This is a genomic window from Mesotoga sp. Brook.08.YT.4.2.5.2., from assembly GCF_003351125.1.
In the GTDB taxonomy this organism is placed as follows: domain Bacteria; phylum Thermotogota; class Thermotogae; order Petrotogales; family Kosmotogaceae; genus Mesotoga.
Genome location: NZ_JPGZ01000006.1, coordinates 1 through 115,343 on the forward strand (window position 1 = coordinate 1; position 115,343 = coordinate 115,343).

The window sequence follows — 115,343 nt, forward strand, 5'->3', positions numbered from 1 at the left end:
GCAGAAAGGTGAGGAATGTGGATAAGAAGAGCAGAGAGATCCGCGATTTCTCCAGCCGAGAAGGCATCGCCTGGTGTTGCTACCAGTACCGCTCCGTAGTTCTCAGGTGAGAATCCTTTTACTGATGCCAGGTCCACTGTATAACCTTTCCCCCTGAATTCCTGTATGAGTGTTTCGTATCTTTTTGATGGTTCAAACACCTCAGTATAGTTTGAGTGGATATCATCTATTAGCAGAGACTTCGGAACTTTCGGGCCTGACCCGGGGAAACATGAAGACAATACTAGTAATGCCATAGTGATTGTAAGAACGATTATCAACCTCTTCATCAGACACCTCCTGATTCACCAATAAGCTTCCATTAAACCAGTAGATTTCACGACCTTTCGTATCAGGCTATTCCACTATAATATAGCCTATCAGAAAGCGAACCTAATACTCGCTAGCGTTGCAGACTCGTTCTGGGGGTTTCGCGGCCGGAATCTTCTTTGCTCTGCAATCATGGGAGTATGAGCAGCGAATACAGGGGTTTTCAGATAATAGCTTCATTTTGCTAGTTCCTGCCAATCAGAAATGGGAGCCGAAAGGCTCCCCGACTTACTAAAGGCGTAAATTGCTTCTATTATTCTTCGTCCTCTGAGTCATCGACTAATTCTTCGGAGGGTTTTTCTCCATCTGAAGAGACTTCGACAGTTTTTTCGGCAGTCGATTCTTTCTTAGTTTCGAGAGCAGCGGCGTTTAGACCCTCTCTGCCCTCAAGAATAGCATCGGCCATGGTATGAACGATCAACTGAATTGCCCTTATGGCGTCGTCGTTTCCGGGGATAATGAAGTCTATTACATCTGGATCACAGTTGGTGTCTGCGATACCGATAACCTTAATGCCAAGTTTGTTGGCTTCTGCAACGGCAATTTCTTCCTGTTTGGGATCAACTATGAAGATCACGTCTGGAAGCTTCTGCATTTCCTTAACACCGCTCAGGTTCTTTCTAAGCTTATCGAGCCTCTTGTTGATCATACTCTGCTCTTTCTTGGGTAGGGCGGCGAGCTTCCCCGACTCCTCCATTTCTTCGAAGTTCTTGAGAGCCTCGATTCTCTTCTTGATCGTGGTGAAATTCGTCAAAAGGCCACCGAGCCAGCGGCTGTTGACGTAAAAGGAGTCACATCTCTTCGCTTCTTCCTGTACGATTTGCTGAGCCTGCCTCTTTGTGCCAACAAAAAGGAACGTAGCACCTTCCTGAGCAGAATTTCTCACATACTCATAGGCCTCTTCAATGAGCTTAAGTGTCTTCTGAAGGTCTACGATGTAGATGCCTTTTCTCTCACCATAAATATACGGCTTCATCTTGGGGTTCCATCTTCTCGTTCTGTGACCGAAGTGAACTCCGGCTTCGAGAAGCTGTTTCATAGATACTACCGACACAAATACACCTCCGTTTTGGTTTTCCTCCGGCTTTGCGCCGATCGACCCCTACAGAAGGGGCACCGGGATCGACTGCGATTACTGCCGTGTGTTGTCCTCGTCAGCGACGAGATCTCTATATGTGTATCTCTTTGCATTCAACCAAAGGTCTTCGAGAGAATAGAACTCTCTTCCCTTCTTACTGAATATGTGGACGATGAAGTAACCACCGTCGATTACCATCCAGTCATATCCCTTTCCTTTGTCGTAGTAGATGATCTCGACGGTTTCCTTTTCGATGTACTCGAGTATCGCCTCTCGAAGAGCACCCATATGGGGGTCAGAATTGGCAGTTGCTACGACAAAGTAATCAGATAGATTTGACACCTTGGAGGCGTCCAGTATTACGATGTCTTCCCCATGCTTTTCATCCAAAATGTCTGCGATTTCCTTAACTACGTTATCCAAATTGATTCTCCTATTCATATCATGGTCATCCGTTGACGGTTCACCGTACTCCGCAAAAAACCCTTCAGAAAACGATCCGTGCAAAACCACTTCCAAAACCGCGCCAAAATCGATCTTGATTCTCTCTATTCAACAGTGACGCTCTTAGCCAGGTTTCTCGGTTTGTCTGGATCTAGCCCTCTCTTAACCGCGATGTAGTATGCGAAGAGCTGCAGATAAGGTGACATCACCAGCGGATATAGGGGATCGAGAACACGAGGAACCTCGATACGACTGTTCACGGTCTTTGAGACTTCTTTGTCGTTCTCTGAACAGATAGCCAGAACCTTTGCATCTCGAGCTCTGGTCTCCATTATGTTGGAAATCATCTTCGACTTCATTTCATCCTCAGGAACTATAGCAAAGACCGGAAAGTCCTTATCCAGTAAAGCTATAGGGCCATGCTTAAGCTCTCCGGCTTGATAACCGCTTGCGTGAATATAACTGATCTCTTTGAGCTTCAAGGCGCCTTCCAGGGCAGTTGCATAGCTATACCCTCTGCCCATGTACATGAAATGTTTGAAATCGGAGTATTCCGCTGCCAGTCTTTTACACTGTTCGTTAGCGGCTGGGAGTGTATTCTCAAAAACCGTGGGCATCCCTTCCAGCTCATTAACAATCTTTGCGATATCTGAACTGCTTTGACCTATGATGCTGGAGATGGCGGCTCCCAGAAGAAGCAGGACTGCAACCTGTGCGACGTAAGTTTTGGTGGCTGCCACACCTATCTCCGGACCGGCATTTATATAAATCACTGCGTCGCTCTCTCTCGAAATTGTGGACCCAACAACATTTGTAAGAGATATGATTCTGGTTCCAAGTCTTTTCGCCTTACGAATCCCCTCAAGAGTATCTGCCGTCTCACCTGATTGGGAAACAGCTATGACAAGGTCACTGAATCCTTCCGGCAATCTTCTGTAACGAAATTCTGAAGCCACTTCAACTTCTATCCGAATCCCAGAATAGTCCTGTATGAATCTCTGGAAGACTAATCCTGCGTGGTAACTTGTTCCGCAAGCCAGTACAGTTATCGATCTAGCCTTCGCGATCTCTTCTTTCAGATGATCAATCTCTTTGAACCTGGGAGCTCCATCCTTGATTCTGGACATGAGAGCATTTCTAAGAGTCTGTGGCTCTTCGAATATCTCTTTGAGCATGAAATGATCATAGCCACCCTTTTCAGCCGAGTCCTCGCCCCAGGTTATCCTAGTTGATGATTTTTTAACAGATGTGCCGTCCAATCTGGATATACTTACACTGCCTGGACGAATTACGGCAAGTTCTCCATCTTCGATGAAGTAGACGTCTCTAATATGCTTCAATAGAGGCGTAACGTCTGAGGCAAGATAGCCGTTTTCGCCAGTAGATCCTACGACAAGGGGACTCCCTTTGCGAGCTGCTACGATTACGCCGGGATGGTCCTGATGAACAACGCCAATCGCATACGCACCTTCAAGATCCACCAAAGTATGCCTTACGGCTGAAACAATGTCACCGGAATGATGGTCTTCAATGAGATGGGCTATTACCTCTGTGTCGGTCACCGATTTGAAAATGTGGCCCTTCTTTTCTAGATCTATTCGCAGAACGTCGAAATTCTCGATAATACCATTGTGCACAACCGCTATCTTTCCCGTGCAATCGGTATGAGGATGTGCATTGAAATCGGAAGGCCCTCCATGAGTTGCCCATCTGGTGTGGGCAATTCCCTGAACAACGTTCGAATCCAGCTCTTCTCCAAGAACCTTTTCGAGAGCGGAAATCCTTCCAACGGCCTTCGTTACTCTTAGACCTTCTCGACCGTTTACGGCAACTCCTGCGGAGTCGTAGCCTCTATATTCGAGCTTCTTCAGAGCATCTACAAGTTTTCTTATTGTGAGGTCTTCTCCAACCATTCCAACAATGCCGCACATACTACTTTTCTCCAATCTTCATTTCGAGGCTCTTAACTAGATCGCCCTTGACTCCCTGGTAAGCAACTCGAATTGCGTTCTTTATGGCGAGGGCATTAGAATTGCCGTGGGCCTTCACAACGGCCCCTTTAACACCGAGGATGAAAGCACCTCCGTACTCACTCGGGTCCATAGCTCTTTTCAGCCGTTCCAGCGCGCGTTTGAGAAAGAGAGCACCGATCAGTCCGAAAAGACCGCTCCTCTTGATTTCTTTCTTAAGCGTTGCTGAAATCAGCTTTCCCGCTCCTTCCATCGACTTCATAGCTATGTTGCCGTCGAATCCGCTGCAGACAACTACATCTACATCTCCGTAGTTGATATCACTGCCTTCAACATTCCCAACAAAATCATCGCCTAGTTCAGCTTTCAGATAGTCAAATGCCTGCTTAGTGAGTTCAGTACCTTTCTCTTGCTCCTCACCAACATTAAGCAGCCCAACCTTCGGGTTGGTTCTTCCGAGAAGCTTCGCGTATTCATAGCCCATTCTGCCGAAGTCTCGCAGGTGCTCTGACCTAACTTCGGAGTTTGCTCCGGCATCGACCAGTATGGTGAATCCATTCTTGGAGGGGGTTAGAACGGCGATAGCGCCTCGATCAACGCCTTTTATTCTTCCCACAATGAAAAGTGCGGCGGCAAGAACCCCGCCCGTATTCCCTGCAGAAACAAAAGCATCGACCTTTCCGTCTTTCACCTGCTGTGCGGCTTTGTAAAGAGAGGTCTCCTTTTTTCTCAGCAAAAGAGAAGGCTTCTCCGACATCGGAAAAACCTCTCCCGCATCAACTATTCGAATTCTTGAGCTTTCAGGCGTCTCTTTCAGCAAAGGCTTGAGACTTTCTTCTTTTCCTACCAGAACTATCTCAAGATCGTGAAACTCTTCGAGAGCAAGAAAAGCACCGTCTATGTTAACTTCGGGAGCATTATCTCCACCAAAAGCATCGAGGGCAATTCTTACGCCTTGCATCTGTTACTCACCAATCTCAAGAATCTGTCTTCCTCCATAATAGCCACAGTGCAGGCACACTCTGTGTGGCTGTTTTGGTTCGCCGCAGTTTGGACATGTAGAAACAGCCACTTTGATCGCACTATATGTATTTGCGCGCTTCAAGCGGGTTCTGCTCCTGCTTCGCTTTTGCTTTGGAACGGCCACTCTAATCCCTCCTATATCTAACTCTTCAATTTCTCTCTCAGGTCGGAAATAGCCTTGTGCCATTCATCCTGAATCTCTTCCCTCTTCTGGCACGAATGGTTTTGCTCATCGTTAAGGTTTGCTCCACAGTACGGGCACAGACCTGCACAGTCTCTTTTGCACAGAACCTTCTGAGGAACCTCAACAATTATAGCCTCAATAACGCGTTCTGACAAGTCCAGCAGATCTCCCTCAAGCCTCAGAACATTATCCAGGTCAGCGCTTGTGCCGTCTTCTGCAAAAACAACACTGTCTTGAAGGACGTAGGTGGCTTCAATTGTTCCTTCAATCGGGATTGAGACTTCTTTCAAACACCTTGCGCAGTTCTCTTCGAGGATTGTTTTCACCGAACCTGTTACAATGATCGAATCCTTATCTTTATACAATTCAATGTGGGTCTCTGCAGCGCTTGTCAGCTTTATCTCTTCTGTGAAGTCTGGGTCCAGAACGACATCTATCGTCTTCTTGAATTCGAAGCTATTCAGATCAACGATTAACTCATGGATTTTCGCCATTTCAATCACCTCTGTGCCAGCAAATACTACATCACGGCTATTTCAATTTACTCACGTTTCATTGAACAAATGAAGAAGATTCCTTCATTCTAGATAACAGGCTACGAGCTATTCGATCGATTTCGTCCATTGTTCTCTCTTCCGGACTGCCGAGATCTATAGAATCAGTCTTCGAAAGTTTGTCCTGTATGATTATTATGTCTGTCGAGAGCCTCGCTGCTTCCGCAGGATCATGTGTAACCATTATCACACTGATTCCCCTCCTCATCCAGATTTTCTGGATGTCTTCCATCAGCCTGTCCTTAATTACAACATCTAGAGAACTGAACGGCTCGTCCAAAAGAATGATATCAGGGTTGAAGGCTAACGCCCTAGCTATATTGACTCTCCTGCGCATCCCGCCACTTAGCTGAGAAGGATACTTGCTCTTATGCTTCTTCAGTCCAACAAATGAGAGAAACTCAACCGGGTCGCACCCAGGTGAGACAATGGAGATATTCTGGGCAGCCGTCAACCACGGGATTAACCTATCGTCCTGGAATACAAATCCCAAGCGTTTGCTGTCAAGTTCAACAGTTCCGCTATCGGGCTTCAGGATACCGCCGACGATTCTCAGTAGTGTGGTTTTACCGCAGCCGGAGCTGCCGAGGATCGTTAGGAAGAAATCACCGTCTATAGAGTAGCTGAAACCATCTATTATCTTCTCCCCGTCAAACTGCTTATGCAGATCTCTAATTCTTAAGTGCATAGCGGGCACTCCTTCCTATTAGCAGATCTAGAAGCTTCTCGGTAAGTATGCCGAGAATCACAAGGATCAGAGTGTAAGCGAAGACTCTGGTAGTGTTTATTGAGTACTTCGCATCGGACATTGCTCTTCCTATACCGGATGCCCCAACCATGAACTCAGCTACTGCGACTGATTTCCACATGATTCCAACCCCCACTCTCATTGACGACACTATGAAGGGAAAGGCAGAGGAAAGATAGATCTTCCTGAGAACAACCTTCCTGGAGAGCCTGTAAACTTTTGCCATCTCTACCAACTTCTTGTCTACGTTTCTGACTCCCTCTGCAATATTGATTGTGAAGATAGGAAATAGCGTAAGCAATACAATATATACTGGAGAAGAGAACCCTACCCCCCACCAGAAGATCGCCAGAGCAAGCCAGGATACGATGGGAATAGACTGGAGAATCACTACCAACGGTCTGAGCAATTCATACAATACATCGATCAGACCCATAAGAAACCCGGTCACCATGGCCATCCCCAGCGCGAGAAAAAGCCCAATAAAAGCCTTTGAGCATGTTTCGGCAACATTCGACCAGCCTCTAGCGCTTGAGAGTATTTTCGTGAATTCTGCTATTGTTTCGCCTGGACCAGGCAATAGAAGGTTGCTTGAAACCAGCAGAGATGCGACAAACCACACCAGTAGAAGAAAACCTACCGAGAGAATTGGCGCAAGCTGTTTCCTTCTAGAAGAAGAGAGCATCTAGATCAATATCACCCGTCAGTTCCTGATCGAGTTCCCGCAGCTTTTCAATATATATCGTTGTTTCTTCCCTGGCTTTTTCGGAGTCTGCAAATAGAAAGCCTGCTGTATCCATTGCCTTCTGCAGTACAGGAATGGGGAAGCCACCCATCTTTTCTGACACTATCTCTGCAGTCTTCTCCCTATTAGCGAGCGACAGGCTCATGGACTGCTGGTAAAGGAGAAGAAATGATTCGACAACACTTCTATCGAGAGAACCGCTTACGAATATCCCCGATGTAGGAATGTTGATTCTCCTATCGTTGAAGCTTTCCCATAGATCTTCAATCGGCATGGACCTTATTACACTCTGAACACGAGCCTCGGCAAGAGAAGCAAACGGTTCAGGTACAAGTATGAGCTTGGCTTTTCCGCTAGCAAGAAGCTGCACAGCCTCGGCACCACCTACGTAGACTATCGACACATCTCTTCCGACTTCATATCCACGGGACTCAAGGGCGCCGCGAAGAATGGTGTCTGCTGTCTGACCGGGTGCCTGCAAGGTGTAGATCACCGTTCCTACTAGGTCTTTTATATCATCTATCGGCTTCTCTGTAGATATGAAATAGAAGCCATTCCACATGCTCACTGCCGCGAGCTTAATATCTACTCCAGAAGCTGCCAGCTTAACTCCGACGGTTACGGGAAGAAGGCTTATCTGTGCCCTCCCTGTAACCAGCATTGAAATCGCTTCGTCTACGCTTCTCCACAAATTGATTTCGAGACCCGGGACTTCATTAGAGATATCCGAGGAGAGTAACTCAGCAATCGGAATTAGAGTAGGACCAACTGGATTTATGTAATTGATGCCAAAAGATACGAGGGCTAGAGACAGCACAAAAACTGTAATAACGAGTTTCCTCATATAGAACCACCTCCACTAACAATTATACACTCAATGTGCCTGCTTGACGACGGCTTAACAGCTTTGAAGGCCAAATCGCGAGCCTGAAGCAGAATCAGCACTCTCAGGGCCGATTTCTTCCCGATGAAGGCTAGAATCGCCCTCTATAAGGAGTTTGGTAATTTGGGCTCTGAGTGGTAGAATAATAGCGACATCTCATGCGAAGGGGGGAACAGTATGAACAAAAAAGAACTCATCGCTGAAATCGCTGAGAAAACGGGTGTTACTAAGAAAGATGCTGGAAAGACCCTTGACACAGTGATCGAGATCATCGAGAAGACACTGTCTAAAGGTGATGTTGTGAGACTCGTTGGTTTTGGCACATTTATGGTAGCTACAAGGAAGGACAGAAAGGGTGTCAATCCGAGAACCAAGAAGCCCATTACGATACCGGGCGGAAAAGTTCCTAAATTCGTACCTGGAAAGGAACTGAAGGAAAAGGTAAAATAGTGTCGTAGACTCTGCGGCGGCCGGAGTTGCCGCCGCTTTTGTTTTGGAGTGAAAGACTTGAAAGGAATCTGGGTTCTCTTTGTTATCTTCATTATTATTGTGGCTTTGGGTGCTTTCTTGAACATCTACTTTCTCAGGCAGATTGGCGACGAAATGGTTTCGAGTCTCAGCACAAAGGAAATAGAGAACAAACTTCAAACTATGTCTGAAAGAGTTTCCAAGCTCAACCTGAATCTCGACTCCCTCTCTTCTTTTGAAGTGAGACAGGATCTTTCGAAGATAATCACTGATTTTCAGGGGATAATTACGAGCCTGAACTCTGTCTCGGCTGCAGTTAGCAGTTCTTCCGTTGTGGACTCATTGGCAAATCTCTCAAATGATATGCAAAACATTCGGAATCAGCTCACTTCACTGGACAGAAGAGAGACTGTAGACTACTCGACCCAGATAGAGGGAATAAGAGGAAAGATTGTCTCTCTTGAGTGGCGGGTGGAAGAGCTCAAGACGCTTGTAGAATCGAGTATGGTTGATGTCAAAAACGCCGTTTCGGGAACAGTTGTCTCTAACAGTCCTCGGAGTGTATTTTACGAGGAAGAGGTTGGAAAAGGCGTTCGAATAAGAATTGAATCTGGCTTCAAAGGAAGTAGCATTATCCATGACAGCGATATCCTTATGATTTTGAACGAAATATACGCTTTGAGAGCTACGAAGATTTCGTTAAATGGGAAGAGAGTACTGCCATATACATACGTGCGCTGCGTTGGGGCAACTGTTATAATTGATGATGAGCCAACTCAAATTACGCCAATAGTTATTGAGGTGTTGGGCGATTATGATTATCTTGTATCCGGTCTGGGTCTCTTGAAGGAGTTTTTCAAGGGCAGGGAGATTGACATGACTTTTCTGCCTCTTGAGTTTATTACCATTCCCGCGGGAGGGGGTTGATTCAGTTGAAAAAGGTTACCCTTCTTACTCTTCTTATACCTGTTTTCGTGCTCTTCACGGGGTGTAACTCTCCGTTCATTACTAGAGATGATTTTCTTGCAAAGATGGATGCTATTGAAGAGAAGATTGACTCTATTGCTCTTAGTCAAAGGAAGATAGTTGAGCTTGAAGATGCTGTACAGGAGCTTGCCTTTCGCATAAACTTTGTTCAAGCAATAGAGCCCACCTATACAGGCTATGATGAGCTTGAAGCGCTGAGAGCAGAACTTCAGATAATAAAGAATATGCTTGCTGAATCGGTTATAGACTCCGCCTCGTCTGCAGCAATCGTTAAGACGCTCTATGACAAGATCGACGGAGTATTGACCAGCTCGGTAGAAACCAACATAATGACGCGGGAGATCGACGATCTTAACAGAAAAGTCCAGGCCCTAGAATCTCTGAACTCTTCAAGATACACAGAGCTCGTCCAGAGAATCTCCGAAGTGGGTAGCTACGACAGCTCAATTGATGAGGCGAAATTCGAAGAGCTCCTCAGAAGAATAGAAGAGATAAAGAACACTGAAGTTGTTATTGTTCAACAGGAGCCTGAGCGAGATGACGGGAAATACGAAGAACTCGTGCTAAAGATCGAGCAGCTTGCAGCAAGAGCGGATACTTCAGCCATCGATAGCGCAAGATATGATTCGATTGCAAGGAGGCTTGCAGAACTTGAAGAGACTGTTGGATCGGCCGTTATAGATGCAGAGGTTTTCAACGAACTAGTATTGAGGATTGAGGAAATGGACTCCAGGACACGCGAGCTTGCGGTCAATCTAGAGGCTATTGAGCAACAGGAACAGCCTGAACAGAGGGATTATGTGACAATGACCACCTTTCTTGGAGAGATTTCCGATATTCGCAGCAGACTTGGCGCGGCAGCTTACGAGACCATAGAACCAATGTCTTACGTGTCATACATAGTCAAATCGGGCGACAATCTGTGGAACATTGCGCAGGCTTACGGTGTCACAGTAGATCAGCTGAAGGAAATGAATCCTCAGGTCAAGAACTGGGACCTAATATTCCGAGGGGATGAGATAAAGATACCTCTCTCACTGGATAATCTTATGGCCAAGGCATCAATCGCTACTCATTTCGGCTTGAATCTTGGGGTTGACTTTCTCGTTGATTCAATTGAATCGAACTTCGGAAGCTATGATTACGGCTATGCCAACCCGGGAATGGATCTGACCGTCCCGCCGAATTCCAGGATAACCGCCTTTCTTCCCGGTAAAGTTATTCTCTCGGAGCGAGTAAACGATCTTTACGGTGAGATGGTTGTTGTCGATCATGGGAACAACCTTAAGACTGTCTATGCACGCCTGGGAAGCCGAACGGTTATCAAGGGTGATTTTGTAAGGGTTGGAGACACCATTGGATTGGCATCAGATGCAAAGGGAAATCTCCACTTTGAATTCTGGAAGGCAGATGTCCCTGTGAATCCAGCCGATATAATCTTCGATAATGCGGGGACTTTTGAGGTTACGATGTACACTGAGTGGGATGATGCAAAGAATCCGACATCGCCTTCTTTCAAAATGACTGCAAGTGGGGATTTCGTGAAGGGATATCGAACGGTTGCCGCCGATCCCAGCGTAATTCCTCTTGGCTCGATTGTCTATATTCCGTTTTTCTCGTCCTCTCCGAACAAGGGATTCTTTGTTGTTGAGGACACCGGTAGTTCTATAAGGGGTAACAAGATCGATGTTTACACCCATGATTTCAATATCGCGTCGAGTTTCAAAGAAGATCTTCTGGTATATGTGGTGAAGCGCCCTTGAAAAGATCAATAATGCTTTTTCTTCTTTTCATATTGATTCTTAAAGGTAATGTGTTCGGAACGATCACTTTCGGGCAAAGATATCCACTTGGAGTTATGCCCTCGAGAATTGTTGAGGTCGAAAACAGCAGCGGAACGTACTACGTTACTCTTGTGAAAGGCGACTCTGAACTAGTTGTTTTCGACGCCAGTTTCAGGCCCATTACGATTTTCGATACTATGAGAAATGACGGAATTAATGATCTCATCTATAGAGATGGAAAGCTGTACTGCTTTGGATTCTACAGCGGTAGGCTGGTTGTCGTGGATGCTTCTTTACATCCGAGTAGATGGAAGAAGATCGATGAGATTCCAACATCAAGCAGACTGATTACGGGATCGTTCATAGATGGAAAAATCGGAATACTCACAAATGATTATGAGTTCCTGGTACTGGATATTGCTAAGAGAGAGATAATCAAGAGGCACAAACTTCCGGTGATTGGACTCTCTGTGACAGAGGATTCAGAGCATTTCTTCATCTCGCTTTTTCACAATTACAATATGTTAACCCGGTCTCATGAAACCGAAAAGGGGCTGCTGGTATTCGATGAATGGGGAAATCTGGTAAAGGAAGTGAATATCGGCAAGAGACCTTCATACATACATCTCGAAGGCGACAGGCTCTTTCTTATCTCCTACGTTGAGGAGAGTCTAAAGATCCTTTCCAAAACTGATTTCAGCGAAATACACACAGTCTACCTTGGCCGGTATCCGAATTTCCCGATAGTCCATAATGGAAAGATATGGGTTGCTCTGACCGGCGAAGACCAGATAATGACTGTGGAACTTTCAAGTTACCGGACGGAGTATTATGATCTATTAGGTTGTGGCCCGATAAAAGTCTTTCACAGCGGGGAAAGAATTTACGTTCTTGAGACCATTACCGGAACACTTGAGATTTTGGATAGCAAAGGAAATACGATAGAATATGTAGAGTTAGATGGCTATCCGGTAGATATTGTTTTCAACGGGAAGGAAATCGCTGTTTTGCTTCAGGAAGACTGGCAGACAGGAAAGAACACAGGAGCTCTGCTGGTTCTCAAAGCACAATAAGTCGGAGGTTTGAAATGGGTCTTAAAAACATTCTGAGAATCACTCTTTGTTTGTTAATCGTTCTGATGGTTTCTTCTTCATGTCTGGTTCCCAGAGCTAGATTACTGAAGCAGATAGATCCTCAGGTTGTCACTGAGGGAGAAACTCTTGAATTATTGCTGGCCAGTTACATTTTGTCAGGGAACGCCGAAGATCTGAATTTCCAGGTTTTGGAAGGAGTTGGCGAGATCAAGGGAAGTTATTACCTTTACGCTCCCGGTTATGATGAAGCTGGAGAGTACTGGGTAAAACTACAAGCAAGTAACGGTAGTGATTCAGATTTCAGAAGGTTCAAGGTGACGGTTATAGATAACAATAGAGCTCCTTCTATAGAAATCAGCGATCTTCGGATTTCAGTCGGCGAGGAAATGGCCATAGACTTGAGTGAATTATCGACAGACCCCGACGGTGACTCTCTTACTTATGAGCTAGTAGGCCAGTTTGGGCAGATAATAGGAACAGAACTGTTTTTTGATGCAAGAGAAATGCAAGTTGGAGTGTACCAGGTAGAAGTTCGGGTGTCGGACGGCAAAGGGGGACAGGGGAGCTGCACTTTTCTGGTCACAGTGTTTGACTCGAATCAGCCTCCCGAAATAGTCATTCCTGATTTCATAATCAAAGAGAACGAGACCCTTTCTCTGGACCTTCTTGATTATGCATTTGATCCCGATGGGGATGAGATTACCTTCGTCTTAATCACCGGTGTGGGAATTATTGAAGGCATTCAATACGTCTTCGCTGCCGATTACGAGAGTTCAGGAACTTATGATGTTGAGATCGCTGTAAGCGATTCAGAAGGAGCGTCTTCTTCAGGAAGCTTCGAGATAACCGTAATTGATGTCAATAGACCACCTAGCACACCATTCGATCCTGTCCCCAAAATGGCCGAAACAAGTGTCCCGACAAACACTTCACTTAGCTGGTCATGCGAAGACCTTGATGGGGATTCTTTGTTGTACGATGTCTATCTCGGTAAGACTGCGAACACTGTCCTTGTTGCTTCAGGAGTTTCCGGAGAGACTTATACACCGGTTCACCTTGAGGAGGGAGCCCACTACTACTGGAAGATAGTTGCTTCAGACGGCGAAGACGATACAGAGGGCCCTATATGGGAATTCACCACCGTAATCCCGCCTGTGATTCTGGGAATTGTCTCCGACAAGGAATTGATAGTTTCGCCCAAGGTTTCTATTGATGGTCAAGACCTGAACATTCCATTGGATTATGTTGCTGAAAGGGATCAGACTCTAGTAGTTGAAATAGATGAACTTCAAGAGTTTGATTATAGAAAGCCTATCGGAGATGATATTAGGGTCAGCTTTATCGAGTGGGACGACGGGGAGACTTCACCACATAGAGAAATCCTCATGGATCATTCTTTGAAATTAACTGCAAGATTTTCAGTGACCTATTACTTGAATATTGCGACATCTGCCCGATATGAACAAGAAATACCTGGTGAAGGGTGGCATGATGAAGGGGCCACAGTTGTTGTTACCGCTCCGAAAATCGAGGGGTACACTTTCAGAGACTGGGATCTTAACGAGACTTATGGGATAGTGTGTGGGGAAGTAATCGTTGTCAAAATGGATTGTCCGGTGAATCTAGTAGCAAACTATACGCACGATTGCCCATAGGATCGATACTTCTAGGTCAGACTTAGGTATCTTTCATAAGTGTCCGGAGCAACGGTTGCGATTCTTCGAAAGCCCTTGTCGGCGAGTTTGAGAGCGCCGGCAACGTTGGCTCCGGACGATATTCCGACCATCAACCCCTCTTTTCTGTGAAGCCATTTCATCATAGAGAGAGCTTCTTCGTCCTCAACTGTTATTACTTCGTCCAGCACTGATAGGTCGAGGACCTTCGGTCTGAAACCGGGGCCGATCCCTTGAATTTTGTGAGAGCCAGATCTACCCTGCGAAATGAAGGGCGAACCTGCAGGTTCAATGCCGGCAATATGAATACGTTGAGCTTCCTTCTTGAGAAAGCGTCCAATCCCGGTCACTGTTCCTCCCGTTCCCATGCCGCAAATGAAAGCGTCAAGCTCTCGGTTGACCTGCCGAAAAATCTCAGGACCGGTAGTAGAGAAGTGAAAAAAGGGATTAGCTTCATTACTGAACTGATCAAGCATAAACGAATCAGGGTTTCTCGCGATAAAGGCTCTAGCTTCATCATATGAACCGGATATTCCTTTATCAGCGAGAGTTCTTATCACTTTTGCACCAAAGGCTTCCATAAGCTTAACTCTTTCAATACTTGCCGATTCGGGCATAAAGATAACCGACCCGTAACCTCTAGAAGCGGAAAGCATTGCGATGGCTATTCCCGTGTTGCCACTAGTTGGCTCCACTATGGTCATCCCGTTTTTGAGAGCGCCACTTCTCTCGGCTTCAAGAATCATTCCAAGCACCGTTCTATCCTTTATGCTTCCTCCGGGATTATTTTTCTCAATTTTAAGCATTATCGATGAAGCATCTCCGAGAGATCGAAGCCTAATGATCGGGGTGTTACCTATTAAAGAATCAACAGTTTTCATTGTCGTGATCCCAGTCTTTCAGATATCCTATGGACTCTCCCCGGTATCCCGGTAACAAGAGAGTCTTGAGGGACGTGTTCAAGCACCACGCTGTTCGCTCCGACTTTAGAATTGTCTCCCACATATATCGGGCCAAGAATCTTCGCCCCCGCCCCAAGTACAACATTTCGGCCAATATCCGGGTGACGCTTTCCCTTCATCACGTTCTTTGAGCCTAAAGTAACTCCTTGATATATCAGCGTTCCAGTTCCCACTGAAGCTGTCGAGCCTATAACAACGCCCACACCATGATCAATTACAACGCCGCCTTCTATTCGAGCTGAAGGGTGAATGTCCATTGAATAAAGTATCCTTGAAACGTAATGTAAGCCTCTGGCGAGGAAACCAAGCTTGTTTTTCCTGAAAAGGGTAGAAATCCTGTATAGCAAGAGGCCGTGAAAACCCGCAGAGAAGAGAATTATGTGCCATTTACCTGAAGCTGTCGGGTCCTTCTCAAGATAGGCGTCTATGTCCATAGAGATATCTATCATTGTTTGCTTTATGCGGTTCTTCCCTTTCACTGTATCACCCTCAATCGAAATTATGTATTTTAAGTATACCGTATTTATCGGCATTAGAGTTAACGCTTTGTGAAGGCAGTTCGTTTGTGAAACGCTGCAAATATCAACGAGAAGAAGATGGCAATCGCCATACCGGTTATTCCTGTAGCGTTGTACACTCTTACAATCCCAAATGTACGAATGAGCACCCCGCCAAGTACGGAGCCAAGAAGATAGCTCAGTCCGGTAGTCGACATCCAGTAGATTGTGAGCGCCCTGGTGACTTTGCTGGCTTCAAATCTAGTGTGAATGTAATTCATGACAGAGTAATAGACTACGATGTAGTTTATGCCGTGAAGCATTTGAAGAAGAAGAAAGATGGGAAAAGAAGTCGCCATAGATGTCAAAAACCATCGAAGACCAGTTGCAAAGATTCCTATCACAAGAAGGCGCGTGTTACCCAGTCTCTCAACCAAATTTTCTGCGAAGAAAAGGAAGGGAACTTCCGAAAAAGCCATCAACGAAAATGCGAACCCTGCTGAGGAAACACTGAAGCCCCTTTCACTAGTCAAAACAGGCAGAAAAGTTGATCCGAAGGCTCCAATAGTAATGGATGCGACACCGGCAAGTACAAGCAGGTAAAACTGAAGTGGCAAAGAAGAACGATCGGTCTCTTCATCTGTCCTTTTTAGCTTCCGGCCAGTCGGATAGGCTCTACTAACCAAGGCTACTGTAGAAAATGACACTGTGGCCATTATGAAGAAAAAGACAAATCCGTACTTCAATACTATTCCCGAGATAAGGGCGGTAAAGGAATAGCCAACCGTTCCGAACAATCTCACGCGATCAAAGCGTTTGCCTTTGTTTCTCAAAGAAGGAACGACCACAGACTCAGCGATAGGTATTATGCTCACAACAAAGAATGAGAAGAAACACATTGCGATCAATGAAGTTTCAAAGGTTGGTGAGAAGAAAACTGCCCAGACAGAGACTGCCGAGACAATAGAGACCATTCCCATGACAGTTGGTCCGCCTGTCCTGCTTGATTGCCTGAACCAAAAAGGATTTGCAATAATTGAGAGGGTAGGAGTGACGGCCATCAGAATCCCGATCTCTATTGCAGAAAAGCCTTTGCTGTAAAAAAGCTGACTAAAGAGAGCGGTGATGCTGAGATTTGAATATATGAATATTTCTGTAAAGATCTCACGGATGCTGGAAGAGGCTCTAAAAAGAGAAACACGCACTGAATATCAAACCTCCTGGTGTAGAATTCTAGTGGGGGTGAATCTCTTGTCGAAAAAACGTGCGCTGCTTTTGATGCTTATCATACCACTATTGGCTCTTGGGAGCACTGGACTTCATGTGATTCTGTCACCATCACTGTCGTTTAACAGCTTTCCTGCAGTCAGCAACAGCTACAAGCCAAGCCTGGAAGACCTTAATCGCTATTTGAGTGTTCCTGCAATCTTCTCGGGCGGCATGCAGATTTCCCTGGGGAAGTCAAGGCTGTATTTGAATATGGATCTGAGACAGGAGTTTTCCGATTACTTGATGGGCAACTGGTTCTCGAATCTCCCGCTGTCGACGACAAATTTCCTTCCTTCGGTAGACATGAATTTTCCCAGGCTCGGTTACTTCGAGAGAAGAGATGAGAATTCGCTGATCTCTTTGGGCAGGCGAAAACTGAGTCTTGGTGGTTCTACTTACAGTTTTGTTCTCTCAAATACTCCGCCGTATTTTGATCACCTGTGGATTGAGTTGAATGGAAAAGCCAAATCAGGAGAGTATCTTTATAATTTCTTTGTTATATCTTCCGACAGAACAGTTAGCGGGGGACCCAAGACACTTCTTGGTCACCGGTTCGGATATATGAACGACAATCTCAAGGTCACTTTTGGCGAAGAAAATCTCGTTTACGGTGTCTATCCTGATCTGCAGGATATTGGGCCTTTTCTAATCTATCATCATACCTATCAGGATCATTCAAACGTAACTGCAACCATAGCGGCAGAGGTTAAGATTGACCGCGCTATTGCCTACGGTGAGTTTACACTTGATGATTTCAGACTTTCGACGGAGAGTCCTAATTCAAATCCCACGGCCTTTGGTTGGCTTGCAGGTTTTTCATGGAAAATATCTGATGGCTTGCCCTATTCCGGACTGAGATTCACTGAAGCGGAGAACGAAGTCAGAGATCAAACACTTCTGAATAGCGGCGGACTTAGAGTGCGGATGGAACACTACCACGCAACCACCTATCTCTACAATAGGGGTATAAGCATCGGCAAGTTCACTTATCAATACCGGTTCAATGTCTTGCATCTTGATTCTTGGCCAGTTATCACTGGTTTTTTTGGATTTCCTTTTGGACCTGACTCAACGTTGAGCCTTGTCGGCATCGAGTACGAGAGTCAGAATATATCTCTTAGCGTCAAGGCGGAGCTTCTCAGAACTGGCTCAGCCAATATCGATTCTCCTTATGAGCCACCTTTTGACCAGAACTGGTACGGTCCAAAGAACCCGATCAACAGATCTCTGATTCTGTCTTTGACTTGTTTCTTCGCATACTGCCCAGATACAGCGCTTTTTGCTGGCGGTAAAGTAATTTTCGCCGATCACATTGATTTCTGGATTAACGTGGGTTTCATCAAAGGTTTTTCACTATTTTAGGGAGGTAATTCCATGAAGAAGATTGTTTTGCTGTTTTTCATGGTGTTGTCGATGGCAATTCTTGCAAGCCAGGGTACGTTGATATTCAAGGGTACAGATCAATATGACTTATTTTTGGGCAGAAACTTGATTGAAGGAAAGACGCTCTTTACACCTAATACAGGGATTCCTGAGGGTTTTGCTTCAGTCCAGCTTAAGCAGCCCGTTGTGAAGACTTCTCCAGGAACAGAAATCCACTTGAGAGTTACTCCACAGTTCCTCATCCACAATTTCGAGCCTTTCAAGGAGAAGGGCTGGCTAAAATCCGTGGTTCCACTTTACTTGAGATACCGTTATGATACTCTTAAGCCCTGGCTTGTACTGGGTTTTGAAAGCGAAGTATCCGACCATATCACAGGGTATATAAATCTCGATATTCCAAAAGACTATCGGAGTTACATCAGTCACGGCGATAATTTTGATTCGAAGCCCTACATGAATTTTCCAGTGGAGCTTTTTGAAGGAAAAATCGAGGCGCTCGATATGAGCTGGCCTACTTTCGGCTATGTAACCTACGCAAATGAAAGCTTCTACGCTTCTCTAGGTAGATATAAACTTGCCTGGGGTCCGATGAGAAATGGGCTTGCAATAAGCGATGCGTCATCTTATTACGATAATATCTCTTCTTCATATACTACTCCCCTCTGGAAAAACGGCCGGTTCACGTATTCTTTTCTGGTCATTACCCCGACTTCTCTCCTGAACGATGAAGAATGGATAAAGCAGGGAAAGGTGTGGGATCTCAATCAAAGAAGACCATACACTGAAGGAGCGAAGACGATCATCGGGCATCGGTTCGATGTTCAGTTTGCAAGCTGGGGAAGGGTCGGGGTAGGCGAGATCAATGTTGTCGGTGGGAAGCACCCCGATCTGAACGATGCCAACCCATTCATCATCTTCCACAATACTTACGGTGAAGATTTCTCCAACGTCATGGCTTCGCTCGATTTTTCTCTAGCGCCGTTTAAGGGAATCGAGGTCTACGGGGAAATCGCCATCGATGACGTTTCGTTCGGTTCGACAGAGGCCGGAGCGCGTGGCAAACCAACGGCCCTGGCTTATGGTGGGGGTCTTAGATACGCGACGGATATAAAGGGAACGTTGCTTCTTGCCTCTGTGGAGCTCTATCATACAGACACGTGGATGTACAATCGCTGGCAGCCGCTTCTCACATTTACAAACAGAATCTACACAAAATCCGAACTTCCCGGAAGCAGGGATTTCACGGACTATCCGCTCGGCTTCAAATATGGCCCTGATCTGAAAGGTTTTTCTCTTATGGCAAGTGCGATAATGACTAACGGGCTTTCGATCTCCTTCGTTTATGATCATTTCAAACAGGGAGAGGTTACTCTTAAGACACCATACTTGAACATGGAAGAACCTGAAGACGACCCCGGTCAGTTTACTAATCCGGAAGATTGGAGTGGCCCCGTCGGTGAGACCGTAAATGCAAATATCATGAAACTTAACATAATGATTCCTTACAGGGACTTCACTTTCGGAAGCGATTTCTCGATTTATTTCGGAGGTTATTTCAAGAAGAACGGTGGTTATGACAAACCGATTTTCGAAATAAGGCCTTATGTATCTTATATCTTCTAGGTTGTGGTGGGACCGGGCGAGCAAGCCCATGAAGCTCAGATGTCTGCTGTCGCTGCAAAGCCGCCCGAGCCTTCAATGGTCAGCGTTTTCTGAATTCAACGAAGAGGCTAGATGCCGAATTAAGTATATCTAGAGGGGTAAGATTCCGAGCGCACGTAGAGTTCAGAGGTTTGAAAATCAAGATCGGCAGGCTTCAATTCGAGAAAAACCATATTCGGGACTACCAAGAGCAGGAAGAGGAAGCAGATCCTTTACGGTATCGTTACTGACAGTACAAAAGGGGTGAAAAACGGTATAGATCAAAGGAACCGGTCAGTCCCTGTTTTCATGAGAGCACACACCCCATAGCGAGAGGGCCCCCATCAAGTGGGAATTTAGATCAAAAGTGTAGAGATTGCGAAGCAGTTTTTTGTTTGACGATAATAACGATCCTTGAAATAAGGAACGAAATGTTTGAGAGCCATATAGAGATCATCTAGGTAATGATGAGCCATAAGAGCCGCTGTTCGCAGTGAGATAAAGTTCTCCGTCGACGAGTGAGCCTTTCTCTCTTCTATCCCTGTAACTTGCATCTTGTTACGTGCAACCGGTTTCTTCCTGGAGGAGGACTGCTCACGGTCAAGGGATCTTGGGCTTCAAAGCGCTCAGCTTCTTCAATTAAGCGTCCGGCGGCTATTCTAGAAGCGAAGCCCTTGACAACGATCTCTCACGGTGCCCAGTGCGCAGCCGAAAAAGGCCTTTACAGCTTTCTTTTTGAATTGCATGAGCTGTCTCAGATAAATCCAAAGACAAGAAATCCGATCACGAAGCCAACTATCAGTCCCAGGATCAATCCTCTTGTGAATTTGTCTGGTTTTCTTCCTGGAGTTGGGGATTCTCCTCTTTGACTTTCTTTGTACCAGTCTCTATCGTAGATTCCCAATCATGATCACTCCTCTCTTTTATGATAAACTCCTTCCAGAATCGCTTTATGAAGAGTATCAGAGGCACGGCGAACAATACGCCGAAAATTCCGATAAGCTCTCCAAAAGCCACCAGCGATACCAGAATAACAAACCAGTTTATCTTAACACGATGAGAGAGAATTCTTGGTGAAAGCAGCCACATATCTATCTGATTTGCTATCAAGAGCACAATCGCTCCACCAATAACACCCCAGATGCCGTTTTGAACATAGCCGAGAAGCAGCATCGGGATAGTTGTTACAACAACTCCCAAGAAGGGTATGAAATTCGTCATTCCTGCAAGAAGTCCCAGGAAGAGAGCGTTCGGGATTCCCACAATCGCTGCACCTGCACCTATCATAATTCCTTCGATTACCGATATTAGAACCTGGCCAGCGACATAGGTCTGAAAATCAGTGTACAGAGAATTGAGAAAACCGGTTACCCTGGATTGATCGCAGCTGGGGAAGATAATAGGAACCTTCCTTCTCAAGATTCCGGTTCTTCTTGCAATCACGAAGGCCGCTACTATCATGAGAATAATCCCGGTAATCCATGATGTAATGTTTGAGGCAACATATCTTCCCAGTTCAATAGCACCACCAGTTAACAATTGTGAAGCTCTCTGGGCAAGGTCCGTAACGGAATCTGCAATAAACGGAGGAAGTCTTTCGAGCCACTCTTCAAAACTTCCGTCCATGAAGAGGGCATCCATCTCAGTGGCAATACTACGGATTCCGTTGATCGTAATCGGAATGGCGCTGTACACAAGAAAGAATAAGAAGAATAGCAATACCATTCCAGTAATGATTCCAAGAGCAGTCTTCGATGTTTTCTTTGTAACGAATGCGGATGGTGCACTAATTATTAGAGAGAAAAGAAAAGCAAGTCCGATGACCCGCGAGGTCATTGGAAAGAGAAATAGTGTGGAGAATATCGCAATGAAGTATCCAAGAATCCATAGCCTAGTCTTTTCCATATTGGCGCGCCTCCAGAGCTGAGAAGATTTGATCTGCTTTGTGTTGTATACTGAATATGTGCTTTCAATAAAGAGGTGTCCTATGAGAAGAGTATATATTATGGTGATCGTGTTTTTTTTAATTTCTGTGATGTCATTTGGATCAACTCACTCTTCAAGAATACTGTCTCCCGGATCGGTGAAGGCTATGCTGGGTTTCAAAGATGTGGGATTGAGGATCGGCATACTTCCCTTTCTAGAGGCCGGTTGGTTCATCGATGAGGGTTCATACTTCACTCTTGGCTACGATGGCAACTTTCATGTCGCGTCCCGCGTCTCATTTTCTTCACTGGAGGAAGCGAGGGTGGTTGCAGAGTTAGGATATGACTTCAATGTTGTGTATCTGGAAGTTAGCGGCCTGTATGAATATTCTGCGCCTGACGCATCCTTCCTTGGTGGGCAACTGAAAACAGAAGTATTCTTTGACAACTATTTGAGTACTGTCAGTGCCACTCTGGGAAGATTTCAGAAGGTAGCCGGTGAGACTGAAAAGAAAAGCTACACCTCTGTGGGGTTCTCAGCGAGGAGAAGACTGGATATTGACAAGAAGTTCTACTTTGTGAATATTGAAAGTATTGAACTGGCCGGCACACTGAAGTGGGAAATCAAGGATGATCTCGCCTCTTTCAACCCTTTTCCTGCTTACAGTTTCGTGGGGATGCAGCTGAACCTAGGATTTCTTAACTGATAAACAAAGTCTTTTCCTGCTCCTTGTCAGGAATGGCGATATTTGTATCTGCTTTAGTGATGAATAATCCTCATACCGACAAGTTCATGAAAGGAGTTTTGCTATCTCATCTACTTCTTTTTCGTCGGACATCTCTCCATCGACGGACATCTCCATAACCTTGCCCGCCATGTAAGTTAAGAGGCGATGGGATACCTTGGAAGCTCTTCTCATGGACATAGAAGCTCCTAGAGCCCTCTCGACTCTATCGTAGAAGTCGGCTCTTGCGTTGATTAGAATCTCTCTTACCCTTTTGTTCTTCATTCCATGAAGCCAAAGATAAACAAGAGAAACCATTATGTCAGATCTTTCGGAATAAAGCTTTAGCACCTCGGCATAGAGATCCCTGGCAATCTCAACGGGTTGTTTGGCTTGATCGATGAGTGGTTCGAGTCTTGGAAGTACGTAGTTGTTCAGAATGTGCCTGGATAGATCTATGAGCATTCCCTCTTTGGAGCGATGGTGATAGTGAATTGCAGCAAGATTGACTTCTGCGATGCTTGAAACCTTTCGTGTGCTCAGTCCCTCAATTGTTTCCTCAGCGATCACCTGTATAGCGGCTTCCATAATTCTCTCTCTCGTTTCTTGTCCACGCACTGTCGTCACCCCTTTCAATCATTCGTATAACACATTATATCACATTGTGTTTGAAAGTGAACGGCGAAGCCGGGAAATACCCGGCTTCTTTTTATGGAATAATCCTTGTGCCCGACTTTCCCCTAAGTGCCTGGTCGACCTTCTCCAGAGAGGTTATTATTGCTTCCTTTCCCGTTCTTGAAGCAAATTCAATTGCTGATTCTATTTTCGGCAGCATGCTTCCCTTTGCGAAGTGACCGGCATCGATCAACATTTTACCTTCTTCGACAGTAACTACCCTCAGTTCTCTTTGGTCTTTCTTTCCAAAGTTGATGTATGCGTGGTCGACACCGGTAAGAATTACTAAGGCATCGGCATCAATCAGTTTCGCAAGCAGTGCGGACGCTCTATCTTTATCGATGACCGCCTCTACACCTTTTATCATTCCCCTCTCATCTCGAGCAACCGGAATTCCTCCACCGCCTGCCGCTACAACAATTGTCCCATCGTTGATCATCTCTCGTATCGGTTCAATCTCCAGCACATCAAGTGGTATCGGAGAGGGGACTACACGACGAAAACCCCTACCCGCATCTTCTTTCACAGTCCAGCCTTTGGTTCTTTCAAGTTCCTTAGCGGTCTTCTCATCATAGAACGGTCCGACCGGCTTTGAAGGGTGCAGGAATCCCTCGTCTTCCCTATCTACTACGATTTGAGTCAGAACGCACGCAATGTCTCTTCTTTTGCCTCGCTTCAGAAGCTCATTGTTCAGGGTCTGAGTAATCAAGTAGCCGATAGATCCCTGAGTCATTGCATCGTTTACATCGATCGGAAAAGGAGGGAATACGTCTTTTGACATATCCTGTTGAACCAACAAGTTGCCAACCTGCGGGCCGTTTCCGTGTGTGATTATCAGTTCATAACCTTCCTCTACAAGATCTGCGAGATAAGAGGTAGTTGAGAGGAGGTTCTTCTCCATAATTTCTGCAGTTGGTTTTTCGTTTGGTTTATTTAGAGCATTGCCACCTATTGCAACAACGATTCTCTTCATTTTTCCCCCTATAGCAGTGTGGCTATCATAACTGCCTTAATTGTGTGCTTTCTGTTCTCGGCTTCTTCAAAGACTCTTGAAATGGGACTCTCAAAGACATCTTCAGTCACTTCGTTTCCTTTGACTGCGGGGAGGCAGTGAAGGAAGATCGTCTCCGCCTTTCCAGTCTTTCTCATCATCTCGGCATTTACCTGATAGGGCTTCAAAAGGGCTATTCTTTCCTGCAGCTTTGCTTCTTCTCCCATAGATGCCCAAACATCGGTGTAAACCGCATCGGCATCCATCAGTGCCTTCTCCACGTCTTCAGTAACCTCAATTTTAGCTCCAGACTCTTTCGCAAGCTCCCTGCACTTATCAACTATCGCCGGGTCTGTGTGAAGGCTCTTTGGGCCGCATGCAACGAAATGCAAACCCATCTTCGCAGAACCTATCATAAGAGAGTTGGCCATGTTGTTTCTGGAATCGCCAACGAAGACGAGTTTTCGCCCCTTCAAAGTCCCGAGTGTCTCTTCAATCGTCATGAAATCGGCGAGAATCTGAGTTGGATGGTACAGATCTGTTAGGCCGTTGTACACGGGAACGCCTGACCACTGAGATAGCACTTCAACGGTTTCCTGTTTGAAGCCTCTGAAAGCTATCGCATCAAACATTCTTCCCAGGACTCGTGCGGTATCCTTAAGGTCTTCTTTCACTCCCAGATGAATGTCGTCTTTCGAAAGAAAGACAGCATGCCCACCTTCTTCTCCGAAGGAAGTCTCGAATGCAGTTCTTGTTCGTGTGGAGCGCTTTTCAAAGACAATTGCCAGAGTCTTCCCTGCAAATCTGACGGTTGGTGTTCCGGCTCTCTTCTCGACCTTAACCTGTCTGGCTACATCCAGAAGATAACGAATCTCGTCGCTTGTGAAATCAAGTAGCGTCAAAAAGCTTCTCCCTTTTAAGTTTACGCCCATCTTAACCCTCCTTGTTTTGGTTATCTCTAATATAATACATATATAAGTTCCGGCTTTCAATTGCGTTTATTGGCTCGAGGAAACGTGGATTAAACCATATCACAACAATGCGGTGTTATGCTTTTGTATGCTAAGGTATATTGCCCTAATTCGGAGGTGCCCGGTGTTCAAGGAGAAGTTGGAAAGTTCAGTAAAAAATGCAATTAGGGAGTTCGCCATTGAAGACGAGACGATTGACTTCAAGATCGAGATGCCTCCTGAGGGATTTGGGGATTTATCGACAAATGTTGCTTTCATGCTGTCAAAGACTCTCAAGAAAAGCCCGAGAGAAATTGCCACATTGATTTCGGAGAGTCTCAGCAAGGAGCTAGATTACAGCAGAGTTGAGGTAGCTGGTTCGGGGTTCATAAATGTTGATTTCTCTTCGAAATATGTTTCATCGGTCTTGGAGAACATTCTTCAAACTCCGGATTTCTGGAAAAAGACAGGCGAAACAAGCATTCAACTCGAATTCGCAAGTGCAAATCCAACCGGTCCCTTCACTGTTGGCCATGGTCGTCAGGCAGTATTCGGTGATGTTCTATGCAGGGTCTTCTCTTCAAGGGGTTTCAGGGTTCAGAAAGAGATGTACATAAATGATGCCGGTCGACAGATAGGGCTTCTTGGGAGATCTCTTTGGGTAAGGTATAATCAACTCCTCGGTCTGGAAGAGGAGCTTCCTGAAGATGGCTACCAGGGAGGGTACCTAATTGACATTGCGCGAGATCTTGCTGGAGAAGTAGGTGAGCACTTCAAAGGTGTCTGGAATGACGACTCTGAGAGTTACTTCAAGAAGTACGCTCTTGGGAAGATGCTTGAAGATATTCTTGGAACCTTGAGGACATTGAGAGTGGAATTTGACAACGTGTTTTTTGAGAGTTCGCTAATTGAAGATGGAACTGTGAAATCAGTCATTGAGATTCTAGATCGAAAGGGACTTACATATGAATCAGAAGGTGCAAAGTGGCTAAGAGTCTCAAGTTTTGTTGAAGATGACGATAAGGTTCTAGTCAGATCTAACGGGACAAACACGTACTTCATGACCGATATTGCATACCACTACAATAAGCATCAAAGGAATTTCGAGAAAGTTTTCGACATTTGGGGAGCGGATCACATGGGTCACATACCTAGAATGAAGGCCGCAATGAAAGCTCTCGGAATTGAAGACGATTTCCTCAATGTGATAATTCACCAGTATGTGAACCTGAAGAGAGAGGGCGAAGTTGTCAAGATGTCAACTAGAAGAGGTGAATTCACGACACTCGATGAACTTGTAGAAGCGGTCGGTGTCGATTCGACGAGGTATTTCTTTGCGATGTTTGATCCCGATACTCACATGCTGTTCGATATTGACCTGGCAAGACAGAAGTCCAATGACAACCCGGTATTCTATGTCCAGTACGCAAATGCAAGAATAAGCAACGTCTTCAGGACTGCACAGGAGAAGAGCGTAGCTGTTTCAGGCGATTCTCTAGAATTGCTTGACAGTCAGGATGACAGAAGAATTATAAAATTGCTGACCATCTTCCCTGAAATACTTGATTCAGTAGTTGCCGATTACAGGACGAATCGCCTGACTTCCTATCTAGAGGATATATCAAGAGCTTTTCACGCATACTACAACAAAAACATAATTGTCGATCCCGCGAATCCGGCTTTGTCGGGGGCTCGATTAGCTTTGTGCAAGGCGCTTCAGAATATTCTCAAAAGCGGGCTGGAGCTTCTTGGCGTTGAGGCTCCCGACAGTATGTGATGGAAGAACTGAGGATCGAAAAGCTTATCGCAGGTGGGTTCTCACTTGCCAGGACAAAAGACGGGAAGGTTGCCCTGCTTGATGCCGGTTATCCCGGAGAAGCTGTGCTTGCTAGCAGAAAGAAGGGGAAGAGCGATTTTCGCCTGATGAAAGTTGAGAAGATCATAACACCTTCAAATTCAAGAAGAGAGAGACTCTGTAGAAGCTTTCCGACATGTGGGGGTTGTGATTGGCAGACTCTGGAATACCCGGAGCAGCTCTTATGGAAGAAGAAGGTCATTGCGGAGCAGTTCGGCAGAGTTGGCAAGATCGATCTAGACGAGTTCGATATAGTCGCTTCACCGAAGGAGATCAATTACAGACTGAAAATGGAGTATGTTTGTTTTCAGGGAAAAAACGGACTCTCTCTTGGGCTTTACAGAAGAAAAAGCAAGTCACCGGTTAGCTGTCAAGGATGTGTATTGGGTCTTGAAGGTTTTGAAAAGGTGAGGGCCTTTATGGAAGGCATTTTGAGAAGAAGCTCAGTCAGACCCTATAACCAGGCGAACGGCAAAGGCGAACTCAAGCACCTAATTCTCAGGGGTAATGGAAGCGGGATAATGGCAATACTGGTTACGAAGGGTGAGCATCTCCCTGATGAGAGCAGGTTGGTTCATGAGGTGAAGAATAGACTTGGAGAGGTAACTACTCTTGTACATCTCATGAACGCAAATGACAGGGTTGTTATGCGTGGGGTTTCGAGAACGCTTTTTGGAGAAGGTCTCCTCGAACAGGAGCTTTTTGGAAAGAGATTCGAGGTTCCTCCTGCTGCATTCTTTCAGAATAATCTCCAAATAACAGAGTCGATTATTAGGCACATATCTTGCGAACTTGGGTCATCTCAAGGCGATTCACTTCTTGATCTATACAGCGGGATAGGAACCTTCTCCATCACTATTGGCAGCCAGATGAAGAACGTCACATCCGTAGAATCAAATCCAATTTCAGTAAAGGCTCTCAAAGCTAATTCGAACATCAATGGAATGTTCGGCGCTGACCTGATTATGAGCGATACCATTGAATACTTGAAGTCGACCGAGACCCACTTCTCGACGATAATCCTTGATCCTCCTAGGTCCGGAGTCGGCGATGATATTGTACTGCTCCAAAAGGTTAATCCTTCTATGATATTCTATGTTTCCTGTGATCCGGCTACTCTTGCGAGAGATGTTTCCAGGTTAGTAAAAGCAGGATTCAAAATCTCTTCGATAAAGGCCTTTGACATGTTTCCTCAAACGTGGCATGTGGAGACTGTTGTCCGTCTCGAGAAAGGCTAGCGGCTTGAGAAAACCGTTTTCTTGCAGTTGATAGCCGAAAGAGTAGACTTTTGGGGAAAGAAAGACGAGTATATTTGCGGCGATTCTCACTGCCCCGAAAATGCGGTAAACGCAACAAAGCCAACGATAGAAAATATGTGGGCGGTTGCGGATTTAAAACCCACCGGGATAGGTTGGGAGCGATAGATATTATTTCCGCAACTGTGGGAGATGGTTTAGCGCAAGCGATAGTCTGCCAGCCCTAGGAGCTAATGTGCTCTGCCTAGGGACGGGCTGATGGCACAGCCCTGAACTTGGGGTCATACTCCGATACCAGAAATGGACTTCGGTTTAATCACCCAAGAATCCCTTGCCTTTACGCATGAGAAGTGTCAAAGGAGGAGAAAATGGGTATTCTCGGCAGGTTCAGCGACATTATTAAGTCAAATGTTAATGCTCTTCTCGACAAAATGGAGGACCCTTCGAAGATGATCGATCAGTATCTTCGAGACTGAGAAGTCCGAGGAGCTCAGTCTAAAGGCATTTTGGCAACCGAACAGCGAATACCGGGTTTTGGTAACGGCACTTTGCAGGATATCTTATGGACTGCGGAGCTTATCCAAAGGTAAAGGCTATTAAACTCCATAAAGAACGTGCTCAAGAACGTGGCCGACAACGGTGGTAGGGAAACTGAAAGAGACCTGTTTGGAAAAGCTGGTGAATACACGACGAAAATCGGAAGAACTACCTATGGTGAGCCCTCTGCCCTAGATGAGGCAGAAGGATTGAGAGAAAGGATTATTTGGGGCAAGATCTTCTTCTGCCCTAAATGTCAAAGGATATAACCTTCATTCTCGTTGGCTAGAGAGATAACTCCGTTCAGTACACGGTTTGCATAGAATTCTCCAATCATGAGCTATACTTATAACGAAAGTAGTAAAAGCGAGGAGGGTTTCAGTTGAGAGATTTTTCTGAGATGATTTCTTTGGCTAAAGCAAGGGGGCCACGAAAGGTAGTTCTTGTTGGTTCTGACGACCGCGAGGCCATCAGGGCTCTTAAACTTGCATCCGATGAAGGAATAGCGAAGCCTTTTCTGGTTGGAGAAAAAGAAAAGACTAGAGCTATTCTCAGTGAAGAGGGACTCTATGGTGAAGTAATCAATGCGTCAACTCCCGAAGAAGCCTGCGAGAAGGGTATTAGACTTGTGAGGTCAGGAGACGCCGACATTGTTATGAAAGGCCTTGTCAAGACATCGACACTGCTCAAGGCTGTTCTTAACAAGGATTGGGGTCTGAGATCGGGGAAAGTTCTGAGCCATGTTGCGGCTCTAGATGTTCCGGTACTTGATAGGGTGGTTTTTGTTACTGATGGCGGTATGGTGATCCGACCAGATTTGCCGACAAAAGTATCGATAATTGAGAACGCGGTCGCCTTTCTGAAGTCCATCGGGTACGAAAGACCAAGAGTGGCATTGGTTGCTGCTGTAGAAGTTGTAAATGAAGATATGCCGGAAACGCTTGATGCTGCGGTTATCTCGAAGATGTCTCAAAGAGGACAGCTCACCGGGTGCGATGTGGATGGACCTCTAGGAATGGATAACGCACTATCGATTATAGCAGCAGAGATTAAGAGGATATCTGGTCCAGTTGCAGGAAAGGCAGATCTGCTTGTTGTTCCGGATATCGTAAGCGGAAACATCTTGGGAAAATCGGCAGTATACCTTGCAGGCGGAACAATTGCGGGGCTGATTCTCGGAGCTGCGGCGCCCATCGTCATTGTTTCCAGAGCCGACTCCGCTCCTTCAAAACTTGCTTCGATAGCTTTGGCCAGTTATTCCATACTTTCTAGTAACAAAGATGACTGAGTCTACTTCTGGCAAGTCGGAAAGCATGAATGACTTAGGTCGCTGATCGGTCGAGAAAGAAGGTTCTCGCCAGTTTAGCCGTGCTGAAGAGATGAAGCTTCACTTTGAAAGAGAGCGCCTCGAAGAACCGCTTTCCGCTGCACTTAAAGGACACAGCAAAAGATTCAGGTATGCTCTTCCGATCTCTTCACACCGATCTCAAAACGCTATTGAGACTTTTGAGGAGCTTTATCGTCCGCAGATAGCGACTCAAGAAATCTGCAAACAATGTCGTCTGGAATCTCTATGCCCAACTCCAGATTCTTTTTGTGCTCTCCATGGTAGTCGCTGCCTCCCGATGCAAGCAACCCCAGATCTTCGGAAATCTGAAGAAGCTCGTTTCTCGTCTCTAGATCGTACACCTTGTAGAAAACCTCGATCCCTCTCAATCCGTAGGACATCATTCTCTTAATCATCTCCACTGTATCCTCTCGATTAAGCATCATGGAAATAGGATGAGCAAGGACCGGAATCCCCTTTGCAGAAAGGATAAGTTCAATCGCTGACTTTATTGACAGCCTCTCCTTCTCAATATATGCAATTCCGTATTTGCCAATGAATCTTTCAAAGGCATCTTCATTTGATTCTGCGTAACCCTTCTTGACAATCAGGCTTGCAATGTGAGGCCTTCCAAGACTCTCGCCCGGAAACGAGCTTTCCAGCTCTTCATCAGTTATATCGATTCCAAGTGAACGCAACTTATAGAGAATCCTTGTATTTCTTAGGTTCCTCTTTAGTCGTATCTGTTCAAGATGTTTTTCGATTGAGTCTTCTGTAGAAACCATTCCGTAACCCAATATATCCAGAGTCTCGTGAAAATCACAACCAATCTCCACTCCTTTTACGTAAGCAATACCCATCTTCGAAGAAAGCTCTGCAGCATCTTTCTGACCGGAAAGCGTATCGTGATCTGTGATAGAAAGAACAGATATAGCTTTTTCATGAGCCTTCTCAACTACTATCGTAACCGGGTCAGTTCCGTCCGAATGATCGGAATGACAGTGAAAATCAACTACCATTTGTCTACCGCCTTTTCTTGCAATGATGATATTATTCTACTAGAGGTGATCATAATAGAATACTACCTCGGCGAAGGGACGATTTTGAAGAAGCGCTACAGAGTGATCGAGCCATTGGGGAGGGGCGGGTTCGGGCTGACCTATTTGTGCTCGGATTTTCACATGGGAACTAAAGTGGCCGTGAAGGAGTTCTTTCCAAGAGGTGTTGAAAGAGAAAACAACAATGTAAAGCCAGTAGACAGTGATCTGAAGGATGTATATTATGAGAAACTTTCTTCTTTCTCAGAGGAGTTCACTATTCTGTCCAAAATCGAAGATGATAGGGTTGTGAAGGTTCTTGATCTTTTCACAGAAAACAACACCGCCTACTACGTTATGGAGTTCGTAAGCGGAAAGACCTTGAGAGATGCAGTAAGAGCAGATGGGGCAATGGAGGATTCGAGGGCTTATGAAGTAATCGATGAGATTCTGAAGGGAGTCGCATCTATTCACAATAGAGGCTATATTCACAGTGATCTAAAACCAACAAACGTGATGATGACGGACTACGGTAAAATCAAGGTGATGGATTTTGGTGCGGCCTGTCTGAAGGATGTCTACCTTATCAACTCTCTCTCGAAAGTGGTCTCCCTGAGTTATGCCTGTCCTGAGAGGTTCTTTTCGTCCTCGCGTCCCAGTTCTTCATGGGATGTCTATTCTGTAGGAGGGATTCTATACTTCCTTCTTTGTGGAAGAGATCCAGTTCCTTCGACAGATAGAATGAAAGGAATTCCGCTTTTATTTGATGAGTTCACAAGAAAAGCGAGGCGCATTCTAGACAAATCAATGTCTCTGGTTGCAGAGAAGAGATACTCAGACGCAAACGATTTCAGAAGAGCCTTGAAATCAAGGTTTCTTGGGTTTTAGCTTATTTTCTCGTGATGAGGTCGTAGATTTCCACCATCTCGCTCTTTAGATCTGTGAAGACGGATATTTCTTCTAGAAGCTTATGAAACATCCCTTCAACTCTTGACTGAGCACTTTCAATCGATTCAAATGAAAGAATGGTCAGTTTGTCTTGGATTCCGTCTTTTCCCGGAGTCTTTCCGAGTTCTCGCTCTGTGGAGGTTACGTCTTTTATGTCGTCCAAAAACTGAAATAGCTTACCGAATTTTAAGCCTAATCGATGCATCTCATTGAGCCTCTGTTCGCTCTCTACCACAAATGGAGCCGCGAAGCAGAAGCCGAAAAGGGCGCCGGTCTTTGCGGCATGAATTCTCTCCATATGTTCTCTGGATCTTTCTTGGGGAAACACATCTTCAAATTCGCCTTCAACAACTTTCAGCGAAGTCTCATGCCATAGTTTGATCAAAGTCTGTTTGAAATCACAGTCGAGGTTCAGAGAAGAGAGGAGTCTTTGAGGTAACAACATAAGATAGTCCCCGGCAAGTATGGCTTTGCACTCGCCGAACTTCACATGACTAGAAGGCTGACCACGCCTAATACTGTCGTTGTCTATTTCAGGTAAGTCGTCGTGGATGAGGCTTCCGCTGTGGAAGAGTTCGACAGCCATGCCGACTGTCATGGAGTTTTCATCTCCAAAAGCCGTAACCTTTGAGAGCTCCCAGATAAGATATGCTCTAAGTCTCTTTCCCCCTGATAGAGGAGTGTAAGAAACGACCTCTTTCAAGGGTCCGGCGACCGGCAACCCATCTAGAAACTGTTCGAGTCTTCGATTGAAGAATGGTATGAACTCAGCTAGTCTCATTATCCTGGTCTCTTCTGAAGTGTTTTTTCAGTTCTTCGATGTCAAGGTTTTCAACGAATTTCTTGAAGCTATCATTGTCTTCTTCTTGACCCTGGTGAAGAGCATCGGCCTGAAGACTGCTCAAATCAATAGAGCTTTCCATGAAAACGGCATCTTCCACGAATATCGGAAAGCCTTTCTTCACTGCAAGCACCAAACAGTCTGAAGGACGCGCATCAATAACATGCAGCTGACCGTTTCTGTCCTGTAAGTGCAAGGAAGCGTAGTATATGTTGTCTTTCACCTGGCCGATAACCGCCTTTTCGAAAGTCCCGCCAAGCTGTAAGACTGTATTCAAGAACAGATCGTACGTCAACGGTCTGGGAAAGTCCTTTCCACTCACTGCAAGGGCAAGAGCCTCAGCTTCAAACGGACCTATCCATATTCCAAAGCCTTTGTTTGTCTTTTCGACTTCTAGTATGACTACCGGAGAATTGCTCTGATCAAGAGCCAGACCTCTGAGTCTTACCTGTAACATAAAACCCACCTCAATTTCTAAGTGATTCCAGTGACCCCTTAATTATATTATAGACTGCTTCACTGAACTCTTCCTCGGATTCGAAATCTTCGGGCAAGACCGGTTTACATATCGAAAGAGATATCCTTGACGGAGTTATTAGGAAGCTATTCTTCTTAAGGAGATTTCGTGTTCCGTCCAGGGCAACAGGCAGAACCCTTATTCCAAGCTTAAAGGGTATTGAAAGACTTCCCTCTTTGAATTCCCCAATCTCACCGCCGGTGCTCCGCGTTCCTTCTGGAAAGAGCAGAATCGTTCCGTCTTCTTTCAGTATCCGGAATATTTTTCTCATTGCTCCTGCGGTCTGCGATTTGTTTCCCCTTTCGATGTACACTCCGTCGAGAGCGCTAACAAACCAATTGATTCCCGGAATCTTCGATAATTCCTTCTTCGCAATAAAAGAGATTTCTGCGTACACATAGCCGGGAATCAGAGGAATGTCGAATGCGCTCTGATGATTTGCGACTATCACCATAGAGCCTGTCTGCGGCACGTTTTCTTTGCCTACTACCTTAACTTTTGAACCTGAAAGAATAAAGGCCGCACGGCCAAACCTCGACACTTCGCGGGATATGAATGTCTTCCGCTCTTTCTTCCCCTTGAGCTTACCTATGAGATTTCCGATTAGAATAATGATTCCCCCGTAAACGTAGATGTAAAGAACCCCGATTACGGCTATCCAGATCGTAACGAGCAGACTAAGAATCTTCTTGAGGAACCCCAATGACTCCTACCTCCAATACCTCTCCATTCTTCAACCTGTACATTCTCGACTTGTCAAGTGCTATTGCACCTAAGTCTTCGAAGTCAAGACCGGCCTCAACCCTGTTGATATCAAATAATCTCGCTTTGGTAGCTGGATTTGAAGGAACAAACACAGTACAACAATCTTCATACGGCAGTATCGATGTATCGAATGTGCCAATTCTCTTCGCCAGTTCTATCGTCTCGATTTTATCGTAAGTAACGAGCGGTCTGAGTACGATCAGACCTGTCTGTTCTTCTATGACCCTAAGGTTTTCCAGAGTCTGGCTGGCAACCTGCCCAAGGTTCTCTCCTGTTACGATAGCAACTATCCCATTATTCTCGGCAATCTTGCTGGCGATTCTCATCATGAGCCTTCTCTGGCATAGAAGGCTGTATCTCTCTTCAACGTGCTTATGGATAGCAATTTGAGCTTCGGTGAAGTGAACGGAATACATTCTGAACTCCCTGCCCCCGTTGTACAGAGAAAGCGTTCTTGCAAGAGAGAGAACTTTGTCAAAAGATTTCTCTCCCGTGTAAGGTGGACTGGAGAAGTGAATGGCATCTAGATCCAACCCCCTTTTCTGAGCGAGCCACCCTGCCACAGGACTGTCTATACCTCCAGAAAGCATAAGCATTGCTCTGCCACTTACTCCAACCGGGAGACCTCCGCTCGCGGTTGTCTTTCCGCAAGAAACGAGAACTCCCTCATCTCTTATCTCGATCTCGATTTTGAAATCGGGGTTGTGAAGATCAACAGATGTCTCAGGGATTTTCTCAAGAATCCGCTCACCTACTAAAGGGTTCAGTTCAATGCTCTTAAGCGGGAATCTCTTGTCCAGCCTCCTTGTTTCAACCTTGAAGGTTCTTCTTCCTCTCATAATCTCTTCATGAGCGAGGTCAACGGAAGTTCGATAGATGTCCTCCAGATCATATGAAGTCCATGTGCCGACACTGAAGTTCTGAATTCCGAATGTTCTTGACGCAACTTCTGTAGCAGCTTTGAGTCTCTCGGAGGGTACCGAAACAATGATTCGCCCTCTGATTCTTTCTACTGTGGAGCTTCCAAGCTGTCTCTTAATGTTGTTCACCAGGGTTTTCTCAAACAACTTCCTGTTTCCTTGCTTAAGGGCGATTTCTCCATATCTAACCACTAGAAATTTATCCATCAAACTTCCTCCGGCATCTTTTGATCATGTAGTTATATAATATTCCTATCATACAATCTTCTTTGGGAGGTGTACCTTTACATGAAGAAACTGCTTACAGTTGTATTTTTGATCGTGTGTTCAGTCATGATCCTCGCTTCTGATTATGAGACTCTGTATTCTGAATTCGTTGGAATAAGAGCTTTAGAGAATGTAGAGATGATGTCAGCGTTCATAGGAAAGCTTGAGTTGGAGGACATGGGAAACATAGAGATTCTTACTTTGCTAGCTGATTCGCACAGAGAATACGCGAACTGGATCGAAGACAAGAAATCGAGAGAGACTCATTATAAGAAGGCAAGAGAGCTTGCCGAGAAGGCTATAGAGATGGATGCCTCTTACGGAATGGCATATTACGTGAAAGGGGCGGCAATCGGTCAGCTGGCACAAATGGCAGGCATAATCCAGTCGATGTTCCTGATATCTGACTTCGACAAGAGTATTGACAAAGCTATGGAACTGATGCCCGACAGCCCGTTTCCGTTTATTGCTAAAGGCATGAGAGATAGGGATACTCCCTGGCCATACCGAAATTACGGAAAGTCGGAAGAACGATTCCTGAAGGCCATTGAAAATGATCCTGAATACATCAACAGCTACTACGAGCTGGCCGTTCTGTATGAAGTATGGAAAAAGAAAGATCTGGCGGCGCAGTACTACAAAAGGGTTGTTGAGTTGGATCTGCAACCGGCTTTTGTTGCTCAAGGACAGGAGTCGAAGGAAAAGGCCCAGAAGTGGCTTGAAGATAACGGTTACTGATGCTTTATAGGATACTTTTCTCGCTTGTTCCGCTTTTCCTGATGCCATTTCTCAATTACCAATTCTTAGACTCGGTGATAGCCGTGTTAGTAATCCTTCCGGGAATGATTCTCGGAAACAAGACGGATCGAGTGGCTAGAATACAGAATCTCACGATGATTCTTTTCTATGTGGTTCTCATATTCGGCTACTTTCATGATACAACCGGCACAATCTACAGAACCGAGGTCATGATTCTGGTTGCGGCTCAAGGTGTGTCTGGCTTTTACGGCTTACTTCACCAGAAAAGACTGCTGGCAGTGGTCTTCTCGCTGGGATACTGGATTCTGGTAGGAGTTGCTATGGGAAGAATAGCTTATTTTCGGCTGGGGAATAGTGGAATCGTTCTTACGGTGGTACTAATGCTGCTAGTTGCTGCGCAGGATGTCAGAAGGATTTTCAAACCTTTGGCTAAGAACCCTTTTATGCAGGGTGGTGAAGACAGTAATGAGTAGTGCAGGTAAAGTAAGAATCGGAATCGTGCAGTTTAGAGCGTATAACGATGAACCTGGAGAAAACCTTGAGAGAGCGACTAACTACATAGAGAATCTAGTAGAAGAAGAAGTGGATCTAGTGCTCCTTCCCGAGATGTTCAATAGTGGATACGGAACGGACGAGACCACAGTGAACAACGCGATTGAGATGCAAGAAGAAACCGTGGAAGTTCTGTCTGCACTTGCGGATTATAACGATATCGCCATAGTAGGTGGGATGGTCAACAGAAAGGATGGGGTCGTTTTCAATTCCACTGTGATAATGTTTCCGTACCTCGAACCAATCTACTACAACAAGACTCATCTCTTTCGAGACGAGAAAAAGGTCTTCACTCCTGGAAGCGAATTCAGGTCATTCGAGTATTCTGGAGTCAGTTTCGGAGTGCTGATGTGCTACGAAGTAGGATTCCCCGAAATCTCAAGAAAACTCTGTTTGAATGGAGCAGAGATTCTATTGATTCCCTTCGCTTTTGGGAGAGAGAGAAGAACGATTTTCGATGTTGCAACGAGAGCTCGTGCGATAGAAAACGCATGTTTTGTCGTTGCTGCAAGCCAATGTGGAGTCGGTAGATCGATTAACTTCGTCGGAGAGAGCAGAATTGTGTCTCCCTCAGGCGAAATTCTTGTAGATTGCGGTGGTGCAGAAGGCTTCGCTTCTACCGATATTGATACCAAGCTTGTGAAGAAGTACCGGTACAGTGAAACCCGCGATTCACACGGGTATTTTTCTAACTTCAGGAATGACCTTTATCGTTGAAACCCGGTTGACAGGTTCATTCGCATGGGATACAATAAATACCGTCAGTGGGCCGTTAGCTCAGCAGGCAGAGCGATTGATTCTTAATCAATAGGTTGCAGGTTCGATCCCTGCACGGCTCACCAGAAAGTAGTATTAAGTGGAGATCTTCTCCCACCCCCGCCCAAAGGTTGAGGGGTCAATAGCTTGAAAACTGGTTATTGACATGGCGGGTTGTTCCGCCAATTTTTTTATGAGAGGTGATGTAGTATCGTAAGAGGTGATTCAACACCGAAAAACAACGAAATAATGACGAAGACTGTTAGACTCGTTGACATTGACGGAGAACAGCTTGGAGTAGTACAGACAACGGAGGCATTGAGAATCGCAAGAGAAAAAGGACTCGATCTGGTTCTTGTTGCTCCATCAGCAAATCCTCCTGTAGCAAGAATTATGGACTACGGTAAGTATAAATACGAAAAGGACAAGCGCAAGAAGGAAGCAAAGAAGAAGACGAAACAGTCTCAACTCAAAGAAATGAAATTCAGGATCAGGATCGATGAGCACGATTTCCAGACGAAGACGAACAGGATCAAAGAGTTTCTTGAAAAGGGAAGCAAAGTTAGGGTGGTCATAATGTTCAGAGGAAGGGAGATCGTCTTTTCAGATAAAGGGAGAGAGATTCTCGAAAGAGTTGCAGACCAGCTTCAACTAATTTCCGATATCGACCGTCCTCCAAAGTTGGAGGGAAGAGATATGTGGATGATTCTTAAGCCAAAGGCAGCTCCTCAAGGAGGTAAAGATAATGGGCAACAAAGTAAAGATGAAGACTCATAAGGCAAGTGCGAAAAGATATAAGGTAACCGGTAGTGGAAAGATAATGAGAAACCAGTCTGGAACTGGTCATAATACCGGTAAGAAGAGCGAAAGCAGCCGCCGAGAGGCCCGAAAATGGAAATTGGTCGAAGGCGGATACGAGAAGAAAGTAAAGAAAAGCCTGGGCATTTGACCCTTCTGAGAGGTGAGATTTAGATGCGAGTAAAAGGTGGAGTGAACTCCAAAAAGAAAAAGCTGAAATACTTGAAGGCCGCGAAAGGCTATAGAGGTGCGTTGAGCAGAAGATACAGACTTGCAAAGCAGTATTACATAAGATCTGGAGTCTACGCATATGCTGGAAGGAAGATCAGAAAGAGAGATTTCCGAAAGCTATGGATAACCAGGATAAATGCTGGTGCTAGAATTGCCGGTACGAAGTACAACGATCTCATTCACGGTTTGAAATTGGCCGGTGTGAACATCAACAGAAAGATGCTTGCTGACCTTGCAGTTAATGACTTCAATACGTTTAGGGAGTATTGCGAGATTGCCAAATCGGCACTGAACGGAAATTAAAAGGGGCTTAGGCCCTTTTTTTTTGAGAGGGGATGAGACAATGGAATACTCTGCTAAGAGAATAGGGAAGATGGCCTTCTACGCGAAGACTCCTTCTGGCCATGACATACATATGGATGCAAAGGAAAGTTCTGGAGGCGATGGATCGGCACCGACTCCAATGGAGACGGTAATAGCTGCCTTGATGGGTTGCACTTCAATGGATGTTGTTTCGATTCTTTCCAAGATGAAGGTTACAGATTACGAGTACTGGATTTCTGCAAACTATGAGTATGCGAAGGAACATCCGAAGGTTTTCACGAGTATCGAACTCGTGTATCACTTTTCGGGCAAAGATCTGCCGAAGGATAAGATTGAAAAGGCAGTTGTCCTTTCTCAGGAAAGATATTGCTCCGTCTCGGCAATGCTAAATAAGACAGCGAAAATGTCAATGAAGATTGACTATGAAGGTGAAGAGAAGTGAATCCACAAGAGATGGCTGAGAGGATGGAAAGCATAAGAGAAAACGTTAAGTCAATAAAGAACAAAATACTAGTGATGTCAGGTAAAGGCGGAGTTGGCAAGTCGACGGTCGCGGTTAATCTGGCGCTGGCTCTTGCGGATGAAGGCTTCAAGACGGGTCTGATGGATATTGATCTTCATGGACCAAACGTTGCCAGGATGGTAGGTCTGAAAAAGCAGCCCGAAGTCGTAGAAGGACAGATTTTTCCTCCCGAAGTTCTACCAAATCTTAAGGTAATAAGCATTTCAAGTTTCGTTGAAGAAGATGCTCCGGTTATTTGGCGTGGTCCAATGAAGACAACGGCGATCTATCAGTTTCTTGGTGATGTTGCGTGGGGAGAGCTCGACTTCCTCGTAATTGACTCTCCTCCAGGTACCGGTGACGAGCCTTTGACAGTTCTTCAGAATCTTCCTGATATAATGGCGCTTGTAGTTACTACACCTCAAGCCGTTGCAGTTCAGGATGTGAAGAGAGCGATCAATCTGGTAGAGACAATGCACAGGAACCCACTGGGAATTGTGGAAAACATGTCATATATGAGATGCCCGCACTGTGGAGAAATCACGAAGTTATTTGGAGAAGGTGGAGGTAAGAATCTCGAGACCCTCTTCAGCATCCCCCTTTTAGGGTCGCTCCCCTTCGATCCTACGCTAGTAGGTTTTTCGGACAACGGCAAAAGCATCGTTACTCACATGAGAGGGTCTGAACTTGAAGTCGCATACCGCTCAACGGTGAAAGAGATCGTTAAGAGGGTGAATATCTAGTGGGAAAGTTCAAGAGTATAACGCTTGAATGGAAAGAAGATCGACTGATACTAATAGACCAAAGAAAACTACCTTCAGTTGAAAAGTATGTTGAATGCCAAACCCACGAAGACGTGTATCATGCGATAAGGGATATGGTTATCCGAGGAGCCCCTGCGATAGGAGCAAGCGCGGCATTTGGTTATCTCCTTGGTGCTAAAGAGGTTCTGGCAAGCTCTAAGGAAGTGTTCTTCGACCATATGGATTTGGTGAAGAGAAGGCTCTCAGAAAGCAGACCTACGGCCGTAAATCTTTTCTGGGCTCTCAACAGAATGGAAAAGACACTCAACACCCTTCGTGAATTAGATAGAAAAAGGTTAGTAGAGAGTCTTGAGAGCGAAGCGCTTGCTATAGCAGAGGAAGATATTGAGATCAATATGACGATTGGGAAAAACGGTGCAACTGTTGTGAGAGACGGTGACGGAATACTTACTCACTGCAACGCAGGAGCACTCGCGACTGTGGATTATGGAACGGCACTAGGTGTGATGAGGGCGGCCGTGGAGCAAGGCAAAAAGATATCGGTTTATGCCGATGAGACTCGACCGTATCTCCAAGGGGCTAGGCTGACGGCTTGGGAGCTTATGAAATCAGGAATCGATGTTACTCTTATCTGCGACAATATGGCAGGATGGGTTATGAAGAAGGGGTTAGTCGATCTAGTGTTGGTCGGGGCAGATAGGATCGCCGCTAACGGTGATACGGCAAACAAGATCGGAACCTATTCGGTTGCCATTCTTGCTCAAAAACACGGGATTCCTTTCTACATTGTTGCACCGCTGAGCACAGTGGATCTTCTGACCAAAAGTGGTGATGGGATTCCGATAGAGGAGAGAAGCCATCTTGAGATAACGCAAATTGGGGATTATCAGATAGCCCCCGAGGGTGTCAAGTGTTTCAACCCTGCATTTGATATTACTCCATCAAGCCTTATAACCGGGATAATTACTGAAAAGGGAATTGCTCGTGCACCATACGATGTTTCGTTGAAGAAGATGTTTGAATAGAATCGTTAGGAGGTTTTTTGCATGTGGGAATCTTTGGAGAGAACCGATAGACAAGTATTCGATATTATGGTCAAAGAGCTTGATAGACAAAGAAATGGGCTCGAACTGATCGCTTCTGAGAATTTCGTCTCTAAAGCCGTCATGGAGGCGATGGGATCAGTGATGACAAACAAATATGCGGAAGGTTACCCGTCCAAAAGATACTACGGAGGCTGTGTTTTTGTCGACGAGGTCGAGGAGCTTGCACGAGAGAGAGCCAAAAAGCTCTTCGATGCGGGGTTTTCAAACGTTCAGCCTCACTCGGGCTCCCAGGCAAACATGGCTGCCTATCTGGCTATTGCCAAACCGGGCGATACTATAATGGGAATGTCTCTTAGTCACGGGGGCCACCTCACCCACGGATCAGCGGTAAACTTTTCTGGAAAGCTTTTCAACGTTGTCGCTTATGGAGTTGATGAGGAGAGTGAGGTAATCGATTACAAAGAAGTCAGAAGAATTGCCCTCGAGTCGAAGCCTTCAGTAATTGTGGCTGGCGGGAGTGCTTATTCTAGAATAATCGATTTCAAGAAGTTCAGGGAGATCGCCGATGAAGTCGGTGCAGTGCTGATGGTTGACATGGCGCATTTTGCCGGCTTGGTAGCGGCAGGAATTCATCCCAACCCGCTTGATTTCGCCCATATAGTAACCACTACTACTCACAAGACATTGAGAGGACCTCGGGGTGGAATGATACTTACCAATAGTGAAGAAATCGCCAAAGCGGTTGACAAGATGGTGTTCCCGGGAACTCAGGGCGGTCCACTGATGCACGTAATCGCCTCGAAAGCAGTATCATTTGGAGAGGCTCTCAGAGATGAATTCAAAGTCTATCAGCAGAGTATTGTCGAGAATACTCGTTATTTGGCGAAGTCTCTTGTAGAGAAAGGTCTAAGGATAGTCTCGGGAGGGACGGATACACATCTCTTCCTGGTAGATTTGACTCCAATAAATGTCACCGGTAAGTCTGCCGAGAAAGCACTTGAAAAGGCTGACATTACGGTTAATAAGAACACAATACCTAGGGAGACAAGATCTCCTTTCGTAACCAGTGGCATAAGAATTGGAACCCCTGCGGTTACTACAAGGGGAATGACTGAGAAGGAAATGCCAATTATTGCGGACTTGATAATCAGAGTCCTTAAGAGCATAGAAGGAGATAAGGGAGAGATATCTCAGACAAAGGTGAGAGAGATAAGTGAAGAGGTCAAGGCTTTGGCTGAGAAATTCCCGCTCTACCCGGATCTTGTTCACAGGAGTGATGCAGGTGTTTGATCAGCTCACGATAGTTAACCATCCGCTCATTCAGCACAAGCTAGGAATAATGAGAGATGATCAAACCGGTCCAAAGGAGTTTAGGGAACTCCTGAAAGAGATCACTCTGTTACTTACTTATGAGGCTACAAGGCATATTCCAACTTTTGAGAAAGAGATAACTACTCCACTCGTGAAGATGATCGGTCAAAGTATCGAAGATAAGAAGGTGACTGTTGTTCCGATTCTTAGAGCTGGATTGGGCATGGTTGAGGGCGTTCTCTCCCTAATGCCTAACGCATCAGTCGGTTATATTGGCATATACAGAGATCCCGACACGATTCAACCCGTTGAGTATTACTCAAAACTGCCAAAGATCGACGAAACGACTCAGATATTTGTGCTGGATCCAATGCTGGCAACGGGTGTTTCGTCATCTTGGGCCCTTAAACTGGTCAAGAAAGCAGGAGGGAAACAGATCTCTTTGATGTGTTTGATTGCAGCTCCCGAAGGAGTTAGTTTCATACAGAAGAATCATCCGGATGTGAAGGTCTTTACCGCAGCTCTTGATGAAAAACTGAATGATCATGCCTATATCATTCCTGGATTAGGAGATGCAGGTGACAGACTCTACAGAACGAAGTAGGGCACGGGCTCTTGTTGTCGGCGGATATCTAGAGGATATTGAGGTCTCAGGCAGTGGCCACAATGCCAGAATAATCCAGGCTACTGGAGGATCGGGCTTCAATGTGGCAAACTGCCTTTCCTTGTTAGGTGTTGATGTCCTTTTTCTGAGCTGTTTTGGCCCTGGTGAATCGAGCCAATGGGAGTTCAATTCTATCCCAATTAGATCAGAGTGTTCAAGAGGAAAGTTTCTTTTTAGGAAGAATGAAGTTCTCGCCGTGGAAAAGCCGTCGATAGTCGGTATTGAAGAAGAGCTGATCGGCATTTTGCTAAAAGAGGAGTTTGATCTCATTTACAGTACTCTAGAGATAGGCCAGTCGGCTGCTGCGACGGCGAGCGCCATTAAGTCACGTTTGAAGGTGCTCGATCCTTCTCCTGGGCACGAATATAGGGGGAACGGGGGACTTTCGTTGTACGATCTTATTCTCGCCAATGATTATATGGCCTTTGACAAGAAAGACAGGAGAGTGATTACTAAGGCATCCTCAAAAGGAGCCTCTTACGGGGGACATGATTACAAACCCCGTAGAATCGGTGAGAGTCGTTTCGGCAGCGGGGATTTGTTTGGAGCGATCTTGTCGATCATGATTCTTGCTGGAAGGGCCATCGATGGCGCCATAAGAGAGGCCGTTGAGATCAGCAGCGAGTTCTGCTATCAGGAACGAACGCTAGAGCAGTTCGTGCTTCATAAGAGAGCTGTCATTGATAACTCTATAAGGGGTTGAGCATATGTCTGGGAAACTAACAGTTGTTGCGGGACCAATGTATTCCGGGAAGACTTCGACACTTCTATCCATGATAGAGATATATACACTTGGAAGAAAGAGAATAAAGGTTTTCAAGCCGATAATTGATAACAGATACTCCTCTAATCATGTGGTTAGTCACTCGGGACAGATGGCAGAGGCCATTAACGTGGAAGACTCTTCAAAAATCCGAGAAATCGTTTCACTGGAAAAGGAGAAGCTCGACGCGATTTTCATAGATGAGACTAACTTTTTCGATCAAAGTCTGCTAGAGGTAGTGGAAGAGATAGTATTTAGCGGGATTGATGTCTTCTGTGTGGGGCTAGATCTCAGTTTCAAACACAGGCCTTTTACCGTCACTGCAAGTTTGATGGCGGCTGCAGATGAAGTCGTCAAAAAGAAGGCCGTATGCCACAGGTGTGGCGAGTACAATGCAACCGTTACGCACAGGATTTCGGGTTCGATAGATAGTGAGATAGATGTGGGTGGAATGGAGAAATATATAGCCGTCTGCAGGGATTGTTACAGAGAACTTAATTCATCTGACTAGATAGCACGCGCCGCTTCGATGCCATAATCTTCTTTAGAATAATGTTTAGCCTCTTCGCCATTTGGTGAATGATAGTATTGCTTAAGAAATTATTCGCAAGTACATAGGTGAATTAAGTATATTGATATTAGAGTGGTAATTAAAAATTAATATAAGTAGATGATAATCGCAGTTGTTGTTCAGATAAGTTCAACATTCTTGCGCCGGCCCGTTGTATACTTTTCAGGCTGCGGAGGTGTTTAGATGTTTGAGAATCTCCAGGACAAACTCGGCAGAGCATTTAAGCTGCTGAGTGGAAAAGGAAGGATCTCGGAAAAGAATATAGAAGACGCCGTTAAGCAAGTTAAGCTATCGCTCCTAGAAGCCGATGTTAACTACAAGGTTGTCAAAGAGTTTATAGGAGGGGTAACAGAAAAGGCTCTTGGCGAAGAGGTGCTGAAGTCTTTCACACCGGATCAACAGTTCATAAAGATCGTTAGGGATGAGCTGATCAAGATGCTTGGTGAGAAGTCGGTTCCGTTGAGGCTTTCTAGTCAGCCTGCCATAATCATGATGGTAGGTCTTCAGGGCAGCGGAAAGACGACGACTACTGCCAAGCTCGGTGCTCTACTGAGAAAGGAAGGCAAGAAACCTCTCCTTGTTGCAGCAGATGTTTACAGACCGGCTGCTATTGATCAGCTTATTCAGCTCGGAAAGCAGATAGATTTGCCCGTTTTCACCGGCGAAAGAAAGAATCCGGTGAGAATTGCTAAGGAAGCGGTTCAGCAGGCAGTAAAGAATATTAACGATGTGGTAATTCTAGATACGGCCGGACGGCTTCATATAGATGAAACAATGATGAGTGAACTCAGAGAGATCGTTGCCACGGTCAAGCCCGACGAGATCCTAATGGTTGTTGACGCGATGACTGGTCAGGATGCAGTGAATTCTGCAAAGGCATTTAATGAAGCGCTTGAGCTGTCGGGGTTCGTTGTGACGAAGCTAGATGGAGATGCCAGAGGCGGAGTGATTCTATCGATACGGCATGTGACGGGCAGACCGGTCAAGTTCATAGGGATTTCCGAGAAGCCCGATGGGATTGAGACTTTCTATCCAGACAGAGTGACCGGTCGAATACTTGGCATGGGAGACGTACTATCACTAATAGATAAACTGCAGTCGAACATAGACGAGGAAAAGGCAAAAGAGATGGAAGAGAAGTTTCTCAAGAACAAGTTCGATCTTGAGGACTTTCTAAACCAGCTTAAGGAAGTGAAGAAGCTGGGTTCCATAGCAGACATCATGGAAATGATTCCCGGAGCACCCAAAGATGTGGATCTTGCGGGAAGCGAGAAAAGCATGAAGCGAACGGAAGCGATTATAAGCTCAATGACCTCGAAAGAGAGGAGAAACCCCAAGCTTCTGAACTACTCAAGAAAACAAAGGGTTGCAAGAGGCAGCGGTACGACTATCCAGGATGTGAACAAGCTCTTGAAGTCATATGATCAGATGAGAAGCATGATGAAGCAGTTCGGAAAGAAGGGAAAGCTGTTCAAAAGTATGAAAGGATTTCCATTTTAGATAGTAAAGAATCAGGAGGTGTACGCAAAGAATGGTAAGAATAAGGCTAACAAGAATGGGTAGAAGAAACAGGCCGTTTTACAGGCTTGTCGTGGTAGATTCTCAGAAACGTAGAGACGGAGCATATATTGACTCTCTAGGTTTCTATGATCCCATCAGGGATCCGGGAATTATGAGTGTTGATGTCGACAAGGCCGTAGAATGGATTATGAAGGGTGCGCAACCAACGGAAACCGCGAGATCTATTCTCGCAAAGTTTGGAGTTATGAAGAAGGTTCATGAACTCAAATTCGTAAAAGAGTCAGGAGAGAAAACGGAGTAATGAAGGAAGTGCTTGAACATATTCTGAAGGGAATAGTTAGAAACCCTGATCAGATTGCAGTAGATCAGACAACTGACGAAAACGGAAACACGGTCTTTGAAATAAGTGCTGCAGAAGAAGATGTCGGCCAGATAATCGGGAAAGATGGCAGAACCATAAAGTCAGTGAATGTTCTTCTCAATGCTCTCGCAGGCTCGTCGAAGGAGAGTTTCATCCTAAAGGTGGTTCGATGAGCGATTTGAGAGGTGGCCTTTCTGAGGACATGATCCCTGTGGGAAGGATAGTCAAGCCACACGGTCTTCGGGGCGAGATGAAGGCCAAGATTTCTCTAGAAGACGAAGAAGTGTTCAGAGGTATCGAGGATGTCTTACTGTACAACGAGAAAACGGGATCTCTCCTTAGAGTATCTCTAGACGGAGTCAGGAAAGCACCAAAGGGATGGATTGTTCACTTTGACGGTGTTGACTCGATGGTTCAGGCAGAGAGGTTTGTGGGCTTCCACATATATATTGAAAGGCAGGCCTTGCCTGAACTTGGAGAGGGAGAGTATTACTACTTCCAGATTCTTGGTTGCAGTGTCTACGATGAAAAAGGTCGACTTATTGGTATGGTGAACGACATCATCGACACCGGCGCAAACGATGTTATGGTTGTTGTTCGAGATCAGAAGGACTTAACCGTGAAGGAAGAGCTGATACCTCTAATAAAGGATTACATTGTCGAGTTGAATCTAGATGGGAAGGCTATAGTAGCGAAGACTATGGAATTTGAAGAGGTTAAGTCTGGATGAGAATCTACGTCTTGACGATCTTTCCACGGCTCTTTGAAACGGTTTTCAGCTGGGGAGTCATATCTCGAGCAATAGAAAGAGAGATTATATTCTTTAGAGCCGTCGATATAAGAGATTTCACGGAGGATCGTCACAGGACCACCGACGACTACCCTTTTGGAGGGGGAAGCGGTCTAGTAATGAAGGCCGAACCAATTCTGAAAGCAGTTGAGAGTCTGTCCGACGAAGGAACCAAACCCTACGTAATCTATGCATCTCCTCAGGGTAAGGCCTTTGACAATAACAAGGCTCAGGAACTAAGTAGGTTAGAAAGTATTGCCTTCATCTGTGGTCGATATGAGGGAATAGACGAAAGAGTTATGAATGTAGTTGACGAAGAGCTTTCGGTGGGAGACTTCGTACTTAGCGGTGGAGAAGTTCCTGCAATGCTCATGATAGAGGCTATCTCAAGATTTGTGCCCGGTGTGGTGGGGGATATGGAGTCGGTGATAAACGATTCATTCTTCTCTGAACTCCTTGATCATCCTCATTACACAAGACCGAGAGAACTGAACGGTATGAAGGTGCCCGACGAGCTCCTTAGCGGGAATCATGAGATGATAGAGATTTACAGAAGGATCGAGAGTTTGAAGAGGACTATGGAGAGAAGACCGGATGTCTTTTTGAAGCATGATTTCGATTTGACGGATAAGAAGGCCTTGCTTGCGCTCTTCAAGGAGCTGAAAAGAGATGCTGAATAACATATACCTTGCTCTAATTCACTACCCAGTTTTGGGTAGGCATGGAAATATCGTTTCCAGCGCGGTTACTAATCTCGATGTGCACGATATTGCCCGAACATGCAGAACGTACAACATCAAAGGCTACTTCGTAGTGAGCAATCTTCCCGCGCAGAGAGAAATAGTAGATAATGTTCTTAATTACTGGCTTGAGGAGTTCGGAAGAGAGTACAATCCTAGTAGAAGTGAGGCCCTTACTGTTGTTAAGAGGGCGTCGTACATCGAAGACGTTATTGAAGAAATCGATAGGATTGAGGGTAAGAAACCGGTTCTTATATTCACTTCGGCCAAGAAGGGAACAGACAGACTAACTTATGAGGAAATGAGGAAGGTTATCATATCAAGTGAGAAACCTCATCTTCTTCTTTTTGGAACAAGTTGGGGCTTGCCCAAAGAAATTGAGAAGACTTGCGACTATTCGCTTGAGCCGCTGAGAGCAGATTCGGATTTCAATCATCTCTCGGTCAGGGCGGCGGTTGCGATAATATTAGACAGATTAATTCACGAGGATACAGTAGAAGTTAGGAGGGATTAAGATGGATCAGTACATAAGATCTCTGGAAAACGAACATTTGAGAGAAGATCTTCCACAGATTGGCCCGGGCGATACTGTACGGGTAAGCGTAAGAATAAGAGAAGGGAACAAGGAAAGGATACAGGCCTTTGAAGGTATTGTTATGGGCATCAGGGGCAGTGGAACGGGCAAGTCGTTTACTGTTAGAAGAGTGGGGGCTGCAGGAGTTGGCGTAGAAAGGATTTTCCCATTTACAAGTCCTTCTCTTGAAAAGATTGAGGTTCTGAGAAGAGGAAAAGTTAGGAGAGCGAAGATCTACTACATTAGAGACGTGCAGGGTAAGGTAAAGATAAAAGAGAAAAGGGACTGAGGCCTAGTGTCTGCTAAGAAGTCGGAAAAGGCCTCTGACAAAAAGGGATCGCGCTTTCTCCACGAAGTGAAGGAGTGGGGAAAGGCGATTCTTTACGCGGTTGTCTTTGGAACGATAATTCGTCTGTTTGTTTTTGAGACTATGCTAGTTCCGACGGGTTCTATGATACCTACCATAAATCCTCCCGCCAGGTTATTTGTGGAGAAGATCACATACGAATACAGACAGCCTGATTACGGAGATATCGTCGTATTCTGGACACCTTACGTAGACATCGAGTCTCAGAAGTATCTCAGGGCCTTCGACAAGTTTATGGATTTCTTCGCACCCGCAGAATATAGGGGCCACGTGAAATACGTGAAGCGGTTGGTTGGAAAGCCCGGTGATGTTCTTGAACTCAAGAGGGCTCCAGACTATACTGCTGCTAATCCAGTTTACCAGTTGTACGTTAATGGAGACATTCCTCCTTCGCTGGAGGAAAGGCGATATGTCAGGGAAGGGGTCTTTTATGATCCGATGTTCTTCTTTGGGTTGGCTCACCCGGATGACCCTTCGGTGAGGTTTTCGCCATATTACAGATTGTATCAGGCATACAAGGGGCTTATTGAGTACGCGGAGTTCTACGATACGGTGTTGCAACCGCTCGGTCTGGAAAAGTATATTCAGCAAGATCCTGCAACGGGAGAGGTAAAGGTTATTGTTCCGGAAGGGTTTAGATTCATGATGGGGGATAACTCTACCAACAGCTTTGACAGCAGGTATTTCGGTTTTGTGCCAGAGGAAGCTATAATTGGGAGTCCTATGCTCACAATATGGCCATTATCTGATTTTGGGCCATTAAGAAAATAACCGGGGAATCCCCGGTTCTGGCGGAGGCGGTGGGACTCGAACCCACAAGGGGCGTCAACCCCACCGATTTTCAAGACCGGCTCCTTAGCCAATTAGGATACGCCTCCACTTAGCTGATTATACCTCTTCGAAAGAGCAGATTCAAGGGGTGTTGATCTTGAGAGACGTACAGAATGAGAGGGACAAGAGAAACATCAGAATCAACATGGTCGGGATAAAGTCAATTGAATATCCCATCGTGGTTTTGGATAGGGAATTTGGAACACAGCATACGGTAGGCAATTTCGATCTCTTTGTGGATCTTCCGACGGATTTTCGAGGCACACATATGTCGAGATTCGTTGAGGTTCTTGAAAGACATCACAAGAAAATCACGCCGAAAAACATGGAATCGATTCTGAACGACATTAGAGATTCACTTAGGGCAGATGTTGCGCACATCAAGGTGCAATTTCCATACTTCATAAGAAAGAAGGCTCCTATAAGCGGCAGTGAGAGTTTCAGCTCGTTTGGCTGTTCGTTTTCCACAACGAAGGATGGAGAGTTCGATTTTGTGCTCGGAGTTAAGGTTCCGGTGATGACTGTCTGTCCCTGTTCTAAAGAAATCAGCGATAGAGGAGCTCACAATCAGAGAGCCGAGGTGTTCGTTTCCGTTCGAATGAACTCCCTCGTATGGATAGAAGAGATAATCGAGTATGTCGAGAAATCTGCGAGCGCTCCGATCTTCTCTCTTCTCAAGAGAGAAGACGAGAAATACATTACCGAGCACTCTTTCGATAACCCCCGATTTGTTGAAGACCTTTCTCGGGAGGTAGTTCTGTTTCTGCAAGAAGATGACCGCATCGATTGGTATAGAATCGAAGTAATAAGCCAGGAATCAATTCATAATCACGAGGCTTACGCTTGCATAGAAAAGGAATAGCACATGTGTTTCCTGAATGAGCAGATCGACCCGCCTAGTCGCATCAAACTAACAAGGCTTCTGGAGCTAATAACATCTTCTCAACACAACCTTACGTCTGTTAGAGACTTCGAGAGCGCTATGATTGTACACGTGGAGGATTCTCTAAAACCATTCTGCGATTCAACATTTAGGGGTCGCTTCGTGGATATTGGAAGTGGCGGCGGGATTCCCGGTCTTGTCTTGGCAATTGCCTTTCCAGAAGCGGAATGGGTATTGGTAGACTCTATTGCGAAGAAGACAAAGGAGATCGAGAGATTTGCCCATGAGCTGGAACTGAAGAACGTCGTTGTGAAAACAGCAAGAGCGGAGGAATTGGCGCTGGAAGAAAGAGAGAAGTTCGATGCAGCGTTCATGAGAGCTGTCGCCAGATGCGATACTTCTTTGGAACTGGCAACTCCTCTTGTGAAAACCGGAGGCATCGTATATCTTTACAAAGGACCGGGATGGTGTGAGGAGAGGGTATTCTCACGCGTTGCTGAAGAGAAACTAGGTCTTGGCCTGTTGCAGGAGAAGGAGTACTGTCTATCAGACGGATCTATCCGGTTCATGATAGTCTATGCAAAGAAGAGAGAGACCCCAGATGGGTTTCCGAGAAGGTGCGGAATGGCTTCAAAGTCTCCTTTGGGAGGTTCAAAGTGACTGCTGAAAAAGGGAAGCTTTGGATTGTGGGAACACCTATAGGAAATCTAGAGGATATGACCATAAGAGGAAAGAAAATTCTGGAAGAGGCAGACCTGATTCTCGCCGAAGACACTAGAAGGATGAGGTCTTTGCTTTCTTCTATGGGAATAGATAAGAAGGTTGTTCTGTCTCTGAACATGCATAATCAGGACGAAAGAGTTCCGTTAATAATTGATCGTCTGAGCAAGGGAGAGCAAATAGCGCTTTCAAGTGATGCCGGTATGCCTGTGATCTCGGACCCGGGAGCTCATGTCGTCAAAACTTGTCGTGAGAGAGGCTTCGAAGTGGATGTTGCGCCCGGCCCATGTGCTGTTTCATGTGGACTCGCGATAAGCGGCTTTCCGGGGACTCACTTCACTTTTCTTGGGTTTCTGCCAAGAGGCAAGAATCGCAGAAGGGTTTTCAGGAAGATTGCTCAGGGTCTTTATGGAGACGGCGTCATCGTCTTCTTCGAGTCTCCATTTCGGCTCCTAGATACCTTAGGAGAGCTTCTTGAGATAGTTGGCGATAGGGAGGTCTTCGTTGGGAGAGAGATGACTAAACTCTTTCAAGAGAGTTATTTCGGCAGTCTTTCTGACGTAGTTGAGAGATTCAAGGCGATCCAGCCAAAAGGGGAGATAACCGTAGTTCTCTCTGGAAGGGAGAATAATGATGCTTGAGATGATGAGGAACTTCTTCAGCCTCACCCCTGCCATAGCGGTGGCCATAATCTCTCACGAGTATTTTCGTTTCATAACCGCGAAGAGATTCGACGCGGTGAAACCCGAATGGGGAGGACCCGGATTCATAAAAAGGATAGACCCTGTAGGTCTGCTCATGTACTACTTCTTCAAATTCGGCTGGTCTCGACCTTTCCCTGTGAACTACTGGAAGCTGAGAAAAGCCGGATATTTCAAGGGTATACTCACAGCGATTTCTGGTTCTATTGCCAATTTTTCGATCGGTCTTATTGCCGGTCTAGTTTTCTACCTTTCGGGTCTCCACCAGTACTCCACGTTTATGCCGGAAGCCGCCAATTCATTTCCATTGAGCTACATCGCCGATGTAGTGTACTGGATGATGGTAATTGATCTCAATACAGCCTTGTTCAACCTAATTCCAATTCCGCCTCTTGACGGAGCAAACATTGTTACAATGATTGTTCCGGAGAACCAGGTCAATTGGCTGGTGAAATATGAACTCTACGGAATACTTACACTTCTAGTGCTTTCACTTATGGGCATAATACAGCTAGTAATGTGGCCGATAACGCAGTTCATTCAGCTACTAGCGAGGCTGATTGCTTAAGTCCTTTCATTTTGCAGTCGAGAGTCAATCATTTGAACTGCTTCGGAAAGCGCGCTCTTAAGGTCACCTTCGTATTTGAGGGTGAAGCCGGAAGCTTTCTGGTGACCTCCACCGCCAAATGCAACGGCAATCTCACTGACATCGAAGTATTTCTTCGATCTAAGTGAAACGTGTGCCTCGCCTGAACGGGCTTCTGAAGCAAAAAGAGCTACTTCTACGCTCTCTATTGATCTCAATTCTCCAACGAAACCCGTGAAATCATCGTCTGTAAGTGAATACTTTTCAAAATCAGCCAATGTCAGATATGAGTAAGCAAATCTGTTGTTTGAAAGCAGCGTGATGTTATCAATAGCATCTCTTTCAAGAAATAGCTCCTCAATCTTTCGGGTCTCGAGAATCGCTGTTGCCACGAAATCGGGATCGGCTCCCAAACTAACAAGCTCAGCAGCAGCTTGAAACACCGAGCTGTCAACGTTTGAGTATCTGAAGAATCCCGTGTCTGTTGCAATCCCTAAGTAATTCATCAACGCAAGATCCCTGTCATATTCAATATCCATAAGCCTCAGAAGATCGAGAATCATTTGAGCTGTCGACGAGTATGAAGGGTCTACCCAGCATTCGTTTGCGAAGTATGTGTTTGTTGCATGGTGATCGATCACTATCGAAGGAACTCCCATTCCGAGGAAGTTTTCAAACCTTCCGATTCTGTCCGGTGATGATGCGTCAACCACGATAATCAAGTCTGGCTTAGGAATCTCCTCGTCAAAACCTTTGATCCTTTCTATCCAGGGAAAGACTTTGAAGTTCGGTGGAATTTTCCAATCAATTGCGGGTGTGGCTTTCTTCCCGAATCTTTCAATACCCACCGAAAGCGAGACCACGGAAGAAATGCAGTCTCCGTCGGGCATTATGTGGCCAGCTACAAGGATGGTTTCAGCTTTTTGAATACATGAGACAACACTGCTTGCTTTTCTGATCATCATTTGCTCTCCAACAATGATTCGATGGCGTATCGAACTATAGAACTGAACTTTGGTCTGATTCTTCTGGCCGTGCTAACAACATCGGCATGGGAGAGTTTCTCCTTCAGGATTCCCGATGCCAGATTCGTAACGCAGGATAGAACAAGAAGCTTGATACCGCAGTGCCTGGCAGCGATTACTTCTGGAACTGTCGACATTCCAACGAGATCTGCTCCGAAAAACTCAAAGGCCCTTATCTCTGCCGGAGTCTCATAATTTGGACCAAGAGCCCAACAATAAGTTCCCTCCTTCAATTCTATCCCCGTGTTTTGAAGACGGTTTTTCAAGTCCGTCAGCCAGCGACTGTCTACGATTTCCGACATATCTGGAAATCTCACGCCATATTGCTCGTAATTGACTCCCCTGAGAGGATTTCGAAAGCCGAAATTCACTACATCAGTCACTGCAACGATATCTCCTGGAGAGAAGCTTCTATTTATGCCCCCCGCAGCATTCGTAATCAGCAGATGTTCTATTCCGAGCTCCTTGAACAAATACACCGGAGAAGTGACATCTCTGATGTTATGACCCTCGTAGTAGTGAAATCGTCCCTCCATTGCTACAACGGGAAGACCATGAAAGTATCCGAAGACCAATCTTCCAGAATGACCTTCAACGGTTGTTTGAGGAAATCCCGGAATTTCAGAATACTCTATTGCTATTGGTTCGGAGAAGTGTTCCGTCAGATAGCCAAGGCCGGATCCGAGAATTAGTGCCGCCTTTGGAGTCGTTTTGATTCGTTCAGTTACCTCTTCTTTCATCACTTCGAATATATTCATAGAAAACCTCCGAAAGTAAAGCCATTCAAATTATTATATAATAATGAATGCTTTTGGGAATCGAGACCCGTTTGACTTTGAAGCTCTCGGTTAATATAATTGTTCCGATTTTCAGAATTCGAAGGGAGGAAATCCTTTGACGGCCGATGAAGTTTTCGACAGAGTGAAGAACATAATTTCCGAGAAACTTGGAGTCGAAGAAGATGAAATCGCTATGGATTCCAGTTTGACAGAGGATCTCGGTGCCGATTCTCTTGATCTGGTCGACCTGGTGATGGCATTTGAAGATGAATTCGATTTTAAGGTCGAAGATGAGCAGATTGAGAGCATCTCTACGGTAGGAGATATTGTGGAAAGTATCAGCAAAGGTCTGGGAGTTGAAGACTGAGTCTTTCAAGGGGGCTTAAGGCCCCCTTAATGTTGAGTGGAGTGGTATCGATAGATAGAGAATTCAGAGTATCAAAAGAAAACTTCTATGAGAGATTGGACAGGTTCTTGAGAAGGGAGCTCTCAGACCTGAAGTTGTCATCTATCTACAAGTTGCTGAGAAAGGGAAATGTGAAAGTCAATGAGAAGAAAGTCAAGGATGGCTCCTTCAGGCTTGAGATAGGAGATTTAGTTCGAGTAGGTTTTTCTGGAGATCCTTCAAGACTGAAGCGTCTTAGAGAATCGCGTGAACTGATTCCTCACGAGATTCCCCTTAAGATACTATTCGAAGACGATTCAATAATCGCGGTCGACAAACCGGCGGGGATATCCGTTCATCCCGGAAAAGGCATCCAGATTGTAACGTTGGTCGAAGGACTCATGGCATATGGAGAGGCAAGAGGTTTCTTGCCGCGGCCCGTCCACCGGCTCGATAAGCATACCTCAGGAGTAATAGTCTTCGCCAAATCTCCAGAGTCGGCTAGAGAGTTGTCATCACTGTTTAGGCTGCGAGGAATGGAAAAGGGTTACCAGACGCTTGTGAAAGGAGTGCCGGAAGCTAAAGGAAGACTTGTTTCCGAGAGAGAGAAACACACTGAGTCATTGACGTTCAGAATTGAAAAGAGTTTTGCCTCGGTTTCACTATTGTGGATAGATCTTCACACAGGGAAGAAGCACCAGATACGTCGTCAGCTGAGCGAAGCCGGGTATCCAGTTGTTGGGGACGATGTCTATGGAGACAGATTGTTCAACAGGGAGTTCAAGAAAGAGACCGGGCTCAGAAGATACTTCTTGCACTGTTCGAGACTCTCCTTTATTTGGGAAGGTGGAAAGACGATCGAGATTCTTTCGGGACTTCCCGACGACCTTGAGAAGGTGTTGGTCAAACTCAAATGAAGTCAGCTCTTCTGCTTTTGACGGTCATTCTCATTTCGATCTACACATTCAGTCAAGTGGAGATCAGGAGAGAGATTGAAGAAGCAAACGCTGAACTCTCACAGATATACGGCTTTTCGGTCAAGTATAGTCTTACGATTCTCAAAGGCGAAGGCCATGAGCAGCCAGCAGCAATTGATGATAATGGAATCTACCAGATCTTTCTTTACACGACTTCCTATAGATCCGGAGTCGCAAGACATGAACTCGCACATGTCTATTTCTTTGAGTACCTTAGGAGCATCGGCTTCACTCCTAATGAGATTCCTGTATGGTACCATGAATTAATGGCGGAAGGCTTTCAGAGTCTTCATTCGAGGACGAGAATTCCGATACTCAGAGTTGCCTTCTATGATTTCACAGAGTTTGACAGAAGGTACCCTAATAAGGATGACCAATCTGTTTTCTATGGAGCTGTTTCGAGCTTCGCTGGATACATTCTGGAGAGGCATTCATATATTGATCTGACGATCGTCGCAGAAGAGTTCTTAGAAGAAGGGGATATGAGTGCAGCCTTTTCGAAGGTTTTTGGATCGAGTCTAGAGTCTATGATTCTAAAGTGGAGACTTATCTTCTTGCTTCCGTATTCTCCATTTCTCATCGGTGTAGTATTATTTCTTTATCTTCTGATTGGGAGGAGAGACAAGTATTGGCGGAAGTTCCCGTTAGACCTAGAAAGTCTCAGAGAAGACGAAGAAACGAAAAACAGAAGAGCGCACTAAGACTCGGCAACGGTATAGTCGTTGTTGCCTTCATTTCCGGATTGCTTCTGTCTTTGTTCTACATTCCCTGGAGAGTTTCCCTGGATTTCAACTACAACGATGCTGTGGTAATTACAGAGAAGGCGGTAGACGCAGTCCCTTCAAAGCAGCTGATTTACGTGGAAGATCTGGAGAACGTCTCGAATTTGGAGTCTTCGGTTATTCTGGTGGATCTGAGAGACGACTGGCATAGGCTGGAGGAGATATTGGCTCTGCAGATCCCGATGATCCTTACTGGAGTCTCCCCTTACACAGTCTCGGAGCTTGCATCGATTCTTGACAATCACTTCGCATACACGGGATACATGGAGTTTGACGAAAGAGGCCATTATGTCCTAGATGTGCTGAGGGCAAGGGAGAACAAATCTCTGGTGTTTCGAGTGCACAATCTGAAGAAGAAAGAGTATCCAAACTATGATGTTGACAAGGCAGTGACCAGGTACCTTAGAGCTGTCAGGGAAAGGAGCATTGATGCACTTCTCTTTTTGACTCCCGACAATGATTTTGACTATGATGAGCTGGTATCCCAAGTTTATGGAATACTCGACGGAATGGGATTAGTTTCGACCGAAGTAGTTTCTCCAAGGACTGGTTCATCCAGGTTCGCCTTGCTGGCATCCCTGTTTGTGTTTGTTCTCCTGTTATCTGTCAGTCCTTTGCTTGCAGCTGTTGTTACAGCGTTATTCGTGTTGTTTCCAACTGTTGGTCTTCCCGCGGCCGCTGTCTTCGGTGAGTTTGCCATATATCGGAGGGTTTCTTCCTTGAAAACCGGGGTGATCAAGGGTCTCCTTCTTTTCTTTTCCTTCTCGATCTTCCTCGGAATAGCAATCAACGCCTCGATGGTAGGTGCCTCCTATCAGAATGGACTGGAGCTCTTCAGAGGCGTGAAGATCTCATTGGTAGCCCTCCCCTTCTGGCTTTTTGTCACTGGTTTTGGTAGAAGCGTTTCGAAAAAGGTTTCTAGGGGAGATATACTTGTCGTTCTTCTTGCGGGGCTGGTAGCCGTCTATTACATCCTTAGAAGCGGGAACTTCTCTTTTGTGCTTGATGTGGAAAGAACAATGCGAGACTATCTTGACAACGTCCTCATAGTCCGTCCGCGTTTCAAGGAATTGCTCGCATATCCGCTTCTGGCAGTGATGATTCACTTCTCTTTTGATCTCAAAGGGAAACTCGGACCGATAATTGCTGCAGGTGGATCACTTGTAACTGTATCTATAGTTAATACCTTCTGCCACGCTACTGTTCCTCTGTGGACAGGCCTGCTGAGAAGTGCGTATGGTTTAATCTTCGGTACAGTGCTTTCACTTCTAATAATCGCGATCATCAAAAAGTATAATAGATCAAGGGACATCGCTAACAACTTGTTGAACGAGTCTGATGAAGACAAGTCTAATTAGCATCTGATGATGGGAGGGATAATCTATGAAGAAAACAATACTGGTTATTCTCAGTTTTTTCTTGGCAGTATCACTATTTGGGATTGTAACTTATGACATGCAGAAGGTAATTATTGTACCGGAGAAGCCGCAGGGGGGGCTGGAGGTTTCCATTTGGCTTGACAGAGATAACGGTTCTCTTTACTATTCAGGCGAAGAGGTTAAGACTTACTTCAAAGTCAATAAAGATGCATATATAGCGATATACGATATCACACCAAATGGAGAAATCCAGCTGATATTCCCTAATGGTTATGATCGCAGCAATTTCGTCAAGGCTGGAGTGACCTACACTCTTCCAACGGAGAACGCTACGACGAGATACCGTCTTCAGTTGACGAGTGAGACAGGTGGAGGAAAGGAGATCTTTCAGATTGTTGCATCGACGTCTTACCTTGGATTTCTTGACGATTTGATGGTGAGAGCTGAGGCAGGAGATATCTTCCCCAAGGCCAGTTCAGGGGCGGAGGACTTCGTAGTTTCAAAAGTAATACCTGTTATTGATAAGCAGGAGTATGCCGTTTCCACTGCCTGGTTCTATCTGGATGTGATGCCCAGCACAGGACGAGCGAGGATAACCACAACTCCGTCAAATGCAACCGTATATGTTGACGGAAAGATGGTCGGCAGGAGTCCCATTAACATAGACCTAGATGTGGGGAACCACATGGTCACAGCATACATGAACGGTTACAGGACCGAAACCAGACAGTTCACTATCGAAAGTGGGAGAACGCTGGATGTAAGACTTGATTTGCAGAAGTTAGCAAAAGAGTATCAATTCTCTCTTGTCACAAACCCAAGCGATGCAACTGTGCATATTGATGGCAGGCTTGTAGGAAGAACACCCCTGAATGTCACCTTGGAAGAAGGCACGAAGAGTATCAGCGTTTCTAAGGCTGGATATCAGACATACACAGAGACTTTTGTCCTGAATCGTAATATTTCCAAGTCTATCACTCTGACTTCTATGGTTCAGAATTATCAACTGTCGGTAATAACGAGTCCTTCAGGGGCAGATATTTATGTGAATAACGCTTACATTGGTAGATCCCCGTTGAATGTGACTCTGGAAGGCGGAACAAAGAACTTGAGAATTGAGAGATCGGGATACGAGACATACACTGAAAACTTCATTCTTGATCGCTCGATTTCGAAATCCATTACCTTGACTCCTCAAGTGAAAGAGTACAGATTGAGCGTAACGAGTTCACCTTCGAACGCCCTTGTCTACATAAACGGAACATATCAAGGCAGAACTCCGCTTACTCTTACCTTGAGGGAGGGATCTTACGCCGTCAGAGTAACCGCAGATGGCTATGAAGATTTCTCTACTAACGTAACACTTGCTGGTGATAGACAAGTAAGTGCCACTCTTTATGCAAAGAAGGCCAGACTGACAATAGAAACAGAGCCGACAAATGCATCAGTTTTTGTAGATAACGTTTATGTGGGCAGATCTCCGCTATCCGTTGATCTTGATGCGGGGAGGCATACGATCAGAGTAGAGAAGTCTGGCTATATAACTGACAGCAAAGATGTCAATCTCGCTGCCGGAACCAGTTCATCGACGAAAATCACTCTGATTGAAGAAAGGCCGGTTGCCAGGATTACAATTTCCTCTGATCCGAGCAATGCGAGAATCTTCATTAACGGAAAAGATTATGGTAGATCAAACAGGGTAGTTGAACTTGATCCAGGATATTATGAAGTAGTGCTTGTTCTGGACGGATATCGCGTGTCGGTTACATATAGATACTTTGGCAAGGGAGATCACAATCTCTCCTTCAACCTTTCAAGAATCGACTAATGTCTTTTCCTGTTACCCGAATAACCGGGACTCAAGTCCCGGTTATTCTTTTTCTGTCTGTCTCAGATAGGTATATCCACTTTCCGGGGCTCAATCGATCGGGAAGGTAATATGCGCCGATCCTGTTTCGGTGAAGGTTTCTCACCTTGTTTCCCACTGCCAGAACGAGTCTCTTGACTTCGTGATACCTGCCCTCCGTCAGTACAATTCTCAGATGAAAAGAATCTAGTTCTTCAACTGATACCGGCATAGAAAACTCTTCATCGCCTATTGAGACTCCTTGCGAGAGAAGTGAGATCTCATCTGAAGTAATCTCATTGACGGTCTCTACGAAATACTCCTTCTCGACCAGCTTGTTCGGCGAAATCACGTTGTGAATGAACTCGCCGTCGTTTGAGAGTATTACGAGTCCAGTTGTGTCTTTATCAAGCCTTCCGGCAATGGACAGTTCGGCAGAAAAGACTTCATCTACCAGGTCGAAGACATTCTCTCCCTCGTCTCTCTCTCTTGAGCAGACAAAACCTCCAGGTTTGTTCAGAGCTATGTAGACCATTCCAAAGGTTTTTATGTGCTTTCCGTCCAGAAGTACTTCATCGTTCGCGCTAACACTTGCAGACGGGGTATCGACGACTCTTCCATTAACGACTACTCTTTGACTTCTTATCATCTTTCTGCTCTGGCTTCTGCTGAAGCCAGAGAACTTAGAAACATAGCCATCCAATCTCATAAATAGATTGTACAATACACCTTCTTGAGGTACCAGTATCACGCACCTCCAAGCTATTGTGCATGATGTTATAATCTTTTAAAAGAAAAAGAGAGGGTGGATCTATATGAGAAAGGAGTGGCTTCTCCTAAAGCCCGATGATGAGGCCGTAAACAGATTGGTCGAATTCATGGGAATCGATGTGTTTTTGGCAAGATTACTGGTAACGCGAGGAATTGATGACGAAGTTGAAGCAATGAGGTTCCTGAATCCAGATAAGACGATTCTTCATGATCCCTTCATTCTTGAAGGTATGCAGCTTGCAGTTCGTACAATAATAGAGACTAGAGAGAGAAACGAGAGCATCGTTGTCTTCGGTGATTATGATGTCGATGGTGTAACCAGTACAGCGCTCCTGTATCTTGCAATGAAAAGAATGGGGTTCAATGTTAGTTATTACATTCCTTTAAGGCTTGAGGAAGGGTACGGTTTGAGCAAGGGCGCAATAAAGGATCTTAGAGAACAGGGCCATAAACTATTGATTACCGTTGACTGTGGAGTCACTTCGTTTGAGGAAATCAAGTATGCAAAGGAAATAGGATTCAATGTAGTCGTAACCGATCATCACGAGGTGAAGGATATTCTTCCGCCAGCCGACGCCATAGTCAATCCCAAAAGACCTGACGACAACTATCCCTTTAAGGGACTTGCTGGAGTTGGCGTAGCTTTCAAATTGCTTGTTGCGCTTAATGAGACTCTACACTGTCCTATCGATCCGGAGGAATATCTGGATATCGTGGCGCTTGGTACTATAGCGGATATTGTACCCTTGAGAGATGAAAACCGCTACATAGTCAGGCAAGGTACCGCAAAGATCCAGAGCAGCCCGCTTCTTGGACTGAAGGCACTTTTGTCGTATCTTAGAATCCCGTCTGAAAACCTGACTGCGCAGGATATTGCCTTCAAGATTGCGCCCAAACTTAACGCGGCAGGGAGAATGGATTCAGCTATTGTTGCCCTCGAACTATTAATAAGTGAAGACATGGATTCAGCAATGAACACTGCTAGCCGGCTTCTGAAGCACAATCAGAATAGACAGACAATAGAGGCGAAGATCTTCGACCAGACTGAAAGAGATATCGACAGCACGTCCAGTTTCAAAGATGACTATGCGCTTGTTGTTGACGGCGATAACTGGCACCTTGGAGTTCTGGGGATTGTTGCCTCCAGACTTGTATCAATTCACAACAAGCCGGTTTTCTTGATATCTACCAACGGTTCCGACGGTAAGGGTTCCGCAAGAAGTCCTGCCGGTGTAAGCATAATCAGTCTCCTTAACGAAGTCTCTCACCTTTTGAGGGAGTTTGGCGGGCATGAGATGGCTGCAGGATTCAGCATAGACAAGGAGAACATCACTGAATTCCGAACGGCAATAAACGATGCTTACATAAGACTTTATGGGAAAAAGCAACCGGTATTCAAGATAGACATCGACGATGTCCTCTCTATAGATTCTATTACATCCGCTATTCTTGATAAACTGGAGCTCTTGAGACCCTTTGGTCACTCGAATCCCGAACCGAGATTCCTTATAAAGGGACTTAACATAGAGAAAGCGAAGATGTTTGGCAGCGGCAGCGATCACGTGAAGTTGATTCTACGTTCTGGAGATAGAAAGACGCTTGCTATAGGTTACAACATGGGTTCAATGTTTGATGACTTCAAATATGTGAAGCCAAATCTCCTAAAGGTGGATGCGGTTGCTTCAATTAAGAGCGAGAACCTTTATGGACTGCAGAGTGTCAAACTCTCTCTTTCGGATGCAAAGCTTTACATTGATCCAGTCTTTGAAGAGGAAGTAAGGGACAAGAATTTCGTTTTTGAGTTTATAAGAGATTGGAAGAATCAGCAGCCCGGTTCGCAGGTAAAAACTGATGTATCCGCTCTGATAAGCGAGCTTGAGAAGAAGCTCTCTCATAAGTGTCCGGAGTTCATGGAAGTAAGTATCAAGAATCCATGGGGAGTGTTTGGCAACATCAGACTGAAGAACCCTTTTCTCGCTCTCAAAATACTTAAAAACTATCAGCAAGGCAAGAAGACTTTCGTTGTGTCTGCAATAAACGGCACGCTTGCACATACCTATTATTCACTGCAGCACTATCTGGATTCGATAAAACCAGTCTTTGCCAACTCTCTGTACAGAGGAAGGTTGGATGAACCCGTTGTTTTCACCACTCTGCCCTTCTTCGTTGAAAGGTTTGACGAGATTGCTGAAATAGCCGGAGAGGTTATTTTCGACGAACCTACTTATATTCTCTCGGGCATTTTCAAGGACCATCCGGATCTTGAAGGTTTTTTCTCAAACATCGATAAGGTCCTAGGAATATCTGGATTTGCAGGAAGTGTCTACTATGATGATTTGAAGGATTTTCTATCGGATAGAAGGATATCTCACGTATATAAGCCAAGTCCAATCAAAAGGGTGGGCATAATCGACAACCGAGGCTCCAGAAAGAAGGTCGAGCAGGTTATGTCGATCGTCGGTCATGGTGAGAATGTCGCTGTGATTGTTGATTCCCCACATAAGACGGTCACTCTTGCCAAATCTATGGGATCAAGATTATCCCATGCTCTTCAGAATGGGGAACTGATTTTCTACAATTATCTGCTGAAGGACTTTCAGAGGTCGGTAATATACTCACTTGTTGAGAGACAGAAGATCAGGGTCCTGATTACTACTCCATCTAGCGACGGACTCGGTGTCACTTTAGGTAACTCTAATATTGTATTCTACAGTGCGCCAAGGAACTTCCTGGAGATTATTGATTCTGTTTCGACCAGACCCGGTGAAGATTCGGAGTTGTTCTTGAATCTATCTTTCAACAAGGCCGACTTGATTTCTAATACCGGTGAAATGGACAGGCTTTTTCCGACAGTTGAAGAGCTTGAAGCCGTTTATCAGGACCTTAAGGATGTTCTGCCAGCGTCTGAGAGGGATATCAGAAAGGCCCTTAGCTTTGAAGACGGAATCTCGAAGGTCTTTCTTTCTATGTTGGAGGAGATGAAGCTTGTAAGTGCTGACGAAGGAATCTGGTACAGCAGTTCGAGCTCGGAACTCGACTCAGTTGAGGTGAAAAAGACATTGCGTTACAGAGAGGGAGTCGCTGAAAAGAGAATGACCAGATGGTTCGCCACCAAGCTTTCGACGATGACGACAAGAGGACTGCTTCGGAGTCTTACAAACGCAGAAGAGGTGCTTAAGGTTGGTTGACACCATGGTGCTGGATTCTCTGATAACAGTCTCGCGGCAAGAAATTATGAAGGCGCTGTCGCTGATTAGGGACGGAGGTTTGAATGCGAAGATCTTCCCTACTCCACCAGATTTATTCTTGGGTTGCTCGCTTTCAATTGCGATCTCATCTGGAGATCTTTGCGCAAGCGTCAGCCTCCTAAAAGAGGCAGACATTGAGATTCTCCTCACTAACCATTGTGACGAAAACCCGGTAAGGTCCTTCTATGGTAAAACTTGGCATTGACTTTGGCACATCAAGAATCGGCCTTGCTTTACAGATAGAGGATGTAGAAATCCCTCTAAGAACCATTGATCACTCAGGTTATCGCAAAACACTCTCAAGAATACTAGAGGAGAAGAAAGTCGAGATAGTTGTTATTGGATTACCAATCTCAATGTCTGGCAGATTCAGCGAATCTACTATGAGAGCAGTCTCATTTGCTGAAAAGGTGAAGAACATCTATTCTGGCCCAGTCTTTCTGGTGGATGAATCTCTAACTACAAAGACGGCGATGAGAATGTCTCAAGAAGTTGGACAGGATTTCTCGAAAGTAAAGGATGTTTTCAGTGCAATGCAGATTCTTAGAAATGAGTCTTCTATTACGGCCAGAAGGTGGGAGGTACGTGAGAGAAGAGTCGTCTGCCGTGATCTTCGTGAAATCCCTTCAAATAGCAGGGTATTGCTGTACAAACCAGAATCTGCTCGAATAGAAGGTATTGACTCTCTGGAGACAGACCCAGGAGTTTTTGTCGAAGATCCTCAGATCTTTCTGGCATTCAAGAGAAAAGGAATGAACCCGGTAAACCTCATTGATGACATAGACTTTTCAACTTACGATATAATAGTAATCGCTTGTGGAGAAGAGCTTGATGGGAAGTTAGATCTGAACTCAGAAGGTCCGCAGGTTATTGAGTGCTCGTGGCTCAACGGATAGAGCGCTGGACTCCGGATCCAGAGACTGTGGGTTCAAATCCCACCGAGCACACCATGTTTGCAACGCGGGAGGTTTTGTATGAAAAAGGGTGATCTTGGCATCGATTTGGGAACCGCTTCTCTCTTGGTCTTTCAGAAGGGCAAGGATATAGTGATTGATGAGCCTTCGGTCATCGCTGTTGAAACGAAGACGGGAAAGATAATCTCAATTGGTTCTGAAGCTAAGGAAATGATCGGTAAGACACCAAAGGACATAAAGGCTGTAAGGCCAATTCGAGATGGGGTTATTGCAGACTATCAGATTTTAGAACAGGCTCTCAAGGAACTTGTGAAGCGAACTCGCACGAAATTCTCCCTTTCCAGACCGGCGGTTGTTGTCGGTGTTCCGGCCAAGGTTACAAGTGTTGAGAGAAGAGCAGTTATCGAAGCCACAACGGCTGCAGGAGCAAGCAGAGTTTACCTGGTTCTTGAACCTGTGGTCGCTGCAATCGGAGCAGGCCTTCACATATTTGATTCAGTGGGTAATATGGTTGTGGATATTGGAGGAGGGACTTCCGACATTGCCGTAATCAGCCTTGGCGGGATAGTAGTCTCGCGCTCTCTGAGAACTGCCGGAGATGCAATGGACGACGCGATAATCAAGTTTGTCAAGCGCAAGTACAAGTTTCTTATTGGCAGTTCGACTGCAGAGGACGTCAAAATTAAGATCGGGAAGGCCTTTCCCACTCTGGAAAGCTACGAGCTTGAGGTAAGAGGAAGAGATGCTCTGAACGGTCTTCCGGGTAATATTAGGATCACTTCTGACGATATTCATGAGGCGATATCTCAGATCTTGCAGGATATTGTTCTTAATCTTAGACAGATTCTGGAAGAGACACCTCCGGAAATCGCTGCCGACATAATGGATACAGGCGTTGTGCTCACAGGAGGTGGTTCTTTGATCCGAGGATTACCGGATTTGATAATTCAGGAGACCGGTATCAAAACCATAGTCTCCGAGGACCCAAGAACTTGCGTTGTCAAGGGAATAGGAGAGCTCCTTGAAAGCGATAAGCATCTTCAGAGAGTAGCGATAAATCACAACAAATAGCTAGGTTCTTACTCTATTTCTCTTTTCGAGTATTACTATAAGGTATGAGAATGCTAGTCCCGAGAGAATTCCCACCGCTATTTGTATCAGATTGAAGTTGATCCCCGGTCTGGAGAGTAGATCGGGTATTGAGCCTAGCATAAGGCCAAGAAGGAAGGAGAAAGTCGCACAGCGGTATCTCTTCATCAAGAACTTCAGAAGTCTGCTTACGAAGACCACGCCAAGAATAACACCGACTCCGATGAAGGCAATGATTACTAAGTCTAGGTTCTTGAGAGCAGATATTGCCCTAGTGTATTCACCGAGCAGTAGAAGTATGAAGGCACCGCTAAGTCCGGGAAGGACCATAGCCGCCGCTCCAAAAAAACCTGCTACCACATCAAAAACGAGATTAAGAGCACCGCGATCAGAAACACTACCTTCTACCGACCTTGAACCAAGCAGAGATATTATGACAACGAGTACTACCCCGGCTGCGAAAGAGATAATCGAAGTCGCGCCGATTTTTTCAATGCGCCTGAATACAACTGGAATTCCTCCAGCAACGAGTCCGGAGAACATCCCATACATTAGCGAAGGGACGACTGAAAGAGAGAGATCTATTAGAGCTGCGAAAGCGAAGATCCCTATCCCTATGCCCGCGATAAGCTGAATCAGGAATACGAACTCCTTCTTCTTGATCCTCAAAGCTGTCAGCGATGAGACTGAATCCACAAATCGCTCATATATGCCTCCTAGAAGAGCGATTGTACCACCACTTACACCTGGAATGAGATTGGCTAGACCCATTAGTACACCTACAAAGATCACATAGAGCATTAGACACCCCCAGATCGCGATATCTCTAATTATATATCCTGTGACTTGTTTTCCTCACTTTGTGTACTCTTCTTTAATCTCGTCTATAATAGTCGGTATATGTTATAATTCAGATAATAAATAACGGATTTGGAGGGATTGACTTGACTCTTCTGGAAGTGAGGAATCTTCACGCTGTTCTTGCTGAGAATAATGAAGAGATATTGAAGGGAGTGAACCTAACCGTTAGGAGCGGAGAGATTCATGCCATTATGGGGCCTAACGGAAGCGGGAAATCCACCTTTGCAAATGTGCTGATGGGCAACCCAAAATACACAGTGACCGAAGGCACCATGAGGTTCATGAACAAGAACATATCAAGATTGTCTGTTGACGAGAGGGCTAGGCTAGGCATCTTTCTCTCTTTCCAACAGCCGCAGGAAATATCCGGAGTCAAGCTCAGAAGTTTTCTCATGGCTGCCTCTCAGAGCTTTGGGAACAAAACGCCTTTGCTTAAAATGAGTCAGGAAGTTGACAGATTGGCTTATAATATAGGTTTGGAGATGGAACTCATAGATAGGTATCTTAACGTAGGTTTCTCTGGTGGAGAGAAGAAAAAGGCCGAAATAGTTCAAATGTGTTTTTTGAAGCCTAAGTTGGCTATCCTTGACGAAATCGATTCCGGGTTGGATATAGATGCACTCAAGAGCATCGCTCGATCCATCAATGAATTCAGATACTCGGAGAACGCGATTATTCTGATCACACATTACAAAAGGTTGCTTGAACATGTGGAGCCGGATTATGTGCATATCTATGTAAATGGAACGATGGCAATAACTGGAGGTAAGGAGCTTTCAGTAGAAGTTGAAGAGAATGGCTACGAGGGGATCTTTGGGTCAGCAAAGGGGGCCTGAGGATGCGAAAAGAAGGATTAATCGACAGTACAAGGTTCGATTTTAGTTCAGATTCCAGGTACAGGTTTGTTAGCGAAAGAGGATTCAGGGAAGACCTAATAATCGATGTCTCGAAAAGGAAAAGCGAGCCTGAGTGGATGCTTCATAAACGCCTTGAATCTCTGAGAATCTTCAACTCTTCGAGAGATCCTGAGTTTGGAGTTGATACAGAAAGTCTAGACCTAAGCAGGATAATCTCTTATCTAAGTCCCGATGCAGACAAGAAGAGATCATGGGATGATGTGCCTGAGGAGATCAGAGAGACATTCGACAGATTAGGTATTCCAGAGGCAGAGCGGGAATCGTTTGCAGGGGTAGGAGCTCAATATGATTCTGAGATAGTGTATCAGAATATCAGAAGAGAGCTTGAGGGTCTCGGCATTGTCTTTTTGGATATGGAGACGGCTGTTAAAGAGCATTCGGAATTGGTCAGGAGATATTTTATGAAGGCGGTTCCACCTGGCGATCACAAATACGCTGCGCTCCACGGGGCCGTCTGGAGTGGAGGTTCTTTCGTATATGTTCCCAAAGGGGTGAAGGTACCGCTCCCGCTTCAGGCATACTTCAGAATGAATGTGGGGGGCAGCGGACAGTTTGAACACACGCTTATCATTGCTGATGAGGGATCTGATCTTCAGTTCATTGAGGGCTGTTCTGCACCGAGATTCAACGATCTGAACCTCCATGTAGGAATGGTAGAGATATTCGTTCTGAACAAAGCCAGGGTCAAGTACTCGACTATTCAGAACTGGTCGAAGAACACATTCAACCTCAACACCAAGAGAGCGATCGTTGAGGAAGATGGAACAATCGAATGGATATCGGGCTCTCTTGGAAGTCTGAAAACAATGTTGTATCCTACATCCGTTTTGAAGGGAAGAGGTGCAAGAGCCGAGCATCTTGGGATAACTTACGCCGGTCCCGGTCAGCATATGGACATTGGATCCAAAGTGATCCATCTTGCTCCTGAAACCAGTTCACTTGTAGATGCTAGAAGCATAAGTGCGGGTGGAGGCTGGGCCTTCTATAGAGGTCTACTAGAAATATCTTCAAGAGCGAAAAACAGCAGGTCTTCAGTTCGATGTACGGCGCTGATGATAGACAACGATTCGAGATCCGACACAGTTCCGATCATTGAGGTAATGAATGACTCAGCAGAAATCGGCCACGAGGCGAGAATAGGAAGATTAGGGGAGGATGAAATATATTATCTCATGAGCCGTGGTCTGAGCGAATCGGAGGCTAAGGCAATGATTGTTAGGGGATTTATGGAACCCGTATCGCGCCAGTTCCCTGTGGAGTATGCGGTGGAACTCAATAGATTGATAGATATGGAGATTGAAAGCAGTATTGGTTGAGGTGACTACGATGGAAGTAACAACTGATTTCGTTCACAATAATTACAAAATGGTTAGACCACCCAGAAGAGAAGAGGTTTCAGTTGGGGATTTTGCCGATAGAGACTTGCTTCTCACCGCAGATTTGGCTTCGCCTGCGATGTCTGCTTTCATTAGCAACAGGTATTCCGAATACAAGAAACTGTCATTTCCTTTATGGAAGCGGTTTAAGTTAACTGGAATGACCTTGCCTGACATCTCTGTCAGGCATCGCACGAAGTATACAGATCCAAATGCAAAACCCATGATCTCTCTTAGCAGCGACGAAGTAGAACTTCTTGACAGGCTGGATTTTGAAGGTTCTGACAGAAAACTTCTCTTGCTTGGAGACATTTGCTTCTCTGAAGGTACAATGATCTCCGTCCCGCCTCGAAAGAGAGTAAGCAAACCATATGTGATTCCGTTTAGTAGGGACTCAAGAATTATGAACAACCTATTTGTTTCTGGGAAGGGCTCGTCCATAAAGTTAGTCATAGATAGCACGTCTTCAGGTAACTGGCTTCTCCAGAACAACAGGTTTCTTATCAAGGAGGATTCCACTGTGGAGGTCCTTTACATAAATAGAATGACTGAAAGAGGTTATGGGTTTTCGAACAACCTGTACTTTCTGGAGAAGAACGCTAAGCTAAGAGTAGTTGAGGCGAGTACGGGAAATGCCTCAATGGCGGTTTTCCATATGGTTCTCCTCGAAGGTGAAGGTGCGCAAGCATCTGTAGAACCTCTATTCGTTGCTCGCGGAGATACTGTTCTCGATATGCATTATGTGGTGAAAGCAATTTCGCGTAACTCGGAAGGCATGATTTCCGGATCAGGTGTTCTCCTTGACAACGGGAGAAGCGTCTTCAGAGGAACATTGGACATGAGGAAAGGCGCAAAGGGATCAAAAGCAAGTGAACACAGCAGCGTCTTGATGCTCTCTCAAAAAGCTAGAGCAGATACGATACCATCGCTGCTTGTAGGAGAAAGTGAAGTAGAAGCTTCTCATGCAGCGACCGTAGGATCTGTAGATGAACAAAGAGTCTTCTATCTAATGTCAAGAGGGTTTTCCAGAGAACGGGCGATCCGATTCATTGTTCAGGGAACTTTTGAGCCCGTACTCAAAGAGATCGACAAGATCTTTCCTACCTTCACGGGGGTGGTAAGAAATGAATTCGCAAAAGAAGTCTGAACCCATGGTGAAAGACCTTAGAAGAGATTTTCCGATTTTCCGTAATCATCCGTCTCTAGTGTATCTGGACAATGCAGCCACAACCCATAAACCCTCGTCCATAATAGATCTTGTAAAAAGTTTCTACGAAGCCGAGAACGCTAACGTTCACAGGGCGGTATATCCTCTTGCGGAAAGGGCTACCAGTCTTTATGAGTACAGCAGACAAGAAATAGCACATTTTGTCGGGGCTGACCAAGATGAAGTAGTCTTCACAAAAGGTGCCACCGAGAGCCTCAGTCTTCTGGCTGCTTCGCTTGCCTCCTCAGGTGAGTACGGGACCTTCGTAGTTCCAATAATCGAACATCACAGCAATTTCCTCCCATGGCAGTATTACGCCCGGAGAAACGGGTTAGACTTTGTGGCTCTGCCCGCCGTTGGCGCAGAGTTATCGGTTGAAGATTTACATAGGTCGCTTCGGGATATCGAAGGACCTTTCGTTTTTTCCATCGGTGGCTTGATGAATTCTACAGGTTACAGGACTCCCTTTGAGGAGATTACGGAGATTGTCCATTCTCTCGGTGGGATTATTGTCATCGACGGAGCTCAACTAATTCCTCACGAGAGTTTCGATTTCAGAGAATCGAAAACGGACTTTCTTGTCTTTTCCGGACACAAGATGCTTGCCGAAACCGGTATCGGTTGCCTTGTTGGTCGATCGAGCCTAATAGAGGAGCTTTCGCCTTTAGTTCTTGGAGGAGGAATGGTCAACCGTGTTGATGTTGAAGATTCCTCTTTCTCGGAGGGGGTCTCTAAACTCGAAGGGGGGACTCAGAACATAGCGGGCGCGGTCTCCCTTGCCGGAGCAACAAAGTATCTCAAAGGGATTGGCATGAAGTGGATAAATGATCACGTCTCCTATCTTACGAATATCGCAAGAGAGAGATTGGCGGAAATACCTGACTTAACTATTCATAGCCCATCATCGAGCCATGCCATACTGCTGTTTTCTCACAGGAGAATACACTCTCATGATCTCGCCGAGTTCCTTGGTAGAACCCAGAACGTTGCCGTAAGAAGCGGCCATCACTGTGCACAGTTGCAGATGGGTGCTCTTGGAGTATCTTCGGCATGCAGGGCGTCTCTATATCTGTATAATACCCTTGAAGATATCGAAAGGCTTTTTGAGGGAATAACTAAAGCGGAGAGGTGGTTCTCGTGAACTTCGAGCAGCTTTATGCCGACTTCGTAATGCATCACTATAAGAACAGCATGTACAGAGGAGTTCTGCCGGACTCTACATGCAGTGTAGAAGGATCGAATACGTCTTGCGGTGACTCGATCATCATTCATCTCGAAGAAGGCGAATCCACGATTCAGGCAGTGAGATTTGAGGGCGAGGGCTGTGCGATCAGCCAGGCATCGGCTTCAGTCATGGCTGAGATTCTCGAAGGCAAGACTTATGACGAGGCCCGGGAGATAGTTGAGAGTTTTGAAAAGATGTTGCGAGGGGAGAGCTTTAACGAATCGCTGATTGGTGATGCGTTATTCTTTCAGGGACTGAAGGATCACCCGATGAGAGTCAAATGTGTGAATCTGCCCTGGAAGACGGTAGCCAAAGCTCTGGCTTTGATCGAGCAAAAAAAGACCGGTGCATAACACCGGCTATACTCTGCGCTGAAGTAACCCTACAGTTTGATTATACACTTATTGGTCTGTAGAATCAACTTTTTTGTCTCTCTCCGCCAGATACTTGTCCAGTTTCTCTTGCTCGTTGCTGAAAAAGTAATTCTTCGGGTTTTCTGCCATTTTCGTAACTTCGCCAAAGAGAGAATCTAATACGCCCATAAGCATCTCTCGCTCATTTTCACTGAATTCAGTCTTCAGCGCTTGCTTAACTTTTTCTTCATCTGTTCTATCACTGGTGTCGCTTTCAAGTGCTTCAAAAAGCCTCTCTAATAACTCGTCAATATTATTCACTATTCTCCTCCTGATCGAGAAAGCCTCATTATGTACTTACCTAGCGAATCATTGTTAGTCTTAATCTCACTGACCGTGCCTTTCTCTAACGCACAGAGAATTGCCAGGGTTACTTCTTCGGGGTTCTCGTTCGCTTCTTCTTCAAGTGTATCAACGTCGGTTCCGCCATACTCAGAAAGCTTCGCGATCCTAAGCGCAAAATCGAAACTCAAATCCTTTAGCTCTTCAAGGTACTCATCTATAAAGGAGTCGGTTCTGAAGGGCAAGCCCGAGAGTACCCATCTCTGAACGTACAATAACGTCCTGAATATCCCGGTAGTCTTGCCACTTCCAGATATAAGGAAGGCCATAAGGTATGAAAGATATTCTTGCTGAGAAGGATAAGCTTCCAGTAGAGAGATAAGTTCTGTGAAGAAACCCATTTCAGCCAAAGTAATCTCCCTGATTTCCTTTGGGATAGTTCCTTCAGAGAACGCAGAGATCCTTTTGGTTACTTCGGCATTGTCAAGTTCAGAGAGCAACCCAGTAAGAGATTCAACGTTAATCTTTCCCGATTCGATCAAGTTACAAGTCGAAAAGTCTTTGCTGAGAAACCGTCCTCTCAAGTACCTGTAATAAGACTCATTCAGTGTGTTTTCGAAGACAAGCTCTCTCTCAATAACTCCCTCTGACAAATACTTATGAAGCAGCAGAAGCGTCTTGAGCTCGAGGTAAGTATCATCGAGCAACTCGAGTGCAACGTCGTACTCGCCCATCATGTCAAGCACACGTGATTCAAACATCAGAGCTTTTTGATCGGCGGTGTTGTTATAGTAACTTCGGCAATGCGAAAGAGAGTCCTCGAGCATTCCCATATTTTTCTCATTGATCGCGAGTTCGTATAGGACATCAGGGTTCCCGCTTATGGCATAGGCTGTCTTTAGGTCTTCGTAGGCTTCATATAGCTTGCCCTGTCTAGCCTTCGAAAAGGAGCGATTGTAGAAGCTCCTCCAGTCTTCATTACTACCGATGCTTTCAGTGAACGTCTCTTCTGCCAAGGCAAACTTTTGAACTTCGTTTAGGATAACACCCTTTCTCAGCAGGATATCCGAATAAAGGGGGAATCCCTTTCCTATCTTTCCGGCTATCTCCAACGCCTCATTGTACTCTCCCTTAGAGATGAAGCAATCAATTACTGCGACAAAAGGAAGGGCAAACTGCCCTCCAGACACTTCTATTGATTTCAAGTAGGAGGCAATTGCATCATCAAATTCCTCTTGAGACTGGAGCAGCCTTCCGAGTTCAAAGTAACCGATGTAGAATTCATCGTTCATCTCAATAGACCTTCTCAGTTCGATTTCGGCAAGTTCTGTTCTTGCCTCTTCCCTAAACATCAATCCTCGATAGAAGTGATATCTGTAATCCTTCTTTATCTTGCCTGCCTTATCTAAATACTCCTTTGATTCCCCGATAGCCCCAGAGTTCAAAGCTCTTTTGAAGGCCTCGAAGTAGTAGTAGAGCAGATAGGATTCGTAGTAGTCATCTCGTTCGATCTTACATTGGGCTTCAAGTCCCCTGATTATTATGTCTAGTTCTATCCTGTCCCTGTCTGCGATTTTCTCCAGATCTTCTGCAAGGACGGGAAGCTTCACCGGAAGATTGTTCGCCTTTGCCATTTCTGGCTTTATTGGAAGATAGATTAAGACAGTTTTGTCCTTCAAAAAAAATCACCAACCGCTTTCTGCTCTCATTTGCTACAAACTCGCACATATTGTATAATACCAGAAGAGCGATAGAAGATACAGGAGGTTTTCTTGATGGTTGTTCTTGCTTATGCACTTATTTCCCTGCACATTGCAATAAGTGTAGGACTTGGAATTGCTGTGATGCTGCAGATGTCTAAGTCTGCAGAGCTCGGTGGAGCTTTCGGAGGTGGTGCTTCCCACACTATGTTTGGAAGAAAGAAAGGTCTGGATACCATGGGAAAGATAACACTTGGTCTTGCCATAGGATTTATGGCAAACAGTATTTTGATTGCATTTGTAGTTTCCAGAGCATTTGGCGCTTAGGTGGTAGAGTTGTTGAACCCTGAAGAACAGTTTAAGGAGCTTTCGAAGAATCATGTTTCACTAATTTCTGAAGAAGAGCTTCTTGGAAAACTTAAGAATAAGCGGTCGTTGAGGGTTAAACTGGGAGTTGATCCATCTAGACCGGACTTACATCTTGGTCATGCGGTGGTCCTGAGGAAGCTTCGTCTCTTTCAGGATTTCGGGCATCAAGTGGTGTTGATCATCGGAGACTTCACTGCGAGGATCGGCGATCCTTCGGGTAGATCAAAGACCAGACCTATGCTTTCAAGAGAAGAAGCGAAATTGAACGCTGAATCCTACAGCAAACAGGCGTTCAGGATTTTGGACAGAGATCGCACCGAGATTAGGTTCAACTCTGAATGGCTTGACCCAATGAGTTTTGAGGATGTGATTCGTCTTTCTGCAAAGTATACTGTGGCCAGAATGATGGAAAGGCATGATTTCGCCAGGAGATACGCTGATAACGAACCAATTGGTGTCTCGGAATTTCTCTATCCTCTTGCGCAAGCTTACGATTCTGTCGTTGTTAAAGCCGATGTAGAGATCGGCGGTGATGATCAATTTTTCAACCTTGTTGTTGGCAGAAAGATACAGGAAGAGTACGGACTTGAGGCTCAGGCAATTCTCACCGTTCCTTTGATCGAAGGGACAGATGGAAAGCTGAAGATGTCGAAAAGCTACGACAATTACATAGCTTTTGATGATTCTCCGAGGGACATGTTTGGCAAGGTTATGTCAATTCCAGACTCGCTGATGTCAAAGTATTTCAGACTGTTAACCGATAAAAGCGATCGGGAGCTTGAGGAGATAGATAAGAAACTCCAAGATAAAACAGTGAATCCAAGAGATCTGAAACTAGAATTGGCTGTGGAGATCACTTCTCAGTTCTTTGATAGAGAGATTGCCGAAAGCTCAAAAGAGGAGTTTATAAACATTTTCCGAAATAAGGAGCTTCCTGAGGAGATGCCGGAAATAAAACTTTTGGAAGACAGTATTTCAATTGTCGATCTTCTCGTTTCTCGTGCTAAGATTCAATCAAGAAGCGAAGCAAGAAGATTGATAGATCAGGGTGGAGTGAGAATAAATGATCAAGTACTAGACGATATCCATTCAGTTCTTGAGATTTCCGATGGTGATGTTCTTAGAATCGGAAAGAAGCGTTTCTATCGCCTTGTTAAGTGCTGAATACTCTTGAATATAGACGCATTTTTACTGTATAATTAATACGTAGTTTGCTGTAGAAAATGACAACATTTTGAAAGGGGGTAGGATCCATGAAGAAGCTTTCTATACTGGCACTTGTCGTTGTTGCTTTTGCAGCCCTAACTCTGGGTGTAGAGTACAGCGATTTGTCAGAGAATCACTGGGCCTACGATAGCGTTATTAAGACGACATCCGGTGGATTGTTCATTGGTTTCCCTGATGGCACATTCAGAGGTACTGAATTTGCTACGCGTTACCAGCTTGCCATGACTCTTGCCAGGTTCATGGATTATTCTGATGCCGGGGATGCTAAACTTCAGGAAGTGGTATTTTCCCTCACTAAGAAAGTTGCGGGACTCTCCCTGGAGATCTCTGACAACAAGAAGAATTTGGTTGACTTAACGGCGGAACTGAGGGCTCTTGAAGCAACTGTCGCATCTCTGAAGCAGAGTACAGTAACAGGGGATTTCGTGTCGCTAAAGACTTTTGACGACACAGTTGCATTTCTTTATGATGAGATCGACAGACTCTCTGAGGAAGCAGTAGGCGCAAATGAGGGTATTGAACTCATTAATGAGAATCTGAAAGCGTTGACAGGCGTTCCCTCGGACATTGAGGCTCTAAAGAATAGGGCCACCGACCTTGAAGTAACGGTTAAGCTCCTCGGACAGGCGATTGCCAACATGAAGAAGAATGAAACTGCTCAAGAAGCAGATTTCGCTGCGCTTGCCTCAAGGGTCGATGTTTCCGAAAATGTTATCAATAGCTTGACTTCTGACCTATTTGCACTAAGGAGAGGGATGGCTACGAAGGCTGACCTTGCCGATTTGGAAGCGAGACTGACGGGCGAAATGCCTGATCTTGAGCCTTTCGTGACCAATGAGGAGTTAAATGACAAGCTTTCGGTAATGTACACGCGGATCCTCATGATTCAGGACAGCATTGCCAAGATGCCCGAAGTCAAGTACTACGACTCAGAGATAGTTAAACTGGAGTCGGCTATCTTTGATGCGGAAGAAATGCTAGAAGTTGCTTTCGATCAGGTTGACTTGAACATTGCAAGACTTGACGACTTGGACGGAAAGCTTGCTGAAATTAAAGCAGATCTCTCAACGAAAGCAATGGCGAGCGATGTCGATCCGATTAAGGCAAGAGTAACGGATCTCGAAGTAACAGCTAAGATGCTTAGCAATGCTGTGATGGCTGCGAATAAGCGGATTGCAGAGTTGAACTATGTGACTCCTGATCAGCTGACAGCAAAAATGAATTTCCTTTACAAGAAACTTGGACTCACAGAAGAGAGACTGAAGGCAGAGATCGGAATTCTCGGTAATGAGCTATCCACGCTGAGAAGGGACGTTTCCGACAACTACGAGATGTTAGAAGTCGCCTTCGATCAGATTGATGCCAACATCGCAGTTCTTGACGAACACGCCGATATGATCGCTTCTATCGAAGGTATAACAACTTCTCTTGAGGGAAAAGTTGGAGTACTCGAGGAAGAAGTCGACAGTCTGAAGAGCATTACCAACACAATGGCCATTCAAATGTTCAAGCTCGACAGGAACAAGGCAGACAAGACTGCTCTTGCGGCTGCAGAAACGAGGATTTCTGCTCTCGAAGAGAACGACGTGGCCTTGGAAAGCAAGATATCGGCTCTGGAAGAGATACAGAAGCAGAATGTGATCAATACAAATGCAGCTATTATTCTTTCTTTTGTGGCACTTGCATTTGGAGCGGTAGGGTTAATCCTGAAATGATCTCTCTGTGCAACTTAGCAACACGTGTGTTTGCTTTTGTTACATGAAATATGGTATATTTACGTTATGCGCATCACCAAAAACCAAAAACACTCTTATAAAGGGGGTAAGTGTGCATGAAGAAGCTTGTTGGAATCTTAGTGGTACTTCTGGCCATCTCGGTTGCTTTCTCTGCTACCATAACTTTGAGCCCTAAACTGACAGGGACACTGATGGGTCATGTTAAACTTGATAAGGACGGACTTGATACCGACCTTTCTGTTGGCAAATTGTCAGTTACTTTCGGTGCGGCTCTGACCGGGCTTCCCGCGGAGCTCACAGTTAATTTCTCTTTCGAAATGGCTAGCGGGACAAATGGTACTGCAAGTCTGAATTACTTCACTGTCGAGAATGACAAAGCAGCGGCAAGTTGGTATAAGGCTAAGTCGCTTGCTACCGGCGATAACAGGTTGAACTGGTTCGCGTGGTACGACAATGACGCAGCAGATAAGACTTTCGTCCTTGCACTTAAGGAACTCGGTCTTAGCTTCGCAACTCAGGAAGGCGCCACTGACAAGATAGCAGTTAGGGGTTCATGGGATATATTCTCTTTTGCCGCGCAGACTGGTCTTACGGCTCTTAAGTGGAGCGAAGATGTAATTGCCGAAGCAAAGGTAACTCCATTGGCAGGTCTGGTGATATCAGGTGGCGTGAAGGCGACGGATCTTCTAGGTGCAGCTACATTTAATTATGTAGTAGATGCAAGTTATGAGTTCAGCATTGGTCTGCTTTCACTCAATCCTTACGCAAGATATTCAGACGCAAAGGGTCAGTATGTTGGTCTTGGCATTGGATACGGGATTGGCATATTGGAAATTACTGCCGATGTTAATTATGACATTGCTGCAAACTCTATCGCAACTTGGATACAGCCGGTTATTTCCAAGTCTGGAATCGGTTGGGCAGGCGTGAAGTTTGGTTACGATTATGATGTCGGAGCCGCAACTCAAGCCATGACTCTTGGTTTCTTGGTCAAGTCTCTCGACTGGGCGGTTGACCCTGTGACACTTGATGTGTACGTAGGTTCAGGAAAGTTCACTACGAAGAATGATGGTAATAAGACTGGTTTCGGTTACAAGATCGTTGGAGATGTCCTGGCCGACATGAAAGATATATCTGTTTTGGTCGAGGCCGGACTTGATCTGGTTATGGGTGGGTTCAAGCCAAGTCTATCCGTTATCGGTGGATACTACTTCCTGGATGAGACAAAGAAGCTTGCTCTTGACCTTGCATTCCCGTTGTTCGAGCTTCCTGGACTAGTGTTCAATGCTGGTGTCGATGTCTTTGATGCAGCAGACAGCTGGTTTGCAGGAATCTTCTACAGCTATAAGTTCTGATCGTTGTTAAATAGAGGCCGGCCCAACATGGGCCGGTTTTTTTTGAGGTGATCGTATGCGGGGCATTTACATCTTTCAGGGAAACCTTTTGATGATAGTTGCGGTAGTCATTGCACTCTTATTTGGAGGTGGGCAGGTTGTCAATTCTTTGCTGGAGGGAAAGAGCATTGATATAGACATTATGGACTTTCTCTTTCCATTTGCTCTGTTTATTACCGGTTTCTTCCTTCAGTATTGTTCTCTTGCTAAGAGAATTGCTCTGCCGATCTTTGAAGAGCTGCTGCTTGCCGCCACTCTGTTTCTATATATCAGAGAGAGCCTTGCAGGAGGCTTCACCTGGTGGCTGACTCCTCTGAGAGACTACATCCCCTCTTCTCTTGCCTTTACGATTATTGGCTACCTGTTGCCGGGAGTAATCGTCTTTGTCATGGCGGCGCTAATAGTACTTATGATAATAGTCTCTGGAGAAAAGGAGGAGGAGTAGAGAGGCTAACTTTCAAGAAGAGTATCGCTTTGGCCTGTGAACTGGTGGAAAACAGGAAATAATCAGACTTGACTTGTTCGAGGAGTGATTGTGAGAAACATCTATCACTCAATGATCGACTTCATCTGGAAGTCTGAGAAGTCGAAAGTTGATGCTCAATCGATTTTGAACGCTTACTTGTTAGGGCTTGTAGAATTAGCAACTTTCAATAATGTGATTACAACTATTGTCAGACTATGTTGGTGTTTTACTTCCGATAAGACTCCCCCGGCTGCTATGATCTCACTTAATATTGAAAAAAGGTCGAAGTAACATTTCAACTAGCTTCAATACTTCTTAGAAGACCGATAGAGTTTTCAGAAAAAGTACTTTCTGAACCAGTATAGGTTTGTGGATAAGGATCAGCCCTTTCTGTCTGTTGAAAGAGAGGTGATTATCTTCATCATTAGGCAGATCAATAAGATGACTGAGATCGTTTATGTATATGAAGCCAAATCTTATTGGGACAATTATAAGAAACAGCCAAGGAATTAGCAGGTGTTGTTGGAAAGATAGCCCCCAAACAGGTGAATTCATTCCCCCTAAATTGGATCCCAGGCAAGCAGCTGTGAGAGATCCGAGCTTGACTGCAGGATACTCGGTCGCTCACTTATACTGGACAGTATAAGTGATGATGCTCACTTTATCAAGATTCTTAGCAGCAAGCTATCGACTGGACTGGACTGCAATATGCTTTCTGGATAAAGGTAATCTCTCCGATTATGTCAGGGATTCCCGAAAGAAAGCAGAAAAATTCTTCACGGATGATGGCCTAATCTCTGTCTTAAGACTACCTCTTTTTCATTCAGAATCTGCATAACTAGGGTTTCCTGAAAAAGCACACAACGCGCATGAATAGTGAAGTACAGGCGAATAGTGTGGTATAATGGTGCAAGGGAAAACAAGGTATAGACTCAAAAAGCTTGCACCGAGGTGATGACGAAGATGTTTCTGAGGAGACATAAAGAGAACCAGATGGAAATGGTTGGATTCGGAGGATCACTGACAAGAGTACTGTCAAAAGAGAATCAATGGGTTCGACTGAGTGAGATCATACCGTGGAAAGAGATTGAAGACAGATATGCTAAATTGTTTGCAGACTCTGGAATGGGAGCACCTGCAAAGAGTGCAAGGATCGCATTTGGTGCACTGGTAATACAGGCGATGAAGAACTACACCGATGAAGAGACAGCAGCACAGGTTGCGGAGAACCCGTATTTGCAGTATTTTCTGGGAATGAAAGAATACCAGGTGGTTCCATTGTTTGACGCATCCATGATGGTGCATTTCAGAAGGCGCTTTGGCTTTGAGAATGCAAAAGACATCAACGACATGATCATACAATACATCCAAAGAGCTGAAAGACCAACAAAAGAAGAACCGCCTTCATCCAGAGATAACGATGGCGACATTACAAAACAGAACGACCAGGAAAACACGCAGCAACACAACGATGAATCCAGTCCCAACAAAGGGACGTTGTTACTGGATGCTACCTGTGCTCCCAGTGACATACAATATCCCACCGATCTGAGGCTGTTGAATGAGGGGAGAGAAAAACTTGAAAGAATCATCGACACCCTCTACAAGGCAGATCAACGAGAAGACAAGCCAAAGAAGCCACGAACATACAGAAACAAAGCCCGCATGCAATACCTGGTTGTGGCGAAAAAGCCGAAGTTACGAGCTTTACAGATGCGAAAAGCCATAGGGAAACAACTGAGATATGTCAAAAGAGACCTGAAAATCATCGAAGAGATTTTGAGACAACAATCACAAGACACATTGAACCAGAAACAACGAAAAGAACTGGAAACGATCCGAACACTTTACAATCAGCAAAGCACGATGTACCAGACAAAGATTCGCAGAATCGATCATCGAATAGTCAGCATCAGTCAACCACATATACGCCCTATCAAGCGAGGGAAGAAGAAAAGCCCCACGGAGTTCGGAGCCAAGATAGCAATCAGTGTAGTCAACGGACTTGCTCAAATTGAAAAGCTGAGCTGGGAGAACTTCAATGAAAGAGCAACCATGAAAGAAAGCGTAGAACGATACCGCCAGACTTATGGTTACTATCCTGAAGTGGTGCTGGTGGACAAACTGTATCGTAACCGTGAGAACATACGTTATTGCCAGGAAAGAGGGATAAGGATTACCGGTCCGAGACTGGGAAGGAAGAACCCACAGATACAGAAAGAAGAGAGAAAGATCATGATACAAGATGCAAGAGTGAGGAACGCAGTTGAAGGCAAGATTGGAGAAGGAAAGCGGAAATATGGACTGGGGCTTATCCGGGGAAAGGTGAAAGAAACAAGCGAAACCATGATCGCTTTTGCGATGATTGCAATGAACCTTGCCCGCTGGTTGAGGGGCTTATTTTTTTTCATTTTTCCGATGGCTATTCTGGGGAGAAATCGGAGGGATTCGGAGCAATTTCGAGGGTGTTCCTGGTCAAAATCCACATATTGTGAGCCAACTACTACTCTCTTGAACATGACGACCTCTTTAACAGGAACAAGGTAGCAGTTTTTCAGGAAGCCCTAACTAGATTTCGCTCCGAGCTTGAGGTGCGTCTCTTATGAGAACACACATTGTTTTTGACTGCTTGGAAGAGAGAAGGAGCGGCTGGAATTTACAGAGTGGAGTTACTGTTATTGTTTTCGCGAACCTGAAAGACCTGGTTACACAAACCGTTGCTTCTGATGAGAATGTATTTTCTTCTGAAAACGAGTCCGTAGGGGATAAAATATCGCTTAAAGAAAGCGGGTCATTCGACCCGCTTAAAATCCAGTCTATTAGCTTCTTAAAGGTCTAGTACCCTAGAGATCTGGGATCGAGAGCATCTCTCAGCGCATCTCCGAGGAGGTTGAAGCCCATAACAACAATGAATATGAATATCCCCGGTATTAGTAACCAGGGAGCTTCTGTCATTGCCTTTATACTTTGTGCCTGCGACAACATCAATCCCCAGCTTGCCGAAGGTTCAGTTATTCCCAGCCCAAGGAAACTTAAGCCTGCTTCTCCAAGAATATATCCGGGTATCGACAGAGTTGCTGCAACGATAATGTACGTTGCCGTGTTCGGGATTATGTGCCGTAAAATAACTCGTGATGATGGATAACCCATAGCAACTGCTGCTTGAACGAACTCTGTCTCTTTCAGTCCCAGAACCATGCCTCGGATTACCCTTGACATCCCGGGCCAACCAATAAAACTCAGAATTACAACTATCAAGAGATAAGTCATATGCGAAGGTATACTTGTAGGCAGAATCGCACGCAGCGAGATCAAGAGATAGAAACTGGGTATCGACATCAGAACCTCGGTGACCCTCATGAGAATTTCATCGGTAATACCACCAAAGTATCCGGCGGCACCTCCAATCGAAAGTCCAAGAGAGAAAGTGATAAGTATGGCAAGAAGTCCAATACTCATAGAGATTCTAGACCCAGCAAGAATCCTGGAGAATACGTCCCTTCCGTATCTGTCTGCCCCAAACAACAAGAGTTTCGATGGCTGGTCTGTTCCGAATAAGTGAATGTTAGTTGGAAATAACCATAAGAGCTTGTAATCCCAGGACTTGGCGAAGAACTTGATCGGGTACTTAACAGTTTCGTACTCTGTAACTTCGGGTTCGACGACTACTCCAAGAAGATTAGGTGAGATTTCGAGCTCGGCTAGAAACTCCTTTGCTAGCTCAACGTCTTCTCCATCAATGTCGATAACTTCATTGTAAATACTTATAGCCTCGAGAACAATGTCCTTGATTTCTGCTTCCTTTTGAGCAAACACTCTGTGAAGAGATCGCTCAGTTACGACTTTTACTGGCGGCCCAATCCTTTGAAGTTCTCTGAACCTGCTTGGGCTAAGGGAATCTATGGTGGTTCTATTAGAAGTCTCACTGACCATCATCTTTTCGAAGAGCTCCAGTTCGCTCAGCTTGATGTTCTGGATAACCGAGTAGTCGGGTTGTCCCAGATTAGCCCTATTGCCTTCTGCGTCAAGAGCATATCTAACCGTTTTTATGGTAAGAAATATATCTATTACCCCGTCTTCACCCTTTGTGAAAGTGATTTCTGTGCCAGTTGACCTATCCAACGCAGTGATCGAACCTATAGAAACACCTTCAACAAATGTTGTTCTGTACGTTTCGGGGTCTCTTTCCATTACCCAGGCGTAAATGTAAGGAGCAGTAAGCTTACCGCTCTCGTCGGTCCAATGAACTCTTGAAGGTGGCGCAAAAGAAAGTCCCTGTGTCTGTTCATAAGGGTTGGTAGGGGACAAGAAGTCGGCCAGCAATGCTATGATGTACATGATTATCAGGATCCATAAAGAAATCATCCCCAACTTGTGCTTTCTCAAAGCTCTCCACACAAGCTGCCATCTACTCATGTACTTTACTTCAAAGAGATCTTCTTTACTGACTTCAGCACTTTTCAATGTATTGTTATCATTGGTTTTTTTCTTCTTCATTTTACACCCCTCAGCTCAGTCTATAACGAATTCTGGGATCGACCCATGCAAGCAGAAGATCGGCCAGCAGATTGCCGACTACCAGAAGGACAGCGGAAAGGAGCAACGTGGCCATGACAAGGAACAAATCCTGAGCATTCAGGGCTTCAATGACTAGTCTTCCCATTCCTGGCCAGCCGAAAACCGTCTCTGTAAGAACTGCGCCGCCGAGCAAACCAGAAAGTGCATATCCAAACATTGTGACTATAGGATTGATAGCATTTCGAACTGCGTGCTTGTAGATAACGTTCTTCTCAGGCATTCCCTTTGCCCTAGCAAAAAGAACATAGTCTTGCCTCAGCTGGTCGAGCAACTGGCCTCTCATTTGCCTCATCAGACCGGCAAGTCCAGCAGTACCCAAGGTGACCATTGGCCCGACCACGTGCCAGAGATAATCACCGATCTTGCCGATAATACTCAGTTCGTTGAAGTTTTGCGAGATCAATCCTCCTATTGGGAACCACCCTGTCTTCGCCGCCATAAAGAGCCATAGCAAAGCAAAGAAGAAGTTTGGAATAGAAATACCAATGAATGCAAGGAAGGCAAAAGTTTGATCACTGAGCGAGTATTGATGAAGGGCTGAATATATGCCAAGAGGAATGCCGATTCCCCAGGTAAAAATCAGTGTGGTGATGCTAAGCAGAAGAGTTGCTCCCAGTCTCCTGAAAACCAGTTCGAAGACAGGAATCCTGTAACTAAATGAATAACCGAAGTTCCCTGTAAGAACGTTGCCCAACCACTTGAAATACTGCACGAATACATTCTGATCAAGGCCAAATTGATTCTCAAGAACCTTTATCTGATCTCTCGAAATAGAAGGGTTTAACCTGTATGCATCCAAGAAATCACCGGGGGCAGCGGATATAATCATGAAGGCCAGTATAGAGACTCCGAGCAGAACCGGAATTGCTAGAATCAGCCTTCTAACTATATATTTCAGCACCTTATTCCCTCCTCAAAACTCACACTAAGTCTCTCGATGATACGAAAAGCGGGAGGGAAACCCTCCCGCAACGAGAATCAAGATATTACTCTTTCCACCAGCCTTCTAACTGGAATAGCAGGCCTGTTGCAGGTGTTAGTTTTTCTACCGGCATCTTAATATTGTTCTTGTAGACATAAAGGAAGTTCTGTGCAATTGTGAACACAAGTGGCTGATACTCAGCAAAGAGCATCTGGAATTCAGCAAATAGGTCATATCTGTCTTGTGGATCAACCGCTGACGTCTGGAGTCTGTAGATTTCATCGACTCTCTTCTCCCAGTCGGGGAGAATGTACATGTCCTCAGTTATGTGATCGTCAGGATTGTAGTCCGGAGGATAGTTCCAGAAGTGCAGTCCGCCGTCAAGCCTGTAAACGTTCCAGCCTGTTCCGGGGTCAACACTACCGGTGAGTCCAATGACGACAGCGTCGTAGGTCGCATCTGTCAGTCTTGAAACAACGGTATTGAAGTCAATAGGTCTGAAATTGACCTTAATTCCAAGTTTTGCAGCACCATCGACGATGATGTTGCTTATTGCCTCTCTGACTACGTTTCCAGCATTTGTAGTGAGCTCAAACTCAATCGGGTTTCCATTTGCATCAACACAGGTTCCATCTGGAAGCCAGTCGAAGCCGCCTCTCCTGAGCTGAAGTCTGGCTCTTGTTATTGAGTACTTGTAATCGAATTTCTCGATTTCAGGGTAGTAGAAACCGCTTGATGGAGAGACCGGACCGTATAGAGGAGAGCCAAGCCCATTGTATAGAGATTCAATTATAGCGTCTCTATCCATCGCGTAGACGAAAGCTCTTCTGAACCCATCGTTTCTGAACCATTCTCGCTTAACGGGATCTGGGTTGTTGAAGTTGAAGGTAATAAACTGCGAGCCGAGAGCGGGACCACCGACACCGGTTATCCAGCCCTTATCTGCGGCCATTTCTGCTAGCCTCGGGAACTGCTCGGCAGTCGGTCCGTAGAGATCGATCTGTCCTGCTTCAAATCTGAGCAGAGAGGTATTCTGGTCGGCGAGAAGCTCGTAATTCAGCTTATCGAAGTATGGCAATCTTACACCGTTGCCATCGACTTTCCAGTAATATGGATTTCTCTCGAAAACGATTCTGACGCCTTCGATGTAATCGGTAATAACAAAGGGTCCCATTCCGACTAGCTTGTCAAAGTCAGCGATCGTCCAGAATTCCGGATAGGTACCGTTGGCGACAACTTCCTCGAGCACATGCTTTGGCATGATGGGGCGGAAGCCGATCTGCCTAAGGGCCGTTACCTGGGGAACTGTCCAGGTGAAGGAGATCGTTGTGTCATCGACGATCTCGACCACTGGAAGCTGGTCGTTAGAATCCAGATAGGACCCGTTGCCGTTTGCCGTGTTTTCCGGGACAAAGGAAACATTTACGAATGTCCAGTAAACATCGTCAAGTGTGAATGGTGCTCCATCGGACCACTGAATGCCCTCCCTTATCTGCACGAAGAAAGTCAATCCGTCATCAGAGAACCACCAGTCTTTTGCAAGACCGGGAAGCGACGGCATACCACCCTCATCGGCTTCAATAAGAGTTGCCAGTATGAATCCTAGAGGATCTGTTGAACTAGTTTCCTGTGCCCAGTCATAGTTAAATGTCTTTGGATCTCCCAAGCCCCAGTAATAGAAAGTACCTCCGGGCTTGCCGTTCCATGTCTCTTCTACGTGATACTCGGGAGCTGCGAAAAGGATTCCAACAGCAATGAGTACTACGAGAAGCACTAAGAGTTTCTTCATTTACTTTCCCCTCCTTGTTCATGAGATGTGGAATAAAGATGGCACGCAACATAATGGTTTTCATCCGCCTTGAACATGGGCGGATATTCCTTGGTACAAATATCCATTCTGTACTTGCATCTCGGATTGAAGAAACAGCCAGACGGTCTGTTTATTGGACTGGGAACCTGTCCGCCAACCAGGTCTTTCCGGTTACGTTTCTTCTTTGGATCGGGTATTGGAGCAGCCGCCAAGAGCGCCTTTGTGTAAGGATGCAATGGGCTGCTGAAGATCGACTCACTATTGCCCTGCTCTACGATCCTACCAAGATACATGACAGAGACTTCTTGAGAAATAAACCTTACCAGAGAAAGATTATGAGAGATAAATACATAACCTGCATTGAGCTGCTCCTGCAGTTTCTCAAAGAGATTGACTATCTGAGCTTGAACCGAAACATCCAAGGCAGAAGTCGGCTCATCGAGAACGATGAGATCGGGGTTTACACTGATAGCCCTTGCAACGGCTATTCTCTGCCTCTGACCACCGCTGAACTGGTGCGGATATCTGTCCACGTGATATTGCTTAAGACCGACTTTTACAAGCAGTTCCTTCACCATTTCAACTGCTTCGTCAAGGTCTTTTGCAAGTTTGTGAAAAAGGAGTGGTTCAGTTAACATCTGCCCAACTGTCATCCTTGGATTCAGAGAAGACATTGGGTCCTGAAATACTATCTGTGCCTTTTGCCTGAGAAGCTTCTTCTTGTGATCTGACTTATCAAATAGAATATCGATTGCCTTGGAAGAGTCCTTATTGACACTATTGTAGATCTCGTACATCTTCTTTTCGAAAGGCTCAAAACCAACTCCGTCACCATTATTAAATTTCTCCGTATCGAAATACTTCTCTTTCAGATACTGTTTTGCCCTTCGCTTCTTCATGAAGTAGAAAGTGGTGTCTTCTTCATCAATGAGCATCTCTCCATCAGTCACTTCATGAAGGCGGATAATCGACTTACCGATTGTAGTCTTGCCACAACCCGATTCTCCAACTATACCGATTGTCTTTCCTCTATCTACCGAGAAAGACACATCATCAACTGCCTTGACGAATCCTACAACTCTCTCGATGAGGAATCCTTGCTTGACTGGAAAGTATTTTTTCAGATTTCTAACTTCAAGAAGCTTCATTCTTGAGCCTCCTTGACCAGCAATACTTTGTTAGTAATTGGGTTCCAGCATCTGACGAAATGATTATCCTTCATTTGCTCAAGCTGTGGCATCTCTTTGTAGCATTTGTCTGTTGCTCTTGAGCACCTTGGAAGGAATGGGCATAGCACGGGTGGATTCAACATAACTGGCGGCTGGCCAGGAATAGGAAGGAGTTTATCTTGTTTTATATCAAGTCTTGGAATGCACTCAAGAAGTGCAAATGTGTATGGATTCATCGGACTGTCAAAGATTTCGAGAGAGTCCGCCATTTCCATTTGATAGCTTCCATACATAACGCTGATTCTCGTGGCAATTTCAGCGATTACTGCGAGATCATGGGTAATGAAAATCATGCTGCTGTTGAACTGCTCCTGAAGATCCTTCATCAGTTCTAAAATCTGAGCTTGAACTGTCACGTCTAGAGCAGTTGAAGGCTCATCGGCAACCAGGATTTCAGGATCGCACGACAGCGCTATCGCTATTACTACTCTCTGGCGCTGTCCCCCGGAGAGTTGAAAGGGATAATCATCGATTCGTTCGGAAGGCTTAGGAATTCCCACCTGTTCGAGAAGCTTTATCGATCGTTCTCTTGCTTCCTCTTCGGTAACTTTCTTGTGATGAACAATGGTCTCTATCATCTGGTTACCAACTGTGTACATCGGGTCAAGGGAGGTCATAGGGTCTTGAAAGATCATCCCTATGTGTTTTCCTCTGACTCTGGAGAAACTATCTTTCGGAAGCTTTGCCAAGTCAATATAATCCTTTTCACCGCTCTTACTGAATTCGTCGGTTAAAAAGAGAATCTCGCCACCAGCAATAAAGCCTGGGTTATCAACCATTCCGGCTATTGTTTTGACTGTTACGCTCTTTCCAGAACCGGTCTCTCCAACTATTCCTAAGACATCATCTCTATAAAGATCAAAAGAGACATCTTGAACGGCCTTAACAACTCCTTCTGCCATACTGAAATGAGTAGATAGATTCCTTATCGAAAGGATTGGCCTTTCCTGCAACCAAATCACCCCATATTCATTTTTCTCGAATTATCACCCACGGAGTTAAGTAAATGCTTACTGTATAATTATTACATATATTTGCACATAATATCAAGTGGCCGGGGGCGATGTATGTTAGAAGCAGTAAGGGAAATATGGTTTGGAGAAGGTACTACCTACGTCAAGATATGTTACGGTAATGTGTATGCTGACGGAGAAGCAGGACAACTTGGAGATCGTGGAAAAGTGGACGGACTGGATATCTTGTCAGTAAATGAGTCGAATAATGAGATTCTTATCAAAGTAGATGGAATAATAGATAAGGACAGAGGTGAATCGGTGGACATCAGGATCGATGAGACGAGGAGACGGGACATCTCGCAGCAGCACACTGCGCAGCACCTGTTATCGGCAGTGTTTCTTCGAGAATTGGATGCCGAAACCGTTGGGTTTCAGATGGGGGAAGAACACACGACAATCGACCTTTCGCTTGGTGTTCTCACAGATGATATGATTTCTCACGTTGAGAGAATCTGCAACGATTTGATCGGTGAGAATCTTCCAGTAAAAAGCTTCAGTGTCAAAAGATCTCAGCTTCAGAAGTTGGGATTGAGGAAAGAGATAGATCAGAGAATCAGCGAAAGTGACAAGGACATCAGAGTGATTGAGATTGAAGGGATAGATGTAAGCGCCTGCTCGGGTCTTCATGTTGAGAGGACGGGGCAAATTAGGCTCGTGAAAGTCCTGAAACGCGAGAAAGTCAAGGGTTCTCTCACCAGAGTCTTCTTCGCCGCGGGAAATAGAGCCCTAGATGACTATGTCGCAAAACACAATCTCACAACCAAGTCGGCTTTATTTCTCACCTGCAAATACTCCGATCTGCCGAATCGGATCGAATCCTTAATAGGCGAGCTCAAAGCAAGCAATTCGATAATAAGAAGCCTCTCTGAAAGACTAGGTCATTATATAGCGGAAGATATTGATAGATCGCGATCGAGGATTACTTTTCTTGAAGAAGAGGAGAGTGTTCTAGCTGCAATTACCAAATTCGTCACACTGGAAGAGTATCTTATTATTGGAAAGGCAAATGATAGATTCCTGCTTTTTGGTAAAGGCTTTGACTGTCAGGAGGTCCTTACAAGAGTCAAGGAAGAACTGGAAGTTAGAGGTGGTTCTGGTAAGGATAGAGGGCAGTTTCTTTTCGAAGGAGATTTTTCAGCGGTAAAGGAGCTTATTCTAAAGAACTTCTCATAATTGGAAGAGTTGGTGAATGAATTGAAGACGAGAATTCCTCCGAATAGTATTGAATCTGAAGAGGCTGTTATAGGGAGCATCTTGATTGATCCAGATGTGGTCCCGGATGTGATGGAGCTTCTCACAAGTAGGGATTTCTACTCTCGAAAGAACCAGTTGATCTTCTCCGCAATGGAGAAGTTGTTTGATGAGGGGAGTCCGGTGGATATTGTGTCAGTTACTGAAAGACTAAGAACCGGCGGAGTGCTCGAAGAAATGGGAGGCGAAATCGAGCTTGCCAAACTCGCGGATGTCGTTCCAACCTCTGCCAACTTCTTTTATTACGGCAAGACTGTAAAGGAGAAGGCTCTTCTGCGATCGCTGATAACTGCGGCCAGCTCGATAGTTGAAAACGCATATGAGGGAGAAGAAACAGACGAGATCCTTGACAGTGCAGAGAAAGCGATATTCCAGATTACAGAGGCGCAGATTTCGAAGACGTATCAGCATATTGGTAAGATAATGCATGAGCTATTCCAGAATCTTGAAAGGCTGAAAGAGAATGCGGTGACCGGTAGGATCACGGGTATCGCATCTGGTTACAGGAAACTGGATGAAGTTACCACAGGATTTAGACCGTCGGATTTAGTTATTGTTGCTGCACGCCCATCGATGGGAAAGACTGCTTTTGCTCTTAGTCTGGCAACCAATATGTCTCTGAGATTTCAGTTGCCAGTAGCTGTCTTCTGTCTTGAGATGTCGAAGGAACAGCTTGCACAGCGACTTCTGTGTAATGTCACTAATTTTGAACTATCTCGCCTCAGGGCAGGAGATATTGGCACTGAAGATTGGAAACGTTTGACAAATGGTGCCAGTACCCTGCAGACGGCTCCTATAATTATAGACGATGAACCATCCCTTGATCCCAGAACGCTCAGAGCAAAGGCGAGGAGAATCAAGATGGAGCACAACGTTCAGGTCATATTTGTCGATTACCTCCAACTGATGCATACGAAAGGCAGATCCGACAACCGTCAGCAGGAGATCTCGGAGATCTCGAGATCTATGAAACTCCTGGCAAGGGAATTGAACATCACCGTCGTTGCACTTTCGCAGCTTTCCAGAGCGGTGGAGCAAAGAGAAGATAAGATGCCGCGTCTTAGTGATCTCCGTGAGTCTGGAGCTATTGAACAAGATGCTGACACAGTGATGTTCCTTTATCGTGATGATTATTACAAAGATAAGAGCGATGTAAGCAATTTTCCACAGGTTACCAAAGTGATAATCGGAAAGCAAAGAAATGGTCCGGTAGGTACCATAGAACTGATGTTCCATCCAAAAACGGCAACTTTTTACGACAAGGCGTTTGAAGAAGAATGATGATAGAAGCAGTTGATTTGACAAGGCGTTTCGGGGATCTAACAGCCGTTGATAATCTGAATCTGAGAGTATTGTCAGGAGAGATATACGGTTTTCTTGGACCAAACGGCGCGGGCAAGACAACTACTATAAAGATGCTGACCGGAGTAATTGCTCCTAGCTCGGGAAGTATACGAATTGCGGGGCTCGATATTGAAAGAGACCTCATGGAGATCAAACAGATAATATCTGTTGTTCCGGATGAACCCAAGATGTACGAAAATCTAAAGGGAATAGAATTTGTGAAGTTCATAATCGACATATACAAGCTTCAACCCGAAGAGACCATATCAAGGCTTAGAAACCTGGCAGACGCGTTCAAGATCGATTACCTTGGAAAGTACATAGGAGATTACTCTCATGGGATGAAGCAGAAACTCATGGTTGCCATTGCTCTCATGAGAGAATCATCTGTGATATTCCTCGATGAACCAACCGTTGGCCTTGATGCCTCAAGCGCAGGGAAGCTGAAAGCATGGCTTAGAAACATTGCAAATAGGGGAGCAACTGTATTCATGACAACTCACGTGCTCGAAGTAGCGGAAAAGATGTGCGACAGAATTGGAATTATCGATAGAGGTAGGATGATCGCAGAAGGCACGCTTTCTGATCTGAAAGAAAGCTTCGGCAGTGTGGAGTCAAGTCTTGAGGATCTCTTCCTGGACATTACCGGTGATAACAGTGTGAAGGCCTTGATAGAGAGTCTGGAGGAGGAAGAGTGAGGGTTTTTCTGACATTTCTGCACGAGATTCTTGTTGGATCGATAGCAATCTCTCAGCTCTTCTTCTGGGAAGCCTCACTTTCAGCCGGATTGATGCCTTTATCGATTCTTATGGGAATAGTCGTCTACAGACAGGAGTTTGAAAAGAACATACGTTCAAAAGATATGCTTACTGATAGTGCCAAGGGAGTTCTAAAGAAGCCATCTGTCCTGATACTCTTGATTTCGTTGTTGATCTGCTGGAACAGGAGTCTCTTTTCAATTCTTGGTTTTGTTTCATCTATGGCCTTAGTGATCTCACTCGCTTCGTTTTCCTTTCTTCCATTTAGAAAGCTGAGGAGAATAGAGGAGAAATCTGTAGCAGTCTTCATTGCAGCTACCACGCTTATAATAGGTTGGGTATTTCCGTCAATTCTGAAATCTTCTCTGTTTACCAGCGGATATCTTCCTTCTTTCTGGCTTCTCCAAATTGCCTCTGGCGACCTTACTGCTTTCCTCCTTGTTGTTGTTTTGTCCCTATGGCTTATTAGAATCAGATATCGATTCGACAAGAAAGGCTGAGATTACAAGCAAAACATGAGCTTAACTATAGTTGGCTTTATAAGTAGTAAAATCGTTATAAGAAACCATTGAAAGGAGCTGAATAATAAATGCAGATTTCACTTGATCAATTCTTGGGTGCGATAATGTCCAGAGTAGATAATCTTGAGGCAACCATAGATGATCTGAGACTCAGAACAAACATCGCTATGCGTTTGGTAAAGTCGGCCGTTCCTCAGCTAACGAAAGATGATGTTGAGAGGGCAGTAAGTGAAGAGCTGGAGGTAACAAAAGAAGCAGGAATGATGGAAGAAAACGACGAAATAGAGGCGATTTCTGAGAAGCTTACAGAAAGTATCTATGGGTGGCTTGAAGGGGACGTATCTGAACTCAGAGAGAAAATGGATGCCTACAGAAAGAAGCTTCAGGAAGCTATGGAAGCTGAGAAGAGCAAAGTAATCGATGTTGCTCCTGCCGGTTTTGTTAACCAGCTTGGTCAGGAGATAGGTAACAAGAAGGGCAAGATAGTTTTCTAGAACTATGGTTGCGGAGAACTAGTAATGCTGAGGCGCTTTTGCGCCTCAGTTTTCAATATATCCCTTAAGAAGCTTCAAAGTATTTTCGAGCGCTCTGTAATGAGTCCTTTCGTATCCGTGAGAGGCTTCAACTCCGGGACCGACTAGTCCAAACCTGACATCGTATCCGGCTCTCAGAGATGCTTCCACATCAGATCCATAAAAGGGATAGATGTCTACTGAGTATTCGGCTTTCACTTTCTTTGCAGTTTCGATCAATCCCTTAACGATTGAGTGATCGTAAGGTCCACCCGAATCCTTAGCACATATCGAAACCACAAATTCATCGGTCTTCAGAGTATCGCCTATCGCTCCCATATCAACAGAGATTATCTCTTCGCAATCATCTGGCATCGCAGCCGATGCGCCATGTCCTACTTCTTCATAGTTCGAGAAAAACAAGTAAGTTTTTCTTCCGCAGATCGCTTCGCCAGAAGAGACTTTCTTTGCTAACTCTAGAAGGATTGCTGCGCTTGCTTTGTCATCAAGATGTCTTGACTTCACAAAACCACTATCGGTAACCATCACTCTAGGATCAAATGAAACGAAATCCCCTGCTTCAATACCAAGGTTTTTAAGATCTTCTTCGCTTCTTACCAATTCGTCTACCCGGATTTCCATATTTGATATCTTGCGTTCAAGAGTCCTTGCGTTTTCAAAGACATGAACGGAAGGTGATATGGACTGGATTGTTCCCGTGAAGGATTTTCCGGTTTTCGTGTGAATTACGCAGTTCTCGTTTTCAATGCTATTCATTGTGAATCCGCCAACGTTGGTTATCTCTAACCGGCCATTCGGCTTCAGGGATTTAACCATAGCCCCAAGCGTGTCAACGTGTGCAGCCAACACCAGAGGTCTTCCTTTGCCGCCGAGCTCTGCCACCAGAGCTCCCTTTCTTGTTCTTCGCGGACTGAACCCCAATTCCTGCAGTTCAGACTCAAGATAGCCAATAACGGTGTTGGTGAATCCGGATGGACTTGGTATGTTGGCTAGATCGACTAGTTTCTTCACAATGTACATCTCGCTGTATTTCAAGTAACTCCCTCCACTTCTATCTGAGCAAACCTTTGACAATCATATCAGTGGCTTCTTCCTCGCTCAACCCTTTTGACATCAAGGTTTCCATCTGCTTGACATTTACTCTGCCAATAGAGGCTTCGTGTGTCAGTTCGGCCTTCTCGTTTTTTACATACAACTCAGGCATAGTACCTACTTCTACAGAATCGCCCTTAATGATTTCGTTGCACTCAATATGGCCTCTCGAATATGGTGCGTTTCCATAGGCTTTGTTGATGATTTTCGCCTTACTTCTGTCTGTAGCAAAAACAGTAGTTTTTGCAATTCCGGATGAGCCTTCGCCATTCAGATGGAGCTCTTCATCAATTTCGAGATAATCGTCTTCACGCTCATATACTTTTGATTCGATATGCGCTGTAGAATTCTTCTCAAGATTGACGTACATCTTTACAAAGAGCTTTCCTACTCTAGTCTTGGTAAGATAGAACATATTCTGGAATCTGCCACCTTTTCTAACGACTGTATTGTAGGTTGCCCTAACCGTTACTCCGCCGTCCTTGCTGTGCATGTGAGTGTCTTCGTAGAACATCTCAGCGTTTTCTCCAACATCGGTGTCGGCAACCATCGAGTGCGTGAAATTCACTCCGCTCGGGAATACGCAGTGTGATATGAATTTCGCCCGGGCTCGACTTCCAAGACGGTTGTGAATAAGCACTTCCTGTGTTCCTTCAGGTTTCAGATAACCTGTGCATAGGTGAATAGGGTTTTCGATAACAACGTCATCTTCAATATCGAGCCAGATTTCCACTCCGTTATCCAATTCTTTTGCTCTAACATGAACACCTTCGACCGTATTCCTTCCGATCACTTTGTTCCCGCTCACTATAATAGAGACGATGTCTTTGCGCAGAAAATCAGAGACGTTACCGCCTGATTTTTCGTACTCTTTTGCGATAGCAGTGAATTCCCTCTCATAACTTGATTCAATCATTTGCAAGACCGCCTTCTCTAATCGGTTCATTTATGTGCTGACAAGTGTCACAGAGTTTCCTGTAGAAGCTGACAATCTCTTCTGGCTCGCCCGAGGCAATTATTCTTCCCCCACAGAGAAGATATGCTTCATCTGCCATTCGCGCAATCTCTTCACGATGAGTGATGATTATTACTACCGAACCCTTATCCCGCAGTCTTTCAAGAACTCGTTCAATCATCTCCATGGACATAATGTCAATGCCTGAGTCTGGTTCGTCAAGGATCGTTACTCTAGGATTTACCAGCATTATCGAGGCGAGTTCCACTCTCTTTCTTTCCCCTCCACTGAGTGACTCATCGACAAGTCTATCTAGATATTCCTTGTTGAGTCCCACAATTGACAGGGTCTCATCGAGTTCTTCTCTCGAGAGTCTTAGTTTTCCGCCGAGCGTCAGATACTCTTTCACAGTAAGTCCTTTGAACCTGGCCGGTTCCTGCCAACTCAGAGAAATTCCCTTCTTTGCCCTGTCAGATACTGATAGAGTGTCGATTTCTTCGCCATCTAGAAGTATCTTTCCTTCGTAGTCGTTGTGAGATTCTAGCCCCATCAGCACATATGATAGAGTTGATTTTCCTACACCGTTGTTTCCAAGAATCGCGTAAACACGTCCTTTTTCAAAGGAAGCAGTGAGACTGTTCAGAATGTTTCGTTCATCTCGGATTAACTTGACCTCTTTAACTTCCAGCATTTATATACCTCCATCTTCTTCAACACTATCATAAGTCCGATCAATAACGTCAGCAATACCCGAAGTATTACCTGTGTAACACCCAGGTGACGTTTAACGGGTTACCAAAGTGAATAAAGCTGAAGGAACTTCTCGATTTCGTTTAGGGCTGATTCGGCCTTCTCAAGTGCTATTCCTGAGAACTGTTCTTCTTCCATCTCTCTCATAATTAGTGATGAAGTTTCCTCGCTCCAGAAATATACTTCTTCGTAAAGATTGTCGAACCATTCTCTTGAAACGTAATCCTTTAGAGGAGTTAGCTGGCCAATGCTGCCTAATGGGACGACTCGATTCGTTGCTTTCATCGTATTCCAGGCAAAGACCTCTCTCTCTGCTATCTCTTGAACCTTATCCAGTCCATCGAGACCGTAGAGAAGAAGTACGTTTCTTGAATACTCGCCGTAGACGTTGTTGCTTCCCTTCAACCATCCACCAGGGTTGTATTCGATGGCGGTTTCGTAGAGTGTCTCGAGATGCCCTCTCTTAGATTTCGGAAGCTTTCTGATCGAATCTACTAGAGAGGTTAGAGAGCCGCTGTCTGCAACAAAACCTTCGAGTTTCTCCAGTTCTTCTGAGACTCTCTCGGCAGCAGCCATCGCGCGGAAAAGCAAGCTTGCCACATTTTTCACTACCTGAAGATCGGGAGATATCTTTGTGGACCTCAGAAGAGCATCTATCGCATCCAGAGTCACTTGATAGTCGATAAGCAGATTGATATCCAAGACCTCTAGCAGAGCAGAAACATCGGTAGCCGTAAGGTCTGCTCGCAACAAACCGGGTAACTCTCTAAGGTATGAGTGATCGATTTCCAACTCGCTGAGCATACCTCCCGGCGATGTGTCTTCGTTAAGCCAGGTCGAGAAGATATCTTCTCTGGCGAATATCTCTGTGAAGGCATCGGCTAATGCATTGCCCGACATATTGAGCTTTAGACGGAAATCTTCCTTTCTCTGAGCAGTCAAATACATGTATCCTATGTAAGCCTCTGACAAATATTGGCCTCTGGAAATCTCTCTAGATGTCGACAGATTACGCATCGCGGAGTAGAAACTGTTTGACGAGTCCTGCCTCGCCCTTAGAAGCGCTGAAGAAGCAGATCGTAGCTTAGAATTCAGCGCGGATAACGTTGACGCAAAGGCATTTTCTCGTTCTTCAGAAGCCATATGTTGAAGCAACTCTGAGGGTGCCTCAGGATAAGTCCTCTGCAATTCAATCAATCTATCGGGAATATAGTCATCATGTTGAAGATAGGAGTACCTTCCCTCATAGTCCTCAAGATTCTCGATTTCCCTCTTGATACTTCCGATCGAGTTTACTAACTCTGGAATCTGCGGGTTAATGCTTTCAATTCTTCTGTAGTCAATGTAGCCTTTTGTGAAAAGGCCTTCCGCGAAAAACGTTCTACTCATCAGAACTGACGTACTCAGCGCGAATACAACCAGCAGTAGCGGAAGTACCTTTGACATAGGAACAGTGACTCCCTTCGCTTCGGAAAACTCAGGGCTCATGATGAATCCAAAAAGGAAGACAGCTAGTAATGCGTTTGGCATCAGATGACCAGGAAAGGAAAGTACTGAATGAACGAATATTATCAGTAACCCGGCTTCGAGAAAGAGATACTTTGTGACCTTCTCGACAGAGGAGGATCTCTTCACCACCCCGACAGTGTAGAAAAGCATTGCAACTATGAAGGTCATAATTAGGACGATTCCGATTATTCCTGTTTCACTCATCTGCTGAAGATACTCGTTGTGGGTTCGGATGCTGTTCAGACCTGCAACATACATGTACTCTGGCTCTTCAGTCAGTACCTTTCCCATATTCTCCGTAGAAAGATACTTGTATGATCCGAAGCCTGTACCCAGAAAGGCTGAACTCTCCCACTGTTTGATAGCTGCTTTCCACTGAAGAATTCTGACGTCGACGGAAACGTAGTCGTCAGTGGTATACGTTAACCTCTCCGAGAAACTGAAACGGCCGCTTGTCAAAGGGTTGTCTCCAGAGTAGACGATCATAATGACTATCGTGGAGATAATAAGAAGAATGACAAATAGCCTGCTAAATACAGAAATGAAGGATCTGAGTTTGAACCTCAGAATTGAGAAAATCAAGAAGACTACTAGAAAGACTATCGATATTATTACTGAATAATAGACTGCTCTTGTTTGGCCTATCACTATTACTATCAAGAAAAGTGAGTAGAGTGAAAGGTAGAAGTAGTGCCGAATCTTCTCGTGCTTCCAGATCTTCTTCTTGGAAACGGTTAGAAAAGCAGCTGGAAATAGCAGCATTGCCATTAGGTCGGTCGTGAAGTTCACGTTTCCTATAACGGATGAGAGATTTCCTCTTGTGAACGGATTGTTCTCAGTCCCCCAGAGCAAGCCATATCCCGTGTAGAATGAAAATACGGCATCAAAGGCTATGATAAGCCCCGCAAACAGGAAAAGTTGGAGAATAGTCAGTAGAGTTTCCTGTTTCTCTGCCGAGATGAGCAATGAAAAGAGGAGAAAGAGAAGCAGATTCATTGCAAAACCGAGTGAAGTAAGAAAGACGTTTGGCAGCGTGTTCAGAAGTTGGAAGGTAGTCAGACACGCATGGAATCCAAACAACAATGAAAGCAGCTGCGGAAGCGTTACTCTGACACTGCAGGGATTCCTCACAGCTTTCAATGAGAAAGAGACTATGAAGATCGCTATTGAGACCGATGCAAAATAGAACTTAGGTATGCCCATGTCCCAGGTGAAGCCCTTGATTGCGAAGAGCGAAGATCCGAAAACTAGAACAGCAAGAAACAAGAATCTTCCTTTGCGCATTGTGTCCCCTCCCCACAGTCTGCTCTCAGAGTCCCAATTACTGTTTATGACGAAGACTCATGAGAGAAATTGCTACTCCACTACCGTAACGATTACCTCACGGCTCCTAGGACCGTCAAATTCGCAGAAATAAACGCACTGCCATATTCCCAGCGCGAGTGAATTGTCTCTGAAAGGTATTGTAACTGAAGAACCAACCAAGGAAGCCTTAATATGTGCATCAGAATTCCCTTCGCGGTGTCTGAATCTATCACTTTTTGGAATGCTTTTTCCCATCCATTCTAAGATGTCCTGAACAACATCTGGATCGGAATTCTCGTTGATTGTTACTCCTGCCGTGGTATGCGGAACAAAGACATTAACAATACCGTGTGAGACCCTCGACTCTCTAACTGACTCAACTATGAAATCGGTGATGTCTATCAGCTGATTTCTAAGGCTTGTTTTTACAGCATATCTCATAAAAATCAATGGAAGACCACGTTTGTAATAATTACCACGTATCCGTTGTGCTCTTCAAGCTGAACTTTGACGTTTTCTTCCTTAACCTTATACTTATCGGCAACGTAAGTCTTTATCTGGTGTACCATATCCTTACCGCTATTCTGGAGGATATCTTGAGGGATCACTTCTCTCACCGGTACTGAATACCTCCTGCCACCAGTTATGGAATCAAGTCTATCCTTTGCTTCTTTTCTGCTTCCTTCGGTTTTCTTCTTCTTCCTGAAAAGTCCAAAGAACATACACTTCAACTCCCTCTTAGTCTCTTCTGAAGATGCGCTTAAGGAATTCAAGGAATCCTTTCGATCCTTGCTCAAGGATATCCCGTTCAACGGGGATCGGTTCTCCCTTCATCCTCAAAGCAATGTTCTCGAAGACCTTTCCGATTCCTTCTCCATTTCCGTTCAGGATAACCGGTACACCCTTGTTTGTTGCTATGATTACCTCGTCACTATCTGGAATAATCCCGATCAGGTCGATTGCGAGGTTACTTTGAATATCCTCTCTTGTAAGCATATCACCACGTTTGACCATCTGAACTTTGAAACGGTTTATCACGAGTCTGATATTCGCTTCCTGCATCCCGGAGTTCTCCAGAAGTCCGATGACCCGATCAGCGTCAGTAATGGCTGGAAGTTCGGGAGTAGTAACAATCAAAGCTTTTTCAGCTGCAGCTATGGCGTTCCTGAATCCTCTCTCTATTCCTGCAGGTGAGTCCACAATGACATAGTCAAACTTCGGATACAGCTCACTAATCATTTTCTTCATATCTTCGGGGGAAAGCATTTCTTTCGTTGCAATTTGTGAGGCCGCGAGTAGATAAAGTCCCTTGATTTGCTTATGCCTCACTAGCGCTTCAGAAGCAGTTACCTTACCATTTGCAACATCTAGAATTGTATGCACAACTCTATTCTCAAGACCCAATGTGATGTCCAGATTCTTGAGACCTATGTCTGCGTCAATAAGGCAAACCTTCGCCCCTGAATTGGCAAGAGCACAACCAATATTGGCCGTGATTGTTGTCTTGCCGACTCCCCCTTTTCCGGAAGTCACAACGTATACTTTGGCCATTTCTATCTACCTCCAGCCGTTAGACTTTTCTGAATTATAGCATTACATTAATACTTCAGCAGTAACTAGCCCGATTTTCAGTAATTTATCAATTCAAAGATGTGAAATAGACAGAACTTAAGATACTTGGTCTCGAATATCGAAGTAACCTCTGGATGATCCAATGATTGTCCACCCCTGAAAGCTACTAGACCCAATTTCTTACAATCGTGAAAAGCATCATTGATCGTTCTCATCCAATCTTCTTCCGAAACGATCTGTGTGCAAGAAGAAGAAGCAATCAATGCCCCGTCGTTTAAACTCTTGATTACTCTCAGGTTCAGTTCTTTGTAGCCCCTGAGAGCGTTCTTCTTGGAAGATGGAGATTTCGCCATTGCCGGAGGGTCTATTACTGCAAGACCAAAGCCTGAAAGACTGTTCTCTCTCAAGTAATCAAAAGCATTTGTCTTGATGAACTCACACTTATCAGAGAACCTGTTTATCTCTGCTACTTCCTTTGCGACGGAGAGCGCACGCTCAGATGAATCGACCAGTATCGCACTTCGTGCTCCTTTGTTTATGCAATGAAAGGAGAAATTACCTGTGTAAGAAAAAACGTCGAGTACTCTTCGACCGGCGGCGTACTCTGATAAGCGCTTTGCGTTTTCTCTCTGATCGAGAAAAAAACCGGTCTTCTGCCCTTTTGTGTCTGCAAGAAAACTGATCCCGTTTAAGCTGAATGGCAGAAGCTCCGGCCCGTTGCCGTACAACCATCCTTCTTTAGCTTCCAGGCCCTCCTTTGCAAGGGAGGTTCCTTCGCTCTTTTCGAAAATCCCCTTTGGTTTCAAAACGAGGATCAAGGCTTCGATGATTTCCTTCTTCATTAGCTGGATGCCAAGAGTATTGAATTGAACTACGAGCCAATCGGAGAATCTATCAACTATCAATCCTGGTAGACCATCCGCCTCGCCGAATACGATTCTCAAGGCGTCACTATCTTCTAGAAGTAGAGACTTCACTTGTATTGCTCTTCGGATTTTTCCTGAAAAGAAGTCTGTATCGAGTTTGCAGTTCCTTCTTGTAATTAATCTTACTCTTATCGTGGAACCGGAATTGTAGTAACCCTTTCCCAAGAATTGCCCAGAATACGTAAACACGTCCACTATGCAACCATCATCGAGCGGGTCGTGTTTTTCGATTTCGTTGTCGTAGACCCACGGATGGCCAAAAGCTACCCTCCTCTTGATTTCTTTCTTGAGGAACACTCTGGGGCTCAATCGCTTATTATCCTCTTGTAAAGATTAACGAAGAATTGCTTGTCGAAGTCACCCGGCGTCTTTTTCAGATGAGATGCTTTAGAGGTCTGATCGGACCATTTCTCTATCTCTTCTTCGGAGAGCTGTAATGAGACTCTTCCTACACCAAACTCCTGTAAGAAGGCGTTAAGCTCATCTAGATCAGTGAAAGGTTCTATTGCACCGCTTATTCTATTCGGGTCGGTTCTGGCTATTCTTTCGAGTATCCCAATCAACATGAGTGCATTTGCCATTCCATGCTTTATGCCTTTGAAGGATGAGAGAGGATAACCTGCGGCATGAACTGCGGTCGTTCCCGTGTGGGCAATAACAATCCCGGCAAGTGTCGCGGCGAACTGTATCCGCTCTCGGGAAGAGACATCATTTTCATTCTTCAAGACTTCACGGAGTGATCGCTTTATAATCTTCGTTGCTTCCTTCGAAAGCATCTTCACCAGGGGGTTCTGTCCCTTGTTGACTGCTTCGCCTTCTATAGAATGAGATAAGGCATCGAGTGCAGTTGAAATTGTCACATCCACGGGCATTGTTACGGTGTATCTCGCATCCAAGAAAGAGATTCTAGGAAATGTTGAAGGCATGCCAAAGCCCTTTTTCGAACCTTCCGGATCGGTTAAAATCGAGTACTGTGTAACTTCACTTCCGGTCCCAGACGTGGTGGGGACTGTGACAATTGGAAATGCGGGAAGATCCTTTCCTTTGAATAGATCTCTGCAGCTGCAGTTGCCATTCTTCCCAACTACCGAGATAGCCTTGGCAGCATCTAGCGGACTTCCACCACCGATAGCTAACACGAAATCGCACGCGCTATTTGAGAGCATTTTTCCGCCCTTCTCAATTGTTGAGAAGGAGGGATTCTCTTCCACTTCATCAAATAATGTGCTTGGAATATCCAACGCGTCAAGCACTTCCTGCACATCGTCAAGTGCCCCGCTCTTTATTGCTGAAGACCTTCCAGTGACTATGAAAGCATTAGTTCCTATCTCTCTGAACAGCTCATTATTATGACTTATTGTTTTAGTCCCCGAGAAGACTCTAGTTGGCAGGAAATATTTCCACATTCAATCACCTTCTATAGATCAACTTAATCAATACTTCTTTTGATTCGGTTGCCGTTTTCTCAAGTTGAGACCAGTATTCGTCTTTGAGATTAACAGGCTCTTTCAGAGAACTGTTGATGGCTAGACTCAAGCTCTCGCAGCTTCCTTCAAATGAGAGTTCGCAATCCTTGTTAAGAGATCTCACAAATCTATCGAGTTTTGTGTTCTTCTTCCACACAAATGGAACTCCTAATGAGATAGCGAGAATTGCTCCGTGAAGACGCTCAGTAATTATCAGTTCTGCATTGTTGAAGATTCTTATCATCCCTTCGAGGTCTTCGGGAGGCTTTCTAACTTTGAATCCATTTGATCTGGCCTTAGATTCGAGCTCACTTCTCTTTTCTTCGTCATGATGATTGTGAAAACCCACAGCGCATACTTCAGTCAGATTGTTCAGCCTCAGCGAATTGAGGACGTCATCAACACTCGTTCCATTTTTCAATACAATTACCGCAAGACCACTTTCGGTTGTTCGTTTTTCCGGAATTATTCCCATTTTCTGCAAATAGTAGGGGCCGTAGTCAGTACCTGAGATAACTCTCTTCGAGAAAGAAGCGAAATATTTGTAGCTGACTAAGTCTCTCATTACACCAAAGGTAAGAGGATTATTCAGCAGCTTATTTAGAGCTTTTCTGTTGATCTGTCTGTTCAACGGTCCAAAACCTTGAGAGAGAAGAAGCAGAGGTTTCCCCCTGTTAAGGGTATGCCTGGCAATCTCATAATAGTAAAGGAAGCTCCTCCAACTAGTCTGGTCCTGTAGGAGATTTCCCCCTCCGAAGATGGTGACAATTGAGTGCCTAATTGAGTTTGTGATCTCACCAATACTAAAGCGACTAACCAATCTGATATCGAGTTTCGAAGGGAATCTATGAGTTATTTGCTCTATTTGAGAAGATGCGGGCAAGTATATTGGCCCTTCAAACCCTATCTCATCAATTAGGGATAGTGATGAAAGCAATAGTAGATCGTCGCCAAGGTTATTATATCCATAGTAACCCACCAGCGTCAGCCCGCCAAAAGAAAACTGTCTCACCTCAAAACCTCCAGGAACATTCAACGATAATATTCTATCACATGTGAATCATCGAACACGCTGTTCACAAAGCGTTGCAAGGGATGTACAATCTATTTATGCTAGGTGGACTTCTGAAAAGGAAAACCTCTTTCCCGTTTCTATACTATCTCCTTGCAACAATGCTTGGGGAGCTGTTGGTATTTGCACTTGCCTGGACGGCAGGTGCATGGATACCACTTATCTTTGTATCGACAGCCGTTATTCTTCTTTCTTCCAGATGGGTCAGCCCTTTCATATGGCTCATATTCTTTGTGGTCGGTTGCCTCGGTCAGTCTTTAACGTTGAAGACACTTGATCCTGGAAAGGTAGAATATGTGGGATACATATCCAGAGGCGGAACGGGAAACGTTGAGGCAAGCATGGGAAGAGTGCTTGTTGAGGGAAAGTGGATGAATCTTCCCGTCGCTGTAAACATAAGGCTTTCCGACAGAAAAGCCGCAGCTTTTGCGGGCCAGATAATCTGGACAGCGGGAACTCTTATAAGGCAAGAATCATTTCCTCTTTTCAAGATCGAATCAAATATTGAGGCCTGTGTCGAGAGGCTAGAGGTCTTCTCTTATCCTGGAAAGTATGTTACTGAGTTACTTTCGAGGTACAAACTAAATGACACGATTGCTGCAGCCGTCTTCACCGGCGATAGAAGCCACATTGATTTTGAGACCAGGGAGAGGATTTCTGATCTTGGAGTTGCGCATTTGTTTGCGGTTTCTGGTTTGCACATCGGTCTTATGTATTTGCTGGTCCATTCCGCTATCTCTTTTCTCATGTTAGGTAGGAAAACGAAGCTGATACTTTCTATTGTCGTGCTCTTCTTCTATACCTTATCTACTGGTCCAGCGATATCTGCTACCAGAACATTTTTAATGTTACTGTGTTATTCACTACTGAAGATCATTGATTACCGACAGCACCCGCTTAATATTCTGGGATTTTCCGGAATTATTATTGTTATGGCACAACCATCTATTGTTGCGTCAATTTCATTCCAGCTGAGTTTCTTTGCAACAGCTGCGCTTCTAATCTTCTTGCCTGCAATCGAGAATAAGAATCTGCTAAGTCAGACATTGCTTGTTGGAGCGATCGCTCAGACGGCTATCATCCCGCTTTCTCTAAGTACATTTGGCACGTTGTCTCTAGCAGGAGTACCGTTAACCGTAGTAATGGTTCCAGTCTTCGTTGTGCCTTCGTATCTTGGAATGATTTTCATCTTGATAGCAGATCTTGTTGGGCTGCAAATAGTAGGCAGTTTTATTGCTGGTAGCCTCAGAGCCATGTCCTCGCTACTTGGTGAAGTCACTAGTGTAATTGGGGGAGTCATCCCGACGATACGCTTTGAACCTCTTACTGCCTATCTATTATCGTTGCTGTCACTTTTCTTATTCTTCACTTTGCTCAGGCATTCTGGACACAAACCGTAGAATTTAAGCTGATGATCGTCTATACTATATCCTGTTCTTGACTTCACAAGCTCTTCAAGTTCTTCGAGATTGTCAAGGTGAAACTCGACAACGGAACCGCAGTTGCTGCAAATTATGTGATGATGATGATGCTCTCCCCTTTTCACCGGTTCGTACCTTACAATTCCATCTTCGAAAATAATCTTCCTTAGAAGGCCTATCTCTACGAGCAACTCAATGGTTCTATAAACGGTTGCTTTGCTTATCCCGAATTTCTTGCTCTGAATCTTGTGGTAGACTTCGTCGGCGCTTAAGTGATCTGTCTCAGCTTCAAAGAAGAATCTTAGCACGTACTCTCTTTGAGCTGTCATTCTCTGGTTTCTTCTCTTAAGTTCGGCCCTTAGTTGGTCTTTCTTCATAATCAGTCACCGTCCGTTCCAGACTGAGTTACATTATGGGCTTTATGTCGATCTTCCAGCCTGTCAGTTTTGCGGCAAGTCTCGCGTTCTGTCCGCCTTTTCCAATTGCTAGAGATAATTGTGTTGGAGAAACGTAAACCACCGCCTCGTGGGTTTCTGCATTCACAATTTTCACTTCTAAAGCGGAGGCTGGTGCAATCGAATTGCCGACTAGTTCGGCCGGAACATTGCTCCATCTTAGGATATCGACCTTTTCGGGTTTTATCTCGCGAAGAACCTCGGCAATTCTTGCACCGCTTTCCCCTATGCAGGCTCCTACGGGATCAACCTTGGTATTATCGCTGAAGACAGCTACCTTAGACCGGACCCCTTCCTCTCGAGCTATTGCTTTGACTGTCACATCTCCGCTTTCGATCTCTGGAACCTGAAGTCTGAGCAGCTCGATGACGAATTCAGGTGTACGTCTCGTCACAAGCAAACGAGGACCTCTTGCAGATCTCGCAACATCCACAACAAAGACCTTCATCAGAGAGTTCAGCCTCGGCTGTTCTCCAGGAATTAGTTCCTTTGTGGGAATTCTAGTCTCTAACTTTCCTATTCGAAGGTCAACCCATTCGGAAGTGACTCTCAATATCTCAGAAGTGGTTGCTGTGCCTTTCATATCTACATACTTATCGAACAGGTTTTCTTTTTCCTTTTCACGGATCTTTTGAATTAGCACCTGCCGAGCTGTCTGTGCAGCGATTCTCTTGAACTTCTTGATATTCAACTTTCTCTCAATTGTGGTGCCTATCTCAGCGGCAGAATTTACCTTGAGAGCTTCTTCCAGAGTTACTTCCAAAGAAGGATTCTCTACTGTATCAACAACAACAAGTCTTTCGAAAACCTCAATGTCACCTGTAAGTCTGTCTATTCTCACATCGACATCGCTTTCCGAAGCGAAATTCTTCTTGTAGGCGCTTTGCAGCGCTTTCTCAAGTATATCAATGACCTCTTCTTTTTCGATACTCTTTTCGTCCTGCAGTTGGTCAAGGGCTTCCAAGAGATTGAGATTCATATGAACACCTCACCATCCAAATCATAGTTTTAGGTTAGCACGCTTAACATTTGAAAAGTGGAATGCTATCTCTTTACCGTTCTCAGAGCTCTCGACAGTAACAACTTCACCTTGGCACGAGACAATCTTTCCAATCACAACTGAAATCCCTTCAACGGGTTCCTTGAGTATAATCTTTGCCTTCTCTCCAGTGAATCTGAAATAATCATCAAGATCTCTTAATGCACGTTCAAGTCCCGGGGATTCGACTACCAGATCATAAGAGAAGGGAACGAGGTCCGCTGAATCAAGTGCTCTATCAAACTCGGCCGAAAACGATTCACAGTCGCTTATTGAGATATATCTGTCCAGCTTATCGATCGTGACTTTCACCAGTCTCTTCTTTCCTCTTCTTGAGAGACCTAGGTCATAGATCGAATACCCCAGGTTGTTTGCGACTTCATTTGCCAGCGCGAGCAACTCTTTCTTCAGGTCCTCCACAAACAACACCACCATAATAAAAAATAGAGGGCAACATAAGCCCTCTCCCTTTGGGAGCATTTCAACTAAAGCAATTATAACTCTTTTGTCAGCAGCAGTCAATACGAAGATCTAATCTGCTAGTGATATGTCCTCTCTCCTTACCACAATTCCGCCAAGAAGGACTATTACAACTGCCAGTGAGAGATTCAGAATGGAAGGAGCAATCACCTTGGAGAGACTGAAATCTAGCATCGAGATGCCTTGAAGCGCTACGAGAAGAGATGTTACGGGAAGGTTTTTACTGAAGATCTCAAGCCATTCGGGGAACATTGAATGAGGTATCAGGATTCCACTGAGAATTAACACGGTCGTAACAATAGAAACAGATGTAAGCTGCGCACTCCTAGCAGAATTGAAAATCGTGCCGATCAGAATCCCTATGGATGTGAAAAGGAGAATAAATACCTCAATTACCGCTATATAGAGAAAGAGATTAGAGGCTATCTGGAGCCCAAAAAGGCTTCCAGCAGTTATGAATATCAGAACCTGTATTGTGGAAAAAACCGTGAAACTCAAAACCTTGGCTCCTGTATACTCTAATGCTCCAACGTTCGAAAGCCGTAGAAGGTCAATCACTCCACTTCTGCGATCCTCGAAGATTCCCGTTGCGGCTCCGACTGTTGAAACAAACATTATCGTCGTAACCAGGACTATTGGAAAGAGAAGGGAAGAGAAACTGAGTCTTGACTCAGTTATCCCTTCAACGGAGAGAGAGGGTGCCACATAATTCGGGTCGATATCCACTGTTTTCATAAATTCTGGATCTGCAACAACGGGGAGAGCTTTGAATTCTCTCAATACGTTGCTCATCACTTGATAGATTGCAACCGCAGTCTGCATCGAACCGGGATTGGGAATGAAGATTAGCTCCGACGGTTCCTGAAAAAGGAGATTGTTTGCAAATCCCCTTGGAATAACAAAGACACCATCTAGATCATCGATTACGGAGTCGATTTCACTCCTGCTTGAAAGCTGGACGATATTTTCGCCTTTAAGCATTGATGTAGCGTACTGTACGAAAAAAAGCCCTACAAATGTCCTGTCTTCATTTACAATACCTATCCTCAAGTTTGAGTAACCTCCCGTATCGGAAGTTATGGAAGAGATTGATGCAAGAACTACCGGCAGCAATACCAGCATCAGAAGAAAAGCTCTTGACTTGAAAATGAGAAGAAGATCATTTTGGACAAGCTTCAGAAACCTCAAGCAACGCTCCTCTCTTTCTAGGTCTCGGCACCAAATCACGTTTGACAACAATTATTATACTATATACCAATTAGAATCATTAGCTCAAGACCTTCTTTTGCCAATTACTACACTCATAGTTTAAAAGCCACAACGAGGATGGCAGTCACACCTACACAACTATCTAGTGGTAGAATCACACCAAGAACAGTTCAGGCTGTTCAGTCGTCTAAAATCAGAGTACGATCCTGGAGGTGAATAAATGAAGAAGTTGACGGTGCTTGTTTTACTTGTTGTCGGAGCACTATCACTAGCTAGTGTTGATTCCATGGCAGAGAGACTGCCAGTGTCGTCACAGAGCGTCCTGGTAGTAGAGCACTTAAATGATAATTACAAAGTTTCGAAGCAAACAGTTCTATTTGATATGGTGCTCAATCAGCTGGCCATAGAACAGCTGATTGCTCAGTACGTTGAGATGCTGGCATATAATAATGGTCTTGATCCGAAGGATATTTTTAGGGCTTTCGATGGAGATTTCGGGTTGGCCGCATGGGTGGATTCAGAGGGCTTAGATCGAGTGATAGCAATCCTTGGCCCGATATCAAACCCCAGAACTGTGAAGACGGCAATTGAGAAATTGCTTCCACAGTTGCTGCCTTCTGATATCAAACTGAGTGTTGCTGTGGATCAAGAGTACCTTTACATTGGCGACATCGAGGCATATTCGATGGTTGGAAAGGGATACAACCTCTCTCTGGTTAAGTCTGATCTCTCGCCGGGTTTCGGCTATTTCTACGTGGATATGGGAGGCACTATTCAGAAGGGCTCTGTTTGGAATGAGGAGGGGATATTGATTGCAGAGGTATTGTCTATTCCTCTTTTTGAAGAAAGCAGAGAGAGGTTTCATGTTGCTCTAGAAGGAGCCTCTGTTGACGATCTTGAAGTTACTCGTCACCTCCCACTTGTTTCTGGATTTGCAAGGATTAACGATCTTTCCTTTCTATCGGAACTTGAATTTGACGGTCTCGGCTTTGTTCCTCTAGAGTTGGAAGCTCTCAGAATAGGTAATGTGAGCTTCGTAGATTTCTCAAAAGATATGACAGGCGAGATTATGATCGATGCAAATATCTCGGTTGACGATATCTTCTCAAGCCTTATGGGAACGCAGGGGGCTGCTTCCGATGACTCTGAATCAGTTGGATATTCTTATGTAGTTAGGACAGGGTACAAAGGATCAATAGATGATGCTAGATCTATGATTGAAAAGACTGATCCCGATCTGCAAGTATTGGTTTCAGGCGACGTTCTCATTGTTGAGGGCCAGTACATTTGGGTTCAGGATGGTTGGTTGTACGTTTCTTCGAAGAATCAAATCAGAACCAACGAAGAGCTTCAAAATGGAGTGGTAGTCTCGGAACTGAAAACATACAACAAACTCCTCGGGTTCGTAGGTTCTGATGGGTTTGCGCGTCTCTTTATTGATTCAGGCTACATATTGACCGGGCTTATGGGATTGGAGATTGAGAGCGGAGTGCTTATAAATAGCGAGTTCATCGAAGATATGGGTGTAATCAGAAGCCTTGTGGTAATCAAGTAAAAAAAGAGCCCCTGCACTTAGCGGAGTGGCGGGGGCAAGAACATCTCGTTGACATAATTATACCTTTTTGAAGATAGATAGTCAAGTGTATACTTATAGGAGATTTGATTTGCGCCTGGATAAATTTCTTAAGGTTAATGGAATAATAAAGCGAAGAGTAATTGCAAAAGAAGCGATTGATAAGGGTTATGTTGAAAGGAACAATGTTCCGGCGAAACCATCTTCCGAACTAAAACCCGGAGATGTCGTTTCAGTAAGCTTTTCGAATAGGACTCTTGTAGTGAGAGTCACAGAAGAATTTCTTTCAGAAGTGATTAGGGAAACTAGAGAATAAGCTCGCCGGACTTGATATCAAGGATCTCCCCGTCTTCTCGTTCGATCTGTAACGATGATGGGTTGATCCTCTTTATTATACCTGTCACTTTCTCCTCTTTGTGTAGGGATACAGTTATTTCGTCTCCCTCGGAAAAAGCAAGGTGTTTCTTCCAAAGTCTCGTCAAGTATTTGTTCTTCCCTCTGATGATATATCGCTTCCTCAGAAGTTCAATCCTTTTGTTGAGCTTGCCAAGAAGCAATTCGAGGGATATGTAGGTTCCTTTCACCGAGTTAAGAGATGTGGCAATCTTGTTCAATTCAGCGGGGATCTCGTTGTTTACGTTTATGCCTATGCCAACCACGATACCATTGAGCGAGTTCCCGGTGAAGACAGCTTCAGTTAATACGCCAGCAACTTTCTTGTTGCTAATGAGGATATCGTTGGGCCATTTTATTCTGACAGACTTAAAGCCCAGCTGCAATAGAGTCTCGACTATAGCAACAGAGACGGTCTTTGTGTATTCATTTGGCTCTTTGATTAGCGTTGGCTTGAATACAACGGAGAACCACAATCCACCTTTACCTGAATACCAGGCTCTTCCATGTCTACCATAACCCTCTGTTTGAGAAAGTGACCATATGACCGAGCCAGAAGGCAGCCTGTCTAGGTTATCAATAGCGAATCGATTTGTCGAATCGATTTCAGAGAAAGAAACTACATTCTCTCCTACCATCATGTCAACACTTCATCTTTTCGGGATTATCAAGCCTGGAACCGCCGCTCTTCAAACCTCTTCAACACCCTCAAATGCGTTTTCCTCATCGGGGAACATTCCCGACTTCACTTCTTCGTCAAACCTTGAAAGAGCAGCAATGATATCTGTTTTCAGGTTAGCGTATCTCTTTATGTACTTAGGTTTCGACTCGTCGTTTATGCCGAGAAGATCATGCAATCTAAGAAACTGTCCATTGCAGTAACGCCCTGAACCCAAGCCGAATGTTGGTACTGACGTGTCCTCAGTCAGCCTCTTGGCAACGTCTTCAACAACCATTTCCAGAAGAATCGCAAAGACGCCTGCTTCTTCGAGATCATTCACAGATTCAATAAGCCTCTTGATGCTTCTTTCATCTCTTCCCTGTATGTGGTACTCCCCATCCAAGCTGGCGTGTTCAGGAGTTATTCCAATATGTCCCATAACAGGTAATCCTCTATCAACTAGATACTTGATCAGGTCTGCAGTTTCGTAACCTCCCTCAATCTTTACAGCGTTGGCGCCGTGCCTTAGAAAGGCAATAACATTTTCAACTGCCTTCTCTCTTGAACATTGATAGGATCCAAAAGGCATATCGGCAACAATAAACCCCTGCTTTGAGCCCCTGCGGGCAGATTTAAGAGACCAGATCATTTCGTCCATTGTTACCGATAATGTATCTCTTTTGCCCATAACCATAGTTCCGAGGGAGTCTCCTACAAGGATTAAATCAACACCGGCCTGTTCTGCGAATTTGGCTTCAAAGTAACTGTATGCGGAAACCATGGATAGCTTTCTTTGATCCTTTGATTCAATGATTTCTCTTACATTCATAATCAACCTCACGTCCTTCAAAAATCGAATTTGCCTGTCTCAGGTTCTAATACTCAATATCTCGCTATTTCTGAAAAATTGACCCTAACAATGAGATTATACATTTTTGCCTACCTCCAGAGCAAAGCAATCTGAGACGACGTGACCACTGTCGGCGAATCAACATCTAGAATCTCGAGTAGAATAATTAAGATATATAATTGTTTCGGGCGAGAGGAGAGCATAATGAGGAGAAGAGCAGAGTTTTTACTTCCAATATTCATGATTTCTATAATGGTGTTTGGCCTCATCGTGTTGTTTAGCGCAACTTTTGGTGAGAGAGAGGAGTATCTGTTCGGAAGGCAATTGGTTTGGGTGCTGCTTTCTTGTGCTGTCTTCGTTTTCACGGCGTATGTGATTAAGAGAAACTTTTGGAAGAGTATGTCTATTGTCTTGATTTTTGCTTCCGTGGTCACTTTGGTCGCAGTTCTCTATTTGGGTTCTGGAGAAGGTTCAAGAAGATGGATAGATCTGGGCATCGCCAGTTTTCAGCCATCCGAGCTGGCCAAATTCTCTTTGATACTTTTCTTGGGGTTCATCTATTCTAGGGAAGCGAAAAACAAATACGGCCTTTTCTCTCTTGGTGTTCTCTCTGCCGCCATCTTTGCAGGTCTGATTTATCTGGAACCCGATCTCGGTTCGACGATCATAATTGTAGTAATCTGGTACTTTGTTACTCTCATCAGCAAGAGATTTGATAAACTGATGATTGCGATGACTGCTTTGATTGCTTTCTTTGTTCCAGTTGTCTTTATGTTCGGGCTCAAGCCATATCAAAGGGATAGGCTCCTCAGCTTCTTGAATCCAGAAGAATATGCGTCAGGTGCCGCCTATAATACTATTCAGGCAATCAGAGCAATTGGTTCTGGAGGTCTTGAAGGTACCGGAATGCTTCAGGGTACTATGAACAGACTTGGATACGTTCCAGCAGATCACACAGATTTCATTTTCTCGGTTCTGGGGGAGGAATGGGGTTTCATAGGCTCCGTTTCGCTTATAGTGTTGTATTCTTTGCTCTTATGGAGAATCTGGTCGATTACCAGAAAAACCACAAGTGAGTTTGGTAGAATAGTTCTTAGCGGGATATTCGCTGTTTTTGCCTTTCACGTGGTAGAGAATATCGGAATGAATCTGGGGCTTCTGCCAGTCACGGGCATCCCTTTGCCATTTGTAAGTTACGGTGGATCGTCATCGATGATATTCGCGCTACAGTTGGGTATTGTCCAAAGTTACACAGGTAAAGAGGTCGAGTACGATAGAGAACATGAATAGCAGTTTGTTTGAGGAGGTACAGATGAGACTCATTGAATCAGTGCCAAATTTCAGTGAAGGAAGAAGGCTGGATGTGGTAGAACAGATTGTCGAAGAGTCCAGTAAGGTAAAGAATGTATGGGTTTTAGATTATTCAAGTGATGCTGATCACAATCGTTCTGTCGTTACGATTGCCGGTGAACCCGAAGCAGTTGAAACTGCTCTGTTCAATATGACTCTTAAAGCAAAAGAACTGATCGATCTAAGAAACCATTCTGGTGAACATCCGAGGATGGGAGCAACTGATGTTATTCCTCTCGTTCCAGTTATGAACACGACAAAGGAGGAATGCGTGGAACTCTCCAAGAAACTGGGAAAGAGAATTGGTGACGAGCTACAGATTCCAGTCTACCTGTATGAAGACTCCGCGACTTGTTCGGAGCGTGTAAGTCTCTCAAACATAAGAAAAGGAGAGTTCGAAAACTTTGCTTCGAAGATGGCTGACGAACAGTGGAAACCTGATTTTGGTCCTTCAGAGATTCATCCTTCTGCAGGTGTTGTGGCGGTGGGTTGTAGAGAGTATCTTATCGCTTTCAACGTAAATTTGGGAACTGACAAAATCGAGATCGCAAATAAGATCGCGAAGTCAATCAGACATATAAGCGGAGGATTTCGGTATGTGAAGGCGCTTGGCTTCAGACTAGAGGACAGGAATATGGTTCAGATCTCGATGAACATGACCAATTACAAAAAGACTCCTCTATTCAGGGTATTCGAAGTGATAAGGTCGGAAGCTGAAAGGTACGGAGTTCCGATTGTAGGATCTGAAATAGTAGGACTTACTCCACTTCAGGCACTTGTTGATGTTGCTGATCATTATCTTAGGCTCGAGAGATTTTCCAGCTCCTCAATTCTTGAGAAGAAGGTGCTGGATTTCATTGCAGACAAGGATAGTTAGAGATGTTGGTTGATTTGGCAATTGTCGACGTCTTGCAGACTGCTTCACCTCCAGAATTGGGGCCATTAAGGGGCAAGAAAATGTCCTCTCTTGAAATCAAACGCGGTGTGAACATTGCAATTGAGGGAGGCAAGATTACTTATGTCGGTAGCGAATTTGTGAAGGCGAACGAGTATGTTGATGGCAGCCAGCTGGTGGTTATTCCCGGATTTGTCGATTGTCATACCCACATCCCGTTTGTCGGCAGTAGAAGTGATGAGTTCATAATGCGGCTTTCTGGGAAGAGTTATATGGACATAATGAATGCAGGAGGGGGTATCAGGTCAACCGTAAGAGAAGTAAGAAGCGCTCCTGCTTCCAGAATTGTGGCCGAGTCAATGGGATACCTTGACGCGATGCTTTCTCTTGGAGTTACTACTATTGAGGGCAAAAGCGGTTACGGTCTCGACAGGGATAACGAACTCAAGCAGCTGAAGGTTCTTAAGACATTGAATTCCATTCACCCAATGGACATTATTCCCACTTTTCTGGGTGCCCATGCATTGACAGAGGAGTATCGATCTGCAGAGGAATTTCTGGATTCGATGGCAGACATGTTCTCTGAACTTGGAGAATACACCGATACGGTTGACATTTTCTGCGAGAAGGGTGTGTTCAACGAAATGCAGTCGAGAAAGTATTTGAGTAAGGCGAAAAAAATGGGATTCAAGACGAAACTCCATGCGGATGAACTTTCATCATCAGGAGGCGGAAGGTTAGCGGTTGAGCTTGGAGCCACCTCCGCCGATCACTTGATCTCCGCAGACAATGAGACATTAGAACTCCTGGCGAAGAGCGATACAGTTTGCACTCTTCTGCCTGGAACATCTTTCTTCCTTAATGAGGATTTTGCACGAGGTCGCGAATTGATAGATAGGGGAGCTATAGTTGCATTAGCCTCAGACTTCAATCCCGGTTCCTGCAACATCTATAACCCTTTCTTAATAATATTCTTGGCGGTTTCGCGTTGTGGTCTTTCCGTAGAAGAAGCGATAAATGCTTACACTGTGAATAGCGCATACGCTTTGCGTCTTGAGAGTAGAAAGGGTAGAGTAGAGCAAGGATACGATGCCGATTTGCTGCTTCTGAAGGTGAAGGATTACAGTGAAATCGTCTACAATTTCTCTAGAGATCTCGTAAAGGGAGTAATCAAGAGTGGAAAGAAAGTAAGATGAATATCAGGATTTTTGCAACGGGGAAGCCAAAGTCGGGTTTTGTTGTTGAGGGTATCGACCAGTATAGAAAATGGCTCAGCAGCTTTGGTAAAGTTGGTATTGAGTATCTCCCTCTAGGAGGCAACACCTCCAGGAACAAGGAGATAGTCAAAGAGAGAGAAGGCAAGAGGTATTTGAAAATAGCCAACTCGAGCGACAAGATACTCCTTCTTGACGAACTAGGAGAACATCGCTCATCGGAAGAGTTTGCACGAATGCTTGAAAAATGGCAAAATATAGGAGTAAGCGGCCTGACTTTCTTCATTGGGGGACCCTTGGGTTTTAGTGAAGAGGTTCTATCGAAGGGCTGGCAACAGCTGTCCTTGTCAAGAATGACATTTACGCATGAAATGGCCGTTCTAATTCTTTTGGAGCAGCTTTTCAGGGCACATACTATT

The 115,343-nt window shown here is 45.0% G+C and carries 118 protein-coding genes, 3 tRNA genes and 3 pseudogenes (1 of these 124 running past the window's edge); 74 read left to right on the forward strand and 50 right to left on the reverse strand.

Features of this window, described 5'->3' with window-relative positions; translation table 11 throughout:
- The 10 genes and pseudogenes from Q502_RS00795 to Q502_RS00840 all read right to left on the reverse strand — a co-directional run.
- Positions 1-329, reverse strand: a pseudogene (locus tag Q502_RS00795) (hypothetical protein); the annotation flags it as partial.
- A 293-nt stretch (positions 330-622) separates the two neighbouring features.
- Positions 623-1,423, reverse strand: a complete 801-nt coding sequence (gene rpsB / locus Q502_RS00800; RefSeq protein WP_112109555.1) for a 30S ribosomal protein S2 — start codon at positions 1,421-1,423, stop codon at positions 623-625.
- Positions 1,424-1,501: 78 nt separating this feature from the next.
- On the reverse strand, positions 1,502-1,888 hold the full coding sequence (gene rsfS, locus Q502_RS00805) for a ribosome silencing factor (RefSeq protein ID WP_102818923.1): 387 nt from the start codon (positions 1,886-1,888) through the stop codon (positions 1,502-1,504).
- Positions 1,889-1,995: 107 nt separating this feature from the next.
- Positions 1,996-3,822 carry a glutamine--fructose-6-phosphate transaminase (isomerizing) gene (gene glmS / locus Q502_RS00810; protein WP_102818910.1) on the reverse strand — a complete coding sequence of 609 codons (1,827 nt, stop codon included), beginning with the start codon at positions 3,820-3,822 and terminating at the stop codon, positions 1,996-1,998.
- Position 3,823: 1 nt separating this feature from the next.
- Positions 3,824-4,822 carry a phosphate acyltransferase PlsX gene (gene plsX / locus Q502_RS00815; RefSeq protein WP_102818911.1) on the reverse strand — a complete coding sequence of 333 codons (999 nt, stop codon included), beginning with the start codon at positions 4,820-4,822 and terminating at the stop codon, positions 3,824-3,826.
- Between the two features lie 3 nt (positions 4,823-4,825).
- Positions 4,826-5,008, reverse strand: a complete 183-nt coding sequence (gene rpmF, locus Q502_RS00820; RefSeq protein ID WP_102818912.1) for a 50S ribosomal protein L32 — start codon at positions 5,006-5,008, stop codon at positions 4,826-4,828.
- A 17-nt stretch (positions 5,009-5,025) separates the two neighbouring features.
- Positions 5,026-5,562, reverse strand: coding sequence for a DUF177 domain-containing protein (locus tag Q502_RS00825; RefSeq protein ID WP_102818913.1), 537 nt, complete (start codon positions 5,560-5,562; stop codon positions 5,026-5,028).
- A 58-nt stretch (positions 5,563-5,620) separates the two neighbouring features.
- On the reverse strand, positions 5,621-6,310 hold the full coding sequence (locus Q502_RS00830; RefSeq protein WP_102818914.1) for an ABC transporter ATP-binding protein: 690 nt from the start codon (positions 6,308-6,310) through the stop codon (positions 5,621-5,623).
- Positions 6,294-7,055 (reverse strand): ABC transporter permease, encoded by a 762-nt coding sequence (locus Q502_RS00835; protein WP_102818915.1) that lies wholly within the window; start codon positions 7,053-7,055, stop codon positions 6,294-6,296. The genes Q502_RS00830 and Q502_RS00835 overlap by 17 nt, the downstream gene beginning before the upstream one ends.
- Positions 7,039-7,959 carry an ABC transporter substrate-binding protein gene (locus Q502_RS00840; protein ID WP_102818916.1) on the reverse strand — a complete coding sequence of 307 codons (921 nt, stop codon included), beginning with the start codon at positions 7,957-7,959 and terminating at the stop codon, positions 7,039-7,041. The genes Q502_RS00835 and Q502_RS00840 overlap by 17 nt, the downstream gene beginning before the upstream one ends.
- Positions 7,960-8,175: 216 nt before the next feature.
- On the opposite strand from Q502_RS00840, the gene Q502_RS00845 reads away from it, so the two are divergent.
- The 5 genes from Q502_RS00845 to Q502_RS00865 are packed head-to-tail and all read left to right on the forward strand — an operon-like array spanning position 8,176 to position 13,986.
- Complete coding sequence (locus tag Q502_RS00845) at positions 8,176-8,448, forward strand: HU family DNA-binding protein (RefSeq protein ID WP_099829064.1); 273 nt, start codon at positions 8,176-8,178, stop codon at positions 8,446-8,448.
- Positions 8,449-8,496: 48 nt separating this feature from the next.
- The gene (locus Q502_RS00850; protein ID WP_102818917.1) at positions 8,497-9,393 is read left to right on the forward strand and encodes a DUF881 domain-containing protein; all 897 of its coding nucleotides are present in this window, start codon (positions 8,497-8,499) and stop codon (positions 9,391-9,393) included.
- A gap of 5 nt (positions 9,394-9,398) precedes the next feature.
- The gene (locus Q502_RS00855; RefSeq protein WP_258001780.1) at positions 9,399-11,216 is read left to right on the forward strand and encodes a peptidoglycan DD-metalloendopeptidase family protein; all 1,818 of its coding nucleotides are present in this window, start codon (positions 9,399-9,401) and stop codon (positions 11,214-11,216) included.
- Entirely contained in the window at positions 11,213-12,310 is a 1,098-nt protein-coding gene (locus Q502_RS00860; protein WP_099829067.1) for a YncE family protein, read from the forward strand. The genes Q502_RS00855 and Q502_RS00860 overlap by 4 nt, the downstream gene beginning before the upstream one ends.
- A 14-nt stretch (positions 12,311-12,324) precedes the next feature.
- Complete coding sequence (locus Q502_RS00865; protein ID WP_099829068.1) at positions 12,325-13,986, forward strand: Ig-like domain-containing protein; 1,662 nt, start codon at positions 12,325-12,327, stop codon at positions 13,984-13,986.
- Positions 13,987-13,997: 11 nt separating this feature from the next.
- On the opposite strand, the gene cysK is transcribed toward Q502_RS00865, so the two are convergent.
- The 3 genes from cysK to Q502_RS00880 all read right to left on the reverse strand — a co-directional run bounded on the left by cysK (position 13,998) and on the right by Q502_RS00880 (position 16,668).
- Complete coding sequence (cysK, locus tag Q502_RS00870; RefSeq protein ID WP_099829069.1) at positions 13,998-14,885, reverse strand: cysteine synthase A; 888 nt, start codon at positions 14,883-14,885, stop codon at positions 13,998-14,000.
- Positions 14,882-15,415 (reverse strand): serine O-acetyltransferase EpsC, encoded by a 534-nt coding sequence (gene epsC, locus Q502_RS00875; RefSeq protein ID WP_099829135.1) that lies wholly within the window; start codon positions 15,413-15,415, stop codon positions 14,882-14,884. The genes cysK and epsC overlap by 4 nt, the downstream gene beginning before the upstream one ends.
- A gap of 89 nt (positions 15,416-15,504) precedes the next feature.
- Positions 15,505-16,668, reverse strand: a complete 1,164-nt coding sequence (locus Q502_RS00880; RefSeq protein ID WP_099829070.1) for an MFS transporter — start codon at positions 16,666-16,668, stop codon at positions 15,505-15,507.
- A 46-nt stretch (positions 16,669-16,714) separates the two neighbouring features.
- Between Q502_RS00880 and Q502_RS00885 the strand changes: the two genes are divergently transcribed.
- Positions 16,715-18,094: a hypothetical protein gene (locus tag Q502_RS00885; RefSeq protein WP_243392235.1), complete on the forward strand. Its 1,380-nt coding sequence runs from the start codon at positions 16,715-16,717 to the stop codon at positions 18,092-18,094.
- A gap of 12 nt (positions 18,095-18,106) precedes the next feature.
- Entirely contained in the window at positions 18,107-19,738 is a 1,632-nt protein-coding gene (locus Q502_RS00890) for a capsule assembly Wzi family protein (RefSeq protein WP_099829071.1), read from the forward strand.
- Positions 19,739-20,566: 828 nt separating this feature from the next.
- Here the strand turns inward: Q502_RS00890 and Q502_RS00895 are convergent.
- Positions 20,567-21,661 carry an AI-2E family transporter gene (locus Q502_RS00895; RefSeq protein WP_099829072.1) on the reverse strand — a complete coding sequence of 365 codons (1,095 nt, stop codon included), beginning with the start codon at positions 21,659-21,661 and terminating at the stop codon, positions 20,567-20,569.
- Between the two features lie 82 nt (positions 21,662-21,743).
- On the opposite strand from Q502_RS00895, the gene Q502_RS00900 reads away from it, so the two are divergent.
- Positions 21,744-22,388 (forward strand): hypothetical protein, encoded by a 645-nt coding sequence (locus Q502_RS00900; RefSeq protein WP_099829073.1) that lies wholly within the window; start codon positions 21,744-21,746, stop codon positions 22,386-22,388.
- Positions 22,389-22,472: 84 nt separating this feature from the next.
- Here Q502_RS00900 and Q502_RS00905 read toward each other — a convergent pair whose 3' ends face one another.
- The 3 genes from Q502_RS00905 to argF form a co-directional block, all read right to left on the reverse strand.
- A complete protein-coding gene (locus Q502_RS00905) occupies positions 22,473-23,024 on the reverse strand; it encodes a TetR/AcrR family transcriptional regulator (RefSeq protein WP_099829074.1) in 552 nt (183 codons plus the stop codon).
- Between the two features lie 91 nt (positions 23,025-23,115).
- Positions 23,116-24,054, reverse strand: a complete 939-nt coding sequence (arcC, locus tag Q502_RS00910) for a carbamate kinase (RefSeq protein ID WP_099829075.1) — start codon at positions 24,052-24,054, stop codon at positions 23,116-23,118.
- Between the two features lie 8 nt (positions 24,055-24,062).
- Positions 24,063-25,004, reverse strand: a complete 942-nt coding sequence (argF, locus tag Q502_RS00915) for an ornithine carbamoyltransferase (RefSeq protein ID WP_099829076.1) — start codon at positions 25,002-25,004, stop codon at positions 24,063-24,065.
- A 163-nt stretch (positions 25,005-25,167) separates the two neighbouring features.
- Here argF and argS point away from each other — a divergent pair, with 163 nt between their 5' ends.
- From argS to Q502_RS00940, 4 genes and pseudogenes are all read left to right on the forward strand, one after another.
- Positions 25,168-26,799, forward strand: a complete 1,632-nt coding sequence (argS, locus tag Q502_RS00920; protein ID WP_099829077.1) for an arginine--tRNA ligase — start codon at positions 25,168-25,170, stop codon at positions 26,797-26,799.
- Positions 26,799-28,115, forward strand: coding sequence for a 23S rRNA (uracil(1939)-C(5))-methyltransferase RlmD (gene rlmD / locus Q502_RS00925; protein ID WP_099829078.1), 1,317 nt, complete (start codon positions 26,799-26,801; stop codon positions 28,113-28,115). Before argS ends, rlmD begins: the two co-directional genes overlap by 1 nt.
- Positions 28,116-28,501: 386 nt before the next feature.
- Positions 28,502-28,606, forward strand: a pseudogene (locus tag Q502_RS00930) (PspA/IM30 family protein); the annotation flags it as partial.
- A 446-nt stretch (positions 28,607-29,052) separates the two neighbouring features.
- Entirely contained in the window at positions 29,053-29,958 is a 906-nt protein-coding gene (locus tag Q502_RS00940) for a bifunctional enoyl-CoA hydratase/phosphate acetyltransferase (RefSeq protein WP_099829080.1), read from the forward strand.
- Positions 29,959-30,164: 206 nt separating this feature from the next.
- Here the strand turns inward: Q502_RS00940 and Q502_RS00945 are convergent, their stop codons facing one another.
- Complete coding sequence (locus Q502_RS00945; protein WP_099829081.1) at positions 30,165-31,016, reverse strand: PHP domain-containing protein; 852 nt, start codon at positions 31,014-31,016, stop codon at positions 30,165-30,167.
- Between Q502_RS00945 and Q502_RS00950 the strand changes: the two genes are divergently transcribed.
- A complete protein-coding gene (locus tag Q502_RS00950; protein ID WP_243392237.1) occupies positions 30,993-31,922 on the forward strand; it encodes a serine/threonine-protein kinase in 930 nt (309 codons plus the stop codon). The genes Q502_RS00945 and Q502_RS00950 overlap by 24 nt on opposite strands.
- 1 nt (position 31,923) lies before the next feature.
- On the opposite strand, the gene Q502_RS00955 is transcribed toward Q502_RS00950, so the two are convergent.
- From Q502_RS00955 to thiI, 4 genes are read right to left on the reverse strand one after another with little or no spacing between them, the layout of a single operon-like run.
- Entirely contained in the window at positions 31,924-32,763 is an 840-nt protein-coding gene (locus Q502_RS00955) for a polyprenyl synthetase family protein (protein WP_099829082.1), read from the reverse strand.
- Positions 32,750-33,280, reverse strand: a complete 531-nt coding sequence (locus Q502_RS00960; RefSeq protein ID WP_099829083.1) for a bifunctional nuclease family protein — start codon at positions 33,278-33,280, stop codon at positions 32,750-32,752. Before Q502_RS00960 ends, Q502_RS00955 begins: the two co-directional genes overlap by 14 nt.
- Positions 33,281-33,290: 10 nt before the next feature.
- Positions 33,291-34,043: a 1-acyl-sn-glycerol-3-phosphate acyltransferase gene (locus tag Q502_RS00965; RefSeq protein WP_099829084.1), complete on the reverse strand. Its 753-nt coding sequence runs from the start codon at positions 34,041-34,043 to the stop codon at positions 33,291-33,293.
- Positions 34,018-35,232 (reverse strand): tRNA uracil 4-sulfurtransferase ThiI, encoded by a 1,215-nt coding sequence (thiI, locus tag Q502_RS00970; RefSeq protein WP_099829085.1) that lies wholly within the window; start codon positions 35,230-35,232, stop codon positions 34,018-34,020. Before thiI ends, Q502_RS00965 begins: the two co-directional genes overlap by 26 nt.
- A gap of 81 nt (positions 35,233-35,313) precedes the next feature.
- Between thiI and Q502_RS00975 the strand changes: the two genes are divergently transcribed.
- From Q502_RS00975 to lepB, 22 genes are all read left to right on the forward strand, one after another.
- Positions 35,314-36,030: a tetratricopeptide repeat protein gene (locus Q502_RS00975; protein ID WP_099829086.1), complete on the forward strand. Its 717-nt coding sequence runs from the start codon at positions 35,314-35,316 to the stop codon at positions 36,028-36,030.
- Complete coding sequence (locus tag Q502_RS00980) at positions 36,030-36,524, forward strand: hypothetical protein (RefSeq protein WP_099829087.1); 495 nt, start codon at positions 36,030-36,032, stop codon at positions 36,522-36,524. The genes Q502_RS00975 and Q502_RS00980 overlap by 1 nt, the downstream gene beginning before the upstream one ends.
- Positions 36,517-37,320, forward strand: coding sequence for a carbon-nitrogen hydrolase family protein (locus tag Q502_RS00985; protein WP_099829088.1), 804 nt, complete (start codon positions 36,517-36,519; stop codon positions 37,318-37,320). Before Q502_RS00980 ends, Q502_RS00985 begins: the two co-directional genes overlap by 8 nt.
- A 49-nt stretch (positions 37,321-37,369) precedes the next feature.
- Positions 37,370-37,445, forward strand: a tRNA-Lys gene (locus Q502_RS00990).
- Positions 37,446-37,569: 124 nt separating this feature from the next.
- Positions 37,570-38,136 carry a translation initiation factor IF-3 gene (gene infC / locus Q502_RS00995; RefSeq protein ID WP_258001819.1) on the forward strand — a complete coding sequence of 189 codons (567 nt, stop codon included), beginning with the start codon at positions 37,570-37,572 and terminating at the stop codon, positions 38,134-38,136.
- Positions 38,105-38,308, forward strand: a complete 204-nt coding sequence (rpmI, locus tag Q502_RS01000; RefSeq protein WP_006491740.1) for a 50S ribosomal protein L35 — start codon at positions 38,105-38,107, stop codon at positions 38,306-38,308. The genes infC and rpmI overlap by 32 nt, the downstream gene beginning before the upstream one ends.
- Before the next feature lie 23 nt (positions 38,309-38,331).
- Positions 38,332-38,691, forward strand: coding sequence for a 50S ribosomal protein L20 (gene rplT / locus Q502_RS01005; RefSeq protein ID WP_099829090.1), 360 nt, complete (start codon positions 38,332-38,334; stop codon positions 38,689-38,691).
- A 40-nt stretch (positions 38,692-38,731) separates the two neighbouring features.
- Positions 38,732-39,154 carry an OsmC family protein gene (locus Q502_RS01010; protein ID WP_099829091.1) on the forward strand — a complete coding sequence of 141 codons (423 nt, stop codon included), beginning with the start codon at positions 38,732-38,734 and terminating at the stop codon, positions 39,152-39,154.
- Positions 39,151-39,957 carry an Mrp/NBP35 family ATP-binding protein gene (locus Q502_RS01015; RefSeq protein ID WP_180977924.1) on the forward strand — a complete coding sequence of 269 codons (807 nt, stop codon included), beginning with the start codon at positions 39,151-39,153 and terminating at the stop codon, positions 39,955-39,957. Before Q502_RS01010 ends, Q502_RS01015 begins: the two co-directional genes overlap by 4 nt.
- Positions 39,957-41,003, forward strand: a complete 1,047-nt coding sequence (gene mtnA, locus Q502_RS01020) for an S-methyl-5-thioribose-1-phosphate isomerase (protein WP_099829092.1) — start codon at positions 39,957-39,959, stop codon at positions 41,001-41,003. Before Q502_RS01015 ends, mtnA begins: the two co-directional genes overlap by 1 nt.
- 21 nt (positions 41,004-41,024) lie before the next feature.
- Complete coding sequence (glyA, locus tag Q502_RS01025; RefSeq protein ID WP_099829093.1) at positions 41,025-42,314, forward strand: serine hydroxymethyltransferase; 1,290 nt, start codon at positions 41,025-41,027, stop codon at positions 42,312-42,314.
- Positions 42,301-42,939 (forward strand): uracil phosphoribosyltransferase, encoded by a 639-nt coding sequence (upp, locus tag Q502_RS01030; protein WP_165775336.1) that lies wholly within the window; start codon positions 42,301-42,303, stop codon positions 42,937-42,939. Before glyA ends, upp begins: the two co-directional genes overlap by 14 nt.
- Positions 42,908-43,702, forward strand: a complete 795-nt coding sequence (locus Q502_RS01035) for a carbohydrate kinase (RefSeq protein WP_099829095.1) — start codon at positions 42,908-42,910, stop codon at positions 43,700-43,702. Before upp ends, Q502_RS01035 begins: the two co-directional genes overlap by 32 nt.
- 4 nt (positions 43,703-43,706) lie before the next feature.
- Positions 43,707-44,273, forward strand: coding sequence for a thymidine kinase (locus Q502_RS01040; RefSeq protein WP_099829096.1), 567 nt, complete (start codon positions 43,707-43,709; stop codon positions 44,271-44,273).
- 243 nt (positions 44,274-44,516) lie between these two features.
- A complete protein-coding gene (gene ffh / locus Q502_RS01045) occupies positions 44,517-45,833 on the forward strand; it encodes a signal recognition particle protein (protein ID WP_099829097.1) in 1,317 nt (438 codons plus the stop codon).
- A 31-nt stretch (positions 45,834-45,864) separates the two neighbouring features.
- Positions 45,865-46,155 (forward strand): 30S ribosomal protein S16, encoded by a 291-nt coding sequence (gene rpsP, locus Q502_RS01050; protein ID WP_099829098.1) that lies wholly within the window; start codon positions 45,865-45,867, stop codon positions 46,153-46,155.
- Complete coding sequence (locus Q502_RS01055; RefSeq protein WP_099829099.1) at positions 46,155-46,388, forward strand: KH domain-containing protein; 234 nt, start codon at positions 46,155-46,157, stop codon at positions 46,386-46,388. Before rpsP ends, Q502_RS01055 begins: the two co-directional genes overlap by 1 nt.
- Positions 46,385-46,945, forward strand: a complete 561-nt coding sequence (rimM, locus tag Q502_RS01060) for a ribosome maturation factor RimM (protein WP_099829100.1) — start codon at positions 46,385-46,387, stop codon at positions 46,943-46,945. Before Q502_RS01055 ends, rimM begins: the two co-directional genes overlap by 4 nt.
- Positions 46,942-47,685, forward strand: a complete 744-nt coding sequence (trmD, locus tag Q502_RS01065; protein WP_099829101.1) for a tRNA (guanosine(37)-N1)-methyltransferase TrmD — start codon at positions 46,942-46,944, stop codon at positions 47,683-47,685. The genes rimM and trmD overlap by 4 nt, the downstream gene beginning before the upstream one ends.
- A complete protein-coding gene (locus Q502_RS01070) occupies positions 47,675-48,259 on the forward strand; it encodes an RNA methyltransferase (protein ID WP_099829102.1) in 585 nt (194 codons plus the stop codon). Before trmD ends, Q502_RS01070 begins: the two co-directional genes overlap by 11 nt.
- A 1-nt stretch (position 48,260) precedes the next feature.
- Positions 48,261-48,608, forward strand: coding sequence for a 50S ribosomal protein L19 (gene rplS, locus Q502_RS01075; RefSeq protein WP_099829103.1), 348 nt, complete (start codon positions 48,261-48,263; stop codon positions 48,606-48,608).
- Between the two features lie 6 nt (positions 48,609-48,614).
- A complete protein-coding gene (gene lepB, locus Q502_RS01080; protein WP_099829104.1) occupies positions 48,615-49,457 on the forward strand; it encodes a signal peptidase I in 843 nt (280 codons plus the stop codon).
- An 18-nt stretch (positions 49,458-49,475) separates the two neighbouring features.
- Here lepB and Q502_RS01085 read toward each other — a convergent pair.
- Positions 49,476-49,564: transfer RNA gene (locus Q502_RS01085), tRNA-Ser, on the reverse strand.
- A 50-nt stretch (positions 49,565-49,614) separates the two neighbouring features.
- Between Q502_RS01085 and folE2 the strand changes: the two genes are divergently transcribed.
- The 4 genes from folE2 to Q502_RS01105 are packed head-to-tail and all read left to right on the forward strand — an operon-like array spanning position 49,615 to position 52,389.
- The gene (gene folE2 / locus Q502_RS01090; protein ID WP_347708250.1) at positions 49,615-50,379 is read left to right on the forward strand and encodes a GTP cyclohydrolase FolE2; all 765 of its coding nucleotides are present in this window, start codon (positions 49,615-49,617) and stop codon (positions 50,377-50,379) included.
- Between the two features lie 3 nt (positions 50,380-50,382).
- Positions 50,383-51,060 carry a 16S rRNA (guanine(527)-N(7))-methyltransferase RsmG gene (gene rsmG, locus Q502_RS01095; RefSeq protein WP_099829106.1) on the forward strand — a complete coding sequence of 226 codons (678 nt, stop codon included), beginning with the start codon at positions 50,383-50,385 and terminating at the stop codon, positions 51,058-51,060.
- Positions 51,057-51,761, forward strand: coding sequence for a 16S rRNA (cytidine(1402)-2'-O)-methyltransferase (rsmI, locus tag Q502_RS01100; protein ID WP_099829107.1), 705 nt, complete (start codon positions 51,057-51,059; stop codon positions 51,759-51,761). Before rsmG ends, rsmI begins: the two co-directional genes overlap by 4 nt.
- Positions 51,751-52,389, forward strand: coding sequence for a site-2 protease family protein (locus tag Q502_RS01105; RefSeq protein ID WP_243392240.1), 639 nt, complete (start codon positions 51,751-51,753; stop codon positions 52,387-52,389). Before rsmI ends, Q502_RS01105 begins: the two co-directional genes overlap by 11 nt.
- Here the strand turns inward: Q502_RS01105 and Q502_RS01110 are convergent.
- Entirely contained in the window at positions 52,386-53,369 is a 984-nt protein-coding gene (locus Q502_RS01110; RefSeq protein ID WP_099829108.1) for a bifunctional oligoribonuclease/PAP phosphatase NrnA, read from the reverse strand. The two genes, Q502_RS01105 and Q502_RS01110, sit on opposite strands and share 4 nt — an antisense overlap.
- Positions 53,369-54,190, reverse strand: coding sequence for a purine-nucleoside phosphorylase (locus tag Q502_RS01115; RefSeq protein ID WP_099829109.1), 822 nt, complete (start codon positions 54,188-54,190; stop codon positions 53,369-53,371). The genes Q502_RS01110 and Q502_RS01115 overlap by 1 nt, the downstream gene beginning before the upstream one ends.
- A gap of 136 nt (positions 54,191-54,326) precedes the next feature.
- Here Q502_RS01115 and acpP point away from each other — a divergent pair, with 136 nt between their 5' ends.
- The 5 genes from acpP to Q502_RS01145 are packed head-to-tail and all read left to right on the forward strand — an operon-like array spanning position 54,327 to position 59,562.
- The gene (gene acpP / locus Q502_RS01120) at positions 54,327-54,578 is read left to right on the forward strand and encodes an acyl carrier protein (protein WP_099829110.1); all 252 of its coding nucleotides are present in this window, start codon (positions 54,327-54,329) and stop codon (positions 54,576-54,578) included.
- Positions 54,579-54,607: 29 nt separating this feature from the next.
- Positions 54,608-55,513 (forward strand): RluA family pseudouridine synthase, encoded by a 906-nt coding sequence (locus Q502_RS01125; RefSeq protein WP_102818924.1) that lies wholly within the window; start codon positions 54,608-54,610, stop codon positions 55,511-55,513.
- Positions 55,510-56,274: a hypothetical protein gene (locus Q502_RS01130; RefSeq protein ID WP_099829112.1), complete on the forward strand. Its 765-nt coding sequence runs from the start codon at positions 55,510-55,512 to the stop codon at positions 56,272-56,274. Before Q502_RS01125 ends, Q502_RS01130 begins: the two co-directional genes overlap by 4 nt.
- Positions 56,202-57,713, forward strand: coding sequence for a DUF5693 family protein (locus Q502_RS01140; protein WP_243392241.1), 1,512 nt, complete (start codon positions 56,202-56,204; stop codon positions 57,711-57,713). The genes Q502_RS01130 and Q502_RS01140 overlap by 73 nt, the downstream gene beginning before the upstream one ends.
- A 25-nt stretch (positions 57,714-57,738) precedes the next feature.
- Complete coding sequence (locus tag Q502_RS01145; protein WP_099829113.1) at positions 57,739-59,562, forward strand: PEGA domain-containing protein; 1,824 nt, start codon at positions 57,739-57,741, stop codon at positions 59,560-59,562.
- Between the two features lie 31 nt (positions 59,563-59,593).
- On the opposite strand, the gene Q502_RS01150 is transcribed toward Q502_RS01145, so the two are convergent.
- On the reverse strand, positions 59,594-60,331 hold the full coding sequence (locus Q502_RS01150) for a pseudouridine synthase (protein ID WP_243392242.1): 738 nt from the start codon (positions 60,329-60,331) through the stop codon (positions 59,594-59,596).
- Positions 60,332-60,395: 64 nt separating this feature from the next.
- Between Q502_RS01150 and recJ the strand changes: the two genes are divergently transcribed.
- The 5 genes from recJ to Q502_RS01175 all read left to right on the forward strand — a co-directional run bounded on the left by recJ (position 60,396) and on the right by Q502_RS01175 (position 65,584).
- A complete protein-coding gene (gene recJ, locus Q502_RS01155; protein WP_099829114.1) occupies positions 60,396-63,539 on the forward strand; it encodes a single-stranded-DNA-specific exonuclease RecJ in 3,144 nt (1,047 codons plus the stop codon).
- A gap of 4 nt (positions 63,540-63,543) precedes the next feature.
- Entirely contained in the window at positions 63,544-63,804 is a 261-nt protein-coding gene (locus Q502_RS14985) for a DUF3343 domain-containing protein (RefSeq protein ID WP_374704099.1), read from the forward strand.
- Positions 63,785-64,495: a Holliday junction resolvase RuvX gene (gene ruvX, locus Q502_RS01165; protein WP_099829116.1), complete on the forward strand. Its 711-nt coding sequence runs from the start codon at positions 63,785-63,787 to the stop codon at positions 64,493-64,495. Before Q502_RS14985 ends, ruvX begins: the two co-directional genes overlap by 20 nt.
- A tRNA-Arg gene (locus Q502_RS01170) sits at positions 64,474-64,549 on the forward strand. Before ruvX ends, Q502_RS01170 begins: the two co-directional genes overlap by 22 nt.
- Positions 64,550-64,573: 24 nt before the next feature.
- Positions 64,574-65,584 (forward strand): rod shape-determining protein, encoded by a 1,011-nt coding sequence (locus Q502_RS01175; protein WP_099829117.1) that lies wholly within the window; start codon positions 64,574-64,576, stop codon positions 65,582-65,584.
- Here the strand turns inward: Q502_RS01175 and Q502_RS01180 are convergent, their stop codons facing one another.
- Positions 65,585-66,403, reverse strand: a complete 819-nt coding sequence (locus Q502_RS01180) for a DUF368 domain-containing protein (RefSeq protein WP_099829118.1) — start codon at positions 66,401-66,403, stop codon at positions 65,585-65,587.
- Between the two features lie 143 nt (positions 66,404-66,546).
- Here Q502_RS01180 and sufC point away from each other — a divergent pair, with 143 nt between their 5' ends.
- From sufC to sufU, 5 genes are read left to right on the forward strand one after another with little or no spacing between them, the layout of a single operon-like run.
- Positions 66,547-67,299: a Fe-S cluster assembly ATPase SufC gene (gene sufC / locus Q502_RS01185; protein WP_099829119.1), complete on the forward strand. Its 753-nt coding sequence runs from the start codon at positions 66,547-66,549 to the stop codon at positions 67,297-67,299.
- A 2-nt stretch (positions 67,300-67,301) separates the two neighbouring features.
- Complete coding sequence (sufB, locus tag Q502_RS01190) at positions 67,302-68,696, forward strand: Fe-S cluster assembly protein SufB (protein WP_099829120.1); 1,395 nt, start codon at positions 67,302-67,304, stop codon at positions 68,694-68,696.
- A gap of 10 nt (positions 68,697-68,706) precedes the next feature.
- Positions 68,707-69,903 (forward strand): SufD family Fe-S cluster assembly protein, encoded by a 1,197-nt coding sequence (locus Q502_RS01195; protein ID WP_099829121.1) that lies wholly within the window; start codon positions 68,707-68,709, stop codon positions 69,901-69,903.
- Positions 69,881-71,104, forward strand: coding sequence for an aminotransferase class V-fold PLP-dependent enzyme (locus tag Q502_RS01200; RefSeq protein ID WP_099829122.1), 1,224 nt, complete (start codon positions 69,881-69,883; stop codon positions 71,102-71,104). Before Q502_RS01195 ends, Q502_RS01200 begins: the two co-directional genes overlap by 23 nt.
- Entirely contained in the window at positions 71,101-71,541 is a 441-nt protein-coding gene (sufU, locus tag Q502_RS01205) for a Fe-S cluster assembly sulfur transfer protein SufU (RefSeq protein WP_099829123.1), read from the forward strand. The genes Q502_RS01200 and sufU overlap by 4 nt, the downstream gene beginning before the upstream one ends.
- A gap of 48 nt (positions 71,542-71,589) precedes the next feature.
- Here the strand turns inward: sufU and Q502_RS01210 are convergent, their stop codons facing one another.
- Both Q502_RS01210 and Q502_RS01215 read right to left on the reverse strand, forming a co-directional pair.
- The gene (locus Q502_RS01210) at positions 71,590-71,862 is read right to left on the reverse strand and encodes a chromosome segregation protein SMC (protein ID WP_099829124.1); all 273 of its coding nucleotides are present in this window, start codon (positions 71,860-71,862) and stop codon (positions 71,590-71,592) included.
- Complete coding sequence (locus tag Q502_RS01215; RefSeq protein WP_099829125.1) at positions 71,862-73,562, reverse strand: lipopolysaccharide assembly protein LapB; 1,701 nt, start codon at positions 73,560-73,562, stop codon at positions 71,862-71,864. Before Q502_RS01215 ends, Q502_RS01210 begins: the two co-directional genes overlap by 1 nt.
- A gap of 96 nt (positions 73,563-73,658) precedes the next feature.
- Here Q502_RS01215 and secG point away from each other — a divergent pair, with 96 nt between their 5' ends.
- The 8 genes and pseudogenes from secG to Q502_RS01260 all read left to right on the forward strand — a co-directional run bounded on the left by secG (position 73,659) and on the right by Q502_RS01260 (position 81,614).
- Positions 73,659-73,910, forward strand: coding sequence for a preprotein translocase subunit SecG (gene secG, locus Q502_RS01220; RefSeq protein ID WP_099829126.1), 252 nt, complete (start codon positions 73,659-73,661; stop codon positions 73,908-73,910).
- A gap of 12 nt (positions 73,911-73,922) precedes the next feature.
- Positions 73,923-75,116, forward strand: a complete 1,194-nt coding sequence (gene tyrS, locus Q502_RS01225) for a tyrosine--tRNA ligase (RefSeq protein WP_099829127.1) — start codon at positions 73,923-73,925, stop codon at positions 75,114-75,116.
- An 89-nt stretch (positions 75,117-75,205) separates the two neighbouring features.
- Positions 75,206-76,894, forward strand: coding sequence for an S-layer homology domain-containing protein (locus Q502_RS01230; protein WP_099829128.1), 1,689 nt, complete (start codon positions 75,206-75,208; stop codon positions 76,892-76,894).
- Between the two features lie 116 nt (positions 76,895-77,010).
- Positions 77,011-78,270: a hypothetical protein gene (locus tag Q502_RS01235; protein ID WP_099829129.1), complete on the forward strand. Its 1,260-nt coding sequence runs from the start codon at positions 77,011-77,013 to the stop codon at positions 78,268-78,270.
- Positions 78,271-78,325: 55 nt separating this feature from the next.
- The gene (locus Q502_RS01240) at positions 78,326-78,754 is read left to right on the forward strand and encodes a hypothetical protein (protein WP_099829130.1); all 429 of its coding nucleotides are present in this window, start codon (positions 78,326-78,328) and stop codon (positions 78,752-78,754) included.
- 90 nt (positions 78,755-78,844) lie between these two features.
- Positions 78,845-79,066: a hypothetical protein gene (locus tag Q502_RS01245; RefSeq protein WP_099829131.1), complete on the forward strand. Its 222-nt coding sequence runs from the start codon at positions 78,845-78,847 to the stop codon at positions 79,064-79,066.
- Positions 79,067-79,738: 672 nt separating this feature from the next.
- A pseudogene (locus tag Q502_RS01255) lies at positions 79,739-81,223 on the forward strand (IS5 family transposase); the annotation flags it as partial.
- Between the two features lie 154 nt (positions 81,224-81,377).
- Entirely contained in the window at positions 81,378-81,614 is a 237-nt protein-coding gene (locus Q502_RS01260) for a hypothetical protein (protein WP_099830620.1), read from the forward strand.
- On the opposite strand, the gene Q502_RS01265 is transcribed toward Q502_RS01260, so the two are convergent.
- The 5 genes from Q502_RS01265 to Q502_RS01285 form a co-directional block, all read right to left on the reverse strand.
- On the reverse strand, positions 81,611-83,272 hold the full coding sequence (locus Q502_RS01265; RefSeq protein ID WP_099830621.1) for an ABC transporter permease: 1,662 nt from the start codon (positions 83,270-83,272) through the stop codon (positions 81,611-81,613). The two genes, Q502_RS01260 and Q502_RS01265, sit on opposite strands and share 4 nt — an antisense overlap.
- Positions 83,273-83,282: 10 nt before the next feature.
- A complete protein-coding gene (locus Q502_RS01270; RefSeq protein ID WP_099830622.1) occupies positions 83,283-84,254 on the reverse strand; it encodes an ABC transporter permease in 972 nt (323 codons plus the stop codon).
- A gap of 85 nt (positions 84,255-84,339) precedes the next feature.
- Positions 84,340-86,064, reverse strand: a complete 1,725-nt coding sequence (locus Q502_RS01275) for an ABC transporter substrate-binding protein (RefSeq protein ID WP_099830623.1) — start codon at positions 86,062-86,064, stop codon at positions 84,340-84,342.
- Positions 86,061-87,233, reverse strand: a complete 1,173-nt coding sequence (locus Q502_RS01280) for an ABC transporter ATP-binding protein (protein ID WP_099830624.1) — start codon at positions 87,231-87,233, stop codon at positions 86,061-86,063. The genes Q502_RS01275 and Q502_RS01280 overlap by 4 nt, the downstream gene beginning before the upstream one ends.
- Positions 87,230-88,267, reverse strand: coding sequence for an ABC transporter ATP-binding protein (locus tag Q502_RS01285; protein WP_099830625.1), 1,038 nt, complete (start codon positions 88,265-88,267; stop codon positions 87,230-87,232). Before Q502_RS01285 ends, Q502_RS01280 begins: the two co-directional genes overlap by 4 nt.
- A gap of 114 nt (positions 88,268-88,381) precedes the next feature.
- Here Q502_RS01285 and Q502_RS01290 point away from each other — a divergent pair, with 114 nt between their 5' ends.
- From Q502_RS01290 to Q502_RS01310, 5 genes are all read left to right on the forward strand, one after another.
- A complete protein-coding gene (locus Q502_RS01290; protein ID WP_099830626.1) occupies positions 88,382-89,503 on the forward strand; it encodes an alanyl-tRNA editing protein in 1,122 nt (373 codons plus the stop codon).
- A 12-nt stretch (positions 89,504-89,515) separates the two neighbouring features.
- Complete coding sequence (dnaB, locus tag Q502_RS01295) at positions 89,516-90,862, forward strand: replicative DNA helicase (protein ID WP_165775398.1); 1,347 nt, start codon at positions 89,516-89,518, stop codon at positions 90,860-90,862.
- Positions 90,862-91,623, forward strand: a complete 762-nt coding sequence (locus Q502_RS01300) for an ABC transporter ATP-binding protein (RefSeq protein WP_099830627.1) — start codon at positions 90,862-90,864, stop codon at positions 91,621-91,623. Before dnaB ends, Q502_RS01300 begins: the two co-directional genes overlap by 1 nt.
- Complete coding sequence (locus tag Q502_RS01305) at positions 91,620-92,183, forward strand: multidrug transporter (RefSeq protein WP_099830628.1); 564 nt, start codon at positions 91,620-91,622, stop codon at positions 92,181-92,183. The genes Q502_RS01300 and Q502_RS01305 overlap by 4 nt, the downstream gene beginning before the upstream one ends.
- Before the next feature lie 89 nt (positions 92,184-92,272).
- On the forward strand, positions 92,273-92,698 hold the full coding sequence (locus Q502_RS01310; protein WP_099830629.1) for a hypothetical protein: 426 nt from the start codon (positions 92,273-92,275) through the stop codon (positions 92,696-92,698).
- A 45-nt stretch (positions 92,699-92,743) separates the two neighbouring features.
- Here Q502_RS01310 and Q502_RS01315 read toward each other — a convergent pair whose 3' ends face one another.
- From Q502_RS01315 to Q502_RS01360, 10 genes are all read right to left on the reverse strand, one after another.
- On the reverse strand, positions 92,744-93,772 hold the full coding sequence (locus Q502_RS01315) for a M42 family metallopeptidase (protein ID WP_207759767.1): 1,029 nt from the start codon (positions 93,770-93,772) through the stop codon (positions 92,744-92,746).
- Between the two features lie 16 nt (positions 93,773-93,788).
- Complete coding sequence (locus Q502_RS01320; RefSeq protein ID WP_099830630.1) at positions 93,789-94,745, reverse strand: SufD family Fe-S cluster assembly protein; 957 nt, start codon at positions 94,743-94,745, stop codon at positions 93,789-93,791.
- The gene (locus Q502_RS01325) at positions 94,738-95,475 is read right to left on the reverse strand and encodes an ATP-binding cassette domain-containing protein (RefSeq protein WP_099830631.1); all 738 of its coding nucleotides are present in this window, start codon (positions 95,473-95,475) and stop codon (positions 94,738-94,740) included. The genes Q502_RS01320 and Q502_RS01325 overlap by 8 nt, the downstream gene beginning before the upstream one ends.
- A gap of 101 nt (positions 95,476-95,576) precedes the next feature.
- On the reverse strand, positions 95,577-98,327 hold the full coding sequence (locus tag Q502_RS01330; RefSeq protein ID WP_099830632.1) for an O-antigen ligase: 2,751 nt from the start codon (positions 98,325-98,327) through the stop codon (positions 95,577-95,579).
- Positions 98,328-98,399: 72 nt separating this feature from the next.
- On the reverse strand, positions 98,400-98,789 hold the full coding sequence (locus Q502_RS01335) for a secondary thiamine-phosphate synthase enzyme YjbQ (RefSeq protein ID WP_099830694.1): 390 nt from the start codon (positions 98,787-98,789) through the stop codon (positions 98,400-98,402).
- 5 nt (positions 98,790-98,794) lie between these two features.
- Positions 98,795-99,070 carry a cell division topological specificity factor MinE gene (locus Q502_RS01340; protein WP_006491911.1) on the reverse strand — a complete coding sequence of 92 codons (276 nt, stop codon included), beginning with the start codon at positions 99,068-99,070 and terminating at the stop codon, positions 98,795-98,797.
- Positions 99,071-99,086: 16 nt separating this feature from the next.
- The gene (gene minD / locus Q502_RS01345; protein ID WP_099830633.1) at positions 99,087-99,899 is read right to left on the reverse strand and encodes a septum site-determining protein MinD; all 813 of its coding nucleotides are present in this window, start codon (positions 99,897-99,899) and stop codon (positions 99,087-99,089) included.
- 77 nt (positions 99,900-99,976) lie between these two features.
- A complete protein-coding gene (locus Q502_RS01350) occupies positions 99,977-101,155 on the reverse strand; it encodes a class I SAM-dependent rRNA methyltransferase (protein ID WP_099830634.1) in 1,179 nt (392 codons plus the stop codon).
- Positions 101,152-102,252: an iron-containing alcohol dehydrogenase family protein gene (locus tag Q502_RS01355; RefSeq protein WP_099830635.1), complete on the reverse strand. Its 1,101-nt coding sequence runs from the start codon at positions 102,250-102,252 to the stop codon at positions 101,152-101,154. The genes Q502_RS01350 and Q502_RS01355 overlap by 4 nt, the downstream gene beginning before the upstream one ends.
- A 4-nt stretch (positions 102,253-102,256) precedes the next feature.
- Entirely contained in the window at positions 102,257-103,324 is a 1,068-nt protein-coding gene (locus Q502_RS01360) for a polysaccharide pyruvyl transferase family protein (RefSeq protein ID WP_099830636.1), read from the reverse strand.
- A 98-nt stretch (positions 103,325-103,422) separates the two neighbouring features.
- Here Q502_RS01360 and Q502_RS01365 point away from each other — a divergent pair, with 98 nt between their 5' ends.
- Positions 103,423-104,784: a ComEC/Rec2 family competence protein gene (locus Q502_RS01365; RefSeq protein WP_099830637.1), complete on the forward strand. Its 1,362-nt coding sequence runs from the start codon at positions 103,423-103,425 to the stop codon at positions 104,782-104,784.
- Here the strand turns inward: Q502_RS01365 and Q502_RS01370 are convergent.
- From Q502_RS01370 to Q502_RS01385, 4 genes are all read right to left on the reverse strand, one after another.
- Positions 104,715-105,182 carry a Fur family transcriptional regulator gene (locus Q502_RS01370; RefSeq protein ID WP_099830638.1) on the reverse strand — a complete coding sequence of 156 codons (468 nt, stop codon included), beginning with the start codon at positions 105,180-105,182 and terminating at the stop codon, positions 104,715-104,717. The genes Q502_RS01365 and Q502_RS01370 overlap by 70 nt on opposite strands.
- Before the next feature lie 28 nt (positions 105,183-105,210).
- Positions 105,211-106,239, reverse strand: a complete 1,029-nt coding sequence (nusA, locus tag Q502_RS01375; protein WP_099830639.1) for a transcription termination factor NusA — start codon at positions 106,237-106,239, stop codon at positions 105,211-105,213.
- A gap of 21 nt (positions 106,240-106,260) precedes the next feature.
- Complete coding sequence (gene rimP, locus Q502_RS01380) at positions 106,261-106,719, reverse strand: ribosome maturation factor RimP (RefSeq protein ID WP_243392414.1); 459 nt, start codon at positions 106,717-106,719, stop codon at positions 106,261-106,263.
- Between the two features lie 111 nt (positions 106,720-106,830).
- Positions 106,831-107,967 (reverse strand): ABC transporter permease, encoded by a 1,137-nt coding sequence (locus Q502_RS01385; protein WP_099830640.1) that lies wholly within the window; start codon positions 107,965-107,967, stop codon positions 106,831-106,833.
- Positions 107,968-108,208: 241 nt separating this feature from the next.
- On the opposite strand from Q502_RS01385, the gene Q502_RS01390 reads away from it, so the two are divergent.
- Together Q502_RS01390 and Q502_RS01395 are read left to right on the forward strand one after the other, a co-directional pair.
- Positions 108,209-109,543: a hypothetical protein gene (locus tag Q502_RS01390; RefSeq protein ID WP_099830641.1), complete on the forward strand. Its 1,335-nt coding sequence runs from the start codon at positions 108,209-108,211 to the stop codon at positions 109,541-109,543.
- A 109-nt stretch (positions 109,544-109,652) separates the two neighbouring features.
- Positions 109,653-109,877: a S4 domain-containing protein gene (locus Q502_RS01395; RefSeq protein WP_099830642.1), complete on the forward strand. Its 225-nt coding sequence runs from the start codon at positions 109,653-109,655 to the stop codon at positions 109,875-109,877.
- Here Q502_RS01395 and Q502_RS01400 read toward each other — a convergent pair.
- Entirely contained in the window at positions 109,867-110,595 is a 729-nt protein-coding gene (locus tag Q502_RS01400; protein ID WP_099830643.1) for a biotin--[acetyl-CoA-carboxylase] ligase, read from the reverse strand. The genes Q502_RS01395 and Q502_RS01400 overlap by 11 nt on opposite strands.
- A gap of 48 nt (positions 110,596-110,643) precedes the next feature.
- Complete coding sequence (panB, locus tag Q502_RS01405; protein WP_099830644.1) at positions 110,644-111,444, reverse strand: 3-methyl-2-oxobutanoate hydroxymethyltransferase; 801 nt, start codon at positions 111,442-111,444, stop codon at positions 110,644-110,646.
- 225 nt (positions 111,445-111,669) lie between these two features.
- Between panB and Q502_RS01410 the strand changes: the two genes are divergently transcribed.
- The 4 genes in view from Q502_RS01410 to Q502_RS01425 are tightly spaced (at most 22 nt apart) and all read left to right on the forward strand, a layout consistent with a single transcriptional unit that may run on beyond the window.
- A complete protein-coding gene (locus Q502_RS01410; RefSeq protein ID WP_099830645.1) occupies positions 111,670-112,755 on the forward strand; it encodes an FtsW/RodA/SpoVE family cell cycle protein in 1,086 nt (361 codons plus the stop codon).
- 22 nt (positions 112,756-112,777) lie between these two features.
- Positions 112,778-113,692: a glutamate formimidoyltransferase gene (ftcD, locus tag Q502_RS01415; RefSeq protein WP_099830646.1), complete on the forward strand. Its 915-nt coding sequence runs from the start codon at positions 112,778-112,780 to the stop codon at positions 113,690-113,692.
- A 2-nt stretch (positions 113,693-113,694) separates the two neighbouring features.
- On the forward strand, positions 113,695-114,906 hold the full coding sequence (gene hutI, locus Q502_RS01420) for an imidazolonepropionase (protein WP_099830647.1): 1,212 nt from the start codon (positions 113,695-113,697) through the stop codon (positions 114,904-114,906).
- A protein-coding gene (locus Q502_RS01425) for a 23S rRNA (pseudouridine(1915)-N(3))-methyltransferase RlmH (protein WP_099830648.1) crosses the window boundary here: on the forward strand, positions 114,903-115,343 show its 5' portion. The gene runs 27 nt beyond the window's last position; only the first 441 of its 468 coding nucleotides appear in the window; its start codon is at positions 114,903-114,905; its stop codon lies beyond the right edge, outside the window. Before hutI ends, Q502_RS01425 begins: the two co-directional genes overlap by 4 nt.

What these genes read in the sequence shown, in the direction of transcription:
- rsfS (WP_102818923.1), bottom strand. Translation starts at nt 1,888, where the DNA reads ATGAATAGGAGAATCAATTTGGATAACGTAGTTAAGGAAATCGCAGAC.
- glmS (WP_102818910.1), bottom strand. Translation starts at nt 3,822, where the DNA reads ATGTGCGGCATTGTTGGAATGGTTGGAGAAGACCTCACAATAAGAAAA.
- plsX (WP_102818911.1), bottom strand. Translation starts at nt 4,822, where the DNA reads ATGCAAGGCGTAAGAATTGCCCTCGATGCTTTTGGTGGAGATAATGCT.
- Q502_RS00825 (WP_102818913.1), bottom strand. Translation starts at nt 5,562, where the DNA reads ATGGCGAAAATCCATGAGTTAATCGTTGATCTGAATAGCTTCGAATTC.
- Q502_RS00830 (WP_102818914.1), bottom strand. Translation starts at nt 6,310, where the DNA reads ATGCACTTAAGAATTAGAGATCTGCATAAGCAGTTTGACGGGGAGAAG.
- Q502_RS00835 (WP_102818915.1), bottom strand. Translation starts at nt 7,055, where the DNA reads ATGCTCTCTTCTTCTAGAAGGAAACAGCTTGCGCCAATTCTCTCGGTA.
- Q502_RS00840 (WP_102818916.1), bottom strand. Translation starts at nt 7,959, where the DNA reads ATGAGGAAACTCGTTATTACAGTTTTTGTGCTGTCTCTAGCCCTCGTA.
- Q502_RS00845 (WP_099829064.1), top strand. Translation starts at nt 8,176, where the DNA reads ATGAACAAAAAAGAACTCATCGCTGAAATCGCTGAGAAAACGGGTGTT.
- Q502_RS00865 (WP_099829068.1), top strand. Translation starts at nt 12,325, where the DNA reads ATGGGTCTTAAAAACATTCTGAGAATCACTCTTTGTTTGTTAATCGTT.
- cysK (WP_099829069.1), bottom strand. Translation starts at nt 14,885, where the DNA reads ATGAAAACTGTTGATTCTTTAATAGGTAACACCCCGATCATTAGGCTT.
- epsC (WP_099829135.1), bottom strand. Translation starts at nt 15,415, where the DNA reads ATGATAGATATCTCTATGGACATAGACGCCTATCTTGAGAAGGACCCG.
- Q502_RS00890 (WP_099829071.1), top strand. Translation starts at nt 18,107, where the DNA reads ATGAAGAAGATTGTTTTGCTGTTTTTCATGGTGTTGTCGATGGCAATT.
- Q502_RS00895 (WP_099829072.1), bottom strand. Translation starts at nt 21,661, where the DNA reads ATGGAAAAGACTAGGCTATGGATTCTTGGATACTTCATTGCGATATTC.
- Q502_RS00900 (WP_099829073.1), top strand. Translation starts at nt 21,744, where the DNA reads ATGAGAAGAGTATATATTATGGTGATCGTGTTTTTTTTAATTTCTGTG.
- arcC (WP_099829075.1), bottom strand. Translation starts at nt 24,054, where the DNA reads ATGAAGAGAATCGTTGTTGCAATAGGTGGCAATGCTCTAAATAAACCA.
- argF (WP_099829076.1), bottom strand. Translation starts at nt 25,004, where the DNA reads ATGGGCGTAAACTTAAAAGGGAGAAGCTTTTTGACGCTACTTGATTTC.
- rlmD (WP_099829078.1), top strand. Translation starts at nt 26,799, where the DNA reads ATGGAAGAACTGAGGATCGAAAAGCTTATCGCAGGTGGGTTCTCACTT.
- Q502_RS00950 (WP_243392237.1), top strand. Translation starts at nt 30,993, where the DNA reads ATGACAGTGAAAATCAACTACCATTTGTCTACCGCCTTTTCTTGCAAT.
- Q502_RS00945 (WP_099829081.1), bottom strand. Translation starts at nt 31,016, where the DNA reads ATGGTAGTTGATTTTCACTGTCATTCCGATCATTCGGACGGAACTGAC.
- Q502_RS00955 (WP_099829082.1), bottom strand. Translation starts at nt 32,763, where the DNA reads ATGAGACTAGCTGAGTTCATACCATTCTTCAATCGAAGACTCGAACAG.
- Q502_RS00960 (WP_099829083.1), bottom strand. Translation starts at nt 33,280, where the DNA reads ATGTTACAGGTAAGACTCAGAGGTCTGGCTCTTGATCAGAGCAATTCT.
- thiI (WP_099829085.1), bottom strand. Translation starts at nt 35,232, where the DNA reads ATGGATAAATTTCTAGTGGTTAGATATGGAGAAATCGCCCTTAAGCAA.
- Q502_RS00975 (WP_099829086.1), top strand. Translation starts at nt 35,314, where the DNA reads ATGAAGAAACTGCTTACAGTTGTATTTTTGATCGTGTGTTCAGTCATG.
- Q502_RS00980 (WP_099829087.1), top strand. Translation starts at nt 36,030, where the DNA reads ATGCTTTATAGGATACTTTTCTCGCTTGTTCCGCTTTTCCTGATGCCA.
- Q502_RS00985 (WP_099829088.1), top strand. Translation starts at nt 36,517, where the DNA reads ATGAGTAGTGCAGGTAAAGTAAGAATCGGAATCGTGCAGTTTAGAGCG.
- rpmI (WP_006491740.1), top strand. Translation starts at nt 38,105, where the DNA reads ATGGGCAACAAAGTAAAGATGAAGACTCATAAGGCAAGTGCGAAAAGA.
- rplT (WP_099829090.1), top strand. Translation starts at nt 38,332, where the DNA reads ATGCGAGTAAAAGGTGGAGTGAACTCCAAAAAGAAAAAGCTGAAATAC.
- Q502_RS01010 (WP_099829091.1), top strand. Translation starts at nt 38,732, where the DNA reads ATGGAATACTCTGCTAAGAGAATAGGGAAGATGGCCTTCTACGCGAAG.
- glyA (WP_099829093.1), top strand. Translation starts at nt 41,025, where the DNA reads ATGTGGGAATCTTTGGAGAGAACCGATAGACAAGTATTCGATATTATG.
- upp (WP_165775336.1), top strand. Translation starts at nt 42,301, where the DNA reads ATGCAGGTGTTTGATCAGCTCACGATAGTTAACCATCCGCTCATTCAG.
- Q502_RS01035 (WP_099829095.1), top strand. Translation starts at nt 42,908, where the DNA reads ATGCAGGTGACAGACTCTACAGAACGAAGTAGGGCACGGGCTCTTGTT.
- Q502_RS01040 (WP_099829096.1), top strand. Translation starts at nt 43,707, where the DNA reads ATGTCTGGGAAACTAACAGTTGTTGCGGGACCAATGTATTCCGGGAAG.
- ffh (WP_099829097.1), top strand. Translation starts at nt 44,517, where the DNA reads ATGTTTGAGAATCTCCAGGACAAACTCGGCAGAGCATTTAAGCTGCTG.
- rpsP (WP_099829098.1), top strand. Translation starts at nt 45,865, where the DNA reads ATGGTAAGAATAAGGCTAACAAGAATGGGTAGAAGAAACAGGCCGTTT.
- Q502_RS01055 (WP_099829099.1), top strand. Translation starts at nt 46,155, where the DNA reads ATGAAGGAAGTGCTTGAACATATTCTGAAGGGAATAGTTAGAAACCCT.
- rimM (WP_099829100.1), top strand. Translation starts at nt 46,385, where the DNA reads ATGAGCGATTTGAGAGGTGGCCTTTCTGAGGACATGATCCCTGTGGGA.
- trmD (WP_099829101.1), top strand. Translation starts at nt 46,942, where the DNA reads ATGAGAATCTACGTCTTGACGATCTTTCCACGGCTCTTTGAAACGGTT.
- Q502_RS01070 (WP_099829102.1), top strand. Translation starts at nt 47,675, where the DNA reads ATGCTGAATAACATATACCTTGCTCTAATTCACTACCCAGTTTTGGGT.
- rplS (WP_099829103.1), top strand. Translation starts at nt 48,261, where the DNA reads ATGGATCAGTACATAAGATCTCTGGAAAACGAACATTTGAGAGAAGAT.
- rsmG (WP_099829106.1), top strand. Translation starts at nt 50,383, where the DNA reads ATGTGTTTCCTGAATGAGCAGATCGACCCGCCTAGTCGCATCAAACTA.
- Q502_RS01105 (WP_243392240.1), top strand. Translation starts at nt 51,751, where the DNA reads ATGATGCTTGAGATGATGAGGAACTTCTTCAGCCTCACCCCTGCCATA.
- Q502_RS01110 (WP_099829108.1), bottom strand. Translation starts at nt 53,369, where the DNA reads ATGATCAGAAAAGCAAGCAGTGTTGTCTCATGTATTCAAAAAGCTGAA.
- Q502_RS01115 (WP_099829109.1), bottom strand. Translation starts at nt 54,190, where the DNA reads ATGAATATATTCGAAGTGATGAAAGAAGAGGTAACTGAACGAATCAAA.
- Q502_RS01125 (WP_102818924.1), top strand. Translation starts at nt 54,608, where the DNA reads ATGTTGAGTGGAGTGGTATCGATAGATAGAGAATTCAGAGTATCAAAA.
- Q502_RS01130 (WP_099829112.1), top strand. Translation starts at nt 55,510, where the DNA reads ATGAAGTCAGCTCTTCTGCTTTTGACGGTCATTCTCATTTCGATCTAC.
- Q502_RS01145 (WP_099829113.1), top strand. Translation starts at nt 57,739, where the DNA reads ATGAAGAAAACAATACTGGTTATTCTCAGTTTTTTCTTGGCAGTATCA.
- recJ (WP_099829114.1), top strand. Translation starts at nt 60,396, where the DNA reads ATGAGAAAGGAGTGGCTTCTCCTAAAGCCCGATGATGAGGCCGTAAAC.
- Q502_RS14985 (WP_374704099.1), top strand. Translation starts at nt 63,544, where the DNA reads ATGGTGCTGGATTCTCTGATAACAGTCTCGCGGCAAGAAATTATGAAG.
- ruvX (WP_099829116.1), top strand. Translation starts at nt 63,785, where the DNA reads ATGGTAAAACTTGGCATTGACTTTGGCACATCAAGAATCGGCCTTGCT.
- Q502_RS01175 (WP_099829117.1), top strand. Translation starts at nt 64,574, where the DNA reads ATGAAAAAGGGTGATCTTGGCATCGATTTGGGAACCGCTTCTCTCTTG.
- Q502_RS01180 (WP_099829118.1), bottom strand. Translation starts at nt 66,403, where the DNA reads ATGCTCTATGTGATCTTTGTAGGTGTACTAATGGGTCTAGCCAATCTC.
- sufB (WP_099829120.1), top strand. Translation starts at nt 67,302, where the DNA reads ATGCGAAAAGAAGGATTAATCGACAGTACAAGGTTCGATTTTAGTTCA.
- Q502_RS01195 (WP_099829121.1), top strand. Translation starts at nt 68,707, where the DNA reads ATGGAAGTAACAACTGATTTCGTTCACAATAATTACAAAATGGTTAGA.
- Q502_RS01200 (WP_099829122.1), top strand. Translation starts at nt 69,881, where the DNA reads ATGAATTCGCAAAAGAAGTCTGAACCCATGGTGAAAGACCTTAGAAGA.
- secG (WP_099829126.1), top strand. Translation starts at nt 73,659, where the DNA reads ATGGTTGTTCTTGCTTATGCACTTATTTCCCTGCACATTGCAATAAGT.
- Q502_RS01230 (WP_099829128.1), top strand. Translation starts at nt 75,206, where the DNA reads ATGAAGAAGCTTTCTATACTGGCACTTGTCGTTGTTGCTTTTGCAGCC.
- Q502_RS01235 (WP_099829129.1), top strand. Translation starts at nt 77,011, where the DNA reads ATGAAGAAGCTTGTTGGAATCTTAGTGGTACTTCTGGCCATCTCGGTT.
- Q502_RS01240 (WP_099829130.1), top strand. Translation starts at nt 78,326, where the DNA reads ATGCGGGGCATTTACATCTTTCAGGGAAACCTTTTGATGATAGTTGCG.
- Q502_RS01260 (WP_099830620.1), top strand. Translation starts at nt 81,378, where the DNA reads ATGAGAACACACATTGTTTTTGACTGCTTGGAAGAGAGAAGGAGCGGC.
- Q502_RS01265 (WP_099830621.1), bottom strand. Translation starts at nt 83,272, where the DNA reads ATGAAGAAGAAAAAAACCAATGATAACAATACATTGAAAAGTGCTGAA.
- Q502_RS01275 (WP_099830623.1), bottom strand. Translation starts at nt 86,064, where the DNA reads ATGAAGAAACTCTTAGTGCTTCTCGTAGTACTCATTGCTGTTGGAATC.
- Q502_RS01280 (WP_099830624.1), bottom strand. Translation starts at nt 87,233, where the DNA reads ATGAAGCTTCTTGAAGTTAGAAATCTGAAAAAATACTTTCCAGTCAAG.
- Q502_RS01290 (WP_099830626.1), top strand. Translation starts at nt 88,382, where the DNA reads ATGTTAGAAGCAGTAAGGGAAATATGGTTTGGAGAAGGTACTACCTAC.
- Q502_RS01300 (WP_099830627.1), top strand. Translation starts at nt 90,862, where the DNA reads ATGATAGAAGCAGTTGATTTGACAAGGCGTTTCGGGGATCTAACAGCC.
- Q502_RS01310 (WP_099830629.1), top strand. Translation starts at nt 92,273, where the DNA reads ATGCAGATTTCACTTGATCAATTCTTGGGTGCGATAATGTCCAGAGTA.
- Q502_RS01320 (WP_099830630.1), bottom strand. Translation starts at nt 94,745, where the DNA reads ATGATTGAATCAAGTTATGAGAGGGAATTCACTGCTATCGCAAAAGAG.
- Q502_RS01325 (WP_099830631.1), bottom strand. Translation starts at nt 95,475, where the DNA reads ATGCTGGAAGTTAAAGAGGTCAAGTTAATCCGAGATGAACGAAACATT.
- Q502_RS01330 (WP_099830632.1), bottom strand. Translation starts at nt 98,327, where the DNA reads ATGCGCAAAGGAAGATTCTTGTTTCTTGCTGTTCTAGTTTTCGGATCT.
- Q502_RS01335 (WP_099830694.1), bottom strand. Translation starts at nt 98,789, where the DNA reads ATGAGATATGCTGTAAAAACAAGCCTTAGAAATCAGCTGATAGACATC.
- Q502_RS01340 (WP_006491911.1), bottom strand. Translation starts at nt 99,070, where the DNA reads ATGTTCTTTGGACTTTTCAGGAAGAAGAAGAAAACCGAAGGAAGCAGA.
- minD (WP_099830633.1), bottom strand. Translation starts at nt 99,899, where the DNA reads ATGGCCAAAGTATACGTTGTGACTTCCGGAAAAGGGGGAGTCGGCAAG.
- Q502_RS01355 (WP_099830635.1), bottom strand. Translation starts at nt 102,252, where the DNA reads ATGTGGAAATATTTCCTGCCAACTAGAGTCTTCTCGGGGACTAAAACA.
- Q502_RS01365 (WP_099830637.1), top strand. Translation starts at nt 103,423, where the DNA reads ATGCTAGGTGGACTTCTGAAAAGGAAAACCTCTTTCCCGTTTCTATAC.
- Q502_RS01370 (WP_099830638.1), bottom strand. Translation starts at nt 105,182, where the DNA reads ATGAAGAAAGACCAACTAAGGGCCGAACTTAAGAGAAGAAACCAGAGA.
- nusA (WP_099830639.1), bottom strand. Translation starts at nt 106,239, where the DNA reads ATGAATCTCAATCTCTTGGAAGCCCTTGACCAACTGCAGGACGAAAAG.
- Q502_RS01390 (WP_099830641.1), top strand. Translation starts at nt 108,209, where the DNA reads ATGAAGAAGTTGACGGTGCTTGTTTTACTTGTTGTCGGAGCACTATCA.
- Q502_RS01400 (WP_099830643.1), bottom strand. Translation starts at nt 110,595, where the DNA reads ATGATGGTAGGAGAGAATGTAGTTTCTTTCTCTGAAATCGATTCGACA.
- panB (WP_099830644.1), bottom strand. Translation starts at nt 111,444, where the DNA reads ATGAATGTAAGAGAAATCATTGAATCAAAGGATCAAAGAAAGCTATCC.
- Q502_RS01410 (WP_099830645.1), top strand. Translation starts at nt 111,670, where the DNA reads ATGAGGAGAAGAGCAGAGTTTTTACTTCCAATATTCATGATTTCTATA.
- ftcD (WP_099830646.1), top strand. Translation starts at nt 112,778, where the DNA reads ATGAGACTCATTGAATCAGTGCCAAATTTCAGTGAAGGAAGAAGGCTG.
- hutI (WP_099830647.1), top strand. Translation starts at nt 113,695, where the DNA reads ATGTTGGTTGATTTGGCAATTGTCGACGTCTTGCAGACTGCTTCACCT.